Here is a 113,775-nt window from a genome sequence, read left to right on the forward strand (position 1 = left end):
AAGTTGGATACTAATATACTACTTATTTCCAAGCCAGCGGGAGGTGGCGACTGATGGAGAGAAATCTCGGGCCTATGTTTGTCGGCATGCGGCGTGCGACGCGATGAGCGAAGCTCGCAAGAAGCGCTCGCTCGCCGGCGTCACACATCTGTCGCATCAGCGCGCGGCTGCCCCGCGCGCGGCGACGCTCGTCTACAACGCGCTGCGCGACGACATCATCTCATTGCGCCGGAAGCCGATGGACCTCCTCAATGAGAAAGAACTGGAAGCGCAGTTCGGCGTCAGTCGCACGCCGATCCGCGAGGCGGTCCTGCGTCTTTCCGACGATGGCCTCGTCGATGTCTTTCCGCAATCCGGCACCTTCGTTTCGCGCATTCCACGTCGCGCGCTCTACGAGGCGATCCTGGTCCGCAAGGCGCTCGAGGATACGACCGTGTCAATGGCCGTCGAGAAGATCACACCGTCAGGTATCCGCGCGCTGGAGCGCAATCTGACTGACCTCATCGCTTGCGTGCGCGACGACGATGTCGCCGCGTTCCATGTCATTGACAACGATTTTCACAAGCTAATCAGCGATATCTCCGGCTTCCCCGGTATATGGGCGATCATCCAGCAAGTGAAGGTCCACTCCGATCGCTACCGCCTGCTGACCCTGCCGCAGGAAGGTCGTCTTGTCCGCGTCATCGAGGAGCATTCGGCGGTGATCGGCTGCATGAAGACGGGCGACAAGGCAGGTGCCGCCGCCGCCATGGGCTTTCATCTTGGCAAACTGCTCGGCGAAGTCGAGAAGGCCGAAATCTGGGATCCGAACTATTTCGTCGAGGATGCAAAATCTCCCTTGGCACCCACTGAAGAGAAGGGAAAAAATCAATGAAGATCGATGTCCGTCACGCTTCCCATCCGGAGGCCGTTCGCGGCTACGACACGGAAACGCTGCGCCGCCATTTCTTGCTCGAGACAGTCTTTGAAGGCGGCGAAATTCGTCTCACCTACTCTCACTATGACCGCATGATCATCGGCGGCGCAACGCCGCTAGATGAAGGCCTGACGCTCGGCGCGCCGAAGGAGATTGGTCAGGAAACCTTCCTCGCTGAACGCGAGCTCGGCGCGCTGAATATCGGCGGCACAGGCCGCGTTATCGTGGACGGCAATACGCATGAGCTTCAGAAATACGACTGCCTTTATGTCGGCAAGGGCGCCAGGGATGTCCGCTTCGAAAGCCTTGATGCCGCCAAGCCCGCCAAGTTCTATCTGGTCTCGACGCCGGCGCATGAGGTTCATCCGACCGTGCTTCTGACCCGCGACAAGGCGCGCCATCTGACGCCCGGCGAAGCGACGACCGCTAACAAGCGTTCGATCTATCAGTTCATCCACCCGGAAGTCTGCCAGTCCTGCCAACTGACCATGGGCTTCACCATGATCGATGACGGCAGCGTCTGGAATACCATGCCGGCCCATACGCATGACCGGCGCATGGAAGCCTATCTCTATTTCGATCTGGAAGCCGACCAACGCGTCTTTCATTTCATGGGCGAGCCGCAGCAAACCCGCCATATGCTGGTTGCCAGCGAGCAGGCGATCATCTCGCCGCCCTGGTCGATCCACTCAGGTGCTGGCACCAAGAATTACAGCTTCATCTGGGCGATGGCCGGCGACAACAAGAGCTTTACCGACATGGACCATATCGCCATCGCGGATCTGAGGTAGGGCGATGAGCAATCCCTTCGATCTCTCGGGCCGCACCGCCATCGTTACCGGCGCCAATGCCGGTATCGGTCAGGGCATCGCCATCGCGCTCGCCAAAGCGGGCGCTTCGATCGCTGCCGTCGGCCGCTCGTCGATGGAGGAAACTGAAGCGCTGGTCACCAAGACAGGTGTCCGCTTTCACGCGATCAAGGCGGATCTTGGCACAATCGCCCCGGTCAAAGATATCGTTGCAGAAACCATCTCGGTTTACGGTGGCCTCGACATTCTAATCAACAATGCCGGCATCATCCGCCGCGCCGATGCGATCGACTTTACCGAGGAGGATTGGGACGCGGTCATCGATACCAATCTGAAAACGGCATTCTTCCTGTCGCAGGCGGCGGGTCGGCACATGCTGGAAAAGGGTAGCGGCAAGATCATCAACGTCGCCTCGCTCCTGTCGTTCCAAGGCGGCATCCGCATACCATCCTATACGGCATCGAAGAGCGGCCTCGCCGGGATCACCCGGCTGCTTGCCTGCGAATGGGCCGGAAAGGGCGTCAACGTCAACGCGATCGCGCCCGGATATTTCTCGACGAACAACACGACGGCGCTGCGCGAAGATCCGGACCGCAATGTCGCGATCCTGGCGCGCATTCCGGCCGGACGCTGGGGTTCGCCATCGGAGCTTGGCGGTACCGCCGTGTTCCTGGCATCGGCAGCATCCGACTACGTCCATGGTACCGTCATCCCCGTCGATGGCGGCTGGCTCGCACGATAAGGCATTAGCGCCGGCGTGATCCGCCGCGCACGGAGGAGTTATGCAGTATCAGTTCGATTTCGGGGCACTTGTGCCCTATTGGCAGGATTTCCTGACCGGCGCACTGACGACGATTGAGATCACACTCTTTTCGGTGATCATCGGAATGGGTATCGGCGTGGCATGCGCGATTGCCCGCCGCTCGAACTCGACCATCCTGCGCGGCATCGTCGGCGTCTATATCGAAACAGTGCGCAACACGCCGTTTATCGTGCAGATCTTATTCATTTTTTTCGGCCTCTCGTCCATCGGTTTCCGCCTGCCGATCATCGCGGCGTCGGTCTTCGCGATGGTCATCAACGTCGGCGCCTACACCGCCGAGATCGTCCGCGCCGGGATGGACTCGGTCCATCCAAGCCAGATCGAGGCGGCCGAGGCGCTTGGCCTCTCGAAGCTCCAGATCTACCGCGACATCATCCTCCTGCCGGCGATCGAGCGCGTCTATCCGTCACTCTCCAGCCAGTTCATCTTGATGATGCTGTCGACGTCGATCTGCTCGCAGATCTCGGCCGAAGAACTAACGGGCGTTGCCAACAACATTCAGTCGAACACATTCCGATCGCTCGAAACCTATTTCGTCGTCGCGCTCCTCTATATCGCGATCACCTATCTGATGCGCGCCGCCTTCTTCGGGCTTGGCCTCATCGCATTCCCGCGCCGCCGCCGGCTCGGGCTTGGCGTGTGAGGTGACGATGCTCGGCGCATTCTCGACCAACCATCTCTTCTACCTGCTGGACGGCCTGCTCTGGACCGTCGTGCTTTCGGCGCTGGCCTTCGTGCTGGGTGGCATTGCCGGCTTCTTCGTCATGCTGGCGCGCATCTCGCGCTTCCGCTGGTTGCGGCGCGCGGCGCTCGTCTACATCCAGATCGTCCAAGGTACGCCGCTGCTAATCCAGATGTTCCTGCTTTATTTTGGCCTCGGCGTCTTCGGCGTGGCGGTTCCGCCGCTCGTCGCTGCCGGCCTCGGCATGATGGTTTATTCGAGCTCCTATCTCGGCGAAATCTGGCGCGGCGCGGTGGAATCGATCGCCAAGACGCAGTTCGAGGCGGCCGAATGCCTGGGTCTCACCCGCTGGCAGGCGCTGTTCGACGTCATTCTTCCGCAGGCGCTGAAGATCGCGACGCCGCCAACGGTCGGCTTTCTCGTTCAGCTCGTCAAAAATACCTCGCTCGCATCCGTGGTCGGCTTCCTGGAGCTGACGCGCGCCGCGCAGGTCATCAACAACTCCCTGTTCCAGCCGTTCCTGGTCTTCGGCGTTGCAGCGCTCTTCTATTTCTGCGTCTGCTATCCATTGTCGGTCTGGAGCCGTTCGCTCGAGAGGAAACTCAATGCCGGCCGCCGTTAAACTCACCAATGTCGTCAAGCGTTTCGGCATCCTTGAGGTGCTGAAGGGCGTGTCCTTCGAAATTAATACCGGGGAGGTCGTGGCACTGATCGGCCAGTCCGGTTCCGGCAAGAGCACGGCGCTGCGCTGCATCAACCGCCTGGAGACGATCCAGGATGGCACGATCGAAGTCTGCGGCCACCACGTCGAGGACCCGAAGCTCGATCTGCGCGCGCTTCGTCGCGATATCGGCATGGTGTTCCAGAGCTACAACCTCTTCCCGCACATGACCGTGGCGCAAAACATCATGCTGGCGCTGCGCCGCGTGAAGAACATTCGCAAGGACGAAGCCTACGAGATCTCCAGGCAGGTTCTCGCCAAGGTCGGCCTAATGGAGAAGATCGACAACTACCCCGAACAGCTTTCTGGCGGCCAACAGCAGCGCGTGGCGATCGCCCGCTCACTCGCGATGCAGCCGAAGGTGATGCTCTTCGACGAAGTGACATCGGCGCTCGATCCGAAACTCACCGGTGAAGTGCTGCGCGTCATGGAAGATCCTAGCCCGCGGCGGCATGACCATGATCGTCGTCACCCACGAGATGGGCTTCGCCAAGCGCGCCGCCAATCGCGTCATCTACATGCATACCGGCAAGGTCTGGGAGACCGGAGGGGCAGACATCCTTTCCAATCCGCAGACGCCGGAGCTGAGGGAGTTCATGGCTGAAGAGCTGTGAGCTGAGGAGGAGGACCTGCGTGAAACCGCAGGGTCGGACAAAACGAGAGAGGAGACTCAAATGCCGACGAGAATGATTTCGAAACTGGCACTTATTGCCGGAGCTGGCCTGCTGGCCTTTGCATCGGTCGCCAATGCCGACGTGCTTGACAACATCAAGAAGGCCGGGAAGGTCCGCATCGCCGTGGCGATGGGCATTCCGGAATATTCCTTTGTCGACGAAAACCTGAAGCCGACGGGCTCGGATGTCGAAACCGCCAAGCTGATCGCCAAGGATCTCGGCGTCGAGCTGGAGCTGGTGGAAATAACCAACGCCGCCCGCGTTCCCTCGGTCCAGACAGGCAAGGCCGACATGGTCGTCTCGTCGCTCGGCATCACCGAAGAGCGTAAGAAGGCGATCGACTATTCGGTTCCCTACGCGACGCTCGCTCTCGTCGTTGCCGGTCCGGCTGATGCAGCGATCAAGGACTATGCCGATCTCGACGGCAAGCGCATCGGCGTGACCCGTGCAACCACCAACGACCAGGACATCACCGCCAAGGCCAAGGGCGCCGATATCGTCCGCTTCGAGGACGATGCGACGCTGATCACTTCCGTCGTCTCTGGCCAGGTCGATATACTGTCCAGCCAGTCGGCGGTCATCAACGGCATCAACAAGAAGATGACCGCCAATCCGCTGCAGGTAAAATTTACCCAGAAGGAAACCAATCTGGGCATCGGTATCCCCAAGGGCGAGACAGCCTTGAAAGGTTGGCTCGACCAGTGGGTTAAGACCAACTTCGACAACAAGGTACTGCGTGACATCTACCGCAAGTACCACAATGCCGAACTGCCCGACGATCTGACCTCGCGTCAGTGATGGAAGGAAAAATCCTGGGGTCGAAAGGCCCCAGCGAATTTCCGGAAGGTGAAATTAGCCCAGCTCCGATGCTGAGAATCTATATCGCTAGCTGAGACTTCTGTGGCTCTTGAACATGGGGTAATCGCGGGTCGGTTTCCCCCAAAGGCAACGCCTCAGCAATATCTGACATGGGTGATTGCCCCCGGTAAGATGGAAATACGGGCTCACGATTTGGAACCGGGCCCGGCTGAAACCCTCAACAAGACTGATGCCAATGATGCGGATGGCCTAGCGCAGTTGGCAGAAGCCGGATTTTACAAAGTCGTGCGAGTAAAGACTTTCGACAACATGGTGACGCGCACACTGGTGGCAGCGCGTAGCCAGCTCGTAAGCATTTCCAAGCAGCTCAGCAACCAAGTACGTGGCCTCTTAAAAACGTTTGGTCTCATCGTACCCAAAGGGAAAGGCGGGGCATTTGATGCTAATGTGAGAGCGCTGCTAGATGGAAATAGCGGCCTGGCAGCTTTGATATTGCCCCTGCTCGAAGCATGGCGCGACATACGTAAGCGCGCATCCAATCTTGATCACCAATTGCTCGTAGCTTCCAGACAGAGCCGGGCTAAGAAGCTCCTGATGACGATTCCAGGCGTTGGTGCCGTCACGGCCGTCTCGTACATTGCCGCGATCGAAGATCCCAAAAACCTCCCCACCTCGCGCTCAGTCGGCGCTTGGCTAGGGCTGACGACGCGGCGCTATCAGTCTGGCGAAATAGATTGTGATCGCCATATCTCGCGACGCGGTGACAGTCGGCTGCGAGGATTACTCTACGAGGCAGCAACCGTTCTCTTAACAAGAACCACTGCTAGGACCGAATACAGTCTAAAGACCTGGGGGCTGATGCTGCGTGAGCGGCTGGACTTCAAACGTGCCGCGGTTGCTGTTGCGCGAAAACTTGCCGTCATAATGCATAGCATGCTCAAGGCCGGGGAAGCGTTCAATCCATTGGGCGGCGCAGCGGCTTAACCGAAGCGCCGGCCTACCTGCCTCAGCACCTCAATCCGACTGGGATGCTGGGCGTCCCTGCTGTGGACGTGGGTTGGGTCATTCCGTCGATTCCGGCGCAGCTCATTGAGACTGCGTCTTGAACATAGGAAGACCTGCCCTGCGAAAACCCATCATGCGGCGACTGCATGTCGACCGCGGAGACAACCGTGCTCCCAGCACCGGACGAATTTGCAGGGATGAAAGATGTCGAAAGAAAATCTAGGAAAGATCTCGCGCTAGCAACACGGCAATGACGTACCTCGTTTAAAATCTGCTTGACCCGATGCAAGCGATTAGACAACGGAATCGAACACCCGTTTACTTAGATAATTACCTCGGTAGAATTCATTAAATTAGGAACGGACAGAGCCTTTCAGTCAGCACAGTGTCGTAGATGCGTCTCCCTCGATCACTTTTCTACGGCTGCAATCCGGCGCAACGCGCGGTATTTCGAATATGCGTTTCCATCTCATTGCGCGCCAAATCTCCGTCATTGGCCTTTAGAGCTGCGATAATGCGGCGGTGTTCCGCAATTGATTGTCGCATTCGTTCCGGATCCGTGATGGGGATAGGCTGACGCTGGGTTTCCGTAACCTGATCGCGCACCGTCTGGTAAAGTGCCTTCAGCATGGTGTTGGCGCAGGCGGACACGATGATGCCGTGAAACTCCAGATCGGCATCAACATTGGCGAGCAGGTCCTGATTAGCCCAGCACTCCTCCATGGTCTTGGTTGCCTTTTCCATCATATCGAGCTGTGCCTGGGACAGTCGCCCAGCGGAAAGGCGTGCGATCTCACCCTCTAGCAGGATACGGGTCTGGAAAACATCAAAAACAGAATAACTTTCGGAATAACGCCACGGCGCCATGTTGCCCGTTTGGCCGACAGTCCCATCACCGGCGGCCACGAAGGTCCCTCTCCCAGCTTCCGTTTTAAGCAAGCCCAATGTCTCGAGCGTTAATAGTGCCTCGCGTAACGATGCTCGGCTAATACCGAATCTCTGGGAGAACTCACGTTGAGAAGGGACTTTTTCGCCTGCTTTCAATTCTCCAGACTGGATCATGGCCTGGATTTCGCGGGCAACCGATTGTGGTAAAAGCGTTTTATTCAGCATCCGATCCTTGCTCCCTGAAACCTGCACTGCCTCTTTCGATACATTTTTCAAATGGGATCTTGCAAAGGATTAAAGCGCGTGCTTGTCTGGTCATACTGGTCTGACCAGTTAGACCAACGTAGATTGGCTTGAATCATAAAACAAGGGGTTCTCAAATGCTTCACGTTTCACGCATGAAAAGTACATTTCTAGCCGGACTGATATCGGCGCTCGGCGTCTTCAGCGTCCATGCTGCTGATCTGACGGTCGGTGCCAACATTGGTAACGTGCCATGGGAGTTTCAAGATGCCAGCGGGAAAACCGTTGGTTTCGAAGTCGATCTCGTCAACGAAATCGCAAAGCGCCTTGGCAAATCGGTGGAGTTCGTCAACACGCCGTTCAACGGGCTCTTTCCCGCTGTTCAGTCCGGCCGTATTAATATGGCGATTTCATCGATTACCATCACTGAAAAGCGCTTGGCGTCGGTTAGCTTCGCCCAGCCATACTACGATAGCGATCAGTCTCTGACCGTGACAGCAGCTTCCGGCATCACCGGCCTGAAGGACCTGAGTGGCAAGGTCGTTGGCGTAGACACCGGATCGACGGGCGATATGTGGGCGGAAGCCCATAAGGGTGATTACAAGCTTGGCGAAATCCGCAAGTTCGAAGGATTGCAGCCCGCCATGCTCGATCTCGTTGCCGGCCGTGTCGATGGCTATATCTCCGACATTCCGGCACTGCTCTACTACGCCAAGGACAAGCCGGAGCTAAAGGTCGTCGAGCGTATTCCGACAGGCGAAAAATACTCGATCATGTTCAACAAGGGCGATCCGTTGGCCGCAGAGGTCAACGCGGTTATCACCAAGCTGAAGGGCGAGGGCTTCATCGCCAAGTTGCATGAAACTTGGTTCGGCGCGAAGGCCGAGGACACGACCTCGACCGTTGCCGTACTTGATATGCCCAAGGCCAAGTAGGCTTACACCGCGTCTGGCGGGACTACTCGTGTCCCGCCAGATTGCCAAGGGAGCCTGTCCGGCATGAACCTCATAAATACCTTCTTCAACGTTCCCGTATTTCTCAACAGCTTGCCGCAATTGCTTTGGGGACTTGTTGTCACCATTCAGATCGGTATTGCCAGCATCCTTTGCGGTCTGGTCGGCGGTCTATTTCTGGCGGTGGCACGTCTTTATGCGCCGGCCACTTTCACGCCGCTGATCCGTATCTACATCGACATCTTCCGGTCGATCCCTTTGCTGGTGCTGTTGATCATTATCTATTACGCCCTCCCATTCGTCGGGATCCGGCTGTCGCCATTCTTCTCTGCTGTGACCGCGCTATCCTTGGTCTCTGCCGCCTATACCGCGGAAATCTTTCGCGCTGGCATCGAGGCTGTTCCCCACGGTCAATTTGAAGCATCCGCAGCCCTTGGCCTCTCCAACCGCAACACGATGGTGGATATCATTCTTCCGCAGGCCATCCGGATCGTCATTCCACCGCTTACCAACAACTGCATCAATGTCATGAAGGACACCGCCCTTGCATCGGTCGTCGCCATGCCGGACTTGTTAAAACAGGCAACCCAAGCGCAGGCGCTCAACGCCAACCCGACGCCGCTGATCGGTGCGGCCCTAATCTACATCGCCCTGCTCTGGCCAATGGTCGCCCTGGTGGCGCGGCTTGAAAGACATTTCAATCGGGGGAAACGCTGATGGAAAAGACCACACCCCCACTGATTTCGATCCGCGGGCTGACTAAAGCGTATGGGCTATTTACCGTTCTGCATGGCATTGACCTCGATGTGGCAGAAGGCGAAGTCGTCTGCGTTATCGGCCCTTCTGGTTCCGGCAAATCCACGCTCATTCGCTGCATCAATCATCTGGAAGCCTTTCAGCCAGATAGCAGCATCACCGTAGATGGTATTCGCGTTGCGCCCGGCCCGGCCCTAGCCCAGGTGCGTGCCGAAGTCGGCATGGTGTTCCAGTCGTTCAATCTGTTTCCGCACATGACCGTTCTGAGAAACGTCATGATCGCTCCCATGAGGGTTCGAAAGACACCAGAGGCGGAAGCCGAACGCAAGGCGCGCGAGCTTTTGGCCCGCGTCGGGATTTCTGAGCAGGCAGGGAAATTTCCAGGTCAACTCTCAGGCGGTCAGCAGCAGCGTGTGGCCATCGCCCGGGCGCTGGCCATGGAGCCACGAGTTCTGCTGTTTGACGAGCCAACATCGGCTCTCGATCCGGAAATGGTCGGCGAAGTGCTGGATGTCATGCGCAAACTGGCCGGCACCGGAGTGACCATGGTGATTGTCACACACGAGATGGGTTTTGCCCGTCAGGTGGCAGACCGCGTCATCTTCATGGATGGCGGGCGCCTCGTCGAGGCAGGCACACCTTCAGACATCTTCGACAATCCAAAAGAGGCAAGGACGCGTAGCTTCCTTCGCGCCGTCCTCAATCACTGAGACCATTCGGGAGACACTTGGAATGACCACCTCATCACCGCTCGACCTCGACTATGTGCGCAGCCAGTTCCCAGGCCTAAACCGCGGCTGGACCTATTTTGACAATGCTGGCGGATCTCAGATCCTTAAAGGCGCACTGGATCGCATCAATAAATTTCTGATCGAAAAGAACGTGCAGATCGGCGGGTCCTACGCCGTATCGCAGGCGGCCGCCGAAGCGCTCTACGAAGCGCGGACTGCAGCAATGCACCTGGTCAACGCTTCGTATCCGGAAGAGATCGTCTTCGGCAATTCCACCACAGCGTTGCTGCAGAACCTTGCCCGCGCGATGCAGAGCCAGCTTTCGCCAGGCGACGAGATCGTCGTCACGGTCAGCGATCACGAATCGAATATCGGCCCCTGGGACCGGCTGAAAGAGGCGGGCATCACGCTGAAGATCTGGCCGCTCAACAAAGACACGTTGATGCTCGATCTCGCGGACCTGGCGCTGCTGATGAGCGATCGCACCAAGCTCGTCTGCGTCACACACGTTTCCAACATCCTTGGATCGATCAATCCGATCCGCGAGATCGCCGATTTCGTGCATGCGCGTGGCGCAAAAATTTGCGTCGATGCCGTGGCATTTGCCCCGCACCGTGCCGTTGACGTACAGGCCCTAGACGCCGATTATTACGTCTTCAGCCTCTACAAGACTTATGGCCCACATTACGCGCTGATGTATGGCAAACATGACCTGCTGCTCGAACTCGACACGCTATACCATTATTTCTACGGCAAGGACAAAGTGCCAGGCAAGCTGGAGCCGGGCAATCCCAACTATGAACTGGCATATTCCACATGCGGCATCGTTGATTATCTAGCCGCACTCGGCGAACAGGCAGGCGAAACCGGACCGGTGCGCCAGAAAATAGAGGCAGCCTTTGCGGCAATCACCGCACAGGAAAATCTTCTGACGGAAAGGCTCCTGGGCTACCTACGATCTCGAAACGATTGCCGGATTGTTGGCCAGGCCAACCAGGACGAGAAGCGCGTGCCTACAATTGCCTTCCGCTTCGATGGCCGTGAGGCCGGCGAGTTGTGCAAAGCAATGGACGGCGAAAACATTGCCATGCGTTTCGGGGATTTCCATTCGAAACGGCTTGCCGAATATCTTGGGCTGACCGACCATGGCGGCATGCTGAGGGTGTCCATGGTTCATTACAATACGCTGGAAGAGGTCGATCGCTTCACGGCAGCACTTGACCGTATTCTGGCTGGAGATGCGGGATTTGCGAAAGCAAGCTGAGCTGTGAACGACAAGAAGGACAGGGAATGATGCGTTTCGATACGGTGATCAGGCACGGAACCGTGGTGACGGCAAGCGACACGTTCGTCAGCGATGTCGGCATCAAGGATGGTCGTATCGTTGCACTTGCCGCTGACCTGACCGATGCCGACGAGATGATAGACGCCACGGGACTCTTCGTGATGCCCGGCGGTATCGACAGCCATGTCCATCTTGACCAGCCCTCCGGCGATGGCATCGTCATGGCCGATGACTTCGACAGCGGCACCCGCTCCGCCGCCATTGGCGGCAACAGCACAGTTTTGGCCTTCTGCATGCAGGAGAAGGGACAGTCGCTTCGGGAGGCATTGAAGGTCTATCATGCCAAGGCAGAAGGGAAATGCCACGTAGACGTTGCCTTTCATCTGGTCATCACCGATCCGACTCCAGAAGTCCTCGGCCAGGAACTACCAGCGTTGGTGCAGGACGGCTATACCTCGTTGAAAGTCTTCATGACCTATGAAGGCCTGCGGTTGCGCGACGACGAAATTCTTGCGACGCTGGATGCGGCACGCCGCACCGGCGCTCTCGTCATGGTTCACTGCGAGAACGAGGATGCGATCCGCTACCTGATCGGCCGGCATGAGGAAGAGGGCAAGTTCGCGCCGAAGTTCCACGCCACGACGCGGCCCGTTGCCGCCGAGCGAGAAGCCACCCACCGGGCACTTTCGCTTGCCGAAATCGTGGATGTGCCGGTCGTGATCGTCCACGTTTCGAACCGCGAGGCGATGGAGGAAATACGCCGCGCCCGCCAGCGCGGCCAGAAAATTGTTGGCGAAACCTGCCCGCAATATCTGATGTTGACCGCCGCCGATCTGGATCAGAACGAGATGGAGGGCGCCAAATATGTCTGCTCTCCACCGCCGCGTGACAAAGCGAGCCAGGATGCCTGCTGGGAGGGGTTGGAACAGGGCGTGTTCGATCTTTTTTCGTCCGATCATTGCCCCTTCCGCTTCGATGACCCCGAAGGAAAATTGAATGAGAAAGGCAAGCGGCATTTCCGTTGGATTCCGAACGGCATTCCCGGGGTTGCCACACGCTTGCCGATTCTTTTCTCTGAAGGTGTCATGAAGGGCCGGATCGACATCAACCAGTTCGTTGCGGTGACCTCGACCAACCATGCCAAGCTTTATGGTATTTATCCGCGCAAAGGCACGATTGCGATCGGTGCCGATGCTGACATTGCCTTATGGGATCCGGACAAAAGAGTCACTGTGACAAATGATATCCTGCAACACGGCGCCGACTATACACCTTATGAAGGGCAGGAGGTGCGTGGCTGGCCAGTGCAACTGCTCTTGGGTGGCAAGACGATCGTGAAGGATGGGCTTCTAGCCCAGCAGAAGAGACGCGGCAACTACCTCCAGAGAAATCGATCTTCCCTCGTGTCGAAAGGCAAGTACCCCAGCTAGATAAAGCGTCGAAAAGTCCAAACCCGCTCACCGATTGGAAGCCCGGCTCAGCCACGCGCGTTCTATTTTAGGCTTTTGATAGGATCAGAACTACTTGCGTACCAAATGTTAAACTTCGTCCACCGCACCACGCTGGATCGCTCGCCCAATCTTCATGCCCGTGACGAATTCTTATGACGAACACGTTGTCATCTTCGATTATCCGAAACACGATCAGGTGCGCTTTGAAGGATGAATTCTGACCGGCGACTTAATCTCGAAGCTCTCGCGAGCAATCCGTGGATTATCGGCGATCAAATCAAGTAAATCGAAAGGTTCATTGTTGTAGCGACGTGCCTGCGGTGTTCCGAATATGCTCAAACCTTGCTCGGCGATCGCGACGACGTCCGCTTCCGCCTCGACAGATAACGTATATCTCATGATTTATTGGCACGAGCTTCAGCCTCAGCAAACAAGTCATGCTTCGATCGCACTCCAACGCCGCTCTCGAGCCCGGCGTCTACGAAACTCTGCATCGCTGCGACCTTGTCATTCCGGACCTGGTCACGGCGGATCAAATCACGCACGTAATCGCTAGCGTTTGAATATCGTCCTGTGCGAGTTTGTGCCTCAACGCAGTCCCTGATCGGATCCGGTAGGGATACGTTCATTATTGCCATCGGTACACTCCATCTGCGTCCACTGTGAACCCGTTTGACAAAGATTGTCAAAGGTCCGGCAGTCGGCCTCATAGTGATCGCGGCAACTGCTTGTGAAATGCCAGTGGCGCCCGGAAGCGGGTTCTTGAAGTGTTGGTGAAGGCGGAACCGTTGGCCCACCTATTTTCATGAACTGAGAGGCAGGGGATCGGTGCCCTAGCTTGGAATTATATCGATAGCTTAACACACGGCCACGCTTGCGGCCAGTCACCTCATCAACGGAGCCCAATCGCTCCAGATCTGCAAGTGCAGCGTTGACCGTAGGTGCGGACAGACCTGTTATCTGAACAACCTGGTTGGCCGTGTGAAAAGGATTCTGTTGGAAAAGCTCGTGAATGCGAAGGGCCGAACCTGCTCTATCGCTCTCGACCGTGATCCGTGTCGGATGAAAGCCGTTACCCACGGCCAGCGGCCGAAGCCGTCAGGTCCTTCATGTTCCTCCAACCTGGCCTCCATCTCGGGCTTCGACATAAGAACCTTTGCCAAATTCGTGTCTGCCGCCGTGGAAACTACCCGACGTCAGAACGCCGGGTTGAAGATATGAGGTGCGGCGAGCAGCGCTGGAGTGATCGCGACCATGGGCGGGAGGTCTTTGCCCCCTCGGTCGCATTCAAAAACTCCGGCTCGTTCTTCGGGCGGAAACCATTTCGGCTGATCCTGCCAGATCTGCTCGATCTCTACGAATACCTTGATGCCCATATCGACCGTCATCGCGGTGTGCTCCTTGGAGCAGCCAAGGATCCCGGAACGCTTTTCGTCAAGACGGTGATCCTAGCCATGCGCCGAGATCGCGGGCGCGATCGAAGCTGCTGGCGTTTCCTATTGCAGCAACCAAAGCCGTGGCATTCAACACTCCAATACCCGGAATGGCTGTTAGAGCCTCGGGCGATTAATGTGCAACGCATCCGGCCTGGCGGAAATAGTTCCAGCACTCTTGCGGCGTGAATAGGTCGCAAACCTTTCCGACGGCTTTCCAGAGATCGTCATAAGTCCTTGCTTTCATTTTTCGCAAGAGTGCCTTGAGCTTCGAAAAGGCCATTTCAATCGGATTGTTGTCTGGCGAATATCGCGGCAGGAAGAGTATCCATGCCTTCCGCTCAGCGATGGCCGCCGCTGCTCGGGGGCTCTTGTGGACGTTGAGGTTATCCCAGATCACCACGTCGCCTGGTTCAAGCGTCGGTGCGAGTTGAGTTCGCACATAGGTGTCGAACTTGGCTCCATCCATGGCCCCATCGACGACAAAGGGTGCCGTGATGCCATCGCAGCGCAGACCGGCGACAAAGGTTTGGGTGTGCCATTTGCCGAAAGGCGCATCCGCCTGAAGGCGCTTGCCCTTGATGCTACGGCCACGCAGTGGTGTCATGTTGGTCTTGACCGAAGTCTCATCTACGAAGACGAGACGTCCGGGGCTCTGTTGCATAGCGGGTTGGCGACGTTTGCGCCACTCATCGCGCTCCCGGCGCACATCGGCGCGTGCGCGTTCCGATGCCAGCAGTGTTTTTTTTAAAGCTGAAGCCCGCCCGGCAAAGAAGCTTCGACAGGTTCGAAGGATCAGCTTTCACACCATGATGCTCTACCAGCCAAGCCGCCAGGTCGGGCATGGTTATATCCGGTTGCGCCTCTACCTTGGCGATAATGGCATCCCGGACCGGGCCCAATTTGCCGCTGCCGCTGGGCCGACCGCGCCGGGAGGGCTCGACCGAGCCCGTTCGATCCGCCCGCTGCTTAAGCCGAACAGCCGTGGCGGGCGAGACTTTGAAAGCAGCAGCGGCTGCCCGACGCGTTTGGCCTTGCGTGATCGCATCAACAATCCGTTGGCGAAGGTCCGAAGAATAGGCGCGAGACATGGCAAGTCCTCCTGCCATGTTGAATCATAAAATCGAAGCCAGGGGAATCGTCAGATTCAAAGAAACTGCCCGACGCTCTAGCCGACGCCTTGCAAGATCATCTCGTGCGAGCGCCACGAACTCAGAATTGAGCGCTGCGGTTTTGGCATCGAGCATATTCCACTCGCTTCGCAGTTCGACGATCAACTGGTGAATTCGCGCTGACAGACTGCTCTCCTGTTAGCGTGGAAGAGCGTCCAGCGCACTCTCGAATTTGCAACGGCCAGCAGAGAAGATCCGGCCCGCTCCAAAAGGATGGCGCGGTTCTGATTGATCAGCGTCGTTCTTTGAACACGACCGAACTCTGTGCAAGGACTGGATATCGAGTTGCTCTTTGCTTTTGAGATCGACGAACCGCATTGCCGGACGCGACGCAGCTTCGGCAATACCCTCCGCATCCCGATCGTCGTTCTTCTGCGCTTTCACATATAGTCGAACGTACTCTGAGACATCAGCCGAACCTCGTGCCCTTGAGCCACGAAGAGCCGACCAAGGTAGTGAGCGCCGCGACATACTTCCATAGCAATGACACAAGTTGGCGTCTTGCTGTTAAAACTCAATTAGCGTCTGCCGCCGTATCGTTCGACGGACGATGATTGCACCGTGGTCGTCGACACCGACAACGCTGCCGCTATTCTTGCCGATGTCAGCACCCAAAATTGAAATCGTCTGGGTCGGCTCCTCTTCCTTCAATGACGGACCATCCTACTCCATGTCCTCTGAAGGGGGCATCCCATAATCAACACCATTGCGACTAGCGAGTTTGGGAAGAGTGATCTCATCTTGTCAGCAGGAGGTGTACCACGGAGATCGCTGGTACCGGATAAACGCGGCCGCAATAGCAGAAAACGTGGATACGGTCTGTCTACTGTGTCCGGATTACCTTCCGAAGGTGTGGTAGGAGCGCCACGCGATAAGAGAGTAGCTCGACAAAATCTTCGTCGCGATAGGAACTCAGATTGTGGAAAAATGATCCGCACGTCAGGGATCGACGTAATTCAACCGTGAAGAAAGATAAGTCGTTGAGGCTTAGGAACGTGTCTTTTGCTCAGGCCTAGAGGTGGCAAGACGATGGATCGAACCTATTTCACAGGTGTCTCGCGGCCGCTGGCCACAAGTGAGCCAAACCTTGTGTTGCTTATTGTCGATGATGACATCACCTTCGCGAGAAGGCTTGGCATGGCTTTTCGAGAGCGCGGACTGGCTGTGGAAATATCCACGACCATCGAGGAAGCTGAGGTCGCCATCAGGCTTCGTCAATTCGATATAGTTATCACTGATCTGCGTATCGGAACGGGTAGCGGCCTAGAACTCGTGGAACTAACGAGTGAGATTTCTCCAATAACAAAATTGCTCGTCCTCACTGGATACGGGGATGTTCGGGCAGTGGTGTCGGCGGTCAAACGCGGGGCCACAGAGTTTTTGAGCAAGCCCGCCGATGCCGATGAGATCTTGGAAGTACTAGGCATAAAGATCGAAGGATACAGGTCCGCAGATCAATTCATCAAGTCCGCAGACCTGGTGCGATGGGAACATATCAATACGGTCTTCGACCAGACTGGCCGTAATATATCAGCGACAGCGCGACTGCTCCAGATGCATCGGCGCACGTTGCAAAGATTGCTGGCCCGTGGGCCTCCGGGCAGCTGAATTATCGATCAGTTACGCCATATTTGTTTTTTTGATCTGCCGACAAAATGCGGCGCATCAACTGCGTCCTACTCGAAATCATTTGAAGGCGGGACAGGCTCCCCGCCCCAGGAGCTGTCGCGGGCCGTATAAACGTGCGCAGGGGTTGGCGGCACGTCCGCCGACCCCTTTTTTAATGGAGATGGTGGTTGAAGTATGAGGATGACATGACAGTTTTCCACGATCCGGTCACAAGGTCTGTGATCGTCGTTTTCCGCGGGAAAACGATCATATTGAGAGGGCCGTTTCAAGATGGTCGAAGCGGAATTGCTGCCGGTGAAGAGTTGTGCAAAGAACTCGGATGGCAGTCAAATGAGCGACCTGAAAGCTCGGGATTAACGCAACCCGAATAGTCTATAAAACAAATGCCGAGCCGCTAAGGCGGCCCGGCATCTCTCATCACATTTTCGGCAAAAGAACCTTGTCGATGACGTGAATGACGCCATTCGATTGCTTCACGTCTGCGATCGTCACCGTTGCCGTTCCGCCTGCCTCGTCGGTCAACATGATCTTACCCATGCTTTCCCTGGCTTTCAGAACGCAGCCGCCGACGGTTTTGATATCATGCTCGCCACCATCGTCTTTGATCATCTTGGCAACGGTACTGGCCATTGCGTCGGCCGCAACGACATGGCAGGTGAGGATTTTCGTCAGCTTATCCTTGTTTTCAGGCTTCAAAAGCGTGTCAACGGTGCCTTTTGGAAGTGCTTCGAACGCTTCATTTGTCGGCGCAAACACCGTAAACGGCCCTTTGCCCTCAAGCGTGGAGACGAGACCAGCAGCTTTCACCGCAGCCACGAGCGTAGTATGATCTTTTGAATTGGCGGCATTTTCTACGATGTTCTTGTTTTCATACATGGCCGCACCACCGACACTCGGGTTTGCGGCATATGCACTGAAGCTACCTGTGGCGGTGGCGGCAATGGCAACGGCCGAAACTATCATAAGCTTTCTCATAGTCGTCTCCTCTCAATGCCGGCCTTCTGGCTCGGTACTGATTGTACGAACGACCATGGCGCCGGTTCAAAATTCTCTCCACGATACCGAAGAATTTGGTGCTTCAATGTATCACGAATTCGTAAGAACGCTCGAACGTGGACGATATCCGTCAGATGCCAATCAATGGCTGTATCATCCGCAACAATCTACTTTTGAAGCGCAGCAGCGAGGCATATGCAGTTCTTGCCGGCGTCGACCCTAGGCTGATGCATCAGCGTGTCGTCCGCATCTCGACATCACCGCGCGAAAATGTCGAAACCGCGTCGCTGACGCTGCCTTCAAGGACAAGTGTCAATTCCATGCCGCGGTGCGAATGCTCCGGAACTGGCTGACCAGCAGGTATTTTTAGCAGCCGTACAGTTGTCGTGTTGTCGCCGGTCGGTATCAACATCCGCGCTCCCCCGCGACCGAGTTCGCACAACTTCAGCCCGCCGGCGGCCTCGATGTATCCATTGAGGGGCTTGGGATAGGTTTTATCCTGTCGAGGATTCTTTTTTATAGGCAGGACGTTTTCTATCTCTCCAGCATCGATCCTTGCCTTGAGGCTCTGCCAGCTCTGCGACACGTCAGTTTCATCGGGAAGCTCGCAGTCTATAAAATGGCCGCCGACACTCTCCAGGATGCCGAGCTTTGATCGACAGGCTGGGCAATAGCGAGATGAGTTGCTACAGCTACACTCCAGCGCTCTGTTAGATCGTGCCCCACCGAGCGGTGTGACTCGGTGGTAGCGCAGCCTCTCGCGAGCGCGCCCCCAATTGCGCTGTAGCGAGTGAGGGGCTGTGCGGGCGGCCATCAGTGTTTTCCGTTAGGGTCGAGTTGTTCAAGACACAACCTGACGGAAAGATCACTGATGACCACTGACATGATGAACGTGCGTTCGCTCGTTGAGAAGAGCGCGGATGCGGATTTGTTGCGCGAGATGATCGGCTTTGCCGCTGAATGGCTGATGGAACTGGAGGCCGGCTCAGCTACGGGTGCAGGTTTCGGAGAAAAGAACCCTATGCGGCTTGCGCAGCGCAATGGCTATCGTGACCGCGATTGGGAGACGCGAGCTGGTGCGGTCAGGCTTCGCATTCCGAAGCTGCGCGAAGGTACTTTCCGAGCTTCCTCGAACCGCGCGGCATGGCGGAGAAAGCTCTGACGGCTGTTATCCAAGAGGCGTACATTTAAGGAATATCGACACGGTCGGTCGATGATCTGGTCAAAGCCATGGGGATGAGCGGCATCTCCAAAAGCCATGTGAGCCGGTTTCGCGCCAGCGAGAGATGGTGGAAGCGGATTATGGCGGCCTTTGTGTTCGCAGTTTTTGTGTTCACGCGCGGACATACATTGGCATGCCGCTGCACCTCTGGAACGAAACTGGCAAGCCTGACCGCTTTCATCGTGCTTCGATACGCGAGCATCGATCGTGACTGACTGTTTTACGGCTCGATCGCGTTCGTTAAGTGGCGCCAACGTGTTGAGTATCTTGGCGGGCAGTGACAGGTCGTTTTGATTGCAACGGTAGATACTTCAGCAAAACCACGAGGGCTGTTCAAGAATCGATCGGAACCCTCTCAATATTTGAGGCGTGAGTTCGACACGTCAATACGGTGCCGGACCGGCAGCGTAAGCAGCCAGGTCAAGGCGGTAGTGGATCGGCACGTGTGCATCAATTGCCGACGGCGCTTACGCCCTTTAGCGCCTTTGCGAGGCTCAATCCGCTCATGTACGCGGCCTCAACGCGTCCAGCGATACACCAGTCGCCGCAAGCCGCAAGCTGTGTTTGCTTATCCCACAGAAACGGCTCACGAGCGGGAGTTTCGACGTCAGCGTACCGCCACTTGTGGAGGACAGTAGTTTTGGCTTCCGCCAATTCGATCCGCATAAAGCGCTGTAAGCCTATCATCATTTCCGCGTGGACGATATCGACGGGCAAGTCGATATTGGAATCGGCCCAGGCGGAATTGGCGTTGACCACGACCGATGCTGGGCCTGTACGGCCTGGCTTCGTTTGGTTAAAAGCAATCCATCCGATGATGGGATCAGAGACGTGAGCGCCCGAGAAAGGAACGATGGTGTTGGCATCCCGTGTGATCATCAATGTGAAGCATGCGTGCATTCTGACATTATTTATAATCTGATGATGTGCGAACATCGATGGGAGCAGAGCCGCGGTTTGGGCAGCTGGCGCGGTCACGATGATCCAATCGAACGGCCCCTCCAAAACATCCCCGGCGCGGATGTGCCAACGAGCGGGCTCCCCAATAATTTCGTCTACTCTCAGACCCAGCCGGATGTCGAGGCCGGCGGATATCCATTTCGGCAGGGCGGTCATGGAAGGAACCGCGACGTATCGCGTCGAACTGGGAAAGACGCGCCGGACAGGGTTGCCTTCCGCCAACGAAACAACATCGCCCATCCACGGCTTAACGAGACCGATGCTACAAGCCTCATTCACGAGGTTGCCGAACTCCTCATCCCTCACCGTGAAATATTGTGCTCCGTGGTCGAATGCGACATCCCCGATCCGACGCGTTGCCATCCGACCGCCGACGCCTTTGCTTTTTTCAAAAATTGTTACGTCGGCAACTTTCGCAAGCGACTTCGCAACCGTGAGGCCTGCCATGCCTGCCCCGACAATCCCAACTCTCAATTTGGCTGCCACACATAACCTCCACTTTAAATGCCCGCCCTTCCATTTTGCGCTTGTGATCCACGCTGCACCGACAATCTGCGCTATAGCCTGCGCATTTGTCCCTGCGCTATTAGATTTTCAACCAAGCTGCGCTCGGTATCGAACGGATGACCATCCCATCCTTGATGTGAGAAGCCAGCGAGTAAAACCTGATCGTCAGGAGCGGAGATCTCACCAATGACATAGGCGATAGCGAGCAATCCCGAGCTCGCAACCACATAGCTGACAGGCGTGAAAGCCTGAAGCTCCAAATCGACGAGTTCGTGATATCGGCGCGGTATCACCGCGAAGCGTTTGTTTGTTTCACAGCTGGCGAACTGTTCCGTGTAGTCGTCACAGAAGTCGTCGAGCGAAGGGTGTTGGATCGCAAGCAGCGGCTTTAGCTCGACGAATTTCGAAATATCGCGAACGCACCATATCGTTGCGGCTCTTTTGACGGCAGGATTGTTGCGCCAGGTCGTTGACCCGATCATCACTGCCGCTGGGCGACCGGTGTTGCACACGGCAACAATATCGGTTCGAACGCCGCCCTCGCCGACCGACCGGCAGTCATTAAACCTGATGACGAGATCACAGCTATCTATGGCGCTCGCGTCACCGTTCGAAAATGTGCCGTTGCCAACAATCGCGATGGTTTTCGCCATTGATCTCCGCTCCGTAGGACGAAGTGTCTACGACACTCTCACGAAACAGATCAAAAATTTGGTGTCCGCGTCCGCTGGATTTGATCCGGCCACAGACGCTGATCGTACCATCGGTGCAAAAAAACAGATGAGAAGTTACAATGGACGCAATCGTTGGCGAGACCGATTTTCGAGCCACCTCAGAAATGCCGACACGGGAGGAAGCCGAGGCGCGGTGCGGACCTTGATCCGCTGGGCCGGCGACGATCCCTCGAGAGAGGGTCTTATCGATACGCCGAGGCGCGTGGCCAAGGCCTACGGTGAGCTCTTTTCCGGCTACGACACAGCCCCTGCAGACATCCTGGCGAAAACCTTTTCCGACGTTGCGGGATACAGTGACATGGTGATTGTCAAGGATATCGAATTCCATTCTCATTGCGAGCATCACATGGTGCCCTTTCACGGCGTTGCCCACATTGCCTATTTCCCGGATGGCGGCGTGCTTGGACTGTCAAAAATGGCTCGCCTTGTCGATCTCTCGCACGCCGGCTGCAGACGCAAGAAACGATGACATCTCAGATTGCCAAGGCGCTGGACGAAAGTCTGCTGCCCAGAGGCGTGGCTGTCATGGTCGAAGCCGAGCACATGTGCATGGCGATGCGCGGCGTTCGAAAACAGGGTGCTAGAACCATAACGACTACGTTTACCGGGCAATTCGAAAGTTCGGTAGCGGACCAGTCGCGCTTTATGCTGCTCGTCCGCGGCTGAGCTACTGTCCCGATTCTTACCATGAACAGGAGCATCGCATGGCCGACACATTGATGAAATCTCTCGATGCGGGATACTCGGCTCTTGTTATCGGGGCAACCGGCGGCATCGGGTCGGCGATTTCGGGCTGCCTCGCATCGGACCGAAACTGTTCAAAACTTGTTCAACTTTCGCGAAGCATTGACGGAATAAACATCACGAACGAGGAGACGATCCGCCTTGCGGCGGATGGATTGAAGTCAACGGCTTTCGACATGATCATCTGTGCCACCGGTGCACTGACAATCAATGGCATAGGCCCCGAGAAGTCTATCCGGCAAGTGTCGCAACAAGCCATGCTCGACCAGTTCGCCGTCAATGCCGTCGGACCCGCACTGATACTGAAATACTTCGTACCGCTGCTTGCCAGGAAAAAGCGAGTGATCTTCGCGTTCCTGTCGGCGCGTGTTGGTTCGATTGGCGACAATCGGCTCGGTGGATGGATTTCCTATCGATCGTCGAAAGCGGCGCTCAACCAGATCGTTCACACTGCCGCAATCGAGGTCACCAGGATAAATCAGGAATCGGTCGTCGTTGCAGTTCATCCGGGCAGTGTCATGACATCCTTGTCGGATCCGTTCTCCGCCGGCCATGAGAGATCAGAGCCAGAAAGCGCGGCTTCTGCAATACTCCAGGTGCTCGACAGTCTTCAGCCCGTCAACAGCGGCGGATTCTTCGCTTATGACGGCAAACCAATCGCATGGTAACGCTAAGTGACATCAGGAAGCATGGTTCGGATCTAGCATCCGAGAATTGGGGCGACTTTGGCTCGGCTTCGTAGCGATGCGGCAATTGGCGGTGCGATCGGGTTTGGGCAGCTGTTGGTGACCCCGAAACTATCTACGAGGGACAATCAGCCTTGATACAGACTGAGTGAAAAAAGCCAGTCAATGGATGGCATGTACAACCACATCCTGACTGGATTTTCGTGCGCGAGACCAGCGTCGATGAAGTGTTCTGGAATGAGAAAACTAGATGAGGTATTAACGCCCCATGGTCGGTTGTTCGAACGGCTATATAGATGCCCGAAAAATTTACGACAATACTTTGACCACGGTATTCGTTATCGCGTTTAACGGCGATGGGGAACTTCTATGTATACGCCGCGCGCGCGCTCCGGGCGTAGGTCTGTTGGGACTTCCAGGCGGATACCAGATGCGCGGAGAAACATGGCAGGAAGCCGGAGGAAGGGAAGTGCTTGAAGAGACCGGCTGTGTTATCGAAGCGACAGGTTTGCGACTAATATCACTTTCCACTGATCGATATCACAACAACCTGATCATTGCTCGCACCGATGAGCCTGCAGAAATCACGACCTCGCATGATGATGAAAGCTTGGCCGTTCTGTTCCTGCGCTCGGCTGGCGCACGACAGGAATGGGCACACCCAGACCTTTACGACGCAGCGGCGTCATCCTTGGTGGCAATCGAGACCCCTTGAGGCCAGGATCCAGCCCCGTGCCCAACTCATGCATTCTTCGTGATCAAGTACGGACCGAACGACGGTAGACCGCATACAACCGCAATAGCTCCATAGGAAAAATAAGAGGAACAAATGCTAAAAGTTGCACCGAATGCGCTCCCGGATGAAAATGGGTTCTTTGGCAATTTTGGGGGTCGGTTCGTTTCGGAGACACTGATGCCTTTGCTTCTTTCCGTCACTGAGGAGTGGCAGGCAGCCAAAACGAGTCAAGACTTCTGGGACGAGCTGGAGGACCTGTCGCGACATTATGTTGGCAGACCGAGCCCGCTCTACTTTGCCGAAAGATTGACCGAGCGGCTACAAGGCGCGCGCATTTACCTGAAACGCGATGAACTGAACCACACTGGCTCTCATAAAATAAATAACTGCCTCGGCCAGATTCTCATTGCACTGCGCATGGGCAAAAAGCGCATTATTGCCGAGACGGGCGCTGGTCAGCACGGCGTGGCCACGGCAACGATGGCAGCACGTTTCGGCCTTGAGTGCATCATATACATGGGTGCGACAGATATCGCCCGTCAGGCGCCAAACGTCTTCCGCATGAAGCTCTTAGGCGCTGAGGTTCGCGCCGTCACCTCAGGCAATGGCACGTTGAAGGATGCCATGAACGAAGCCTTACGGGATTGGGTGTCAAACATCGAGGACACCTACTATCTGATCGGAACTGCAGCCGGCCCTCACCCCTACCCCGAGATGGTCAGGACCTTGCAATCCGTGATTGGTAGGGAAACCCGAAAGCAGATCCTGGAGTACGAAGGGCGGCTGCCCGATCTGCTGGTCGCAGCCGTCGGTGGCGGCTCGAACGCAATCGGCTTGTTCTACCCTTTTCTGGGAGATAGCGGCGTTTCCCTGCGCGGCGTAGAACCGGCGGGCAAAGGGCTCGATACGAGGGAACATTGTGCATCCCTGACGAAAGGCTCGCCCGGAGTTCTCCACGGCAATCGCACCTATCTTCTGCAGGATGGCGACGGACAGATCATGGAGGGTCATTCGATCTCCGGCGGCCTTGATTATCCAGGTGTCGGGCCTGAGCATTCGTGGCTCAGGGACGAGGGCCGCGTGACCTACGCATCAGCGACTGATGTCGAAGCACTTGAGGCGTTTCAACTCCTGTCGACGGTGGAAGGCATCATTCCTGCGCTGGAGCCAGCGCATGCCATTGCTGAAGTCATGAAGATAGCACCGACCATGGACCGCGATGCCTTGATGATCGTCAATCTCTGCGGCCGCGGCGATAAGGACATCTTTACGGTATCAACGCTTTTGACGCTTGAGTAGGTTGGCAAGCGGAGTGCCGGGCGTCTTCCCATCAGGCGTACTGAACAGGCCGTGAACAGCCTAGAAATCGGATTACAGACCGCGAATTTCGGTTTACCGACAGGGTTCGCCATGCAGAGATCGCGGCCTCCAGGATCGATGAACCGCAAAACCGGTCCAAGGAACAGCATGACGATGTTGAAGCCTACCACCCAGATGAACATGGTCTCAAGTTTCCGGGTCAGCGGTTGATGCCGGGCTCGAGGTGGCGTGTCGCGGCGTGCCCTATATTCGCAAAGATCCAGAAACACCGGCACCCTCCATATCGAAGCCTTGACATCTTACGGTGAAATCTGTCCGTCAGCCAAGGACAGTTGGTCGCCCCCCCAAACAGCGGCCACGGCCCTGCCGAGACGTGCTGGTCTGCCCTTAAGTCCGAAAAGAAAAGCGAAGTCAGGCCTAGCCTAAAAGCAACTTTTGCGTCGAAATGCACTCATGACGAAGGCTGCGGTCGCCACAGAAATAGGACAAGCGGTGATGCCGAAGATGATCAAGAAATCGGAATTGCCAACCAAAACCTGCGCAACCTGCGGATTGCCCTTCGCGTGGAGACGAAAGTGGGCGAAAAACTGGAACGATGTCAAATTCTGTTCTGACCGCTGCCGTCAGGACAAAAACATGCCGAAGGGCAACTAATCAATCCAGACGTCAGCTCACCAAGACGCTCTTCAAAGCCGCAATGCTATCGAGAATCAGTCCTAAACTTCACAGCATGCGGGCTCAAAGAGCTATGCCCCTTCCGAATGCCGGACCTAAATGTTTGATCCGCACTCTAAGTTTCTACGTATTTAGAGCATCTCAGTTGCTGGGAACTCAATTGGATTGCCGGATCTCAAAATTGGATCGAAATGCGTTCCCTCTCACACGCGAGGCGGCACTCAGCCGAATGGAAGGGTTTTTGCCCCTGGCCGGTGAGGCATACGCGCGCAAGCGCAACGTCGATCTCGGCGCGAACAGCCATGTGCATGTCTCGCGCCTATCGGCGGCACTGCGGCGTCGACTGATCAGTGAAGAGGAGTTGCTTGCCGCGGTCGTGGCGGAGCATGGCCCGGATGTCGCCGAAAAGTTTATTAGCGAGGTGTTTTGGCGCACCTACTGGAAAGGCTGGCTTGAGCAACGACCAGGCGTTTGGGCTGGTTACAAAGAGGCAGTCGAGCGCGGGAAGCAACGACTTGAAGGCGATAGGGGTTTGGCAAGCCGCTACACCGATGCCTGCGACGGGCGCACGGGGATCGACTGCTTTGATGCGTGGTCGCAAGAGTTGCAAGCCACAGAATATCTCCACAACTGGGCGCGAATGCAGTTTGCCTCGATCTGGATTTTCACCCTCGGTTTGCCGTGGGAGCTTGGAGCTGACTTCATGCTGGAGCGTCTGGTCGACGGCGATCAGGCCTCCTATACGCTGTCATGGCGCTGGGTCGCGGGACTGCATACGAGTGCCAAACCTTACCTCGCGAATGCCGAACGCGTACAAGCGACGACCGGCGGCCGGTTCGCGCCCATTGGTCTCGCAACTCGTGCCCTTATTCCACTTGACAATGTTTCCATCCCCGATGCTTCGCCGCCGAGACTGTTTGCCTTACCGGACCCTTCTTGCCCGACGACCCTGTTGCTGACCGTCGTGTCGTTGGAAACCTTGGCGGGAATCAATGCCCTGGATATTCAAGAGATTGCAGTGATGCCAGGGGAAACCGACGCGGACCGGTTGTCACTAGGCGACGCCCTGGTGCGAGCACGACTTCGTTGGCCCAATGCCGCGGTGATAGACTGGGTTGATATAACATCCTGGTCTGACGTTAAGGCATCAGGAAGGGTGCAAATCGTCACCGGCTTTGCTGCGGTGGGGCCAACAGCGGATCGGCTTGAGAAGCTAAAAACAGAATTGGCAGCGCAAGGTATAGCTCTTGCCGAGCACCTGCGGGATTGGGATCGGCGCACCTGGCCACACTATCGAAAGGGTTTCTTTCACCTTCGGGAAAAGATTCCAAGCCTTCTCAATCGGAGGGGTCGCCGAGTATGACCGAACGCGTGACCGTCTGGTTTGATAGCAACTGCCCGCTGTGCCGCCGCGAAATCGCTTTGATACGACGTCTCGATCGCCGTGGAGCGATCCGTTTCCTCGATGCCTGTGACCCTGCGACCGCATGCCCCTTAAACCGAGCAGACATTTTGGCTCGGTTCCATGCGGAGGAGGCCGGCACGCTGTTGTCGGGTGCTGCAGCTTTTGCTGCAATGTGGCGCGCCATTCCGGCGCTACGCCCGCTTGGCCTGATCGCCGGTTGGCCCCCCGTCACGCCGCTGTTCGAAACAGCCTATCTCGGTTTCCTCCGTCACCGGCCCCGTCTTCAGAGGATGCTTCAATGAACGACCGTACCCGTCCCGTCCCGCAGGGCCGGCTCACTCGGCTCGCTGGCCTTGGAAAACTTGCCGGTGGTATTGCCGCTGGCGTCCTTGGCGAAGGCCTGGAAAGACTGGCACGGGGAGACCGGCCGCATTTGTCGGACTTGCTTTTGACCCCAACAAATGCCCGCAGGGTGACCGATCAGCTCTCAAGGATGCGCGGGGCCGCCATGAAACTCGGGCAGATGCTGTCGCTCGATGCCGGCGACCTGTTACCTGCTGAGTTAACCGTGATACTTTCCCAGTTGCGGGACGCGGCCCATATGATGCCATCAAGCCAGTTGCAGAAGACGCTGAATTCGGCTTGGGGTGCCGACTGGAGGCGACATTTCGCCGAATTCGATATCACACCCGTTGCCGCGGCATCGATCGGTCAAGTCCATCGCGGCGTTCTCACGTCTGGGCGGCAGGTCGCGGTCAAAGTCCAATATCCAGGAGTTTCGGCTAGTATCGACGCCGATATCGACAATGTCGCCACGCTACTACGGATGTCAGGCCTGCTTCCACGAGGTCTCGATGTGGCCCCGCTTTTGGCTGAGGCAAAGCGTCAGCTCCACGACGAGGCGGATTATCTGCGCGAAGCAGAGCAAATGGGTCGTTTTGGGCATTTGCTGGCGGGAGATAGCCGTTTTGTCGTTCCCGAACCCATCGAAGCCCTGCTTCGCCCGACGATCCTGCCGATGGATTTTCTGGTGAGCGTTCCGATCGAGACGTTGGTAAGCGCCCCAGCCACCGAAGGAAGAGGTGCAACGGAAGCTCTTTTTGATCTCGTATTGAAAGAGTTGTTCGAATTCGGTCTGATGCAGACGGATCCGAACTTTGCCAATTATAGATGGCAACCAGACAGCGGACGGATTGTGCTTCTCGATTTCGGAGCAACACGGCAAGTACCAGCTCAAACCGTCGAACACTATCGTGGCCTTCTGCGTGCCGGGTTGGCGGGAGATAGGAAAGCTGTCCGAGAAGCGCTTGTTTCGATGGGCTTTGTCTCAAAGGCGCAGGCTTCCAGGCACGCCCCCGCACTCGACGCGGTCATCACAACTGGTCTGCGTCACTTGAACGCAAGCCGTGATGGATTATTTGACTTTGCGGATCGACAGTTTGTCGGAACGGTTCGCGACCAGGCCGCACCTCTCATCGCCGATCGCTCGAGCTGGGGGCTGCCGCCGCCTGACAAACTCTTCATCCAAAGGAAGATCAGCGGCATGGTGCTTCTGCTGACGCGGCTAGAGGCTCGAATGAATATAATGGACCGTCTCGCGGCCTATACTTGATGCATTACGAGCACAGCTGTCGAGCAATGCTGATCGTTCACTTTGGTGCGAAAAACGCGTGGCCGAGCAAAGAGTAAGCCAAACGCCCCTCGCATTGTCTAGCAATCCCCGCTCCACGATTGAATCATCGTAGCACTAGAGAAGATCATGAACCCATCGTCATCGAGACCTTAGCATCCGGCCGTCCCGAACGAGAACCATAGTGATTGCAGATTTGAGGAGTTTGCGTTTGGCAAAACTGATATTGATCCTGGGCGACCAGCTTTGTCCGCAGATTTCGTCGCTGGATGGCGCGAACAAGAATCAGGACGTCGTCCTGATGTGCGAGGTGATGGCCGAGGCGGCCTATGTCGGCCACCACAAGAAGAAGATCGCCTTCATTTTTTCGGCCATGCGCCATTTCGCCGATGAGCTGCGGGAGGCAGGGTTTGCGGTCCGCTATACCAAAATCGACGACGCCGACAACGGGGGCTCTTTCACAAGCGAGCTGAAGCGAGCCATCGAGAGTGTGACGCCGGAAGCGATATGTGTCACCGAACCTGGCGAATGGCGGGTGCTCGAGGAGATGAAGCGGTGGTCAAAAAGCCTTGGCATGCCAGTCGAGATTCGTCCCGACAGCCGCTTTATCTGCTCTCACGAAGAATTCGAGACCTGGGCTGCGGGTCGGAAATCGTTGACGATGGAATTCTTCTATCGCGACATGCGACGCAGGACCGGCCTCTTGATGGAAGGCGAAGCGCCGGTCGGTGGCCGCTGGAATTTCGACGCGGAAAACCGCAAGTCGGCCGAGCCTGACCTATTGCGACCGCGCCATCGCCGTTTTGAAGCCGACGAGATCACGACCGAGGTCCTCGCGACCGTTGCGAAGCTGTTTCCGGACAATTTCGGCAAGCTTGAGCGCTTTGGTTTTGCCGTCACACGGGCGGAAGCAAAAGAGGTTCTGGACGGTTTTATCGCCGATTTCCTGGCCAACTTCGGCGAAACGCAGGACGCGATGTTGCAGGATGATCCATTCCTCAATCACTCGCTCCTGTCCTTCTACATCAATATCGGCTTCCTCGACGCGTTTGCCGTCTGTCGCGCCGCAGAGCGAGCCTATTTCGACGGAGCCGCGCCGCTCAACGCCGTCGAGGGCTTCATACGCCAGATCATCGGCTGGCGCGAATATATGCGAGGCGTCTACTGGCATGCAGGGCCAGGCTACGCAGAGAGCAATTTCTTCGACAACGAAAGTCCCCTACCCTCCTTCTACTGGTCCGGCAAAACCGACATGAACTGCCTGGCGACGGTCATCAACGAGACGATCGAGAATGCCTACGCCCACCATATCCAGCGTTTGATGATCACCGGCAATTTCGCGCTGCTTGCTGGGATCGATCCAAAGGCCGTGCATCGCTGGTATCTCGGAGTTTACGCCGATGCCTATGAATGGGTCGAGCTGCCGAATGTCGTCGGCATGAGCCAGTTTGCCGACGGTGGATTTCTCGGGACTAAGCCCTATGCGGCAAGTGGAAACTACATCAACCGGATGTCCAACTATTGCGGGACCTGCCGCTTCGACCCCAAAAAGCGCATTGGCGAGGATGCCTGTCCATTCAACGCACTCTATTGGGATTTCCTCGCGCGCCATCGCGGCAAGTTACGGTCAAACCGCCGGCTGGCGCAGCCCTATGCCACCTGGGACCGGATGGATAGGGCGGTTCAGAACGAGCTACGGCAACAAGCCAGAATATTCCTGGCCAATCTCAAGTAAAATTGCCATCCACTTATAATGGAATAACGCAATGACCGCACACCCGACGCCATCCGCCGCAGCCTGACAGAATCTTCGAAAGCAACCATCGCTGCTACGGCTATCGCAGACTGCAGGCGTCACTGGCAAGGCAGAGCGTGACAATCTCGGAAAAGGTTGTGCAGCGATTGATGAAACAGGAGAGTTTGGTCGTCGCCAGACCGCGGCGACTGCGTTTTGGCTCGCATATGGAAGAAGTTAGTCCTGCGCCGGAGAACCTGATCAACCGGGAAAAACGGAACTGTTTTATCCTGGCGACTGGAGAACCATCACGATCGAGCAGTTTGTCCGCGAGGTTGATGCCTACATCCGATGGTACAATGAAAAGTGCATCAAATTATCATTGGGATCACTCAGTCCCATCTATCGCAGATAGTCTTGGCCTCAGCGTCTAGATCAGTCCAAGTTTTTATCCGCATCCCCACCGGAGATGCCCTGCATGTAAGCCTCCCTGATAACAGCCGTCAGCGCCTTCCCGGCCATGCACGACAGAGCGCGACATGGTGATCGGATAAAACAGCACCCAGGACACCAGCTCATAGAGCAGCTGTTCGAGCGACTTCGGCGGTTTCATGAAGTCCAAATTTTCTCCCCCTTTGCTTTCTGCCCTAACGTCCTTTTCTTATCAGCGACAGGTCGTGACGTCTCGGCTGTCTTTCGTTCGGCGCACGCCATGCACCGAAGCGGCAGCCCCGCAGTCCGCTGCGACAATCTGCCCATAGAGCGGACTTGAAACATAAACATTATACGTTATATTAAACTGTATATTGTATCAGACTACGGAGCCAGCCATGCCTGTCATCAAGATTTGCGAGAAGCTCTCGGTCTCGCCACAGCCGAGCGTCGACGATATCAGGTCCCTGCGTGACCAGGGATTTGCGACGCTTATCAACAACCGTCCTGACGCCGAGGACGCCGCCCAGCCGGGAACGGAGGCCGAACGCCAGGCGGCCGAACATTGCGGCCTCTCCTATTTCTTCGTTCCCGTCACGCTCGGCACCATTACCGAAGCGGACGTGCGATCGTTCCAGAAGGCGCTCGACGCGTCCGACGGCCGGGTGTTCGCCCATTGCAAGTCCGGCACGAGATCCCTCAGCCTGTATCTGATCGGCGAGGTTCTGCACGGGCGGATGGCTGCCGAAGACGTCATCGAGTTCGGCCGTGCCCACGGCTTCGACACGAGCGCCGCCGCGGCCTGGCTCAAGCAGCACGCGGCACGCCGCCCGCAAGTGAAGGGCTTCTTCGACAAGCGCACCTGGAGCGTCCAGTATGTCGTGTCCGATCCCGATACCGGCAAGTGCGCCATCATCGATCCGGTGCTGGATTTCGACGAAAAGGCCGGAGCCACAGCGACCATCAATGCCGACGCGATCCTCGACTATATCAGGGAGAATGATCTGACGGTCGAGTGGATCCTCGACACCCACCCGCATGCCGACCATTTCTCCGCGGCCCAGTATCTGAAGGAGCAGACCGGTGCCAGAACCGCGATCGGCGAACGCGTCGTGGATGTGCAGCGGCTGTGGAAGGGGATCTACAACTGGCCAGAGCTCGTCACCGACGGCTCGCAATGGGACCGGCTCTTCGCTCACGGCGAGACATTCAAGGTCGGCTGCATAGACGCCAAGGTGATGTTCTCGCCAGGCCATACGCTTGCCTCGATTACCTATGTGGTCGGCGACGCGGCCTTCGTCCATGACACGCTGTTCATGCCCGACAGCGGCACGGCGCGCGCCGACTTTCCGGGTGGCGACGCCCGCATCCTTTGGACGTCGATCCAGGACATCCTCACCCTGCCGGACGAGACCCGCATCTTCACCGGACACGACTACCAGCGAGGCGGCCGTGCTCCGCGCTGGGAGAGCACTGTCGCCGCGCAGAAGAAGTCCAACGGGCATCTTGCTGGCGTGAGCGAAGACCAGTTCGTCGCGCTGCGGACGAAACGTGACAAGACGCTGCCGATGCCGAAGCTGATCCTGCACGCCCTGCAGGTGAATATTCGCGGCGGACGTTTGCCGGAGCCTGAAGCCAATGGCAAGCGCTACCTCAAGTTTCCGCTCGACGCATTGCAGGGAGCCGCATGGGAATGAGTCCCGTATCGAAAGCTGTAGCGAAGGCAGGCCTCTCCCTTGCCGAGATGGCAGGCCGGGCCGGAGAGGTTGCCGATCTCCTGAAGACGTTGTCCCACCAGGCGCGGCTGATGATCGTGTGCACGCTGGTCGAGGGCGAGTTCTCGGTCAGCGAACTCGAGGAAAAACTCGACTTCCATCAGCCGCATCTTTCTCAATATCTGACGGTGCTGCGGAACTCGGGCATTGTCGAAACCCGGCGGGAGGGAAAGCAGATATTCTACCGCCTGACGGAAGAGAAGGCGGCCCGGCTCGTCGGCGCCCTCTACGATATCTTCTGTGCGGAGGAAGAGACATGACCCCCTATCTCCAGTCTTTGGCAGGCGGCATGCTGATTGGCGCATCCGCGGCCATGCTCCTGCTTTTGAACGGCCGGATTGCCGGCATTAGCGGCATCGTCGGGCGTCTGGCGCAAGGCGTCGGACTGACTACCAATCTCGCCTTCGTGCTTGGCCTCCTGATCGGGCCGTTGGCGTACCTGCTGGCATTCGGCGGGTGGCCGATCGTCGAGATCACCGCAACCTGGCCGCTGATCATCGTTGCCGGGCTGCTCGTTGGCTTCGGCTCGCGCATGGGCTCTGGTTGCACCAGCGGGCACGGCGTTCTCGGGCTTGCCCGCCTGTCGCCGAGATCCATGGTGGCCGTCGCCACATTCCTGTCGGCCGGCGTGATGGCCGTCGCAGTTCTTCGAGGACTTGGATTATGAGCAGAAACAGCTACCAATTCGGCGCCGCCGTTGCCTCAGGCATCGTCTTCGGCATCGGCTTGTCGCTCTCCGGCATGCTGAACCCTGTTCGAGTCCAGGGCTTCCTCGACGTCTTCGGCAACTGGGATCCAAGTCTTGCCTTCGTCCTCGGCGGCGCCGTCGCCGTCGCCTTCGTCGGCGTGCAGGTGATGAAGCGGATGCGGCACCCGGCCTTCGACGACAGCTTCCATTTGCCCACGAACCGAAAGATCGACGCGCCGCTTGTCATTGGTTCGGCGCTCTTCGGTCTCGGCTGGGGGATTGGCGGCTTGTGCCCCGGTCCTGCTGTCGCCTCCCTGTCGGTTGGCATCCCCCAGACGGTCCTTTTCGTCTTGGCCATGCTGATCGGCATGACCCTTTACGACCGGGTCTGGAGCACAAGGACATGACTGGTTCCGTCTTTGCGGCCGTCGGTTCCGGCGGGATCGTCGGCTTCATGCTCGGCCTTCTAGGCGGTGGCGGGTCGATCCTGGCGACCCCGCTCCTCCTCTACGTCGTCGGCGTCGTCCAGCCGCATGTCGCGATCGGGACCGGCGCGCTGGCGGTCTCGGTGAACGCCTTCGCCAACTTCGCGAGCCACGCCATCAAGGGGCACGTCTGGTGGCGGTGCGCAGCCGTCTTCTCCGCGCTAGGCGTCCTCGGCGCGCTTGCCGGCTCCAGCCTCGGAAAGGCGATGGACGGAGACCGGCTGATCTTCCTGTTCGGCATACTGATGGTCGTGGTCGGCGCTCTTATGCTCAAGCCCAGGAAGCCGACACCAGTCGAAAATCGGCCGGTCGATCTCAGGATGTGCCTTGTCACTGCGGCCGTGGCGCTTGCCGCGGAGCGGCTTCCGGCTTCTTCGGGATCGGCGGGGGGTTCCTGATCGTCCCAGGTCTGATGCTTGCCACCGGCATGCCGATGATTAACGCGATCGGCACGTCGCTCCTCTCAGTCGGCGCGTTCGGCCTGGCAACCGCGCTGAACTATGCAGCGTCCGGGCTGGTGGACTGGTGGCTAGCAGCCGAGTTCATCGGTGGAGGCGTTGTTGGCGGCCTGCTTGGCATGATGGTCGCGACGCGGCTGAGCGCCTACAAGAACGTCCTCAACCGCTTGTTCGGGGCGCTCATATTCATCGTCGCCGGCTATATCTTCTACCGGAGCGGGGGCGCCACGTCCTCTTGAGGTCAGCCCTGCCAGGCGCCGGGTATGGTTGGCCTGAACATTCATCACCCAACGTTGTGATCTAATGGACCGAGATGTGAAGTCACGATGTCGTTTCCGGAACAGAGGTGGCGGCATCAAGTTTGAGGTCATCAACAATGAAGTCATCATGACCTTCCTTGGTCTCGAAGCCGAAATGCTGGGCGCGGCTGCAGTTCGCGTTCACCAATGTTGAAACGCTCGACCAGCTGCCTTGCGATCTCCGGCCCTGTCAGCCCATCGGCGAGGCGCACGTCCAGAATGGCGATATCGGCCTCGGGAGCCAACTCCAGAGATCGGGATCCCTCAGATCGCGCAAGTCCTGCTCCGTGGTCTCCGCCATGCCGATGGAGGCCATGGCCGATGCGACCGTAACCGTGCCCACGACCGTGGCTATTCCAAACGCAGCGCTTGCGAGGCCGTGGATGTTCGCCCGCCGCAACTCGGCGGCGGCGGTCCAATCGGGTCAGGCGGCACGGGCAGTTGCCGGGCCGCCAACCGGGCTCGATCAATTGATGACATGGATCACCTTGCGGGCCGAAGGTTCGATAATAACCCGCTCGTTGTTGACGATCGCGTAGCCATATCTCGGGTTCTCGGGAACCGGCGTGACCACGACAGTCTCTGGCAAGGCATGACCGACGACGACCTTTTCCTGCACGACGACAGGCGCTGCCGGAGCCGGCGCTTCGCGAACATAAGTAACAACCTTTGCCGGCGGCGGCAGCGCCGGACAAACGGCTGTAATTGCTGCAGGCTCCGATGGCGCAGCCACGTAGGTGGCGCTGGAAGTAATGATGGCGAAAAAGAAATGTACTTATAGTGATTGATCGCAACTCCATTACGAGGTCACGTTCCAACTGCCAGAAGTGCGGTGGTACGCTCAAAGAGCTCCTGCGCCGCCTGTGGCTTCCCAAAGAGATAGCCTTGCCCCGTTTCGCATCCGAGCCATTGCAGGGTTTCGACTTCAGACTTGCCCTCGATCCCCTCCGCGACGACGGCGAGCTTCAGCCCATGCGCCAGCGAAACAACAGCTTTGACAATTTCCAGAGCACCACCATCGGCGTTCATGACCCGAACGAAAGACTGGTCGATTTTCAGCTTATCCAAAGGAAGCGAAGCCAGGTAACTCATTGACGAGTAGCCCGTGCCGAAATCGTCAAGTGCTATGGAAATTCCCACACCTCTCAATCTGCGCATTTTCTCGATAGTTGGTCCGCCTTGCTCCAAAAATGTGGACTCGGTCAACTCGAGGCAGAGACGCGACGCGGCCAAACCGGAAGCGGCTATTGCTTCCTGAACACTCGCCTCAACGTCGGACCTTGCGAACTGAATAGGAGACACGTTGACTGCCACCGAGATGTCGCCTGGCCAATTGGCTGCCTCTGTGCATGCTTCCATCAGTGTCCAGCGCCCCATTTCGCATATAAGCCCGGTGGACTCCGCGATCGGGATGAATTCGAGAGGCGAGATAAGACCGAATTCCGGATGCTGCCACCTGATAAGAGCCTCAGCGCCGATCAGCCGGCCACTGGCGAGTTCGATTTGTGGCTGGTACAGCAAGAAGAATTGGCTTTGTACGAGCGCCTCTCGCATGTCAGCTTCCAGACGCCGCGCTCGCGCTTGGCGAACGGCCGAAGCGGGATCATATTGCGCCCACTGGCGGCCAGGCACAGAGCGTACCAAATCCAGTGCGGACTCGGCCTCCCTGACGCGGCTTTCAGCACTGGCATCGGCGTTCTGCGCAATACCAACCCGAATACCGACAGGTACCGAGGTGAACCCGACGGCGATTGGATCCGTAAACAGATCAAGAAGCCTAGAAGCGACACGTTCCGCCTCTTGAAGGTCCGGGGAACTCAAAGCGACTGCGAAAATATCTCCTGCCAATCTGGCAATGAGGATCTCGCCCAACTCTGAACGCAGGTGGGTGGCTATAGCCCTCAGCACGTCGTCGCCGGTATCCCGACCGAGGGTCGCGCAGACGCCAGAAAATCGCTCGACGTCAAGCACCGCGATTTGGCGGGCCTCCTTGGACACATCAAGGCGGGCTGCGAACTCGCGACGATTGAGAAGCCCAGTGAGCTCATCGTGTTCGGCTAGGTATCGCAGCCGTTCATGATATAGTCGACGAGCTGTCACGTCTCTTAAAATGAGGCAGCCAGCAAAACCGTCATCATGTTGAGTAGCGTCAGTTCGCTCGTTCGGTGAGATCGTTGTGACGACCTCGAGATGAACGGTCCTCGCACCGACCTGCGTCGAGAACTCCATGGTCGTCGAATGAATTTTCGAAGGGTCGGCGCAATGTTTCGCGATGAGCACCTGCACGGCTTCGACAACTGTAGGATCGGCATGGTTGAAAAGATCGTTACCGACCTTTGTATTGAATAGCTGCTTGGCAGACTGGCTCGCTTCGATAATTTTGAGACGACCGTCGAACGCAATGACACCGTCGGAACTGTCTTGAATGATCCGTTCCATCAACCGGCGGGTATTTTTCCTCTCGACGTTTGCGACGACAAGGAGCATTTGCCCGAAATCAAGCCGTTCATTGAGAAACATCAGAAAAGAAAGCGACAGGATCAACCACGGGACGGCGGTTCCAATGATGAAACCGAACTCCTTCTGAAGAAGAAACGCGACGATTTCGATCAGCAACCCCAAAGATCCCGTAAGAATTGCCAAGCTTGCGATGCCGATCGAGCGCCAGGTCAGAGCGACCACAATCAGCACCGCGGAAAAAAACAACTCAAGGGGTAGTTGGTTGAAGGTGCGAAGGTCCCTATTCTGCAACAAGGTTTCGGCTGCAAGAACATGGATCATTGGACCAGCCAACACGCTATAAATTGGAACGGGGAAGATGTCCTTCAGTTCAGTGGCCGAGGCTCCAACAACAATCGATCTCCCTCTCAGCGCATCGGCGCCCACATGACCGTTGAGCACGTCAGACAAAGAGAACGTCGGAACGGTATCCGGACGTATTGAAAAATCAATCAAAGACGTCCCGGTATGCCTGTCTGATTTCGCCAAAGAAGCCGCAGCGGATTGCGTGGAGACGGCATCAGATTCCTCTCCAAGCGAGAAGCGACGAACATTGCCATCCAGATCCAATGCAACATTTGCGAACACTGGCCATGACTTCTCGGCCAGCAAGCCAATCGGCTTGGTGATAGTGGTTTTAAAACCCTTAGCTGTGACTTGCTGGCGAAAAATTGGGAGAAGGACACTTCCACCAGCTCGGTCGAGACCTGCGGCAAGCTTATCATCCTCAGACTTCTGTGAAGGTGTGCTGAAGTCGACGTCGATGAAAATGTCACCAGCACCAGCAGCGGAAATCCGGTCGATCAGCTCGGCGTATACGCCACGTGGCCAAGGCCAGATACCTATAGCGTCCAAGCTCTTTTTATCGATGGCTATGAACGCGAGCGTCCCGGTGGCACTGCGGGGAGCCATTTGAAATCGCTTCGCGACGAAGTTGTCGTTCCAATTCTGCACCACAAACATACCGGGCGCGACCAACGGCAATGCTATCATGCTGGCAATTAGGGCAAGTCGAAGAACAACAGACCCAGATCTACCGCCTAGCGACCTCCAGAGAGCCTTGGATTTGGCAATCACTTGTTGTTGCCCCTGCCGCCGTTACCATTTCCACTGTTTCCGTTTCCGGTTGCCCCCCCATTACCATTGCCGTTCCCGTTATTTCCGTTTCCATTTCCACCACCACTGTTGCCGTTACCACCGTTACCATTGCCGCCGCCGCTGCCGTTCCCGCCTGCGCCACCGTTGCCGTTTCCATTCCCGTTATTTCCTTCGCCGTTTCCACCACCGTTGTGGCCGCTGTTGCCATTTCCACTGGTGTTGCCGCCGGAACCGCCAGCGTTTCCATTACTGCTACCTTCTCCACTTGCGTTGCTGCTTTTGCTATCAGACGCTCCTTTACCTGCGGAAGCGCGGCCGGCGGTTACCGGTCCTCCGCTCGGCTTCACTTGCCCGATTGCAGGAATGCGCGCAGCCGAACGCGGAACACTAATAATGGATGGTTCTACTTGGCCCGACACTGTCATTCCTTGCTTGCGATCAACAGCCGCTTTCTGACGGGGACCGATGTTGGACCGCTGTCCGCTCGCAAATGAGGTAACTTCAACCAGTCCCCGATCCACTGAAACGGATGCCTTGGTCCTGCCGACCGTCACGTGAAAGATGGTCCCCTTCACGACGGCGGCGAGAAACGGCGTCTGAACAGTCGTATGAGGCTGGCTTCTCCTTTCGATCTCGAGGTCAATCGAACCAACCTGCTGAAGGATCTCAGTCTTGCGGGCGAAGAAGCCAGACGTTGTGATGGAAGCGAGTGTGTCTGGTTGCAATGAGATTGCTTCGACGCCTCGCGTAAGCTGCAGTCGCCCGCGAGGCCCAGTCGATAGCCATGCCTTGTTTGGAACTACATCTCCAACATGGACGTCGGACCAGGTCGATTGATCGACCGTTACCTTAACCTGACTTGTGGTCTTAACGACAACCCAGTCATCGCTGGCAGCCTGGGCTGGACCGGAAAAGAAAACAACCACCAGAAAAACCCAACGAAAAACAAACGACATGCACTGCCCCCTAGACTGATAATGGTATAAGGGCACGCTTCAGTTAAGAATGATTATAGAGAAGCAGCAATAGCCCTCGTCCGCTGGCGTACAGAACCGGTCGCTACCGCAACCGTGGCGGCGTTGACCTACAACCGTTGCCAGGCGAGAAACTTATAGTCGTGCACCTTGAAATCGACTGCATTTGAGTTAGTTGCCTCGCAATCTTGGGGGCACGTTTGACGATTGATGAATTGATTGACCTACAGGAGGTGGGTGGGAGAGCTCGGTTGTTAGGCCTACCCATGCATGACAATCCCTATGTTCGTCCACAGCAGCTAGCTAAGTCAGATCCCGATTTGGTTGGAGACCGCGCGATCAGGCACGATGCTTGGAAGTTCGGTTGGGAAGTGGAAGATGCAGCCTTAAGGATACACATCTCACGTCGTTTCAACGAGGATGCCGACGATTACGCCGATGCGCATTCGTTTCGGGCCAGGAAAGGGGCAGCGCTTGCATTTGCATGCAGCAACGCCTTCCCCCCAGGTCACGCGCTTTGCGGCGGGCTTCTCCGAGACCTTTCACGGCGAGCTCTGGCGGATCTATTCGCTGTCGATCCCAAATAAACGGTCACGATTGAGGTCACCGAAAAGATCGATCTCAGACAAGGTCTTGTCGAGAATATCCCCCTCAATCTCGCCTTTCCGCCTCTCGTTCTCTTGCCAGTCATCGCCATCATCATCTGGGCTTGCGATCAAAAACGGCCTTGGAAGTATCAGGGGACTGGTTTCGCAGATCAGGACAAAGACGTCGGACGATCTATCGATTATCGCCACCAGGACGTTGCTGCGGGATCTCACCCCGCTTGTGCACCCACTCAACAATCTCCTGCGCAAGCTCGGCCGCTCGCTGACCATGGAGCGGCGTTTCTCCGATCTTGCCGCCCATCAGCTCCGTAGGCCACAGGCCGGCATCAAGCTGCTGCTGCAGCATCGTCGCTCCATAAATCGAGGCGCACTGCACCCATCGCATCCGTGAATGTCAGCTCGGTTTTCCTGTCCTATCCGGCGGCATAAAGGCCCATGTTTTGGCCGAGGACGTCGCCCGCCCACAACGTCACGAGACTATAAATAGCGAGGAGCGAAGGTGTCGTGCGAAGGATAGCGTTACCTCTCCACTGGCGCTGCGTCTCCACACCCAGATGAGCGCGTGTCTCTGCGAAGGTCATCTCGATTTGCCAGCGACGGACAAAGTAGGCAATGATTTGGCTTGGCTCGAGATCGGTGTCGGTGCTCATGAGCGCTTGAGGTTCGCGGCGGCCTAATTCGAGATGCGCTTGCCAACATGATTCCTCTCGGCCGTGTGGGCAGACCTGATCAGGTGGCAGCGGCAGCCCTCTTCCTTGCCAGCGACGAGAGCAGTTTCACTGTGTGGAGCAGGCTGGCCAGGTTGTCACTTACTAATGTAGGCTGCCAGTTCATCGGGGGTTGCGTTGGGAAAAATCTGCTTCAAGTATTCCAGGAATGCCGAGACACGGGCGCTGAGCAGTCGCCGCGATGGATAAAGCGCCCATAGAGCGATCTCCGAACCCTCGACATCTCCCCAATGTTGCAAAGTCCCGTCTGCCAGATCGTGGTCTACCAGCGAGATCGGCAGACGTGCAGCGCCAACGCCGGCTCGCACAGCATCCCGAACCATAATGAGGGACGACAGCGAGAGGACCGGTTCGATCCTTATCTTTTCAGGGCCCTTAGACGTCATGAAGTTCCAGGTCTCAGGACTGCTGGATCCACGCACGACGGCCGGGGCCGGTAGTTCGCCGCGAGGGCGGGTAAGATCAGGGCTCGCCACAACGACCAGCCGGTCACGCAGGAAAGCTCGACCGACAAGAGTTTCGTCCGGATCTGGATTAACCCGGATCACCAAGTCATATCCCTCCTCGATCATGTCGACGGGCCGGTCTTCCGCGGTGATCTCCAACCGCACCTCCGGATGTCTTAAGGCAAAGCCCGCGGCAATCTTGCCCATGGCAGTTTGCGACAGAAGAAGCGGCGCACTGATCCGCAATCGGCCGCGCGGCGTCTCAGCGCCCGAAGCAATCGCTGCCGCCGTTTCGTCCACTTCGGTCAGCAGCGCGGCTGTTCGCTCGTAAAGAGCCCGCCCTTCCTCGGTAAGCTTGAGGTTACGCGCGCCACGTTCGAACAAACGTAGTGACAGGGAAGCCTCTAGCTCGGTTACGCGCCGCGACAGGGTCGCCTTAGGCCGGCCGGTGGCCCGCGCAGCTCTCCCGAACCCTCCATGGCGGGCAACCAGGTTAAAGTCAGCAAGAGCAATCAGGTCCATCGTCGTTCCATCTGTGAGACGGCAAGTCTAAAATATCGGACTATCGAGCCATCAGTGAACCATCCATATTCGGCGTGTCAAGCATCCAAACCCGGAGATTCTTCCATGACCGTTCTCGTTACCGGCGCCACCGGTAATATTGGCAGCCAAGTCATCCAGCACCTTGTCAATCACGGCGCTGAAGTTCGCGCCCTCGTCCGCCATCCCTCCAAGGCAAATTTCCCTGCAGGCGTTGACCTCGTGAAAGGTGACTTTCTCGACGTCGACTCGCTGCACAGCGCCTATGACGGAGTTTCCACCCTGTTCTTGCTCAACGCTGTAGCACCGGACGAATTCACCCAGGCTCTGATCGCGCTTAATGTGGCTCGCGCAGCTGGCATTGAACGCATCGTCTATCTGTCGGTCATTCACCCCGATGTTTACGTGAACGTGCCGCACTTTGCCGGCAAGTTCGGCGTCGAGCGGATGATCGAGCAGATGCGCCTTCATGCCACCATCCTACGCCCGGCCTACTTCATCCAAAACGATCTGACGATCAAGGACGTCATCACACGCCACGGCGTCTACCCGATGCCCGTCGGCGACAAGGGACTTGCCATGATTGATGCGCGAGATATCGCGGAGATCGCCGCCCTTGAGCTGTTGCGTCGCGAGCAGGCCGCACAGCCACTCCCGTTCACGCGGCTCAATCTGGTCGGGCCCGCGGCGCTTACCGGAACGGAAATCGCCGCCATCTGGACGGACGTAATTGGCCGTCACATCCAATACGGCGGCGATGATACCGCGGCATTCGAGCAGAACCTCAAGCAGTTCATGCCAGCCTGGATGGCTTACGACATGCGCATGATGGCCGAGCGCTTCCTGACTGACGGAATGCTGCCTGAGGACGGTGATGTCGAGCGCCTGACGACGCTCCTCGGCCGTCCACTCCGTTCTTATCGCGCCTTTGCCTCGGAGACCACGGCCTCTCTCTGAGGAAGGCCGTCCCACATCTCGAACGAGGAACATCATCATGATTTATTCGACCGCAACCGTTACGGTGAACCCCGAAGGCGAAACAAAACTTACCCAGGAGCAGGTCTGGAAGGGCCTGGAGCTGAAGGTGCGCGATGCGCGCCTGTTTCTCCCGCCCGGTCTCTGCACACGCTGCGATGTCGTGGAAACGGCTTACTGAAGCTTGGATTCCACTGCTATCTCGGTTTGCGCGACAACCAGCCTGGCGGCCCGGAAGAGCGGGCCGAGCAGGCGCAGTTCGACAGCGACGAGGGCTGCAGATCGGCGCTGCTGTCGACGCTGAAGCGGGCGCGCGAACTGCTCGCAGAAGGCAAGCTCTGATCACGCACTGGCCTTCAAGCGGATCCTGCGTTATGCAGACTCCGCCCGTGTCGTGAACGAGGCCCGGCAGCACAAGGACGAAACCGCCAAGGTTGCGTCGATGGTGCGTGAAAATGTCATCGCTCAGCTCGCCAACATCCAGCCCCACCCGTCGGTACGGTTCGCCCTCGCAGAAGGGCGCGTCACCCTCCATGGCTGGATTTACGACATCGCGAGCGGGCTTATCGAAGCTTTCGACGGCAGCAGGGGCGCCTTCGTTTCCCTTGCGGACAATCCCGAGGTCCAAGCCATCAAATATCAAGCCAGGCGCGTTGCAACGATGAAGTTTCTAGGGCGGAAACTGTCTCATGCCCTAATTCAACCCATCCATGCCGGCGCCGATCACTCGTCCATCGGGAACGCAAAACCAGCTTTCACTCGATCCATCACGACCATGGTCTTGAACCCCTTGATATCGTGGTTCTCATAGAAGAACCTGCGCGTGAAGGCTTCGTAGTCCTCCATGTCCTTCGCCGTTATCACCAAGATGAAATCGGCATCGCCCGTCACGTAATAGCCGATCATCACTTCTCGGGTGGCGCGGATCGCCGCCTTGAAACGATCAACGATATCGGCCCGTTCGCGCTCAAGCGAGACAAGGACGATCATTGTAATCCCACGACCGGCCGCCTTGGGTGAGACGATCGATACGTCCGCCTCGATCACCCCTTCCTCACGCAATCGCTTCAGACGGCGCTGGCAAGCCGTCGGCGAGAGATTGATGATCTTTGCCAACTCTTCCGAGGTCAAGCGGTTGTTCTTCTGGATGGCATCGAGGAGTGCCCTGTCGGCTCGATCAAGCGTTAGCATGCGGAAATCCTGCGATCAGCACCAATATAAGCATGATTCCTGCATCCGGGCTGACATCAATGCAGGCAATCGATCATGGCGAGAGGTTAGTCTCTTTGTAAACATCTTATTGGAGCTTCGCATGAAAGGCCTTGCCAATACCGCGCTGAAAAACCTGAAACGACCCGATCTGATCGAACGCCGGGCCTTTCTGAACGGCGCGTGGGCTGCGCGTGGAAAGACCCTGTACGTCATTGATCCGGCAACCGGTGAGCAGTTCGCAGAAGTCGCGGCTTGCTCGCTCGAAGATGCCGATGCCGCCGTCGATGCTGCGAGAAACGCCTTTGTCGACTGGCGTGACAAACTCCCCGTTGCACGCGGTCGGATCCTACGCACGTGGGGCGGGCTGATGCGCGACAACGCCCAGGATCTCGCCATCATCATGACGACCGAACAGGGCAAGCCGCTGGCGGAGTCACTCGGCGAAATTTCCTATGCCGCAAGTTTCCTCGAATGGTTTGCCGGCGAAGCCGAGCGTGCCTATGGCGAAACGTTTCCGAGCCACCTACCAGGCAGCCGGCTTTCGGTCCAGATGCAGCCGATTGGCGTTACCGTGGCGATCACGCCATGGAACTTTCCCTGTGCCATGATCACGCGCAAGGCGGGCGCCGCGCTGGCGGCTGGCTGCACCATGATCGTCAAGCCTGCTCCCGAAACGCCGCTTTCAGCGCTCGCCTTGGCAAAACTTGCCCAAGAGGCTGGAATGCCGGCCGGCGTCTTTCAGGTTATCACAGGCGAAGCCGCGCCGCTTGCCCGCCGCCTGCTGGAACACACGGATGTGCGGGCGTTTTCCTTCACCGGTTCGACGGAAGTCGGGCGCATCCTGCTCAGCCAATCGTCGGCCACCGTGAAGAAAGCCTCGTTGGAACTTGGCGGCCATGCACCGTTCATCCTGTTTGACGACGCCGAATTTTCCAAGGCCGTAAAGGGCTGTATCGGCGCCAAATTCGCCACGTCGGGACAGGATTGCCTCGCCGCCAACAGGATATACGTCCAGCGCGGCAACCACGATCGGTTTGTGGATGCCTTTGCGAAGGCGACCCGAGAGCTTAAGGTCGGCCACGGTCTTGAACCCGCCACCAAGATCGGGCCGATGACGCGGCCGACTGTTGCAGAGAAATGCCGTCAGCAGATCGCCCAGGCGCTCTCGGCCGGTGCACGTCTCGTGTGCGGCGGGCAGGACAGTCCACTCGGTGGCAATTTCGTAATGCCAACCGTGCTTGCCGACGTCACGGACGAAATGCTGATTGCCCGCGAGGAGACCTTCGGCCCGGTCGCAGCCATACTGGCGTTCGATGACGAGGAGGAGGTACTCTCCCGTGCCAATGCCACCGAAATGGGGCTGGCGGCCTATCTCTACACCAACGATCTTGGCAGGGCGATGCGCCTCACCGATCGACTTGAATACGGCATGATTGCCGTCAACACGCCGAAATTCACCGGCGCCCCGATACCCTTCGGTGGCTGGAAGCAATCCGGCCTTGGTCGCGAAGGCTCGCGCCACGGCCTCCTAGAATATCTCGAAGCAAAATATGTCTGCTTCGGCAATCTCGCCGCATGAAAGGACCCGCCGTTATGACCACCAACGTTAACCAGATCGCCACGATGGACCGCAACTCGGTCCTGCATCCCTTCACGCAGCTCAAGGATTTCGCAAGCGGCAAGCTCGGCGATCCGACGATCGTCGAAACCGGCAAGGGCATCCGGATCCAGGATGCCAACGGCACGCAGCTGATCGACGGTTTCGCCGGCCTCTACTGCGTCAATGTCGGCTATGGCCGCACCGAGGTCGCCGAAGCCATCTCGCGCCAAGCCTATCGCCTCGCCTATTACCATACTTACGCCGCTCACACGACGGATCAGCTCGCGATCCTCTCCCATAGACTGGTGAGAATGGCGCCGGGCAAGATGAGCAAGGTGTTCTACGGCATGTCGGGTTCCGATGCCAACGAAACGCAGGCAAAGCTTGTCTGGTACTACAACAACCTGCGCGGTAAACCGAACAAGAAGAAGATCATCTCCCGCGAACGCGGCTATCACGGTTGCAGCGTGGTTTCCGGCTCGATGACCGGCATGAGTTTTTACCATGACCACATGGACCTACCGCGTGCGGGCATTCTCCACACCGGCGTGCCGCATCACTATTGGGGCGCGGAAGCCGGCGAGACGGAAATCGAATTTTCCAAGCGCCGTGCCGATGAGCTCGAAGCCTTGATCCTGCGCGAAGATCCCGACACGATCGGTGCCTTCATCGCCGAGCCGGTGCTTGGCACCGGCGGCATCACTCCCCGCCGCAGGGCTATTGGGACGAAGTGCAGAAGGTCCTGCGGAGATACGATATCCTGCTGATCGCAGACGAAGTCATCACCGGTTTTGGGCGAACCGGGTCAATGTTCGGATCGCAGCACTACGGTATCGAACCCGATCTGATCACCATCGCCAAAGGCCTCACCTCGGCCTACTTCCCGCTATCGGGGGCCATCGTCGGCGAGAAGGTCTACAAGGTGATGGAAGAAGGGGCCGACCGCGTCGGCGCTTTCTCGCATGGTTACACCTATTCCGGCCATCCGATTGGCGCAGCAGCGGCCAATGCCGTTCTCGACATCGTGGAGAAAGAGGATCTACCGGGCAATGCGCGCACGGTCGGCACCTATTTCCAAGCGCAACTAAAGGCCAGATTCGCTCAACTTCCGATTGTCGGTGAAGTCCGCGGTGTCGGCTTGATGGGGGCCATCGAATTTGTGGCCGACCGGGAAAAGAAAATACGTTTTGCACCCGGCCTTACTGTTGGCGCGCGATCTCGAAGGCCGCGCGCAGTCGCGGGCTCATTGCTCGTGCCATGCCGCATGGCGACATCTTGGGTTTCGCACCACCGCTTGTCACGACCAAAGAAGAAGTCGATGAGATCGTTGCCATCGCCGAATCCGCCGTCCGCTCCGTCATGGACGAATTGGTTCGCGCAGGCGAGACGATCTGAGGAAAGCATGATTGCCGGCGAGACGAACTTCGCCCGGCAACAGCGTCTTTGGATTATTCCCGAGGCAATGGCGGCTCGCGATGCATAAGGCTTCAACTTTCGAGAGGAAGCATGCATAATGTCATGAAATTATCGCCTCAAAAACGAGACAATTCATGCGCCGCCAAGCCAATCCCTTCGCTACCGATCCGACTCCCGCGACAAAACCGGTTATCTGGCGGCCGAGCGTGGCGAAGCAGAAGGGCGAGACGAAGCACGCGGCTCTGACCGAACGGATCATCGCCGATATCGATTCCGGCATTCTCAAACCAATGGATCGGATGCCGACGCATCGCGATCTGGCGCGCGAACTCGGCCTTTCCGTGCAGACTGTCAGCCTCTCTTACAAGGAGGCGGAAAGGCTCGGCTATCTCAGCGGCGAGATCGGCCGCGGGACCTTCGTCAAGGCGCGCGTGACGGACCGCGCGGGCCGGATGATGCTCGACCACAGCCAGAACGAGATACTCGACCTTTCAATCATCCGCGCCGTCTATCTCGATGCGCATGAGGACGCTTCGCGCGAGATTTTTCGCGAGCTTGCCGAGAGCGATATCGCGAGCTTCATGCGCCCTTGCCGGCCGATCGCTGGGCTCGACCGGCATCGCGAAACCGCACGGCTCTGGCTGCAGCCGATGGGTGTCAGCGCCGGCGTCGAGCGCATTATCGTGACAAACGGGGCGGCGCACAGCATCTTTCTCGCACTGAGCTGCGTCATCCGCTCCGGCGATGTCGTGCTGTGCGAAAACCTCACCGATCACGGCATCATAGGGCTCTCCAATATCCTCGGCTTCAGCCTAAAAGGATTGCCGACCGATGCCGAGGGTATTTTGCCCGACGCGCTGGAAGCCGCCTGCGCCGTGGGAAGCGTGAGGGCGCTGGTGCTCATTCCCACGCTCAACAACCCGACCAGCCATGTCGCCGGTACCGAGCGCCGGCGCGCGATCGCCGAGATCGCGCAACGATACAGCATCTTCGTCATCGAGGATGAGGTTTACAGACCGATGATGGAGGAGGATCTGCCCTCGATCACCGAGCTGCTGCCCGATCTCGGTTTCTTCGCCACAAGCTTCACCAAGACGGTGCTGACCGGCCTGCGGGTCGGCTACCTCGTCGTCCCGCCGGCCTATTCCATCCGCGCCGCCTCAATCCTGCGTGTATCCAGCTGGAGCGGCACTTATCTGACCGCCGAGATCGCCACGCGCTGGGTCGAGAATGGCACGGCGCAGGAATTGCTGGCGATACAGCGCGATGAGGCGCGCGCGCGCCAAGGCATCGCCGCCGAGATCCTCGGCGACCATTTCGCCTCCAGCCACCCGCTTTCGCTCTGCGCCTGGCTGAAAGTGCCGCAGCACTGGACCGAAGACGGCCTAGTGCGCTCGCTAGCCAACCAGAATGTCGCGGTCACGCCGTCGGAGCCTTTCATCGCCGGCCCCGGCCATGGCGGCGGCATCCGAATTTGTCTCGGCGGGCGAATGAGCCACACGACCCTCCGGAAAGCGCTAACAACGGTGCGCCGGGCCTTCGAGCAATTACCGCCCGTCTACGACGTCGGTTCCATCGGGTGATGTCCGGTTCAGTACAATCATTGAATCATTACAATATAATAATTGACATGATTTTACTTCGCTCTCAACATGACAATCATGAAGAGCGAGCCTAGATCAGTAGAGAACGAGACGCTGCCAGTCAGCCTGGCTGAGATCTCGCGCGCTGCCGATCGCATCCGTGGCCGAGTGACACGCACGCCACTTGTTCACTCCGCTTCTCTCTCCAGGCGGGCTCGCCAGCCCGTTCATCTGAAGCTCGAGACCCACCAGTCGATCGGCGCCTTTAAGCTGCGCGGCGCGACGAATGCCGTTCTCGCGCTCAACCCTGCGGCCCGCGCGCGCGGCCTTGTCACCGCTTCGACCGGCAATCACGGCCGCGCCGTCGCCTATGCGGCACGCGCGCTCGGTATCCCCGCAACAGTCTGCATGTCATCGCTGGTGCCGGCCAACAAGGTCGATGCCATCAGGGCGCTCGGCGCCGAAATCCTTATCGTCGGCGTGTCGCAGGATGATGCGCAAGATGAGGTCGAGCGGCTGGTCGAAAGCCGCGGCCTGACGCCGATCCCGCCGTTTGATCATGCTGATGTCGTTGCTGGTCAGGGCACGATCGGCCTCGAAATCGTCGAGGACCTGCCCGATCTCGCAACCGTGCTTATCCCCCTTTCCGGCGGCGGATTGGCGGGCGGCATCGCAGTCGCGGTCAAAGCGCTTAAGCCGCGGGCGCGGATCATCGGTATATCGATGGAACGTGGCGCGGCGATGCACGCATCAATCGCCGCCAGCAGGCCCGTTGCGGTGCGCGAGGAGGAAACGCTGGCGGATTCGCTTGGTGGCGGCATCGGCCTTTCGAACCGGGTGACCTTCCCGCTCTGCCGCGATCTGCTCGACGACATCGTCCTGCTGACCGAAGACGAGATCGCCGCAGGCATTCGCCACGCTTCGCGCGAAGAGGGCGAGATCGTCGAGGGCGCCGGAGCGGTCGGCATTGCCGCCATTCTCGCAGGCAAAGTGGAACTCACCGGCCCCACTGTCGTCGTCCTCTCGGGTAGCAATATCGACGCCAGGGTTCACCGGGATATCATCGAGGGAGGTGCTACATGAGCCGCATTCGCATCCTGACGGAACGGGACCTGCGCGCCGTCGTCAGCCTTGATATCTCGGCCATCAACTACATCGAGCAGGCCTTCCTGGCGCTCGCGACGCAGCCGGTCGCGATGCCGCCGATCCTGCGGCTCGACATTCCCGAATTCCGTGGTGAAGTCGACGTCAAGATGGCCTATGTGCCGGGTTTTGATTGCTTCGCGATCAAGGTCAGCCCCGGTTTCTTCGACAACCCCAAGCTCGGTCTGCCGAGCCTCAACGGGTTGATGATCCTGTTCAGCGTTAACACGGGCTTGGTTGAAGCCCTGCTTCTCGACAACGGTTACCTCACTGACGTGCGCACCGCCGCAGCCGGTGCGGTCGCCGCCCGGCATCTGTCGCGCGAGGACGCCTCAGTCGCCACGATCTTTGGTGCCGGCATGCAGGCCCGGCTGCAGCTCCAGGCGCTGATGCTGGTGCGCCCGATCAAATCAGCGCGCATCTGGGCGCGTGATCAAGCCAAGGCGGCGAAGCTCGCGGCCGAATGCGCGAGGCAATTCGGCATCGCCGTTGCCGCCCTCCCCGATCCGCGCGAGGCGACACGCGGCAGCGACATCGTCGTCACCACCACACCGACCGAAAAGCCCATCCTGATGGCCGATTGGCTGGAACCCGGCCAGCATCTGACGGCGATGGGTTCGGATTCCGAACACAAGAACGAGATTGATCCCGCCGTCTTCGTCCGCGCCACCTACATTGCCGACCGCCTGTCGCAGACCCGCATCGTTGGCGAGTTGCACCACGCGATCGAGGCGGGCTCCGCGACGCCACAACAGCAATTCGCCGAGCTCGGTGCGGTTATCGCCGGCACGGCGAAGGGCCGCGTCAGCGCCGGGGACATAACCTTTGCCGACCTGACCGGGACCGGCGTTCAGGACACCGCGATCGCCAATCTGGCCGTAAGTCGTGCAGCAGCGGCGGGCAGCGGTCAGGTAATCGAGAACAAGAGAGAAATGGGAGATGCCGCATGAGCGTGACGCTGAACTTTACGCGTGAGGAATATGCCGAGCGACTGTCCAAAACTCGTCACGCCATGGAAAAGGCCGGGATCGATCTGCTCGTCGTCACCGACCCGTCCAACATGCACTGGCTCACCGGCTACGATGGCTGGTCCTTCTATGTGCATCAATGCGTGCTGGTGCCGCCATCCGGCGAGCCGATCTGGTATGGCCGCAAGCAGGATGCCAACGGCGCCAGGCGCACCGCTTACCTGAACCACGACAATATCATCGGCTACCCGGACAACTATGTGCAATCGACCGAGCGACACCCGATGGATTTGCTCTCGCGGATCTTCGACGAGCACAAATGGTCGGGCCTCACTTTCGGCGTCGAGATGGACAACTACTACTTCTCGGCGGCAGCCTACGCCTCGCTGCAGAAGAACCTGCCGAATGCCCGCTTCAAGGACGCAGCCGGCCTCGTGAACTGGCAGCGTGCTGTCAAGAGCCCGACCGAACTCGACTATATGCGCAAGGCCGGCAGGATCGTCGAACTGATGCACAAGCGCATCGTCGATGTCGTCGAACCCGGCATGCGCAAATGCGATCTCGTCGCCGAGATCTATGACGCGGGCATCAGGGGAACGCCGGATTTCGGCGGCGACTATCCGGCAATCGTGCCGCTTCTTCCGTCGGGCGCCGATGCTTCCGCGCCCCACCTCACCTGGGACGACAAACCGATGCGCATCGGCGAGGGCACGTTCTTCGAGATCGCCGGCGCCTACAAGCGTTATCACTGCCCGCTGTCGCGCACCGTCTTTCTCGGCAAGCCGACGAAGGCCTTTCTCGATGCCGAAAAGGCGACCCTCGAAGGCATGGAAGCCGGTCTTGCCGCGGCCAAACCGGGCAACAGGTGCGAGGACATCGCAAACGCCTTCTTTGCGGCGCTTAAGAAATACGGGATCATCAAGGACAACCGCACCGGTTACCCGATCGGGCTCTCCTATCCACCGGACTGGGGCGAGCGCACCATGAGCCTGCGCCCCGGCGACCGGACGGAACTGAAGACCGGCATGACCTTCCACTTCATGACCGGTCTCTGGCTTGAGGATATGGGGCTGGAGATCACCGAGAGCATCGCGATCACAGAAACCGGCGTCGAATGCCTGTCGAATGTGCCTCGACAGCTTTTCGTGAAGGGGTGATGCAATGCTGACCAGCGCCGCGCTCCGTCCCTCGCCGATCAACCCTTCCGTCGATTTCGACGCCAAGGGTGTGCAGCACGGACATCTGCGCCTGCCCTATAGCCGCGATGACAGCGCCTGGGGCTCGGTGATGATCCCGATATGCGTCATTGCCAATGGCGAAGGCCCGACCGCGCTCCTGACCGGGGCCAATCACGGCGACGAGTATGAGGGGCCGGCGGCACTCTTCGAACTGGCACAGACGCTTGATCCCGCCGAGATTAACGGACGCGTCATCATCGTCCCGGCGCTCAATTATCCCGCGTTTCGTGCTGGAACCCGGACCTCGCCGATCGATCGGGGAAACCTGAACCGCAGCTTTCCGGGCTGTCCGGATGGCACGGTGACGGAGAAGATCGCCGACTACGTCACGCGCCATGTGATACCACTCGCCGATATCGTGCTCGACTTCCATTCCGGCGGCAGGACACTGGATTTCCTGCCCTATGCAGCGGCCCACGAGCTACCGGACAAAGACCAGGAAGCGCGCTGCTTCGACGCCGTCGCCGCCTTCGCGGCACCGTTTTCGATGAAGATGCTGGAGATCGATGCTGTCGGCATGCTCGATACGACCGTCGAGGAAATGGGCAAGGTCTTCGTCACCACCGAACTTGGCGGTGCCGGGACGGCCACGGCGCGGTCGATCGAGATTGCCCGCAAGGGCAGCCTCAACTTGCTGCGGCATGCCGGGATTCTTTCGGGTGAACCGAATGCCGCGCCCACTCGTTGGTTGGATATGCCATCGAGCGACTGCTTCACCTTTGCCCAGGATGAGGGACTGATCGCCTTCGCCGCCGATCTCGGCGACCCGGTCAGGAGAGGCGAGGTCATCGCCCGCGTCTACCCTGTCGGCAAAACCGGCATTGCGCCAATCGAGTACCGCGCCGCGATGGATGGCGTGCTCGCGGCTCGCCACGTACCCGGCCTGATCAAGGCCGGCGACTGCCTTTCCGTGATCGCGACGTTCACGGAGGAGACCTAACCGAAGAGACCCCGCGAGATCCGAAAACGGACAGCAAAACCCTAACCAGAGGAGAATTCGCATGCCAATCAAGACAATCGCCGGCCTTTCCGCCCTTGCACTGATGATGGGCGTAACGTCTGCCAGCGCACTGACACTCGAGGAGGTCAAGCAGCAGGGTTACATCCGCGCCGCGACCGCCAATGAAGTGCCCTATTCCTACATGCAGCCCGACGGCACCTCTGCCGGCATCGGTCCCGATGTCGCTAGCGCGGTGCTGAAATCCATGGGGATCGAGGAGATCAACTGGACGGTGACGCCGTTCGGCACGCTGATCCCAGGCCTCAAGGCAAAGCGTTTCGACTTTGCCGCGGCCGAGCAGAACATCTCGCCGGAGCGCTGCAAGCAGGTCGCCTTCACGGAGCCGAACTCGTCCTATGGCGAAGGCCTGCTCGTTAAGAAGGGCAATCCGAAGGGCTTGAAGACCTATGCCGACATCGCCAAGGACCAGTCGCTGACGGTGGCCGTAGTCTCCGGTGCCAACAATGTCGACTTCCTGCGCGCCGTCGGTGTCAAGGATGAGCAGATCGTCTTCATTCCGGCCAATGCCGATGCTATCCCGACCGTGCAGAGCCGCACCGACGCCTATGCCGCGACCGAATTGACTGTCGCGGCGCTCGCCAAGGGCCAGGCCCAGGTCGAGCAGGTCGCGCCGTTCACGGACCCGATCGTCAAGGATGCGCCGGTTCGCAATTATGGTGGCTTTGCCTTCCGCCCGGAAGACAAGGAACTGCGCGACGCCTTCAACGCCGCCCTCGTCAAGTTCCGCACGACGGATGAGTACAAGGCGATCCTCACCAAATACGGCCTGTCCGAACAGAGTATCGCTGCTGCCGCCGACAAGAAGGTCGATGACCTCTGCGCCGGCAAGTAACGGCAGAAGGCGCCCGATCCCATCGGTCGGGCGCCGCTCCTAACGATCAGGAGACTTCCGTATGAACTGGACAGCCTACCTGCCGATGCTCTGGCATGGCGCATTCATCACGATGACGATCACGCTGGCGTCCATTGCCGTCGGCGCGATGCTCGCTTTTATCTTCGGCATCCTGCGCGTCGAGGGAGGACCGATCCTCTCGGCTGTCGCGCTGTGTTACACAGAGGTGTTCCGCGGGACCTCGCTCTTCGTTCAGCTTTTCTGGTTTTACTACGCGCTGCCGCTCGTCGGCCTGAGCTTCGATCCGATCACCACCGGCATCTTGGTGCTGGCGGCCCACGCCGGCGGATATGGCGCCGAGATCGTGCGCGGGGCGCTGTCATCCGTTTCCGTGCAGCAGCTGGAGGCCGCCCGCGCCTTGAATTTCAGCCGCTTCCAGACGCTGTTTCGCATCTCGCTGCCGCAGGCGATCGTGGAGATGATGCCGGCCTTCGGCAATCTGGCGATCGAGACCCTCAAGCTCTCCTCGCTCGTGTCGCTGATATCGATTGCCGATCTCACTTTCGCGGCCCAGTCGATCCGCAACATCACGCTGGATAGCGCGAGCATCTATTCGATCACGCTCCTCTGCTACTTCGCCATGTCGCTGGTGCTGACGGTGGCGATCCGGCTGATCGAGCGTTTCGTGCGGCGAGGACATGCCTTCCCGCAGATGCCCCGTTCGTGAGGATATGACCACATGATGTATGGATACGAATGGGATACGACGACCTGGCTCACCTATACAAGCTCGATCCTGCCGATCATCCTGATCGGCTTGACCGTGACGTTGAAGGCAGCGGCGGCAGGCTTTGCCGTCGCGCTCGTGCTCGGCCTCGTCTTCGCGCTGCTACGCCGCAGCCGCGTGATCGCGTTCTCCTGGACCACCGCCTTCGTCGTTGAGTTCCTGCGCGACACGCCGCTTCTGGTGCAGCTGTTCTTTCTCTATTACGTGCTGCCCGACTTCGGCGTCGTGCTTCCGGCCTTCCTGACGGGCGCCATCGCCCTTGGCCTGCAATATGCCGCCTACACATCCGAGGTCTATCGCGGCGGCATCGAGGCCGTGGCCCGCGGCCAGTGGGAAGCGGCAACGGCGCTCAATCTGAGCCGCATGCAGGCCTACCGCGACATTATCATTCCGCAGGCCATCCCGCGGATCGTCCCCGCCATGGGCAATTATCTCGTCGCCATGATCAAGGAAACGCCGGTCCTTTCCGTTGTCACCGTCATGGAAATGATGGGCCTTGCCAACATGATCGGCGAACGCACCTTCGAATATCTCGTGCCGCTGACGCTTGTCGGCCTGATCTTCCTCCTCCTGACGCTGATCTGCTCGGCCGGTCTCCACCGACTGCAGAAAGCTCTTCCGAAAGCAGGAATCCCCTTGCGATGACTGAGAACAACAATCCGCCCATCATCGAATTTTCCAACGTCGCCAAGCGCTTCGGCCACCTGACAGTGCTCGACGACTTCAATTTCATTGTCCGGAAGGGCGAAAAGGTGACGCTGATCGGACCGTCCGGGTCGGGAAAATCGACCGTCCTGCGCATCCTGATGACGCTCGAACCGTTTCAGGATGGGAAGCTGACGTTACAGAACATGTCTTATCATGAACCGAATGGCAAAGGCCCTTTCAAGGCCACGGAAAGCCATCTGCGCCAGATCCGCAACCATGTTGGGATGGTGTTCCAGAGCTTCAACCTTTTCCCTCACATGACAGTCCTGCGCAATGTCGTCGAGGCGCCGCTGCGGGTGCTCGGTATTGCCCGCGCAGAAGCGGAGGCGCGCGCGCTACAACTTCTTGACATGGTGGGTCTTGCCGACAAGAAGGACTTTTATCCCTCGCAGCTCTCCGGCGGTCAGCAGCAGCGCGTGGCGATCGCCCGTGCGCTGGCGATGCGCCCGCGGGTGCTTCTCTTCGATGAGCCGACATCGGCGCTCGATCCGCAACTCGTTGGCGAAGTGCTCTCGGTGATCCGCAGCCTTGCCCATGAGCACGACCTAACGATGCTGCTCGTCACCCATGAAATGCGTTTTGCTCGGGAAGTTTCGGATCGGGTCTGCTTTTTCGACAAGGGCCGGATCTGCGAACAGGGAGCGCCCGAGGAGATATTCGGCGCGCCCCAAAGGGAGCGGACGCGCGAATTTCTGTCATCGGTTCTAGGATAACACGGAAACCCAACGGGCGGAGGGCAGAAGCGAATTTTCGGTATGACAACCTAACTTGTCTGCCTGACAATGTCCCGTTGAAGATGACTAGGTACCGCGCAGCCCAAGGCAATTATCAGACGTCTGTGCACAGGCAGATGATGGCCGACGGTGGCGGGAGAACAGGTTCATGTAGGGCGGATCGTCTTGATGTGACGCTACAGTACGTGGGCAAAAATTTGGTTGCTTAGAGGATGGCGCGCGTAGCGTTGACGGTTCATAACCGGTACAGGTGAAGGCTGGCGTCGCCACGGCCGCTTTGCGCTTTCATTCGGTCGGTTGACTGGCACATGAGATGATCAAGAGCCGAGCGCATACTGGCACCTTCGGGAGCGCAAGCGCGGCGGTCAGACCTCCACGGCGCTTCCAATGTCAGGCGGTGCGCCCAGGGCTGAAGCACCACCTTTCCAGTGGTCTGGCGACCTACAAGCAGGCGGTGCGCTTCAGCGGCCCGCGACAATGGGAGTACCGTGCCGACCTGGATCTTGACCTGACCGCTCGCCACGAAGCCAATCAGTTCACCAATGGCCGCCATCAGCAAGTCAGCATTTGCCAGATCGGCACCAATGTAGAAGCCGACCACGCTATGGTTCATCGACGTAAGCCGCCAGGGGTCAACCAGCGCGGTCTTTCCACTGGACCGGCCGGAAAAATCTTGAGGCCGAACGATGCCATTACATCAAGTGCCTGGTTCAGGGTGTCTCCCTCCGCCGTCTCGAGACCGATGTCGACGCCTCGCCCATCGCTGATCAGGCGAACATCGTCAGCCTAGTCTGGCTTGGTGTAATCGACCGAGACATCCGCAACCAGTGCTTCGGCCTTCGCGCGCTTCTCCAATTTCCCTCGAGAAGGCCGTAACCGCAGCACCACGATCTTGCATCGCGACTAACTGATCAATCCGCTGCATGAATGCAGCGTATTGCCCCTGGAGGGCGACCATCAACCCACGCATCACCACGTCGAACGGGGCTTGCCACGTAACACGAAAGACATCATCGACAGCGTAAGATTGATGAAGGGCTCGTCCGTCGTGAGCTTCGCGTGTGCATCCGCAAGGGCTTTCCATGCGCGTGCAACGTCTCCGTCTGCTGCCAGGCCAAGACGCAGGACGATCTTTCCTTGTGGCTCAATCGCGGCCGTAATTGATTGATGACCTGCTGAACTACGACGTCTGCGTACCCCAGTTTTCAAGGCTAGCTTTGGCCTTTTCGAGCCTTTCACGTTCCCCTGCCGAAGCTGTAACAGCTACATCCATCGGAACTTCAAGGGTCTGCTGAATAATCGACTCCAACTCGCGCAACGCATGAGCGGCAATGGGGCTAGAAACGCGAAGAGGCGGCGCTCCTGCAGCCAGACGGCAAAAATCGACTAGCGATCCGAGGTTCGTTTGCCGAGAAGGCGCCTAATTAGAGCCGTCGTGTCTTGCTGCTCTGGTGCAAGATCAAAGGGCTGGTCAAGCTCGTTCATTTTTCGTTTCTGTGAATTGATAGGTGTTCGGCGCCAAAATGAATATGCGGCCAAACGAGAAAGCCGCCACCATCCAGTGGAAATCGAGCGGTTGTCTTCAGCCCTCGGAGACAAAGGGCTATCGGTGACCGCTTGGCGCCACGTCCTTTAGAAGGTAGCGATCAGAGCGAACAGCCGGCGGCAGAGATAGCCGACGTGAACATGGCTCGCGATGGGTTTTCGTGGCCGCAGAACGTACCACGCCGTCGGGAGGCATATCAGGGCAATCGCGCCAATGCCGCCCCATGCACCTTCATCGAGGCTGTCGCGGGCGTGGCCACGCACCTCCTCTCTCGGTCGCTGAAATAGCTCATCTAGCCGACAGCCTTCGGAAATCGCATAACGAGATCGGGGATGTCGCGCTGGCGGCGAATGCGATCATCGCGTGATGCTTCGTTTTCGCCCAGCGCGAATTTCGAGACTGCTACCGGGCCAGTTTTGAGATAGCCTTCAGTCTTCCCGTCCTCGGCGAGATGGCGTGCCATCAAGCCCAACACCTCACGAACGACCTCTTTGTTCTTGCCTTCAAGAGCCGCGCGAAACGCCGCTGCCGCCGCGTCAAGGCCGCCTTCGTAGTATGTCAGGCAGTAGATTAGATCATGAGCGTCCTTGCGTTCATCCCGCTGCTCCACTGTATAGGCCTTCAAACAGGTGAAGGCGACGAGGTCCGCGCGGTGAAGCGTACCGGTCGCAACTCCATTGTCGCCCATGAGCTCCGCAGTAATTTCCTTCGTCTCGTGGTGGTCGAGACGATGCCGGAGTGGGGTATATTCAGCGCCGAGACATTGCAATCTGTCGGCAACACCATGACCTTGCCGCCGACTTTTCAGGGTCATCGGCGAGCAGTTCGAGAATGACCTTGGTTTTCGCGTCAGCCTTGATCTCCCAGCGCCAGGAAACGGGTTTACCCGCGCTGTTAGTTCCGCGCTCGAAACCGAGCTTAAAATTATCTTCAAGCGTGTGATAGGCGTCGGTATCCGCTAGCATGTGGAGCTGTATGACGACATCGACATCGCCGGTACCTGCGTGTGCGAGAATCTCCGGCGGCTTCTTCTCGATCAGATAACGCGGCGTGAGCCCGCCAATCAAGAAGATCGAGTCACGCCATGGCCGAGGTCCCCGTATAAGCGTGACCAAGACGCGTTCACAGTCCTCCGATGGGAAGAATTCGGCGGTGACGGCTTGCTACGTTGACCCCACCATGACGTCCCCGCGTAAAACGTGGAGGTGATTGGCAGCGATGTTCTCATATAGAACCGGTCCCAAGCTCCTGGGTGCCTGTGAGATCAATGCCTAGCTTCCCGGAACTCAGCCCGGCGCTTTCGGTAGCGCGACGGTCGCCGACAGGCCTCCTCCGGACCGGGTCTTGAGCGTGACGCGGCCGCCATAAAGCTTCGAAACCTCATTGGCTATCGACAAGCCAAACCCGTCTCCCGGTACAGTCTCATCTAGGCGCACACCTGCCTTCCCAACTTCAGTGATGTCCTCCCTTTCGATGCCAGGACCATCATCCTCGATCACAATAGCAATCTCGCCGTTTTCGGCCTTGCCAAGGATCCAGACAGACGATCTCGCCCACTTGAATGCATTGTCAACAATTGCTCCAACGATCTCGTCAACGTCCTCCGGCGCACACGCAACGCTCAGAGTCTGCTCCACGTCGATCGTGGTCGCGAGCTTCCTGTCCACGTAGAGCTTTTGCATCATGGCTACGATATCATCGATATTCTGGCGGAGCTGAGTGGTGGGAGCCAAGCCCGCTGCCGACACTCCTGCTCTGGCTCTCCCCAGGTGGTGCTTGATCTGACGGTCGATCCGGTCCACCTGTAGCCGTGCCTCGCCAGTCGGGTCGGCGTTATCGTTCAGTGCGAGGTAGAGACTTGCTACAGGTGTCTTTAGGCCATGTGCCATGTTCGCGAACTGAAGCCTCGTCTCCGCGAGCCGCTTTTGGTTCTGATCGACCAAACGATTGATTTCCCCGACGAGTGGCCGCAGCTCTTCCGCCTGGGGCTGATCGAGCCCTCCTGCCTGGCCGGAGGAAACGTCGGCAACCTTCTCGGCCAGTGTTCTGAGCGGCGCGAGACCGTAACGCACCTGAAGCAGGATACCAGCGATAAGAAGACCTCCAAGGACAAACATCGCCGGAACGAGAAGCAACAGCGATCGCATAATTGGCCTCATAAGAGCCGAGCGCGGCGCGGTGGCAATGATCTCGACCTGCTCTCCGTCTGCGAACGACTGCGAGGTGAGGAAATGCAGCGCTTGCCCTCGGTTGCCCCGCCCGTCTCCAGCGCGTGGGGTTGCAGTCATCAGGCTCCGCCATTCGAATGGTTTAGGAGGGTTCGACAGGCTTGCTCCGGCAAGGGAACGAGATGTCACCCGCTTTCCAGCAGCAGTCACCTGCCAATACCACCCGGAGCCGGGGCGATCGAATGGAGGGCCGTCGAGATTGCCGTCGACGCCAAGCGAACCGTCTGCGCCGATCTTCATGGCGTTCCTGACAGCTTCGATTTGGACACTTAGCCGCTGGTCGACCTGATCCCTCACTACATTGGCAACGATCAGCCCAAGGACAGCGGACGCAACAACCAACGCTGCAGTGGCATAGACCAGGGAGAAGGCGATGAGACGCCCCGCGATCGTCGTTGGCTTTCGTATCCGCGACGAAATCATTTCGCGCCTGCCGTCAGCATGTAGCCACGTCCACGTTCCGTCTCGATCCTGTCGGTGCCAATCTTCCGTCGAAGCCGCGCAATGATGACTTCGATCGAGTTGGAATCAACCTCGGCGTCGCCCTCGTATACCCGTTCAATCAGTTCTCTCCGGTCAACGATGACCTCCTTGCGGAGCATCAGGCAAGAAAGCACCCTCCACTCGAACGCGGTCAGCTTCAACGGTAGTCCTGCGAGTTCGAATGTTCCGAGTTGGGCATCGAACGATAAGTCGCCGCAGGTGATGACGGACGCCGCATGGCCTGCCGAGCGTCGAACGAGCGCGCGCAGTCGAAGGACGAGTTCCTCGATCCGGAACGGCTTCGTCAGGAAATCGTCCGCCCCTGCCTTGAACGCCGCCACCTTGTCCGGCCAGCCGTCACGGGCTGTCAGCACGAGCACAGGGAGTGTACGCCCGGCATCGCGCCACGATTTCAAAACCGTGACCCCGTCAATCTTCGGAAGGCCAAGATCCAAGACGGACGCGTCGAATATTTCCGTGAGCCCGGCATGCTCTCCGTCTTCGCCGTTTCGGGCCACATCAACGACGAAGTTCTCCAATCGCAGGCTGGCTGCAATTCGGTGGGAAAGATCAGCATCATCCTCGACAAGAAGTATTCTCATAGGCACCCGAGTGTTCTGTGTGATCTGACTATGAACTAGGGCGCACTCGCTTAACTGAAACTGAACCGCGCCATTCAGTCTGTGTGTGGACCGACGGTCGTATCGTCAGCCTGTCGAAACCAACAGGAGACACGCGATGTCCATCGAAGACAACACTCCGGAAGCTCACCCCGACCACAAGCCCCGCCCCCGCAAACGGCCTACGAAACACTTTGCCGCGTTCGCCATCTCGGCTTTCGCCGTCCTGGCAGTCGGCGCGGCAGGCGGTGCAACAGCGATGAAACTTACCAGACCAAGCATCGAAATGGCGCCACTTGCCCCCGTCGTAATCACCAGCCTCAAAGATGGTCGCAGCATCGTAACGATCAAGGGCAATGTTGCAGAAGTCTATGGCAACAAGTTCATCGTGCAGGACGACAGCGGCCGAGCGCTGATCGAGACCGGATCTGCCGGGGATGATGGGAAGCTCGTCGCGGTCGGCGAACCCGTCAGCGTCCAGGGCAGGTTTGAAGACGGATTTGTACACGCGAGCTATATCGTGCATGGAGATGGGAAGACCGACGCGCTACGCCCCCCGCCCGGCCCTCGGCCGCATGGTGGCCCCATGGAAGAGGCCTTGCGTCATATGAAGCCGTAGTCGGCTCTCGTGCTCAGCACTGCCTTAATTAACAAGTTTGGGGGAGCCGGAGAGGACGTTTCTTTTAACGTGGTCTCCAGCTTCCACATTGAGGGCCGTTAGCCTGTCAATCGTTGTCTCTGGTAGGCCGTCGCCTTCCTACAGTCACATGGCGGGACCGAACGCTGACGCGCTCGATAAATTGCATCGGTGGCTCAGGTCTAAGGGAGTAGCGCGTATGATTGAAACTAAAGTCGATGGCGCGCGTTACTCGGCAACTTTCACGGAGAAGCGGGCATGATCAAGCATCTGGTTCAACCGCTTGCCGCGACGGGCAAGCTCACCTCTGCCCAGTCGGACGACTATTTCGCGAATTCGCTTTGACGCTGACGATTGCCATAATCATATCCGCGCTATTTTCGCTTGCGCTGACGCCGATGCTGGCCTCGAAATTCATTCGCCCGATCGAGCGATCGCAACAAGGATGGTTCTACCGCGCGGGCGAGCTGTTTTTCGAGAGACTGACGGCGGCCTATATCAGATCACTAATTCCCTTCATCCGTCATCGCCTGCTGACGCTTGCCTTGTTCATCGCCACCCTTGCCACGACAGCGTATCTATTTTTCATCGTTCCCAAGGGCTTTTTCCCCGAACAGGATACCGGTTTCATCGGCGGATTGTCTCAGGCTTCGCCCGACATTTCTTTTGCCGAAATGGCAAAGCTGGAGGAGCGCGTCAGCGCCATCATCATGAAAGATCCCGCGGTCTATTCGGTCTTCATGGATATCGGCGGCGGCAATGGTGGCAATGCTCTCAACCAGGGCCACGTCAACATTACTCTGAAACCGCTTGTAGAGCGCGATGCGAGCGCCAAGCAAGTCATTGACCGGCCTGGGACCGCGCTCAACGCCCAGCAGGGCATCACGCTCTTCATGCAATCCGCCCAGGATATCAATATCGGCGCGCGGCCGGCCAAGACCCAATACCAGTTCACCCTGCAGGACGGCGATATCGCCGAGCTTGGCGAATGGGCGTCGAAAATAACGAGCCGACTTCAAAGCCCCGAGGAATCGCACGACGTCGGCAGTGATCAGCAGGCGAAGGCGCCCAACCTCTCGATCAAAATCGATCGCGCGGCCGCCACCCTTTACGGCGTGCTTCCCTCAACGATCGACGACACGCTTTATGACGCCTTTGGGCAACGTCAGGTGGCGTCTTATTCGACCCAGACCGACACGTTCCGGGTCATCCTCGAGGTCCTTCCGAGCCTGCAGCGCGACATCGCGACATCGCGACATTGGACCGGCTCTCAGTTCGAGCAAGCAACGGCACGCCGGTACCGCTTTCCGTCGTCGCTAAATGGTCGACAGATGGCGCTTCACCCGTCTCCATCTCTCACCAGGATCAGTCCCCATCCGTCACGATCTCGTTCAATCTTGCTTCCAATGTCGCTCTGGGAGAGGCCACAAAGGCAATCGAAGCCGCCGTGGCCGAAATGCATCCGCCGGCCCCGTTACAGACGAGTTCTTCGGGAAGCGCCAAAGCATTCAAGGATTCCCTCGGAACCGTGCCGCTCCTGATCCTTGCATCACTCATCGTCGTCTACATCATTCTTGGCGTTCTCTATGAAAGCCTGATCCACTCGCTCACCATCCTCTCCACACTCCCATCCGCTGGTCTCGGAGCTTTGCTCGCTCTGAATGTGGCGGGGTTTGATTTTGGGCTGGTTGCGATGATTGGAGTCATTCTGCTGATCGGGATCGTCAAAAAGAATGGCATCATGCTCGTTGATTTTCCCATACAGTCCGAGCGGGATGGCTTTAGGAGTGAGGAGGCAATTGTCCAAGCGGCGGAAATGCGTTTTCGACCGATCCTCATGACCACGATGGCGGCCCTGCTTGGGGGGCTGCCGCTTGCCATTGGGCATGGAGCGGGATCTGAACTGAGGCAGCCGCTCGGATACGCAATTGTCGGCGGCCTGCTGGTCAGCCAATTGCTTACCCTTTATACGACCCCGATCATTTACCTCTTGCTTGACGGCCTCCGCCGAACGAACAAGCCCCACCCCGACCAGACCCCCGTCCAGAAAGCGGCCTGAAACTCGAGATCGGAAACAAGATGAACCCATCGGTCTATACGTTTGCAATCGCGGCCGCGACGGCAGCTGGTGTCGTCGTGCGCCCTTTCCGGCTTCCCGAGGCGATATGGGCTGTCGCAGGCGCAGGCTTGATCCTTGCGCTTGGAATTCTTACGCCTGACGAGCTTTGGACGGGCGTCACGAAGGGGACCGACGTCTATCTTTTCCTGATCGGGATGATGTTGCTCTCAGAACTTGCGCGCAAGGAAGGCCTGTTCGGTTGGGTTGCGGCTATCGCCACTTCTTGCGCGGACGGTTCTCCAAAAAAGCTGTTCTTCCTAGTTTATGGAGTTGGCATCATCGTCACAGCGCTGTTGTCTAATGACGCGACGGCGGTAGTGCTGACGCCCGCAGTGTACGCCGCCTGCCGTGCGGCCAAGGTCGACAACCCCCTCCCCTATCTACTGATCTGCGCGTTTATCGCCAACGCCGCAAGCTTCGTCTTGCCGATCTCGAATCCGGCGAACCTGGTTATTTTCGCCGGCGGCGAGATGCCATCGCTGGGTCGCTGGATGACAACGTTCCTTGCGCCTTCGATCGGAGCGATCATCACGACATTTGTGACCCTTTACCTTACCCAGCGTAAGGCGCTCTCTTGCGAGACGTTGGCCATCGACATTCCCCGCCCCGATCTTTCGCTACCGGCTCTCGTCGCCGGCGCAGGGCTGGTCATTACCGCCATCGTCCTTCTGGGGGCGTCCTGCGCCCATCTGGACTTGGGCATTCCCACCTTCATTGCCGGCACAATCACAACGCTGATTGTTCTTTCCGTTGTCCGGCAAAGTCCAATTCACATCATCCGTGAGATTAGTTGGAGTGTTATACCACTGGTCGCGGGTCTGTTTGTTGTCGTGGAGGCTATCAACCAGACAGGCGTAACAGCGATGCTCGCACAGACGTTACAAACCCTGAGTGCTCATTCCGAAACACGAGCAATTGCAGTCGCAGGGGTTAGCGTGGCGTTGTTATCGAATGTCGTCAACAACCTTCCCGCGGGGCTGTTCGCCGGTAGTGCCGTTGGCCTAGCGCACGTTTCCGATCGGGTGGCGGGCGCGGTTCTCATCGGAGTTGATCTCGGACCCAACCTTTCGGTAACGGGATCCCTTGCGACAATTTTGTGGCTGGCGGCTCTCAGACGCGAAGGGGTCCACGTGAGCGCGCTGTCATTCCTGAAAATCGGATGCTTCGTGATGGCGCCGGCTCTGATCGTCGCCTTGGCTCTACTCTAGCGAAGGTTTCGCGACACGTAACAACAGAGCCGGTTGCTTGAAGTTTTCTGCACGAATGCAGCATGTGACTACTCATGAGGTGGAGTGCGTAGCGCCGGGACAAGCCATCGCTTTCCTGGGAAGAAACCTTTCCAGCAGATTGAATGGAATCGAACCGCCGGCCCTTAACTGGCTTGATTAGCCCTCTCTTTTTTATGTCATTGCGCGACATAGGACTCTATTATGGAACTCACGGCTGGAGAAGGCTTAGCGTTTCCGCGTTTTTCTGAATCGAACGCGATTCAAATCAGTTTTCTTCTGATTCATTGATGCTGGCTGGATGGAGGCAAGCATCCAATGACCGCACCGATATCGAATGATCCTCGCGAGCGCGTTGTTGCCGCCGTAGTGAGTGGCGAAAGCGTTCGTTCAGTGGCGACGCGGTTTGAAATCGCCGCGTCTTCCGTCGTGAAATGGTCGCAGCGCCATCGTGCGACCGGATCGGTTCATCCCGGCAAGATGGGCGGCTACCGCAAGCGCATACTCGAACCACATCGCGATATCATTGTGCAACGGCTCGCCGAGAACCAGCACGTGACACTCCATGGCCCGAAGGCGGAGTTGTCCGAGCGGGGTATTTCCGTCTCGCACAATACGATTTGGGAATTCCTCCCCAGCGAAGGGCTGCGCTCCAAAAAAAAAGCGCTGTTCGCCCTTGAGTAGGCGCGTGCCGACGTCGCTCGCAGAAGACAGCGGTGGAAGGCCCTGCAAAATCATCTCGATCCCGAATGGCTGGTCTTCATTGACGAGACCTGGATCAAGACCAACATGTCGCCGATCAGGAGCTAGGGTCCAAAAGGCAAGCGACTGCGGCATTTGCACCGCATGGCCACTGGCGCACGCTGACATTCCTGGGCGCCTTGAGAAACGATCGGCTGACAGCACCCTGTGTCTTCGAAGGACCGATGAACGGCCAGTGCTTCCGCGCCTATGTCGAACAGCAGCTGGTGCCGGTGCTCAAGCCGGGCGACATCGTCGTAATGGACAATCTCGGCAGCCACAAGTCGGCAACCATCCGTCAGTTGATCAAAGCTGCCGGTGCGCGGCTCTGGTTCCTGCCGCCCTATTCGCCGGACCTCAATCCGATCGAACAGGCCTTCTCCAAGATCAAACACTGGATGAGAGACGCGCAAAAGCGCAACATCGACGGCACGTGGCGCCATATCGGCAGGCTGGTCGAAACCATCCAGCCCGCCGAATGCCAGAACTACCTAGAAAATGCAGGATATGGTTCCGTTAAATTCGGCCTCGCAGGGGGGCCGAAGAAGACGATTTGGATCGCTGGAGCACTTCGAGCCGGTGTCATCGATACGCTCATTACCGACAAGTTCACCGCTGCGAGATTGATCGAGCTCTGACGTGTTGCAAACATATATTCTGCACCGCACCTTTCAAGTCGGTAATGCCAAGCCGTTGACTTGACGCAAAATAGATCACCTCCCCGTTAGGTTACATCCACTGCCAGCCCAAGGAGGAGGACAATAGCCGGGTATTCTCTCACTTTTGATTGTTACTGAGACCTCTGAGCGCAAACAACAGTGTCACTATTGTGTTGGTTGGGAACGATACCCTCAAATCCAAGCAGACGACGTAAACGCGGATTTCGTCTGCACGAAATGACTGACGCCATCAGAGGTGCCCCTACAGATACATGTCCAGCCCGGCTAGAGGTGGTCGTCAAGAAGTTGGCACGACCAAGGTCTCGGCGCGCGGCACACGCGTGAACGTTGACGTGTTGGCTCCCGATGTGCGCCGCTTTCGCGCCGCCTGAAAATAGCGTGGTGAGGCGAATAAAATGGCCGACCGCATGCTGGAAACCGCTATTGATGCGCCAGCAGTTTCCGGGCTTCCCGGAAAGAAACAAGCCGGCCCCGCCGTTCATCCCACAGTGCCAGTCGGACGCACCCAATGCTTTCCCACAGCGTTATGCGGCCAATGTCCGCCAATTCAGGATGAGCGCGCAGTACCTCCGGAAGTCGGTAGTATGGAATACGACTAGCGAGATGATGAATATGGTGAACGCCAATATTCCCCGTCAGCCATCGAAGCACCAGCGGGAGGTCATAGTGCGAAGCGCCATGGAGAGCCGCTTTAGGAAATTGCCAGTCGTCGGCCTTTGACCAATGCGTTTCCTCAAACTGGTGTTGTACGTAAAACAGCCAAACGCCGGCAGCTCCCGCCAATAAAACAACAGGAAGATGCACCAACAGGAACGGCACCAGCCCCACGAACCATATTGTCAGTGCAGCGACGAGCGCGATCGCTAGATTGGTTGCCATCGTCGACACCCAAGGCAAGAATTCGGCTCTCATCATACCGATCGGCAGCCGTTGTTTTAGAAGGAACACCCAGACCGGGCCGATGCCGAACATGACAACAGGGTGCCTATAGAAGCGGTATCCAAGTCTCCTTGCCGGAGAGAGGGCGTGATATTCGTCGACCGTCAGGGTGGCGATGTCACCCACTCCCCGTTCGTCAAGATTGCCAGCAGAGGCATGGTGCTCGGCATGAGTTCGCCGCCAGTAGTCGTAGGGCGTGAGGGTCAGAACTCCAATTATGCGTCCCGTCCATGTGTCCAACCTTCTCCGCGCGAAGAACGAGCCGTGCCCGCAGTCGTGCTGGATCATAAAAAGCCGCAATAGGAAAGCTGCAGCAGGCAGAATGAGCAAGGCACCCAGCCACGAACCTTGCATGATGAAGATGCACGCTCCGGCCCAGAACGCAGCGAACGGTGCAGCCGTTACCACGAGCTCAAATACGCTGCGACCAAATCGCGGCTGCCGGTATTGCGCCAGAATCTTGATCCAAGCGCCGGTCGTGTCCCGGCTTGGTGATTTTGGTTCGTGGTTTTGAGAGTTCATTTGATCCGAGCTGTTTCTGAGCGCAGCGCGGGACTTCTGCTCCGCACCACGGTTTAATTGTTAGGTATCAGGCTCGACCAGCCCTACGCGCTGCCTCATCTACTACAGCGCGAGAAGCGAAACTATCCGTTTTTGTCTGTGAGCTTGCGCGTCGCCCGCTTTCCCGCGTCCGTGCCGCCGCTGCCAAAGCGATGGCGTCTGCGAAATTCGACAACAACACCTGGATCCACATGCTGACTTCGGTGTTCAGAAAAGCTGTTGTTTTACGAACGTTCAAGCAATCGCCTCTGTATAGTCGCGTCGATCATTGGTCTTGAGCGAACACATCGACATTGATGGGCGCGTAGCCACCGATATCGCACCACCTCGTATACTGTTCGGCCGTAAGACAGCCGCCTGTTGCTTGACGCACCGCTACCAATTCCGCGCTCCGTTAAGTCACTGGCGAGACGCGTCGGCCGCAGCGAGACGCGCGACGGCGGCAAGAACATCGATGAGAAGAAGCGCTCGCATGTCGGCACCCAACGGTCTTGGAACTATCTGGTCGCTTGGCGCGTTCAGAGCGTACAAATTGACAGGTGATCATCATGGATACCAATCTCGCCATCGCAGCTCTTGCCGCTACGGCCTCGTTCTTGTTCATGGTGTGGGGTGTCGGTCGGAACTACTGACCGATATCATTTGATCTGCGATCTTCAGTCGAAGAAGGCCACTCGGCCCATGTGGCGGCCTGACACTTACCGGCTCGATGGCCGAGATATAGCTTGCATTCCCTCGAGCGCTGCTCAGTAATGCGTCGTTATCTCAACTAGGAGGAATCGATGGCTAAGGGTCAAGCTAGAAGCAACAAAGAGGTCCGCAAGCCTAAAAAGGACAAGACGGCTCCAGTCGCAGCGCCGGCTACGCTCGGGGCCAAGGCTGTAGAGTCAAGCAAGCAGAAGAAGCCCTAAAACACGTCGACCTCTCCCATATAGTCGGAGAGGCTTAGCCTCGCACGTGCGTGGTCCAGATACCTTCGGATACCGGCGTCTTCCATCTGCCTTTCCAGTTCGCGCTGCCACCCAGTAACAGATAATCAAAACGGCGATCTCAGAAGGCTCTACTGGCAATCGCCGATGGGCTGGTCATGCCACGACTGCAATGGGCGGAAGCAGACCGAGCGGAATCGTAAGTTTCGGGTTGAGGGGTTCCAAACCGCCGACCCGTGCTGGAGTCAAGTGGCCGACTGGGCTTGGAAAGACCGCTCGTCCTGCAAGCGGCCGTTCATTCAAAATACGCTCAATGCGCCCTAACTATCAGGGAGCCTTCGCATGAGGCGGTTATCCGGTACCGAGCGGGTTCGAGACCCGGAGCCGCCAATTTCCCGCCGCCGAGCGCTCGACGATCTGGGTGGCGGTGCCGTGCTGAACGCTGGAATGGTCGTCAGACGCGACCCTGATCTCCCAGTCGAGAAGAAGCAGCGCGATATCACCGCTTTTTAGGACACGGCGGACGGTATTCTTGATGATCGGCTTCATGGAGACCAACTTCTCGATTTCACTCCTGATGGCTCCTGGGCCACCCTCGACCACCAAGCTGTCGGTCGTGCGCATAACGGCCTGCGGGTGGAAGAGCGCCATGACGCCATCGACGTTGCCGCTGTTAAGCCCGCTGTCGAAAGCTGTCGCAACATCTTCTGGATATGGGGTGCTTACCATTCCGCCAGCTAAGAAGGCATCAATCCTTGAGGCAACATGGTGTGGTGCTTCCAGAGGAGACAAGTGGCCGACACCGGGAATGACGGTCAGCTGTGCGCCGGGCAGAGACGGGACGACGACGGTTTCCAGCAGCTCGACGCTGTCGACCTTGTCCTTCTCGCCACCAATCACAAGAACCGGCACATCGATGCGGCCGAGATCCGCGCTGACGTCTTCCGAGATCGCGGCGGCAGGCCAGTACTGCTTCGCGGCGCTGGCACCGCCCACGCTATCCTCAATGACCTGCTCCCGCACTGCCTGCGAAAGGGAAATCTCCGCGAGGACGTTGTCGATGGTCCATGCCGTCGACTCGGCGACCGCGTAAGCTCGCTTCATGCCTTCGCGAATGTCTTCAGGCAGCGACTTGCCCTGAGCCGGCGACGGCGCGACAAGGACGAGCCCTGTCAGTCCCGCAAGTTGCCTGGAAGCAAGAAGCTGGGCCACCTTTCCGCCCATCGAGTGGCCTACCAGGATGTAGTTCTTCAGCTCCAATGCAGCGATCGCGGCTTCGACGTCGTTGGCCATGGAAACAATATCATAACCGCTTTCCGGACGATCCGACTTGCCCCAGCCGCGGGCATCGAAAGCGACCGAGCGAACCTTGGACTTCAGCGCCTTGATCATGTTGTCCCAAGTCCGCGAGGTTCCTCCCCAGTAGTGAAGAAAAATTAGCGTCTGCTCGCCTGCCCCATGATCCTCGAAATGGAGGTTGATGCCATTTGCTTTGATTTCCATCGATCGTTTCTTTCAGTAGTGATTTCGATATCGTCTAAGTATGACGTTCCCATGCGAGCGATAATCCACTAATCATTTAATGCACTCGATAACCACAGGATCGAATTGATGGACCGCTTTGTCGGACTTTCGGTTTTTGTCGCCGCCGTCGACAACGGCAGTCTGGCCGCTGCAGCACGAGCGCACGGCATTACTCCCGCGATGGCCGGGAAGCATGTGGCCGCGATCGAAGCCGAGCTCGGTGTCCGGCTGTTGCAGCGAACGACGCGAAAGCTGCACCTGACCGACATCGGTCTGGATTATTATCGGCGGAGTATCCTCATCCTCGACGCTCTGGACGAGGCTGACCGCAGCGCCTCACAGCAGCAGGACCAACCGCATGGCACGCTAAGGGTTTCAGCGCCGACCACGTTCGGCGCTCTTTATCTGGGCCAGCCAGTTGCTGAATACACAACGCGCTACCCGAACGTCTTCGTCGAAATGAGCCTGGAGGATCGTTACGTTGATCTCATCGAAGGGGGATTCGATATGGCGATACGTATCGGCACCCTACCCGATTCGAGTCTGATCTCCCGCAAGTTCGGCGAAAGCGGAATGGCAGCCTGTGCGGCTCCCTCCTACCTCGACAAGCATGGGCGGCCGAACGATCCGGCGGACCTTCGGCGCTATGACCGCCTCGCCTTCAGTAAGGCGACGTCGGCAGGTGACTGGAGTTTCACCGACCGAAAAGGCAAGACGGTGACGGTTTCTGGACCGTCACGCCTGAAGGCTGACAACATGCAGATGTTGCTGGCGGCTGCCCTGGACGGCGGCGGCATCGTGTATGGGCCAACATTCCTGCTTCGGGAGCATATCACGAGTGGCCGATTGGAACAGGTTTTGCCCGATTTCGCCACTGAAAGTTTGGGCATTCATGCCGTTTACCCAAGTTCTCGCATGTTGGGTACGAAGGTGCGCTGCTTCATAGACATACTTGAAAGAAGACTTGGTAAAGCACCCCTCTGAGCAAAATCGTCTCGAATTTCTTGTCTGCTAGTAAAGTACGCGAGTGTTTGGTTTGAAAGGATCTGAAACCTCCGACCCGCTAACTCGACCGGCTAGAGCCTCGGGCGATTAATGTGCAACGCATCCGGCCTGGCGGAAATAGTTCCAGCACTCTTGCGGCGTGAATAGGTCGCAAACCTTTCCGACGGCTTTCCAGAGATCGTCATAAGTCCTTGCTTTCATTTTTCGCAAGAGTGCCTTGAGCTTCGAAAAGGCCATTTCAATCGGATTGTTGTCTGGCGAATATCGCGGCAGGAAGAGTATCCATGCCTTCCGCTCAGCGATGGCCGCCGCTGCTCGGGGGCTCTTGTGGACGTTGAGGTTATCCCAGATCACCACGTCGCCTGGTTCAAGCGTCGGTGCGAGTTGAGTTCGCACATAGGTGTCGAACTTGGCTCCATCCATGGCCCCATCGACGACAAAGGGTGCCGTGATGCCATCGCAGCGCAGACCGGCGACAAAGGTTTGGGTGTGCCATTTGCCGAAAGGCGCATCCGCCTGAAGGCGCTTGCCCTTGATGCTACGGCCACGCAGTGGTGTCATGTTGGTCTTGACCGAAGTCTCATCTACGAAGACGAGACGTCCGGGGCTCTGTTGCATAGCGGGTTGGCGACGTTTGCGCCACTCATCGCGCTCCCGGCGCACATCGGCGCGTGCGCGTTCCGATGCCAGCAGTGTTTTTTTTAAAGCTGAAGCCCGCCCGGCAAAGAAGCTTCGACAGGTTCGAAGGATCAGCTTTCACACCATGATGCTCTACCAGCCAAGTCGCCAGGTCGGGCATGGTTATATCCGGTTGCGCCTCTACCTTGGCGATAATGGCATCCCGGACCGGGCCCAATTTGCCGCTGCCGCTGGGCCGACCGCGCCGGGAGGGCTCGACCGAGCCCGTTCGATCCGCCCGCTGCTTAAGCCGAACAGCCGTGGCGGGCGAGACTTTGAAAGCAGCAGCGGCTGCCCGACGCGTTTGGCCTTGCGTGATCGCATCAACAATCCGTTGGCGAAGGTCCGAAGAATAGGCGCGAGACATGGCAAGTCCTCCTGCCATGTTGAATCATAAAATCGAAGCCAGGGGAATCGTCAGATTCAAAGAAACTGCCCGACGCTCTAAATTGATGATTACATTAGCTTCAGAATAACGAGTAAACCCGTTCGTAAGCTTCCGTCTTGCATTCAAGTGGCCTCTGGATGCAGGGCCCTGACCGCATCGAGACTTGTGAATTTCCCACCTTTAGCACGAATCGAAACTACCACCTCTATAGTGATGCCAGTGTCGTTATCTGCGAGCCTTTGATGCCCAAATGACCTGACAGGGTGCTCAGCCGAAGCTTGCTGTCGGAGAGCCTTATTGCGCGCTGCCCGTTAATCGACCTAAGGCGTGCGGCCTGAATGTTACGCTGGCTTGAGCAGCCGAGCTCGAGTCAGGCGCCGGTTTTACAAAAGGGGCAAGGTTTCTGCTCTTCGTCTCCGCTGGGCGTTCCGAAGCCTCGGTTCGAAGAGAACCTGCTCGCGTGAGGTACCATCGACAACTGCACTTTACCTTTGCCGGCATTCTTCGCCGCGTACATGAGATTATCACCCGCGATAATCAACTGCTCCGCGGAGCGGTCGTCGCTTATGTCGACGAAAAGTCCGCCCACGCTGCAACCTACCTGATAACCGGTCAAAGACAGCGCTTCCGTCAATCGAATATGAAGATCTTGCGCCGTTCTAATCGCTTCGCCGTGGTCCGCGACGAGTATGGCGATCGCAAACTCGTCGCCCCCTAGACGTCCCGCAATCTGTCCCTCCAACATGAAGCTGTTTGCAGACGCTGCAAATGCAGTCAGCACCTGATCGCCTGCAGTATGGCCATGCTGGTCGTTGACGCCCTTGAACCCGTCCAAATCAATGTAGGCAAGGAGGAGTGGTCGTCGTGCTACGATCTTACTGGTCAGCCACAGTTTCAGCTCGTCCTCGAATGCTTTGCGATTATAAACGCCGGTCAGCGGATCATGTGTTGCCAGGTAGGCTACTCGATCATGTGACCTTTTCAGGCCCATCACGACCGCCGCATTGACGCCAAACGAAATCAATCGCCCGAGGTTGTTGTTGAGACCGGTCCAGAAGTCAGGGTCGGGATTGAACATCGGGTATCGTAGCCCGGTGACGATTGCGACAGCTATTGTGAATAGGACGGCCTGTCGGGTGCTCAACGTCCAGCAGGCGATGGTCACTGCGAAGAGATAGAGGCCTGCCATCGACGACCGTTGCTGGTAGGTGCCGACGTCAAGCAGCAGGGCAGCCAAAGTGACGGCGAGCAGGATCGCCCAACGCTGGCCAGCCGGCCGTTCTTGCAGCCAGCCGACCAGTTGCTCCACGAGGCTTTCCTTTTTGGCGTCTGCGTCAGCCTTGGTCGTCAATCTGATTATCCCGTAGGTGGCGATGGGTTGCCGCCGAGCCCGGAGATCTCAGGTTCGACAAAGTGTAGCGATCCACGCATGATTTTCGAAGGGAAAGGTACGTTCAATGAGCGCGAGGGCAGGTTTCAGGCGGTATCGACCGGTAGCGTTGATCAGATCGAGAAACGCGTGGCGGTAAGACGAGGGTGGCAAAGAACAGTTTCAAGCGGAAGGCCCTTACGATTTCGCCAAGGAAATGCTCTGGCTCAAGGCTGGTTCCGCAGACATCGTTCCCACGGGGATCAAGGTAATTTATTCGTTATGAAACGTACTTGGTTTTAGCCTTAACCGGCCGGCGTGCGAGACAGGGATCGAGGCCGCAACAGAACTGGAAGCGATAGTTGGCGGTGAGGTGTGGAAACTCGCTGTCAGGAGCCCCATTAGGAAGCGTATTCTCTAACCGCTTCGCGGTCGGCACGGTCAATTTCCCAGGAGATCAAAAATGACCAACGAAAAAGGTGCTGGAGCGCCTTTAAGCGCCGTTTCAGTTGCCAAGAAATATCGGATTGCTTTTGAAGACGCGAAGGCAATCGTGGCAGAGCATGGCAACGATGCCAAATCCATTCATAAAGCCGCTCGTGGGATAGCGGCCTAGAGCCGAAGCAAGATGTGCATTGTGACGGCTGCCCATCGTCCTCTTCATACGGGATAGAGGCGCACACCGAACGGGTAATATCGCCGGTATTTGTAATATGAGGCTGCACACTCCGGCTCAGCCATGTCCAACCCTGCACATAATTACGGTGGGCTCGACCGTTATGAATCCCGTCGAACATGTGTCGCGCCGGAACATTCATTGCCGTCGCAGTGTTTCGAGCCAGGCGCCGATATTGGGTCAGCGTTTCTTTTCATGAGTGGGATGATGGGCAGAGAGCCTGTACGAAGCAAAGGCCTTGTGCTCGCGGCCGTGCAAATCAGGCAGTCGCATACTGGAGACCCGCACCGATATCAGCATCGTATTTACGGATATCGACATGCCGGGCAGCATAGACGGGATGAAGCTTGCACGCGCTGTTCGAAACCGCTGGCCACTCATCGAAATCATTATCGTGTCCGGCCAAAGGCACCCCGTCGATAGCGACCTCCCTGCCCGCGCAGTGTTTTGCCCAAGACCATACTATGTTGACGCCGTGACAGCTGAACTCGATCGAATGGCTGCATCGTTTTGATAGCGAAAGAGAGGGCTGTGTACGAAGCGACGGCAGAGTTTTATGCAAGCGACCAACGGAGACAAGTGGTTACTGGAGGCAAAGCAGCTTGGTCAGTGGACGACTCTATCAGGATCGCTGATGATCACCACCAGGGTGCTGCACTTCGCAACATCCTTGCCAAACCCGGCGGCCTTGAAAAGGCACGAAATCCCTCCCCCGCAGGGAACTGGACAAAGCGCCGGCCGAATACCCCTGGAGTATCCATTTTTGCTCGACGCGATCCATGCCGCTCTAAGCCCGATTTGCTTCCCGCTTTTCAAAAACGATCGTGACCTTCATGCCGATCCCTGGCAGGGACTCCACCTGGACGTCCGCCCTGGCGTTCTGTTTGATCGATTGCACGATCATAGAGCTGAGCTTACCGCGCCGCGGCCAGTCGGATGGATTGCTGAGACCAATGCCATTGTCTGCAACCGAGATTCGGCAGCCCGCATCATCCACGACGCAGCGCAGGACAATTTCACCACCCTCACGATCCTTGAATGCGTGTTTGAGCGCGTTCGTCATAAGTTCGTTGACGACCAAGCCGACGGGCATCGCAATGTTGACGGAAACGGGCCACGTATCGACCTTCATGTCAAGCCGAATACCCTGGACCGCGTGTGCGGCCATGATCGCCGAGGCGATCTGGCTCACATACGTGCCGAGATCGACAGTCTCGTCAGCGTTTGCATCGGACAGAGAACGGTAGAGGATCGTCAGCGCGTCCACACGGCCTGCCAGTTGGTTGAACCGCGCGCTTTCATCTGGATGTTGCGCGTTCCGGGCTTCCATGCGGATGAGCGCTGTGATCATCTGAAGATTGTTTTTGACCCTGTGCTGCAACTCCTTAAGAAGCACGTCCTTTTCCGTCAACGTGGTGGCCAGGTGAGCGCCGGTTTGTCCACTGTTGGCGGGCGCGATAGCGACGAGACGAAAGAGAGGGGTTCCTGCGTCATTGACGATCGTATTCGACCAGGCGTCAATGAACGACTGGGGCCCCGTCCCGGAAGATGGCGCAAATGTTCCCAAATACTCCTCGCCAGCCACAATGGCATTCGCGAGATCCTGGTCTCCACTCACCGAGTACACCAATGGGAGTGATGACCATGGCTTGCCCTGCAGGTCCTCAGGCGAAATGCCTATCAAACGCTCGAATTCAAGATTGGCGTATATAAGCACCTCGTCTGACGCGAGTTCTGCCACCGCCACTCCGAACGGAACGTGGTCGAGGAATTGTCGGAAGCGGTCATCATCCAACGCCTCCCCAAGATGAGGAAGGTCGGCTACCGTTTCCGGGCTTATCGGCGATTCTTCAGTTTCTGCCATTTGCAACTCACAACCACATTCGTTCGGTGCTTATCACGCCGGATGGCGGGGAGCCAAAGAAATCCTGATTCTTGGAGTGCCATGCCGGTGAAGCGGTTTTACCGCGCTGGGTGGGATCGCTCGGCCGAAGATGATGCAGACATCTGGCCTGCTTGCCCACTGGGCCTATTTAGGGGAAGGCCGAAGACCCCAGCCCGATCTGAATGCGTGCCAGCGGCACCTTCAGCTTCCAGACGATCAACCCCGTCCGTGAAACTCCAATTTTCTTGGCCGGCTAGAGCGGATGGCACAATCTTGCCGAGGACGAAGCCCCGAACCCCTCTTCCTGTGCTATTTAATCTGCATTTTCCTCCGCCGACTCCGACCAGACGAGCTCAAAAGCATCCCATTTTCGTTACTCGTCAGCCCCCAGCTAACGCATATTCGACCAGTATCCGTGGCCCCGAAGCGCATCGCGTTCGTAATCAGTTCGTGGAAGGCCATGCCAAGATCAAGGACGGCATTAGCGTCGAGCATAATTTGCTGGCCGATAACATGAAGCGGGTGGAGAGCCTGGAACGGCTCAAGCTGATGCGCGACGAGATCTGCAAGGCTGACACCGGCCCAGCCGACCTGTGACAGAAGATCATGCGAATGGGAAAGCGCCATGATCCTTTCGCGGACCCGCCTCTCGAATTCTTCGATCGAACGGGACCGTGTCGCCGTTTGCCTGATAACGGCTGGTACCACGGCATACTGATTTTTGACGCGATAATTGATTTCCGACGAGCTTGCCGGCCCGGCCTTTGATCGGAGAAATCGTGATCGAAACCGGGACCATCTGCCCGTCCAGGCGGCGCCGCGTCCTCTCGAACGGTTCGATCCGCTCTCCCAGCTTCAACCGGCGCAGAATATCCGTTTCCTCATCCCGTTGGTGGTCGGGTATGATCAGATAGATCGGTTGTCCGACCGCTTCGCTTTCCGCATAGCCGAACATACGTTCGGCAGCCTTATTCGAGCTTACGATTGTGCCGGAAAGATCCTTGCTGATGATGGCGTCGAAGGAAGGCTCGGCGATGCCTGCGAGGCTTCTGCGTTGTGTTCGCTTGGCTTATTTCTGCTCAGTGGACATGATTTAGGCAAGCGCGTGAGAGATCAACCTCGTTGACCGGAAGAAAGTTCACGCAGGCGATCGCTTCACGTGAAGACGAGCGGCTCCCATGAGCGTCTATCGTCGTCAGGGCCGGTCGTAGGTGAAGGACGTCAGGAGGGTTGTGACGAAGTTGCTGGCCCGTTCCTTAACGAGCATCTCCGTCCACTCGCTGGTGCCGCGAAGCCTCAAGTCGGTCTGGATGCTGTCGACGGCCGCTTCTTCTATTCGTTTGATATGGGCGCTGAAGGCCGCTTCGCCAGCACCATGGTACATGTCCCGTATGACCATTCGCAGGATTTCCTGGATCGCAATCTGCCAGGCGGTATTGATTGCCTGCAGCTCGTTCGTGTCCGTTGCCATTAGAGGCTCCTTAGGAGTGAGTGAGTTCGAGCGCGGCTGTATATCGCGCCCTGATCTATTTCACGGCTGCATCCACTCTAAGGGTGGGTGCCTGCACGTTAAGCCTGCCGGGCCTTGCGGGCAGCATAGCGTCTGTCCCGCTCAGCCTTGCGGGCGGCCTCGTCTTTGACGACCCGCGATATCCGGGCGTTTTCGGCGGACTGTCGCGCTTCAATCTCGGCCGCGGCCGCTGCCTCGATGGCTGCCTGTTCTCGGGCTGCAAGAGTTTCGAGGCGGGTGCGCTCCTCAAGTTTCAGTCGCTCCCGTTCCGCACGGCGCGCCTCCCGGGCTTCAACAAGCGAGATGCGCTCCGCCTGTCTGGCGGCTTGTGTTGGCTCGGCGGCGGTCTTCGCGGTCCGGTATGCTGCGAGAAGAGCTGCCTTGGCGTCCGCAGCGGCGGAGCGTCGGTCGGTGAGTTCGTTGTTTCTGGCGTGTTTCAAATCTTTATCCTGATATTAGTGTTTGGGACGATCAGTTGGACTTCGATCGTTTGGCAAGGAGCGCGGATGTTGCCGACATCCGGACGGTTTGCTCCTTGGCGAGGCGCGCGTCGCGCAGCCTCAGGGTCTTGGCATCACGCGCCTGAACTAGCGATTCAAGCTCTTCGGCCGCATGGTTCTTGGCGAAGAACTCCGTCTGAAGATTGCCGAAGGCCGTCTCGGCACGCTGGCGAGATTTGCTATATGTTTCTGTCATTGAATTTCCTCGACGTGGCTTTGAAGCCAAACGAAAAAGGCCAGGCGAACTGCCTGGCCTTAAACTGATAATTGCTCCCGGCAGTGCCAGTACATCCGTGGTCAAAGGGAAGCAGATATCGATTAAGCGGACTGCAGATTGCAGGCCGACATCTTGCCCGACTTCATGTCGCGCTCGAGTTCGAAGCCGATCTTCTGGCCTTCAACGAGCTCGCGCATTCCGGCGCGCTCGACAGCCGAGATGTGAACGAAGGCGTCAGCACCGCCGTTGTCAGGCTGGATGAAGCCAAAGCCCTTGGTGGAATTAAACCATTTTACTGTGCCGGTGGTCATGATGAACCCTTTCAAAGCATAGATTGAGGAACCGCGAAACAGGTGCTCCGCAGACGAAAACCGACTATTTTTGAAAGGGAAGTTCGCTTAGAGCACGGTGCCAATCGCGCGGTGAACAAAGCTCGGCAAGCAAAAGATCGATTAGCTATCAATAAGGCAATGATTGCCAGAGGTCAACGGTTAGTTTTGAATTTCTCGGTATCTTATCTTATGGTTGTAATTTCCTGAGCACAATCGGAGACTTACTATCTGCGGAGAGTGCGGCCGCTTTCACTACCTCAAGCGGCCGCTCGATCTCCATGCCCTGAAGGATCGTCGAACCCATCGCAGCGGCGCTGCTTGCGAGCTGCTGCAAAATCTCGCGCATGTCGGCCTCCTAGCGAACGTATGGATCTTTGTCGTGCCGGCGACGGGAGGCGGTGATGATATCAGTCTCCGGCGCCAGCAGATCGTGCTTCTCAGCGAAAGCTGCGAACAGCCCGCGCGCCGTCTCCGCTTCGATCTCGCCGCAAGTGCTGCGCCACAGGCTTTCAGCGCCACCGAATAAGCCGTGTCGCGCATCGATGCTGGCCATTCGACGAGATTCCGGTAGGCGTCCATAACCGTGCGGACCTCAGCCAAGGCCGACAAGGACGGTAGCAAAGCCGCGCCACCAGCCTTATGCTGGTAAGGCTAGTGGCAGTTGCCGAGTTCTCAATAGCGTGCAGCGCTGCTTTCAAGCATAGGCCAGATTGTCGTCTGGAACCCATTTATACTTGTTCCGCCATAGCCAAGCATCGGCGTGCCTGTCTCCAGCACATGCGCCGGAAAATTCAGGGTTGGCTTGGAAATGGCGGAGAGCCTCTCGATATGATCATCGGTGAGCGTTACGTCCAAGGCTGCAAGATTTGCGACGAGTTGTTCTTTGCGGCGGGCACCGAGCAGCAAGGAACGGACTGCAGGGCGCGTCCTGAGCCAGGCGAGCGCGACTGCAGCTGGGCTTGCACCGAGCTCCTCTGCAACTTGATGCAGTACCTCAATGACATCATAGTCGGATTGTGACGGAGCGCCTGTTATCACCGCGCGTGCCGCATCTGTCGGCGCGGCAGCCGAGCGTCTGTACCTGCCGGACAGAAAGCCGTTCTTCAGCGGACTCCAAGGCATGATGGCCATGTCCATCGCCTCAGCCATCGGCACATGTTCGCCTTCGATCGTCCGCTCAAGCAACGAATATTCGAGCTGAAGGGCAATGATCGGCGTCCAGCCACGAAAATGCGACAGGACGGAGGCCTCGGCGGTTTTCCATGCAGGCAGATCCGAGAGGCCGATATATCGGACCTTGCCCGATCCCACAAAGTCATCGAGGGTCCGCAGCGTCTCTTCGATCGGCGCGAACCTGTCCCAATTATGAAGCCAGTAGATATCAACATAGTCGGTCTTCAGCCGGCGCAGCGATGCGTCCAACTGATCGATCATCGACTTGCGGCCAGCACCGCCCCCATTCGGATCACCCGGATGCAGGCTGCCAAAGAACTTTGTGCCTATGACGACCCGATCCCGTCTAGATCCCTGCCCGGCGAAATAGTCGCCTATGATCTTCTCTGAATGACCATTGGTATAGATGTTCGCCGTATCGATCGAGTTGCCGCCACGATCGAGATATTCGGCAAGGATGGCCGTGGAATGCTCGGCATCCGTACCCCAGCCCCAATCCTCGCCGAAGGTCATTGTACCGAGGGTGAGCGGGCTGACACGAAGTGCCGAGCGGCCGAGCGTGACAAATGAATCCAGCGACATAGCCGCCTCCTGTTGTTCGAATTCAGTCGCCCTTATCTATCGCTTTACGATGCGATGGGTGTAGACCATTGCTGCCAAGCTGTTGCACATTCCTGCCAAGCACGTGTCGGACTGAGTGCTAATACCGGGACTGCCTATGGAAAAGCTTTCACAATTTGCAGCGCTGATCGAACGGAATACCGGCACGGACTACATGACCAACGTGCTGCCAGGTATCCGCCTGTTGCGCTCGGCGCGAGAAACAGAGCCACTTTTTGGCTTGGCTGTACCGACATTCGCCGTTGTCGCACAAGGTGCCAAGCAGACCGCGATCGGCGATATGGTGTGCGATTACCGCGCGGGAGACTATCTCGTTGTCTCTCTGGATGTCCCCGTCAGCGCCCATGTTACGCTGGCGAGCGAAGGCGATCCGTTCCTCGGTTTCGAAATGGCGCTTGATCCTGCGGCGTTGGCTGCCCTTGCTGTCGAAACCGGCCTCCATCCGTTGGAGGTAGAAATCCAGACGACCGCGGCGACCAGCACCGTTTCGGACAACCTGCTCGATCCGCTTATCCGGCTCCTTGGCCTTCTTGAGGCGCCCGCAGACGCCAGAGCGCTGCGGCCGGCGATCGAGCGGGAAATCATGTGGCGTCTGCTGACTGGCGCGCACGCTTCGATCATCCGCCAGATCGGCCTGGCGGGCGGCACAATCTCGCGGGTGGTAACCGCCATCGAATGGCTCAAGCAGAATTATGCCACGCCGTTTCAAGTTGAAGATCTCGCGTCCCGAGCCGGCATGAGCGTCACATCTTTTCATCGGCATTTCCGCCGCGCCACATCAATGACGCCAATCCAGTACCAGAAGCGCGTCCGCCTGATCCACGCTCGCACGAAGCTGCTCTCAGAGCATCGAAGCGTCGCCTCAATCGGCTTCGAAATTGGCTATGAAAGCGCCTCCCAGTTCAATCGCGAGTATCGGCGGGAATTCGGAGCGTCACCGGGCGTTGATGTCCAACGATTACGCCTTGCCGGCCAAGTCATGGAATAGTGCCTTGTTTCAAAGAGGCATGTAATGCTCTTGATGAGATATGAACTGCCGACCCAGCAGTTATGCTAGCTTCATTTCGCATCGCAAAAGCGCCCAGTATAGGTTTGTCTAGCCGTTGCGCTCAGCGTGGCCGAACTGGATGACGCTCGGCCCAATAAGATGGTCGACAGGTCTGGCAAGGCGGCGACTGCCGGCGCTGAAGCTCACCAAAAGAATGCTCGCCTTGATAATAGTTGATAAATGGCTTATGACTTCGCCATTACAATAGATGGAGGATCACATGATCAGCGCAGATCTGGGAAAGCAGCTCGAAAGCTATGTCCAGCAACTCGTCGACACAGGGCGCTACGGTTCGAAAAGCGAAGTCCTGCGTGAAGGCGTGCGATTGGTCCAGGATAGGGAGACCAGGCTCGCCGCGCTGGATGCTTCCATCATGCGCGGTATTGCCGATGCGGACGCTGATCGAACTAAGGCAGCGAGCGATGTTTTCGACCGCCTCGACGCCAAGTATCGGACGATGGCTGAGAAGGCCGAAAAATCGGTATGATCCTTGAATTTTCCAGGGAGGCCGAACGCGATCTTGAGCAGATCGCTGATTATATTGCCGAGCACAATCCACAGCGCGCGCGCGCCGTTTCATTCCTCCAAGAACTCCGGAGTAGTTGTTACGGTCTCGTCGAGAGTCCGAATGGCTTCGCCGTCGTCCCCCGCTTTGAACACTATGGTATTCGCCGACGTGTTCACGGCAACTACCTGATCTTTTACCGCGTTGTACGTGCTAAGGTGATCATCATCCACATCCTGCATGGTGCCACCGACTATGGCGCCATCCTTTTCGGCGAATGATCCCAAGGGTTTATCTTTGGTAATGTGGGGCAGTGCGGCCAAGTTGAGTAACGCGAGTTGATGACATTCGAACCTACGACCCGCAGCTTCTGCCGCATAGGTGATCCAAGGATTCATCGCGTCCCATTGAACAGCAAATAACAGGCTCGCATTGCACAGCACGAGAGGGGCGGCAAATGTGCCGCCCCTTGCCCCAATGAACTACATCTTGCCCATGCTTTTCATCGCATTGTCCATGTGCATTTTGCAGTCGTCCATTTTTTTGGCCGCCATCGAGTCCTTGGCCATCATCATTTCCTTCGATGCCATTTCTTTCTTTTCCTTCATCGCAGGATCGCTCATCGCATCGATGCCGGACTGCATCTTCATCATCGAGCCGTCGTCGCATTCCGCCGCCATCATCGCGTCCTGGGCAAAGACAGGCAGCGCCGAAGCGGCTGCCAGAATGATAGCAGCTAGGGTGCATTTCAACATGGTATTCTCCTCCTTGTGGGCACCATTGCCCGTTGCAAGACTCTCGGGCGCGAAGCGCTGCGCAGATCCGCTTCGATTTACGTTAGATGCCGGCGTACCATTCGTAGCCGCGGTCCTCCCAGAAGCCGCCCTTGCCTCCCCATAGACCGGCAAAACTGTGCGTGATCTCGATCCTCATCAGATATTTCGCATGCTTGTAGCCAAGGTGGCGTTCGACGCGCAGGAGTAGCGGGGCGCCGTGAGCGACCTCCAGGTCTTTGCCATTCATCTCGTAAGCAAGGATGGTTTGAGGATGGAAGGCGTCGATCAGATCGATGCTTTCGTAATAGGTGCCGCTACCATCCATCGTTTGCTCGAGCTCGTCGGCGCAATGAAACACCACATAGCGCGCACCTGGCTTAAGCCCTGCACTCTGCAGCAGCGGCCCAAGCGGCGTGCCCGTCCATTTTCCGATTGCGCTCCATCCCTCTACACAGTCGTGGCGGGTAATCTGTGTGCGCGAAGGCAAGCGCTTCAGGTCCGTGAGAGACAAAACAACGGGACGCTCGACTAATCCATCGATCTTCAGCCGCCAGTCAGCAAAGCCGGTTTCCATCATTCGCGCATAGTCTTCACTGTCGGGCGCCGTCGAGCCGTTTGGTTTGAACACCGGCGAGATGTCGGGTTCGGAAAACTCGCTCGCCAGCGTGTCCTTGGAGACAAGCAGCCGCTGGCCGCGCATCGTCAGCCGCTCCGCCATTTCAAGAACGCTCTGGACATTCGAATTCTGCGCGACGTCATCGCAACCGCTCAAACTGAGGGCGGCGAGGCTGGCCGCCGAACCGGTCAATAGGCGGCGGCGGGTGATTGAGAACGTCATGGCTCGCCTCGCTCTGTTTCGATGGCATATCGGCCTGTGATCATCGAACGCATGTTGTTCCAGAGGCCCGAAAGGATGACCATCGACACATGAATGATCACGAAGACGACGATCGACCATGCGCAGATGAAATGGATCGATCGCGCCGATTGGCGGCCGCCAAAAAGATCGAGCAGGAAGGGGTATCCGGCATCAATTCCGGGAGACATGGTCAGTCCCGTTGCCAACATTAGCGGTAGCAACACGAAAATGACGATCAGGTAGGCGAGCTTCTGCAGCGCATTGTAATGCCTCGCCTCCTCGCCTTTTGGAAAGCGCAGCCGTGCGTGGTCCGCGATCTCCCGACCCAGATGCCGTGGTGTGAGTTGCTCCGCGGTTGGCGCCAGATCGCGGTGAAAATGTCCGCGCACGAAGCCATACAGGGCGTAGAGCGAGCCATTGATCACGAACAACCACGCGAAAAAGAAATGCCAGCGCCGGCCGGTGGCGAGATCCTGGTAGCTCGGGATCGTGGCCCAGGCTGGAAAGCCGCGTTCGGTCGCTCCGTCGCCGACACCTGACAAGCCGAGAAAGCCCGTGGTGTTAAGCTGCACATCCCCAACGGTTAAAACTCCGCGCGTACCGCCGTCCTGCTCGACCGTCCCGATCGACAGCCAGGACGGATCGGCATCGGCGCCATATTGCCCCCAGTAGAGCGATGGATGTGCGTTGAAGATCTGCAGTCCGCTCATCAGGAGCAGGCTCAGACAGAGAACATTGATCCAGTGAGTGATCCGCGTCACCAAGGAGTGTCGGCGGATGAAGATCCTTTCCGGCGGTGCGTCGCTGTGGTTGTCGAGTGTCGCCATGATCGGTTTCGATGTCCGGTTACGTCACATTCCCGGAGTAAGTACGCAGGCCGCCCACGACTTGTTACAAGCGGCGGCAATGTTTTTTGCTGCGTAGCTTTTGCCAGCATTGCGCTCGCAACCCGTCACGAAAGCGTGATGCCGTAACGAAGGGTGCTTCTCTCGCGAAGGAGGATGAGAGGAAGATCACCAAGGGAGTTTAATCATGAGATATTTGAGTGGATTGAGGCCCGCAGTGGCTGCGCTCGTCTTGAGTTGCGGCTTTATCGCGCATGCGGATGCCGGGCAATCAACAGCGATCGTCGAACTATTCACGAGCCAAGGCTGTTCTTCCTGCCCTCCAGCCAATGCCAATCTCGTCAGGCTCAGTAAGGAACCGGATATACTGACGCTGAGCTTTTCGGTGACTTATTGGGATTATCTCGGCTGGAAGGACAGTTTCGGGAAGAAGGAATTCACCGACCGGCAGACGGCCTACGAGCCTGCACTCGGCCAATCCGGCGCGTTCACACCGCAGATGGTTATCAACGGGCGCGAGTCGATTGTGGGTCAGGATTTCAATGAGATCCGGCGCGTCATCGACTCCGAGCCCCCTTTGTCCGGGCCGCCGATCTCTCTGTCAACACATGGCGTCGTGGTTGGCGCCGGGAAAGGCATTCCAGCGCCGGTCGACATCTGGCTGGTGCAATATGGACCAGGCATCGTCCAAGTGCCAGTTGCCAGAGGCGAGAATGCCGGCGAGACATTACCTCACGCTCATGTCGTCCATGAGCTACAGCGTCTCGCCACTTGGCAAGGGGAGACGGTGATGTTGCCGATCCCGTCTGCGCACCGAGGTCTCAAGAGGGCCGTCATCGTCCAAGAGCAAAACGGAGGCAGGATCGTCGCCGGAGCAACGGATTGACCGGCGCGGTGCGCAACTAAACGGTTAGCGCTGCTGGTCTAGGGGGGGCTCCAGAGCGGACGTTGTTGCCGTTTGGGGAAACGCGTGCATATCGGGCGATGTTCATAGCCAACGGGTGTGTCAAGGATAGTAGACGGCGCAGCTTCAAACGTTGGTTGAGTTTGCATTACGTAGGATCATTCCGCCTTGAAAGGATATGAACCGGCGAACTTTTTCTTGCACGATTTCCGTACTATAGCGCGGCAAAGGCAGAAAATGGGTCCCATCCTACCTTGACCAACACGGATACTCTAGCGCAGCTCGCTATGGTCGCGGCTAGCAGTTTCGGGTGGTTTTCGCACCCCTGAGGGAACGATTTTGCTGGAAGTCGACGTCTTGCTCCACTATTCAAATAGATGGCGTGTGCTGCGTGCGCCACGGGATTCCCCGAAATCGACGGAGACTACGATCAACCTTCCACAAGGGAGCGCTGACCTATGTCGTCGCCTATCTCTGCGGGCCGTATTCGGTCCACCCTTCGCCAGTTTCTCGACAATGAAGCATCTGGCGGTCTCGTGCTCATGGCTGTCGCGCTCGTTGCCATCGTGACAGCGAATTCGCCGGCTGCCGAGGCTTACTTCCACGCGCTCCACGTCTTCGTTGGCCCACTGAGCCTCCAGCACTGGATCAACGACGCCCTGATGGCGCTGTTCTTCCTGCTGGTCGGCCTCGAGATCAAGCGTGAGATGCTCGATGGGCAGCTTTCCTCCTGGAGCCGGAGAATTCTGCCTGGGGCGGCAGCGCTTGGCGGCATGGTTTTCCCCGCCTTGTTTTATGTTGGACTCAACTGGGAGAACCCGGCGGCTCTCCGGGGCTGGGCGATCCCTACCGCGACCGACATCGCTTTCGCTCTCGGCGTGATTTCGCTCTTCGGCTCTCGCGTGCCAGCTTCGCTGAAGATCTTCCTTGCCGCCCTCGCCATCATCGACGATCTCGGTGCGGTCGTGGTGATCGCTCTCTTTTATACCAACGATCTCAACATGTTCGCTCTCGCCGGAGCAGCCATCGTGCTAGCGAGCCTCTATGGCATGAACCGCGCGAACGTACTGACGCTCTGGCCCTACCTCGTTCTTGGCGCTGTGCTATGGCTTTTGGTCTTCCTGTCGGGCATCCACGCGACCCTCGCTGGCGTCCTTCTCGCGCTGACGATCCCGCTCAAGCTGACGCCAGGAACACCGGAAGCCACTCATCAGGAATCTCCGCTTCATCATCTTGAGCACCTGCTGCACAAGCCAGTCGCCTTCGTCGTTGTCCCGATCTTCGGATTTGCAAACGCAGGCGTTTCCTTCGCCGGAGCGTCCATGTCCATCTTTTCAGAGCCTCTGACGATGGGAGTGGCGACCGGGCTGCTGCTAGGCAAGCTCGTCGGAGTGCTCGGTACCGTCGCCCTTCTGGTGAAACTTGGCCTCGCCGACCTTCCCGCGAAAGCCAGTTGGGGTCAGATGACGGGGGTCGCGGCGCTTTGTGGGATTGGCTTCACCATGAGCCTCTTCATTGGGCTTCTCGCGTTCGACGATCCTACAATCCAGGACCACGTGAAGATGGGAATTCTGCTCGGGTCTGTGGCGTCCGGAATTGTCGGTGCAGTCATCCTGGGGACATTCAAAAGGCGCGCCTGACTGACCGGAAACCCTGGCCCGTCAAATGCCGCCCTCGTAAACAGACAAATGTGTCATCTCGAAACCTTGGCGGGGCGACAGCACCGAAGATTTTTTGACATCCTCGCCTGAATCGCAACCTGGCGTAAAACTGACAGAAAGGCCGCCCAGTGTCTCAATCAGAGCTGCGCTCAGAAGATTCGGAAGTAGAGCACACCAAGCATGGCGGTCTGCCCGCACTTGTTCTGGCAGCGCTCGGCGTGGTCTACGGCGATATTGGGACCAGTCCGCTTTACGCATTCCGAGAGGCGCTACACGCCACGGCAGGTAGTGGTACCCACCGTGACAACGTCCTTGGCATCTTGTCCCTCATGGTCTGGGCACTGACGATCGTAGTGACGATCAAATACGTGACCTTTGTCTTGAAGGCCGATAACCGGGGTGAAGGCGGCACGCTCTCACTGATGACGCTCGCCCGCGGGAGCCTTCCCCGGAGGTCCGTCTGGATTCTTGTACTGGGCGTCGCGGGCGCGTCGCTGTTTCTTGGAGACGCCATCATCACGCCCGCGATCTCGGTTCTGTCCGCGGTCGAGGGCATTCAGATCGTTGCACCGGGTTTGTCGAAATGGGTGGTGCCGATCACGCTGGTGATTATTGCGATACTCTTTTTTATCCAGCGATTTGGCACGGGCGGTGTCGCGGCCGTGTTTGGCCCGATCATGGCTCTCTGGTTCCTCGTGCTGGGCATCAGCGGTGCCATCCATATCCTTGATGACCCGGCCGTACTTTCGGCGACTAACCCGGCTCACGCCATCACATACGCGGTACAAAACATCGGCATCACCATCACGGTCCTTGGGGCGGTCTTTCTGGCGGTCACTGGCGCTGAGGCGCTATACGTGGATCTCGGGCACTTCGGACGCCGTCCGATCGTGTTGGCATGGTTTCTGATGGTCTTCCCTTGCCTGCTGCTTAACTACTTCGGTCAGGGTGCATTCGTGCTTGCGAACCCTGGGATGTCCGATCATCCATTCTTTGGTATGCACCCGGACTGGGCCAAGCTGCCGATGGTCTGCCTTGCTACTGCCGCAACCGTCATCGCCAGTCAGGCCGTGATTTCGGGCGCTTATTCGCTTGTCCGCCAGGCCATGCACCTCAATCTTTTGCCCCGCCTGCAGATCCTGCACACGTCGGAAACTCACTCCGGCCAGATCTTCATGCCGCAGGTGAACTCGTTTCTGTTCATCTTTGTCGTGGCCCTGGTACTATATTTCAGAAACTCCAGCGGGCTTTCCGCTGCCTACGGCATCGCCGTCACTGGTGAAATGCTCATCACATCGATCCTGCTATTCGTGGTGATGCGGCACATCTGGGGTTGGAAGCGGAACAGTGCGCTCGCCGTGGTGGCGCCATTACTTCTGATCGATCTCGGATTCTTCGCTGCGAACGTTGCGAAATTCGCGGATGGTGGCTGGGTTCCGGTGGCGGTCGCCTGCACGATGGGCCTGATCATGCAGACATGGATGTCCGGACGTCGACTTCTGTCAGCCCGCACGAAAGCGGATGAGATCCCGCTGGACGCAATCATCAAGAAGTTGGCGCACAAGAAGCCACCGACCGTACCCGGCACGGCCATCTTCCTCACGAGCGACGTTGAGGGAGCCCCAACGGCCCTTCTCCACAGCCTGAAGCACTACAAGGTACTACACGAGCAGAATGTGATCCTCAGCGTTGTCACCGCCGCGACACCGTTCGTACCTGATGACGAGAAAATTTTCCTGGAGAGCTTCAATCCGCTTTTTAGCCGCCTGGTTCTGACGTTCGGATACATGGAGACGCCGAATATACCCCGCGCGCTTGTGTTGGTACGGAGGCTCGGTTTCAAGTTCGACATCATGTCGACGTCGTTCTTCCTGTCCCGGCGCACGATCTTGCCGTCGAAGAAGGGCGGAATGCCGTTCTGGCAGGATCGCTTGTTCATCGCGCTCGCGCAAAATGCTGGTAACGCGACCGATTACTTCGGCCTGCCGTCCGGCCGGGTGGTGGAACTCGGTCTGCAAACGACGATTTGAACGAGCGGAGTTGGCGACCGCATGTAGGGAAACGTACGAGACCGAACGGTCGGCGCTGGCGGCGCTTACGCTAAACCTTGGGGATGAGTTGGAGGGCCCGGCAAGCGCCAATGTGTCGCGGGGTCTACCATCGAATGGTTTCGCTATTAGATTCTAACGATGAAAATCACCAATACCCAGATCTTCCTGATGGCGTTCGGGGCTATCGCCTTAATCGCTGCTCTGATGATCAGCACCCTGTTCCTCGGCCATACTGTGGCTCCGCCGCCAGTTTAGCCGGTATCGAGATGTGAGTCAGGGACGGCTCACGCCTGAGTGGAAGGTTGAGAGGATGTGAGCCCGGCAGGAAGTGACAGGCTCAGGTTTGCCCTCCAATTAAATCCCTTGCGCTAGCTATATCCGCCATCTGCTCTCGGGAAGCTGTAGTAAAAGGTCGGGGCGCGCGTGACAGACCGTTCAAGCGTCTTCTGTCTTCCCGGTAGGTCCACCTGCTGCAAGCGTCCGTAGTGGCCCTACGGTGGGCCCTGACAATCGCGGGAGGATTTATCATCGCTTTCCCTGTCCTGTTCCTCCGCCGCTATATTCATGCGGGAACTAACTCGTTCCTGGCAAGTTCGGCTTGGGCTCGCGTTGCCTGGCGTTTAACGCCTTCCCTCGCGTGGGGAGCGAAAGCAGGAGTAACTTAAGCGGGAGGGGAAATGCGTGAGTACCCAAAGCGATCTGGCGCCACGTTTTGCCGATTGTATCACGGCATGATATGTGTGGGCATGAGGGCGCGAAAATAAAAGCAAACCGGCTATGGGAATTTAACGCTCACCGCTTTCACGCAAAATGCCTACGAGGCGCAGCATGTTTGGACGAAAAGTGGTAGATAAATGTGTGCGTGAAGGAGCTTGGCTCTCAGTTTGCATTCCGTCCGCAGTCCTCAGCGGATGCGCCGGTCCGAGCGTGCTTTCCCCCATGGTACGGTCGCTGCCGCCAACCGCGCCATCATGCTCAACTCGCTGGGCGTCATGCTAGTGATCGTCATCCCCACGATCGCCGGTGTCGGCCTGTTTGCCTGGTGGTTTCGCGCGTCCAACAGCAAGGCGCGGTACAGGCCAAATTTTGCGTTTTCCGGCCGTCTGGAACTGCTGATCTGGTCGATCCCCTTTCTGGTCATCCTGTTTCTGGGCGGGATCATCTGGATCGGCAGCCATCAGCTCGATCCGTACAAGCCCCTTGCCTCTCAGAAGAAGCCGCTTGAGGTCCAGGTGGTGTCGCTCGACTGGAAGTGGCTGTTCCTCTATCCCGAGCTGCAACTTGCCAGCGTCAACGAGCTGGTGGTTCCAACCGGCACTCCGGTGCATCTGTCGCTGACGTCAGGCAGCGTGATGAATTCCTTCTTTGTGCCGCAGCTCGGAAGCATGGTGGCGGTCATGTACGGTATGGTGACCCAGCTTCATCTGATGGCCGATCGTGACGGCGACTTCTACGGCCAGTCTACTCAGTTCAGTGGCCAGGGTTTTGCTGATATGAATTTCAAAGTGCGCAGCGTGTCTCCCGCCGCCTTCAGCGCGTGGACGACGTCGGTCCGGCAGTCGGGCGGTTCGCTTGACCTGAAGAGCTACCAGGCGCTCGAGGCGCCCAGCCAGAACGTGCCGCCAACCACTTTTGGCCAGGTGGATCCGGCACTCTTCGCCAGGATCGTCAGCGGCGCGCCGGACAATTTGCCGGCACATGCGCGGCATTCTTCGACCCGGGGTCGGGAGGCCGCAAGCATTGCTCGGTAAGCTTAGCTGGTCATCGCTCCCTCTCGATCAGCCCATTCCGCTGGTGGCGGGCTCGAGCATCCTCCTACTCGGGCTGGCGCTGGTGGTTTGGGTCGTGGTCAAGGGCTATGTTCCCTATCTTTGGCGAGAGTGGATCACGAGCGTCGACCACAAGCGCATCGGTGTCATGTACTGCGTGCTGGCGCTTCTGATGCTGCTTCGCGGCTTCGTCGACGCCATCATGATGCGCTCGCAGCAGGCTATTGCCTACCAGTCGCCAGGATATCTCCCGCCTGAACATTTCAACCAGATTTTTTCCGCGCATGGCACGATCATGATCTTCTTCGGGGCCATGCCCTTCATGATCGGCCTGATGAACTTTGTCGTGCCGCTGCAGTTGGGTGTTCGGGATATCGCTTTTCCCCGGCTAAACTCGATCGGCTTCTGGCTGACGGCCAGCGGCGCGCTTCTGGTCAATGCCAGCCTGCTGATCGGAGAATTCGCGCGCACCGGCTGGCTTCCCTACCCGCCGCTTTCGGAACTTCAATATTCGCCGGATGTGGGGGTCGACTACTATCTCTGGGCAATCCAGATTTCGGGTCTCGGAACGCTGATGACCGGCGTCAACCTGGTTACCACGATACTGAAGACACGGGCGCCGGGCATGAGCTATCTGCGAATGCCAATGTTCTGCTGGACGGCGCTCGCGACTAATCTGCTGATCGTCGCCGCCTTTCCGATACTGACCGCCACACTCGCCATGCTGACGCTGGACCGCTATCTCGGCTTCCATTTCTTCACCAATTCCGGCGGCGGCAACATGATGATGTTCATCAACCTCATCTGGGCCTGGGGACACCCAGAAGTCTATGTTCTTGTGCTACCCGCCTTTGGGGTATTCTCCGAGATTATCTCGACCTTTTCCAGCAAGCCGCTGTTCGGCTATCGCTCCATGGTCATCGCCACGATGTTTATCTGCATCGTTTCCTTCACGGTCTGGTTGCACCATTTCTTCACGATGGGTGCCGGCGCCGACGTTAACGGCGCCTTTGGCATCGCAACGAGCATCATTGCGGTCGGAACAGGCGTGAAGATCTACAACTGGATGTTCACGATGTATGGTGGCCGCATCCGCTACGAGACGCCCATGCTGTGGTCGGTCGGCTTTCTGGTGACCTTTACGATAGGCGGCATGAGCGGTGTCCTTCTTGCGGTTCCGCCGGCGGACTTCGCGCTCCACAACAGTCTCTTCCTCGTCGCTCACTTCCATAATGTGATCATCGGCGGCGTGCTATTCGGCGCCTTTGCGGCAATGACGTTCTGGTTTCCAAAGGCCTTCGGCTTCAGGCTGGACGAGCGCTGGGGCAAGTGGGCCTTCTGGCTCGCCTTCATTGGCTTCTACGTGACCTTTGTGCCACTTTACATCACGGGGCTTGAAGGGATGACACGACGCCTGCAGCATATAGAGGTGGCTGCGTGGTATCCTTGGCTTCTGGTCTCTGCCGCAGGGATCGTCATCATGATGGCGGGTGCGGCGGCGCAGCTTATCCAGCTCATCGTCAGCATCCGCAACCGCGAGGCTTTGCGTGACGAGACCGGCGATCCGTGGAATGGGCGATCTCTTGAGTGGGCGACGCCATCTCCGCCGCCCGCCTTCAATTTTGCCGTGCTCCCGGATGTGCGGGAGCAGGAGCCTTACTGGGCGATCAAGCAGCGTGCGATCGAACAGCAGGACCTCGGTCCAGCACCGACGTATCAGCCGATCGGGATGCCGGAAAACAGCTCAGTTGGTTTCGTGACTGCCGCTTTTACCACGGTACTCGGCTTCGCGCTGATCTGGCAGATTTGGTGGCTGGTGATTGTTGGCCTGGTGGCGGGCTTTGTGCTCTTTGTCATATTCACCTGGATGGACCCGCAGGAACGAGAAATCAGCGCCGAAGACGTAGCCGTCGCCGATCGCCGGCGGCGCTCGGCCCGAGAGGCATGGCTGGCGCAGCAAGGAGAGGCCTCGTGAGTGAAGCGGATCTCTTTGCAGGCAGGGAGGATCCTTACCGCGTCGGCCGCGGAGGCGGCAACGCCAAGGGCGCGACCGGTCATGGCGAGGGCGGGCCTTCACCGAAGAAGACCGTTGCCAGCTATGGCTTCTGGATCTTCCTCCTGAGCGACATCATTATGTTCTCAGCATTTTTCGCGACCTATGCTGTTCTGGTAATCCGAACGGCGGGTGGGCCAACGGGCGCGGAACTGTTTGAGCAGCCCAGAACGGCTGCCGAGACGGCCTGTCTGCTGTTTTCGAGTTTCACAGCCGGCATGGCTGCGGTTGCGGCCAAGCGTGAACAAGTCGCGGCAAGCGAGATATGGCTGCTCGCCACGGGCGTGCTGGGTGTCGGCTTCCTCTTTCTGGAGCTCGGCGAATTCGCCAGCCTGATCGCGCAGGGCGCAGGCCCACAGCGCAGTGCTTTCCTGTCCGCTTTTTTCGCGCTTGTCGGATGCCACGGCCTGCACGTGTTCGGCGGCCTCCTCTGGCTCGGCACGATGATGGCCCAGATCCTCGTGAAGGGCTTCAGGCCACAGATCCAACGGCGGCTCGCCTGCTTCAATCTGTTCTGGCATGCGCTTGACATTGTTTGGATCGCGATTTTTACGCTCGTCTACCTCATGGGGATAAAGCATTGACCGACAGTCGAGACGCATCGACCCAAGGCGCCAAGGAAAAGGCGCCCGGCGAAAAGGCGCAGGGCAACGACGGCGACATCACCAAGGGAGCTACCAGCTATGTAATCGGTCTGGTGCTGGCCATGCTGATGACCGCTGCGTCCTTTGCCGTTGCGAATGGATGGGCATTCGTCTGGCAACCGGGTATAGGAGCTGCTCTCATCGCGCTGGCGGTGGGGCAGATTGGCGTTCATCTCGTGTTCTTTCTGCACCTGACCACTGGTTCCGACAATACTAATAACGCGCTGGCGCTCGCGTTCGGGACGCTTGTCGTGATCCTGATCGTAGGAGGCTCGCTCTGGATCATGCATAATCTCGATCAGAAAATGATGCCGACCATGCCAACCATGCCCTGAGAACGAGGGAGGATTGCGACGGCGCGCCTCCTTCCGCTAACCTCGGATTATCATGAACCTCCCGCCCATCTCTTTTCCGGCCGGGAACCGCAGACCACTCGGGGGCAACTGTGTCGATCTTTGAGCTTTCTGCCATTCTCTTAAGCCTTTCGGCCGTGCTCGGCTGGATCAATCACAAATACCTGCCGATGCCGAACACGATCGGCCTTCTGGTGATGAGCGTGGCGGCATCGCTGATCCTGGTCGCGATCGATGCCGCCTATCCCGGGCGGCACTTCTTCGAGCCGCTGACCCAGGCCATGCTTCGTATCGATTTTACAGAAGTGGTAATGAACGGGATGCTCGCTTTTCTGCTTTTTGCCGGCTCGCTGCATGTCGATCTCGGCAGGATGCGTGAACGGGCGGCGCCGGTCGCAATTCTCGCCTTGTTCGGGACGATCGTGTCCACCGCAATCGTGGGCGGCGGTTTCTGGCTTCTCGCGAAACTGTTCGGTCAGGACATGCCGCTCGCCTGGGCGATGGTCTTCGGCGCCCTCATCAGCCCCACGGATCCCGTCGCAGTCCTGGCGACGCTCAAGAACGTCAAAGTGCCTGGCGATCTTGAGGTGGAAATGCAGGGTGAATCCTTGTTTAATGACGGGATCGGTATTGTTCTCTTCACCGTGATGCTGCTGTTTGCAACGCAAGCAGAGGGTGACAAGGTCACCGCTGAGTCGGTCCTTAAACTCCTCCTCGTGGAAGGCGGCGGCGGTCTCCTGCTCGGCATCGTCACCGGCGGCATTGCTTACTGGGCTATGCGCCTGATCGACGACTATTCAGTAGAGGTGTTGATCTCGCTTGCCCTTGTCACAGCCACTTATGCCATTGCAGAGCGCCTTCACGTCAGCGGTCCCTTATCCGTAGTCGCCGCGGGCCTACTGGTTGGTTATCACGGACCCCGCAAAGCCATGAGTGATCGTACCCAGACGTATCTGTTCGGATTGTGGACGCTGATCGACGAGATTCTCAATTCGGTTCTCTTCCTACTGATCGGGCTCGAAGTACTCGTCCTAAGATTCGACACGCTATCCCTGGAGATCGCGGCCGTGGCCATACCGCTCGTTCTGCTGGCACGGCTGATCGCCGTCGGGGCCCCCGCACTGGCTGCCTGGTCAAGCGACATGATGTCGACCAGAAACGTGCCGTTCCTCACCTGGGCGGGCATCCGTGGCGGCATCTCCATTGCACTGGCGCTATCCGTTCCAGATAGCCCGGCCAAGCTTGTCATTTTATCCTCCACCTATTCGGTGGTCTTGTTCAGCATCATCGTTCAGGGTCTCACCTTGGGTGCACTCGCGCGGCGAACCATATTTGTCGAAGGGCCTTCGGTGGCTGAGAAGACTTCTCGCTGACTCGCATGTGAAGGCATGTTCATCAGCATTGAGTCTATGCCTCTTTGGGGCCGGGGCGTGCACGTGTTTGTGATGCCCTCTAAGCCTTGCCGCACACGCGGTGCGATTTATATCATGCCATGATGTATATATTGTAGGATACCTAGGCAAAGGCAGAACGGAGCGCTTGGATGTTGCAATCTCGCAGGTCGTCGGAGCACCGCGGTATCTATGTGCTCGTTGTCGCCACAGTCGTCTCACTCATCGGGATCGTTCTTAGTGTCGGCGGTGGCTGGCTAGCGGCGTTGGGAGGGAGCTGGTATTATCTGCTAGCCGGAATTTCGCTCTTCATAAGCTCTGTCCTCCTCTTCATGCACAGGCGCGGCGGTGTGCTCCTCTATGCTGTTATCATCGTCGCCACTGCGGTATGGGCTTTCGCGGAGGCTGGGCTGGACGGGTGGGCCTTGGTCCCTCGCCTGGTTGCCCCATTAGTCCTTTTCACCTTCGTTATTGCGTGCCTTCCCTTCCTCTATCCGCGGACCAGCTGGCGACAGACAATCAGCGGCTTGAGCATTCTTATCATCCTGTCCTTCTTCAGCGGCTTTCTTGTTTACCGGCTAGCGCCGGACCCCGCCGTCGATTCCTTGCCGGTCGTGGCTGCTCGCACCATGGCGGATCCCTCGACCCTGCAAGCGGGCGTCGATTGGCCGGCATACGGTGGCAGCGATAGCGCCCGTCGGTTCTCGCCGTTGGCCGAGATCACGCCCGACAACGTCAAGCATTTGAAGAGAGCGTGGGTAGCGCATACCGGCGATCTTCCAAGCGAGCAGGCAAAGAACACTTATGGCGCCGAAACCACGCCGTTGAAGGTCGATGACTCCCTCTACCTCTGCACCCCGAAAAATATCATGCTCGCTTTGGATCCTGCGACGGGGAAGGAAAAATGGCGTTACAACCCGCTCGTGCCGGACGAAAGCATTCCTTATACGGCGGCCTGTCGTGGTGTCGCGTTCTTCAAACAAACCGACGCAAAGCCTTCCGACGTCTGTGCAGAACGCATTATCGAGGGAACGCTGGATGCCAGGTTGATTGCCGTCGATGCGAAGACAGGAGTGCCGTGCCCGAATTTCGGCCGTGCCGGGACCGTGGATACGACGGACGGCATAGGCCAGCACGATCCTGGCATGTTCTCGATGACCTCTGCACCGACAATCGTGCGGGGTGTAATCGTAGTTGGACATCAAGTTTTGGATGGTCAGAAACTTGATGCTCCGTCCGGCGTCATTCAAGCCTATGACGCGGTCTCGGGCGCGCTGCGCTGGACATGGGACATGGAGCGGCCCGACAATAATGGCTTGCCTCCCGAACACGAGACTTACAGCCGTGGTACCCCTAACATGTGGACGACGGCCTCGGGTGACGAACAGCTCGGGCTCGTATACCTGCCTCTCGGCAGCGCTGCGGTCGATTATTGGAGCGGCGCCCGTTCCCCCTTGGAAAAGCAATTCTCTACATCTTTGGTGGCCATTGACGTTTCGACGGGCAAACCGGCATGGCATTTTCAGACGGTGCACAACGATGTCTGGGATTACGACCTGGGCTCGCAGGCGACGCTTGTGGATTATCCGACCGAGGCGGGACCGGTCCCCGCGCTCGTCTTGCCAAGCAAACGTGGCGACATATTCGTGCTCGACCGCAGAACCGGGAAGCCGCTCGTTTCGGTAGAGGAAAAAGCGGTGCCAAAGGGCGGCGTCGAGCCCGATCAACGCACCCCAACCCAACCCTTTTCCACCTACCATAGCCTACGCAAGCCGGATCTCACGGAGGCGAAGATGTGGGGCATGTCTCCAATTGACCAAATGATCTGCCGGATCCAGTTTCGCCAGGCGAGCTATGACGGCATCTTCACTCCGCCAACAAGTAATCGCCACAGCATTGAATATCCTGGCTATAACGGCGGCTCCGATTGGGGCGGGATCGCGATGGACCCGCAGCGCGGTGTGCTGATTGCCAACTACAATGACATGCCGAACTACAATCGGCTGGTCCCCAGGGCTGAAGCCGACAAGCTGGGCTGGGCGCCGCGCGACCAGGCCCGCGGAAAGATCGGTGGAGCCGAGGGAGCGGGAGATCCGCAAGCGGGTGCGCCCTTTGCGATCAACGTCAATGCGGGCTGGCGTCTCCCCGTGACAGGGCTTCTGTGTAAGGAGCCGCCGTATGGCGGCATTCGTGCCATCGATTTAAAAACTGGCAAGACGCTTTGGGATCGACCGCTGGGAGAGGCACGCACCAATGGACCCTTTGGCATTCCGTCGATGCTTCCAATCACCATTGGTACGCCAAATAACGGCGGCTCCGTGGTCACAGCAGGTGGCCTGGTTTTCATTGCGGCTGCGACCGACAACCTGATCCGTGCAATTGACATCAGAACCGGTAAGACCCTTTGGACGGATAAACTTCCGGCTGGCGGTCAGGCGACGCCGATGACTTACGAGATCAATGGGAAACAATATCTCGTCATCATGGCTGGCGGGCATCACTTCATGGAAACACCGGTCGGCGACGCGGTAATTGCTTATGCGCTCCCATGATCTGCCTGTCGGCGGAAACAGTCGGGTTGGCGCCTCGCTTATCTGGTTTCCGGACGGCCCGTTCAGTCACTGTTTCGTTCGGTCGGTATGTGGCGGAGGAAGGACGTCCGGCTTGATGAAACTCATCTTGGGACAATCTCCTCGTAGGCTGCCTCCCAGGACCGGGCGGAACCGGCGCCTTTCAACTGAATTGAAAACCAAAAGGAGGAAACGATGAAACAGGTCCCCACATGGTCGGCCTCATTCAGTATCGCCACGCTTGTTCTGTCAGCGGCATTTGCACCGAGCGCGGCATCCGCGGAAGATGCAAAGCCTGCGGTAGAACAGGACTGCAATCTGCCCACTGGGCAGCAGGACAACGCAAAGCTCAGCAGCAAGCTGGATAACTGCAACAGCGTTCTGAAGCCGCCTAAGGTTGGCGATAACGAGATTGTGGCGCCGACCCCGCATACAGGCACGATGCCGGTCGTGAAGCCGGGTGAGCTTCCGCCAAACAAGAATCCCTGACCTTGATGAGGTCGCGTGGTGATGGCCGTTGGGCCATCGCCGTCCGGTGCCATCGGCTGGAGGCAATCCGTCCTTTTCTTAAGTTGCGAAACAACACAAGGCCGCTGCCGGGTAGGGCCGAGAGCGGCCATGTTTTTCGAGTCAAGAGCCAGCGGCAACGCATCGGGTTTGCCCCATGCGTCGCCGGTTCTGTTCAGCCTTCAATGCGCACCGGAACGGACTTGGCGGCTGGAGTCTTAGACAGCTTGTCATAATGCGATAGCGGGATCAGCGGATTGAGCTCCGGGTAATAACCGCCGAGGCAGCCATCCGGCAGAGCAAAGGGAAGCACCTTCAGGCCGCCAACCCGGCGTTCCACGCCATCTCCCGCATCGCTTACCAGCGATACGACCTGCCCTTCCTGGAGACCCGCCCGCTGCATCTCATCCGGGTTGATCAGAAGGACGTCGCGCGTGCCTTCGATGCCGCGCAGGCGATCGCTATAGCCGTAGATCGTCGTGTTGAACTGATCATTGCTGCTGCGCAGCGTCATCAAGCGATACCGGCCGGGCTTGTCTTCGAACCCGGTCGCTGACAGCATTTCCGGCGCGCTGAAATTCGCCTTGCCGCTCTCGGTCTTCCAGATCCGCTCGCGGGCGCTGTTGCCGCGATAGAAGCCGCCAGGCGTAAACATGCGCTCGTTGAAGCGATGAAACTCCTCCGGATAGGTCTCCTCGATTAGGTCCCGGACCTTGCCATAATCGCCGACCCAGCCGACCCAGTCGACCTTCGGATTGGGCGCGAGCGTCGCCTTGGCCATGCCGGCGACGATCGCCAGTTCGGACAGCAGATGCTCGCTTGCCGGCTTGCGCCTGCCGATGGATCCCTGGATGCAGCTCAGGCTGTCTTCCATGGTGACCGTGTGCGGGCCTCCTTCCTGCTTGTCCTCCTCCGATCGTCCGAGACAGGGCAGAAGATAGGCGACCTCGCCATTGATCAGGTGGCTGCGGTTGAGCTTTGTGGCGATCTGCACCGTCAGGCGCATGGTCTGCCAGGCCTTTTCCATGGCGTCCCGTTCGGGGATGGCGCGCACGAAATTGCCGCCGAGGCCAATAAAGCCCTTCACCTTGCCGGCTAGCATGCCCTCGCAGGCCTCCACCGTGTTCATGCCCTTGTCGCGGGGCGGCTCGAACCCGAACAGGGCTGCGAGCTTGTCCAGCGGTACCAGTTCCGGCTTCTCGGAAATGCCGACCGTGCGCTGGCCCTGTACGTTGGAGTGGCCACGCACGGGGGAGATGCCGGTGCCGTCGCGACCGATATTGCCCTTCATGAGCAGTAGGTTGACCAGCATGGCGATGTTGTCCGAGCCGTGGACCTGCTGGGTCAGCCCCATGCCGTAGACGCCGATGACCTTGTCGGCCTCCACATAGACCTGGCCCGCCGCTTCGAGCGCGGAACGCTCCAGGCCCGACCCGCGGACGATCTCGTCCCATCCGATGGAACGCACCCGCTGCTCGAATTCGTCAAAGCCGCTTGTTTGGCTCTCGATGAAATCACGGTCGAGCACACTGCGCCCTTGTGCCCTGGCCTCGTCGTCCTTGGCGAATACATGCTTGCACAGGCCCATAAGGGCGGCAATATCGCCGCCAGCCTTGACCTGGTGATACTGGCTGGAGATCTGGGTCTCTTTGCCGGTCAGCATTTCCACGGGGCTCTGGGGGTTGGTGAAGAATTCCAGCCCCCTTTCCCGAACCGGGTTGAAGGTGATGATCTTGCAACCGCGCTTGGCAGCTTCCTGAAGCGGATGGAGGAAGCGCGGGCTGTTGGAGCCGGTATTCTGTCCGAAGAAAAAGATGGCGTCGCAGGCCGAGAAGTCCTGGTAAACGCAAGTGCCGACTGAAGAGCCGATGACCTTCTTGAGGCCGACCGATGTTGTCTCGTGGCACATGTTGGAACTATCGGGCAGGTTATTGTGGCCGTAGAGCCGGGCAAAAAGGGCATAGCAGTAGGAGGTTTCGAGGCTCGCTCGGCCCGAGCTGTAAAAGATCACCGATTTCGGGTCGAGTTGCTTCAGCTCTGCGCCTATAGCGTTGAAGGCTTCTTCCCAGGAACATGGCACGTAATGGTCGCTCTCGCGATCATAGCGCATGGGATGGGTAAGGCGTCCCTGCTGCTCCAGATCGTAGTCCTTCCAGCCACGCAATTCCGTTACCGAGTGGTTGGAGAAGAAGTGTGGTGTGCAGCGCAGGCTCGTGAGTTCCCATAGCGTCGCCTTGGCGCCGTTTTCGCAGAACTCGAAAGGATGGTAGTCGGCCGGTTTGGTCCAGGCGCAGGAGACGCACATAAAGCCGCCCGGCTTGTTCTGGCGCCGCAAAGTTTCCAACGCCGCCGGCGTCGCCCATTCCCCTCCAAAAACGGAGGCGACGCCCCTCAGAGAGCCCCAGCCGCCAGCTGGTCCATCATAGTCAACTGTGTCCTCTTTAGACATGAAATCAGGCTCCGTTGTTGATGCTTTTGACGTTCAAAGGCAGTGGTTAGCTGCGTTACGAGAATTCGCCCGTCCTCAGACGATTTCCGTCGAACGGAGCGGGCATGCCTCCGCCGTGGCAGGCGTTTCAAGTTGTAGTGTGGTATGGCGGATCCCGAATGCCTGCTCCAGCTGCCCCGGCAGCTTTCGCAGAAGGCTCTGCCCCTTCTCCATTTCCGAGCAGACAAGATGGGCGCTGAGTGCCGTTTCGGTCGTGCTCAGCGCCCATACATGGAGATCATGAACCTCAATGACGGTCCCGTCCGCTTCGCATAGCTGCTTTCGGATGCTTGCAAGGTCCAGGTTCGGCGGCACGGCGTCCATTGCAAGCATGGTAGAGCCTCGCAAAAGGGACCAGGTTCCCACGAGAATGACCGCGGCGATCAGGAGGCTGATGGCCGGATCAAGCCAGAGCCAGCCAGTCCAGCTGATAAGCAAAGCGGCAAAGATGACGCCGACGGTCACGCCGGTGTCGGCGGCCATATGTAGAAAGGCACCCCTGATGTTGAGGTCCTGCTTGCTGCCTGCGGAGAAAAGGTAGGCCGTGAAGCCGTTGACGAACAAGCCGACCACCGCGACCCAGATCACGGTGGAGGAGGCGACCTGCTCCGGCTCCAGAAGTCTCCGGATCGCCTCATAGGTGATGGCGCCCACCGCAAGCATCAGGAGAATGGCGTTGCTGAGCGATGCAAGGATGGAGCTGCGCTTGAATCCAAAGGTCTGGCGGCCCCATGGTGGCCTTTTGCCGAGCCAAACGGCTCCCCAGGCCAGAACCAGACCAAGCACATCGGAAAGATTGTGGCCCGCATCGGCCAGCAGGGCAAGGGATCCGGAATATAGGCCGAAGGCCGCCTCAAGCATCACGTAAACCAGGTTCAACGCAATGCCGATGGCAAACGCGCGGCCGAAGTCCTCGGGGGATCCATGGCCTCCACCGCCGTGCTGATCGGAATGGTGATGCGCCACGTTACATTTTCTCCTTGATGCCGACCGACACCAGATACCAGTTCACCGGATAGCTCGTAACGAAGCCGCAGATCATTGCAATCTGCATGGCGAACCAGAACTCCCAGCTGTTGACCTCCGCCTTGACGCCGAAGGCGGCCGGGAAGATCCAGAGCTGCAGCAAAGCCATGGCTCCATACATGCCGACCTGCCAGGAAAGCAGGGAGAACGTATCCGCCTTTACAGCCGCTTTGAGCCCTTCCTTTGGCGACAGGCCACGCATGGGAACGATGGCAAAGTACTGAAATGCGATCCCGAGCCCAAATGCGAATATAAAGTCTAGGATCCACACCGCGAACATCTTTTCAGAGAACAGGGTCTGCCAGCCCAAAGCTACAGCGACGGCGGGGACAAGGAACGCCAGCCATTCGGCCACGACGTCTCCGATCATACAGCCGCTTCCGCAGTGCAGCGCCCCTTTGGCAACCATGACAGGAAAGGGCGTGTCCGTCATGCTTGGCATCTTCTCGCCAAGCGCCTTGGCCCGGTGGTGCGCCTCCTGGCTGGTGAGGCGGCCATAGCGATAATAGAGGACCATCAGGGGAAGCGTTCCGAAGATCGCCGTCACAGGCCAGACGACGTTCATGACTGCCATGCGCTGCGGATGCCGCAAGATATCTGAAAGGACGATTACCACCGACACCCCACCAAGGCAGAGACAAATGATCGCGAGAGTATGAAACCAATACGGGAACACTTCTTAGTACCGTCAATGAGTTTTTCTGGTGCTCACCGTCTTCCATGCGACAGACCTCGGCACGAGAAGTGTCGATAACGCGCGCATAATTTACATCATAACGTGATATAATGTATAAAGTTCCCCTGCTTCGAACGCGCTTTGCACAGCGTCCTCCGAGACTCGGATGGCTCAACCCCACCCCCCGACCTGCGCCTTTTTCTTTTTAGGGGTGATCTTCGGGAACCTTTGGCGGTAGAAGACTTCATAACCTGCGTCACGTACCGAGCCGCCATGCCAAGCCGTTACCGCTATTCCAAGCTCCTCCGCCGTTCCCGTGTGATCTGGGGCTCGTTCTCGCTTTGGAAACCACGACTTGTTTTCTGGTGCGGAGCGCTGGCGATTGGCGTGATCAGCGTCGGTTTCGCCAAGCTCGCGGATCTGGCGCAGAACGCATTCGAGTCCGTCACCTCGGCAGGTGAATGGGCTTTCCTGCTGCCACTGGTGTTGACGCCCGTGGGATTCATGCTGTCGGCCTATGTAGCGGCGACGTTGTTTCCGAATTCAGGAGGCAGTGGCATTCCGCAGGCGATCGCCGCGCGGCACTTGCACGAAACAGAAGACCGGACACGGCTCCTGTCGCTGAAGATCGCATTCGGCAAGATCGTGTTGACGGTGCTGGGGTTATTTTCTGGCGCCTCGATCGGGCGCGAGGGACCGACAGTGCAGGTTGGCGCCTCGATCATGCTCGCCGTTGCCCGCTTTGGCGGTATAGGGCAGGCGCGAGGATTGATCTTGGCGGGGTCGGCGGCGGGTATCGCGGCTGCCTTCAACACGCCGCTTGCTGGTATCGTCTTCGCCATCGAAGAAATGAGCCGAACCTATGAATCGCGAGCCAACGGACTGGTGCTGACAGCGGTCATCCTTTCCGGCCTGGCGGCGCTCGGGCTTTCCGGCAGCTACAATTATTTCGGCATGGCGTCTGCCGCGCCGACCGAGCTGCGCGACTGGGGACCGGTTCTGATCTGTGGCGTCGGCGGCGGCGCGCTGGGTGCCGCCTTCAGTGGCTTCGCACTGCATTTCGGCCAAAAGATCCGCCGCTGGGCGCAACCCCAACCGCTAACGCGTATGCTGGCGCTTGCGGCTTGCTGCGGTTTGGCGGTCGCTGTCATCGGCGTTGCATCCGGCGGCACGACCTTTGGCACCGGCTACGAACAGGCGCGCGGAGCGGTCGAAGGCAACTCCTTGCCACTGCTCTTCTTCGTCGAGAAGCTTGCGGCCAGCTTCCTGTCGATGCTGTCGGGAATTCCGGGCGGCATCTTCGCGCCGTCTCTTGCCGTCGGCGCTGGTTTTGGCAGCACCGTCGGCTCCCTGCTCGGCACCAGCATCACCCTTGCAGCAATCCTTGGAATGGCAGGTTACTTCGCAGGCGTCGTACAAGCGCCGATGACGGCCTTCGTCATCATTCTCGAAATGACTGGCGACCACCAGGCGGTGATCCCGATCATGGCGGTATCGATGATCGGCTACGTGACATCACGCATCCTGTCCCGCGAACCGCTTTACCATGGTCTGTCGCGCGTCTTCATCGCGGCGGCCATCCGGGCGCGACGCGCGGCGGAAAAGGAACCGAAGTCAACTCGAACCTGAACGGACGACGACCGTGCGCGACTACACCGACCGGTTCTAACATCAAGAACACGCTCGTTACCTGCAACTTTTACAAACGTCTAAGGACTCTCATAGATGACGACAACTCGAAATATCCGTGTACCGTCATGTGGATCGCTCGCGGTATTGTCATTTTCCTCAGGTCAGAAAATGACTTAATATCACCGCATGATATTTTCAGCCACTGCGATATTCCTGAAACTCATCGGGTTCTTAATTCCTGCCTTCAATCGGCGTCCAGAGGCCGCGATCGACGCTCATGAGCTTGTGGCTGTGAGCATTCTTCTTGACGAGTGGTGCAGGCGTTCGTCAGTCAACCAAGGCGATCCGAAGGCCTATGCCACAATTGCTAGGATCGTCAGGCTCCGAGGGGATGGACGAACCATCGAGGAGGTGCGGTTCGAGATTCTTTCAGAAGCCTCGATGGATGCCGAAGACTTGGACAAAGGAAAAGAGATGCAAAGATTCGACTTGGTGGATAGCAAAACCGCCTCGGCCTATCCGGGGCACGTCATCATCGTTGCTGGCGACGAAGCCGGAATCACTGGTGAACTGGCGGTCAAAGATCAATCTCATCCAGGTCAGGCCGAGCCACTCGAAGCGGCCATCCATCAAGCCTTGCTGGTAAAACAGAGAGACGCATTGCCAATTGCGGTGAAGGACGATCTGGGGCTTTGGCCAGCGAGGCTCGGAGAACTTGTTCCCTGGACCCCTTAGATACGCTGCACGAGGCGACGTCGATCAAAGCGGGCAAGTCCGCGACGTCCGCATCAGTCAACCGTTATCGAGGACGACGCGTTGATTCTTATGGACGCCATTCGGACGCAGGTTCCTGTCAGCAGCGTGACGAGATCGTCTTCAGATCGATAGCAGATCTGTTAAGTGAAGCGCGGCAGTACAAACATTTCGCGGACGTGGTCGGCGGGCTCAACTGCCTAACAGCGAGACCAGTGATCGACGGCGTTCACGTTGAGACGGCATGGACCCTCCTCGCTCTGCCACTCAACTATGCTTGTCGTCTGCGGCGATTGCGGCGGCAGCGGCCTGCAGCCTCTCCATGTCGGCCTCGACCTGCATCACCGCGGCCGCACGGTCGAGCGCCTCCTTCGAATGGCGCACGGCGTTTGCCTGAAATTCCGCGCTAAGTTTCGAAAGCATTGCGAGGGTCTTTTGAAGTCGAAGTCCGACTTCTACAAGGCCCGCGCCGTCGCGGGCGATTGGGGTGAACAGGTCGTCAAACAGGTCGGCTGCCGACAGCGTCGCGACATGGAGCTGAGGATAGACGATTTCGTCAGGTGCCTCGCTATTCGCGTCATGCCACGCGTGGAGAATTCGCATCGCGCGCGAAATGACGTCGATGGCGGTTCCCGGATCGTTGACGGCAGGAGACAAAGCGCGCGACGCAATCTCGGTCAGTACCGACGCTCCGAACCGCGGGTCTTGATCGAAGGAGCGGACGTCGCCGATCGAAAAGCAGGCAGCGGCCCGATCCAGAACATCCTCGCCGACGGCTCCCCGAAGCCATCCAAGCGGCCGGGCCGGCGAGACCAACTTGCCAGGCATCGCGACGATTACCAGGTCGAACTTACTCTCGTCGGCGATCTTTGCGAGCGCCGCTGCATCCAGGTGCTGCACGTAGCCAATCTCATTTGTGAAAAACGGTGTGTCGTCGGTACTGGGCGTAAGACTGTCTCCGTCGAGCGCACTCCCACCGAAGTTCGGGGATTTTCGCGAGGCTTTGACGGCGTCGAGCGTCGCTTCTTCCACCCGACGTGTCGTCTCGGTCACCCGGCCCAATCTGGACAGGTGGTCGATCCATCTTAGAAGGGTCACCACTATGAGCACGATGACGCCGATCGTGACAACGAAGAGAACAACCCGGCCTTGCTCGCCATAGGCGCCCGTGGTCAGGGCGACGATGCCGACAAGGCTGAATAGAAACGAGCCGACGAAGGTTGCCAGCACGTTCTGCGTCGTGCTGTCCTCCATGACGAGCCGGGTCGCGCGAGGCGTGACGTTGTTTGTGGCTGCCGAATACGCCGAGACCATCGTACTAGAGCGTCGGGCAGTTTCTTTGAATCTGACGATTCCCCTGGCTTCGATTTTATGATTCAACATGGCAGGAGGACTTGCCATGTCTCGCGCCTATTCTTCGGACCTTCGCCAACGGATTGTTGATGCGATCACGCAAGGCCAAACGCGTCGGGCAGCCGCTGCTGCTTTCAAAGTCTCGCCCGCCACGGCTGTTCGGCTTAAGCAGCGGGCGGATCGAACGGGCTCGGTCGAGCCCTCCCGGCGCGGTCGGCCCAGCGGCAGCGGCAAATTGGGCCCGGTCCGGGATGCCATTATCGCCAAGGTAGAGGCGCAACCGGATATAACCATGCCCGACCTGGCGACTTGGCTGGTAGAGCATCATGGTGTGAAAGCTGATCCTTCGAACCTGTCGAAGCTTCTTTGCCGGGCGGGCTTCAGCTTTAAAAAAAACACTGCTGGCATCGGAACGCGCACGCGCCGATGTGCGCCGGGAGCGCGATGAGTGGCGCAAACGTCGCCAACCCGCTATGCAACAGAGCCCCGGACGTCTCGTCTTCGTAGATGAGACTTCGGTCAAGACCAACATGACACCACTGCGTGGCCGTAGCATCAAGGGCAAGCGCCTTCAGGCGGATGCGCCTTTCGGCAAATGGCACACCCAAACCTTTGTCGCCGGTCTGCGCTGCGATGGCATCACGGCACCCTTTGTCGTCGATGGGGCCATGGATGGAGCCAAGTTCGACACCTATGTGCGAACTCAACTCGCACCGACGCTTGAACCAGGCGACGTGGTGATCTGGGATAACCTCAACGTCCACAAGAGCCCCCGAGCAGCGGCGGCCATCGCTGAGCGGAAGGCATGGATACTCTTCCTGCCGCGATATTCGCCAGACAACAATCCGATTGAAATGGCCTTTTCGAAGCTCAAGGCACTCTTGCGAAAAATGAAAGCAAGGACTTATGACGATCTCTGGAAAGCCGTCGGAAAGGTTTGCGACCTATTCACGCCGCAAGAGTGCTGGAACTATTTCCGCCAGGCCGGATGCGTTGCACATTAATCGCCCGAGGCTCTAAGGGAGAATGTCGTGACGGTGAGCATGCTTGAAGCGATAATGCCGAGGATGTTGTCGACCGAGTCCGCACCGATCTTCGTCGACAGGTCCGTCGGAATGTAGGGTGTGACGACGATCGCCAGGAGGGCGGTGGCAACTGCCGCGAGGGAGAACAGCGTGGCCCTGAACCAGATCCGCCGCGCCAGAACCGATATCGACCAAATCAAGCGCGAGTTCATGGTGCCCCCTTCTTCGAGACAAGGTCAGATAGCTTCCAGGCATGGAAAGGCAATCGCGCAGGCGCTTCGAGCCTGAAATCGAGCTAGGCTGTGGTGACAAATTAACGATCCGGGATTCCATTCGAGTCGCAAATCAGATTCAAGGCTGACTTTTGGAGGTCGGCGATGGATGGTGAGGTTCTTCGAGATGACCAGTGGGAGCGGCTGAAGCCGTTTGTGCCCGGTGGTCGTAAAGGCAGGCGCGGTCCTCGCAGTGATGGGCGCCGGTTCTTCGACGCGATACTGTGGCTTGCCCGGTCCGGAGCGCGCTGGCGTGATCTGCCGGAAGACCGTTTCGGCCCCTATCAGACGGTCAAACGGCGCTATTACCGTTGGATCGAGCAGGGCATATTCGACCGGATTTTCGAAGCAGTTTCTGTCGATCCGGACATGGAGTGGTTGTCCATCGACGCCACGGTTATCCGGGCGCAGGCCCAAGCCGCCGGCGGGCGGCGAAAAAGGGGGAGCGCAAGCCCAGGCTCTCGGCCGCTCCCGAGGTGGATTTGGCAGCAAAATCCATGCGGTAGTCGATGCACTGGGATTGCCGGTTCGCTTTCAACTCGGCCCTGGTCAACAAAACGACATGGCACCGGCTTGCGACCTTATCCGCGCTCTGCCAGCCAAACAGGTGCTCGCGGATCGCGCCTATGATGCCGACAACTTGCATGACATCATTCTTGATCAAGGCGGCGAGCCAGTCATTCCGCCACGCCGACATCGCAAGCACCAACATGCCTATGATCGCCTTGCCTACAAGCAGCGATGGGGCATTGAGAGCTTCTTCGCCAAGCTCAAACAATGGCGGCGTATCGCAACGCGCTACGACAAGCTCGCCGACAACTTCCTCGGCTTCATAAAGCTCGCAAGCATCATGCTATGGATCAAATAGTTAATTTGTCACCACAGCCTAGAAGGAATCGCTTCGGCGGTTCAAACACGATTTAATTTTCTCGCGACGTCACGAAATTGGCACAGTCTTTTTGCCACCATCGGGAGATTATGGTCCGCGAGTGATCAGCCGACGCCGGCGCTTTGCACCGTCTCCCGCATCGGCCGCACTCGCGGACCGTTCTCCTAGCTTGGTTCGTCATTTATATCACATCATGACGTTTTTGGAAGGACTAATGAATGCCTCGATCGGGACGCCGGACATCCGGCCTGGCTGACGAAGTCTATGATGGCCTCGCAGGCTTCCGGCTCGCCATGAGACGGTTCCTGTCGTTCAGCGACGCTGCGCTCACCGAGGCGGGCGTCACTTCGCAGCAGTATCAGGCTCTTCTTGTAGTACGCACGGCGCCGGGCTGGAAAGTGAGGCTTCGCGATCTCGCTGAACAGATGCTGATGCACCATAATGGCGCGGTCCAGCTCGTTGACCGCATGTGTTTGGCAGGCCTGACAGAACGGATACCCGCTGAAGACGACAAGCGGAGCGTGCTGATTGGCCTGACCACCAAGGGCGAGAAGGTTCTTGAAGCTCTGGCGAAGATCCATGTCGACGGCATGCTAGAGAACGAACCGCTATTGGCAGAATCCCTCTCGCGACTGCGACAAGTGACCGAGCTCGCTTGAACGGCGTCACCATTTTTTGATCACAGCATGATTGACCTCTGCTCTCAAATTTGTATCATGCCATGATATAAACTAGTGGAGAACAGCTATGGAGAATGGCGAAAGTGGCTGGTCGGGATACCGGCCTTCCAAGACTCTTTGGGGTTGGACGATCGTTGGCGCGTCCGCTCTGACGATGGTGCTCGGCTTCACCTGGGGCGGCTGGACGACGTCAGGCAGGGCGAACGTGATGACCGAGATTGCCGTCCGTAACGCCAAGGCGGATCTGGTCGCAAGCATCTGCGTCCATAACTTCGTGAGCGCCAGCAATGCACAGGAAAACCTGAAGGCCCTGCAGGCGAAATCTTCGTGGCAGCGTGACGACTTCATCACCGAAGGGGGCTGGGCGACGGTCGCGGGGATCGACGAGACCGTCACGAATGCGGCCGACACGTGCGCCGACCAACTCGTCAAGATGAAGGAACTGCCGCAGTCGGGAGGAGACGCGCCAGTCACCGACAGCTAGAGTTCAGGTCGGACGTTATGAGATGTCCGGTCCGCGCGAGGCCCGTCCGAAATGATTTCGGGCGGGCCATTTTCTTTGGAAGCCCTCTACCGTCCGGCGCCCATGGCCTCTTGCAATGCCAGCAGTATCTCCTTGGTCATGAGATGTGCCGCCATCAGAACTGCGGGAGACAAGGGTCGTCCATCGCGGGCCTCGCGACAGATCTTGAGGAGGCCGACAAGCTCCACCGGGTTCTCAATGAAGCCATCCAACGCCTCTTGGACGTCCTCGGGAAACTGTGATCTGACATTGAAGGCGACCTCGCCATCCTCGTTCAGCACTCCGCGTTCGATCAGGATGGATTCCAGCCGGCCCAGCCAGAGACCGAGTTCTGCACGTCTGTCGATCATGGTGTCGCCCCCTCCTTCACGCGAAGATACGCATCCCTTCTGGCGGCAAGCCGCGCCCACCCTCGCGAATCGTCCTCAGGTATCCGAGAACGCTACCGATCAGTTTCGGCTGCGGGTTTCGTTATCAGACCGATGACTTTCGAACGATCGGTAACGATCATTTCGGGATTGGCCGTGAGCATGACTACCGCGACGCCGAAGTCGTTCGCGAGATATTGCGCAATCCTCGGTCCGGTGGCCCCGTCGCGAAGGTTGACATCGACCAGGGCGATGGTTGCAAGCGGTGGGAGCCGCTGCACGCTCTCGAAACTATCGGCAATCCCCACCACCTCGTAGCCGGAACTCTCCACGATATCTTCGAAGATCCGCCGCGATTAGCGCGTCGTCTCCACGATCAGACTTCTTCCCAAAGCCATTCGCCTCCCCGTACCGTTCATGCTGCATTCAGGTTGACATTATGCGCGAACAGTTAAAGAATGTCACCACATGATACAAAGGAGCGAACCATTGACCAAGAGCGTCATCCTTTCCGCGGTGTTCGCAAGCTACGTCGCCGTCATGTTTGTTATAGCGTCGATCCCTGGCGAGGCCCCGTCCGAAGCGTCTCAAGCCGCACTGATTATGACGTCGAACTGAACGCCTGCGGAACGTGGACTGGATACGGCGTTGACGGTTGATCATGTCCCATGACGTCAAACTCTTCCTAGCGGGCGTCGCCCTGTTCGTCGCCGCAATCTGGGGCGGCGCGATCTACGTTTTTCTGCATGTATAGCGGTCATCTACATCATGACGTGAGATATAATGTTGCGGTTGGAACTGCCGGGGCGTCGGATCCATTACTCCCTTGAAGGAGTTTTGATCATGCAGCGCTCCCAACAAGAACAGAGTCCTCTCCCATCGGTGAACGAAACCGAGATCGAACCCAGATATGATGTTGGAAGCCTGCGGCGACGCTACGGCATCGGCCGACACGAAGCGGAGCGCCTTCTGCTAAGGTTTGGAAATTCAAGGCACGAACTGGACCTGCTGCTTTCTGGCAAGGGCCGAACCGATTCGCACCGCCTCAGGGAACTCGCGACGCCTGACAGCAAGGCTCCATTCGGGATCGGTTGAGCCCTCCTTCACTTGCAGCGAGCGACGCGCTCCAAAGCAGCCGTGACCCCTGATAGCGAGTAGTCGTAGCTGGTACGCGTTCCTCTAGCCGACGTCGCCTTTAAGGTCATCCGGCTCCCGGATCGAAGCGCGTTGATGAGTTCGGGTTCCTGCGCGGCGTCGGAGACCCAGGCAGTATTGTCCTTTACGAACATCTTGAACTTCTTCTCGCCAACCGATACCTGCACCGGCGAACCGGCCCGCACTGCGTAGCCGAGGATGGCCTCTGGCTCGTTGCCGCCGCCTTTTTCCGCTGGCGCGATGAGGAAGTAATTTCTCCCGTGATCCACATCGGCGGGTCTGGCTTCCTTGGGCACCGAGAGCGCGTAGCACACGGGCTTTCCGTCTCTCTTGAAGGAGTAGACGCCCCAGTCGCCGGTCTGGGAGACCATTCTGGCCGCAGCATGGGCAGTAACCGGCATCGATACGGCGACGAGGAGGCCGGCAAGCTTTTTCATTGTTTTCCTTTCTGAGAGTCGGGTCAGGGTTGGCGACGAACTGTCGAAGGCGAACTACTCGCTCGCTTGCCGCGAATGAACCTGACCTGTTCGGAGGTGACGCTTCCATCAACAACGACGCCTTCCCAGACCCTATTTCCGAGCTGGCAGGTGACCAGGAGTCCGTCGCTCCCGGTCGCGGACGTCGTGGAAACCGATATGAGGTTCTGCAGACGGTAGCGCTGGAATTCTTTCGTCGAAAGTCCCAGGCGGTCCGCAAGGACCTCGTCAGTCGGCAGGGATAGGGGATTGAGTGCATCTGACACGCTGACGAGGTGCTCCGGTGAAAAATATCATGGAATGATATAAATCGTATCGAACCAGTGGTTCAACCCTTTTTTGGAAAGCAGAGGTCCTATGTTTACGCTACGGTCGCTGAACCAGGCGCCGCCGTGACCTTAATCTTGTCTCCGAGAGGGATCTTGAAGGTGCCTCTCAACCACAATCCTTTAGTCAACGACGACTATGGTTCTTAGAGCAGAAGGACGGGTGAGCGCTTCAGTGCGAAGGAAAGGAGATCGCTCAAACTTGGCGCGTCAGCCTGCAAACCGCGCGGAGGGATATCAGCGCGTTGCAGCGCGGCCATCCTCCATTGGATAGTCGCAGCTTGGCGGAAGAATTTGATCTGGGCAGCGTAGCGATTTAGCGGGATCGAAAGGCGGACGGCTGAGAAGATCGAGGCAAATTGTTGCAGCGACCCAATCGAGCTAAATCCTTGCTGGGTTCGTTCACGCTTAGAAATGGCAGATGCAAATTCTCGCGCCTGTTGTTCAGACCTTAATGAGAGCGATGCTCAACGGCGGGCATGACCTGACGGCGGGGCGGCGCTTTAGGATAGCAGCTTGTCGGTGATGATGCGCTTGGCGCCAATCCCTTATTTTTTTAAACCATGTCTCCCGAAAGTGGCTGCCCGTTTCGGGATCAAGACATGCGGAAAAACAAAGATCTAGAGCGCGACGAGCGAATCTGAAAGATCGCGTCGCGCTATATAAAACGGACCAGCAATCGCTTGGCCGCTTTGGTGTTGCGGCGAACCTGAACGATTTCAAACCCGATATCCGTCTTGGTCCTCGGCGCGTCACAGCAGCACTTTCTACCTCCCTTTGAACCGCAGCTTCTTCGAGATGCCACACGTCGCTGCATGAAGGCGCTTTTCGGTGCGACCGCGCGGTCATCATCAACTCATGCGGACCTACACCATCGACGGATCGTCTCATACGAGACTGCCGCGCCGCGTTCCAGCATCATTTCCTCGACTTCGCGCAGGCTGAATTGAACTGAAAGGACAGCCAGATTGCGCGGGCGACGATTTCGATAGGGACGCGATGTTTCGGTCGGCGTCGAGCTGTCATCATGCCCCGACTACCGCAAACCGATTGACGAAAAATCAATGGGACAACAGCCACACGACCATTACGGCAGCGGCGGACCAGGATGCGATGCCAGAGCGACATGCGATGTCCCTGGCAATGCGGGATCAGGTCCACTTGTTCTCTTGTCGGCCTGATCGCCTCATGCCGCGTGGTTGCTCGCTTCACGGTCCCCGTTCACCAAATATCGGAACTATTCGGACCCTTGGCAGTTCACAGTAAGCGGAGTTCATCCGGCTCGCTCATTTCAAAGCGGATTTGTGTTATCGCAGTGCAAAAAATCTCCGTTGCATTTTTTGCGATCGGGCCAACCGAAAAACGGGGAGATTCCCATGAAAAAGTTTGTTACAGCCACAGCCCTCGCCGCAGCATTGCTTAGCGGAGCCGCTTACGCGGCGACGATGGCACCGATGGCTATGTACCAGCAACAGCCAACCGACATCATGGCATCCAAGTTCATTGGCATGCGCCTTTATGCGACCGAAACGCCGATTACGGCTGACATGATGGTCAAATCGGGCGCTGAGAAGGACTGGGATGATATCGGTGAGATCAACGAAGTGATTCTGAGCCGCCAGGGTGAAGTGAAGGCGGTCGTCTTGGGTGTCGGCGGGTTCCTTGGCATCGGCGAAAAGGACGTTGCCATCGCGATGAAGGACGTCAAGTTCGTGCGCGATGGTGACGGTCCGGATGATTATTTCCTCGTCGTTAATGCAAACAAGCAGATGCTGACGGATGCGCCCGCTTACAAGGCGCCAAGCACCACGATGGCAAACAATACGGCGACGACTCCTGCCCAGACCGGAACGGCTGACAACACCGCGATGATCCGTCCGGACATTAAGCGAGACGGCTACCGCGCATCGGATATGAAGGATCTCACCTCTGAAACTCTTACCGGAGCGCATGTTTACGGCGCGAAAGACGAAGACATCGGTGAGGTCGACAAGCTGGTCCTCAACGCCGACGGAACGGTCAA

General features: G+C 58.0%; 104 protein-coding genes and 20 pseudogenes (1 of these 124 only partly in view). 76 read left to right on the plus strand and 48 right to left on the minus strand.

Features of this window, described 5'->3' with window-relative positions:
• The first annotated feature begins 103 nt into the window (after positions 1-103).
• The 8 genes and pseudogenes from P3R82_RS06320 (at position 104) to P3R82_RS06355 (ending at position 6,428) form a co-directional block, all read left to right on the plus strand.
• Entirely contained in the window at positions 104-874 is a 771-nt protein-coding gene (locus tag P3R82_RS06320; protein ID WP_111564747.1) for a GntR family transcriptional regulator, read from the plus strand.
• Complete coding sequence (gene kduI, locus P3R82_RS06325) at positions 871-1,707, plus strand: 5-dehydro-4-deoxy-D-glucuronate isomerase (protein ID WP_111564748.1); 837 nt, start codon at positions 871-873, stop codon at positions 1,705-1,707. The genes P3R82_RS06320 and kduI overlap by 4 nt, the downstream gene beginning before the upstream one ends.
• Before the next feature lie 4 nt (positions 1,708-1,711).
• A complete protein-coding gene (kduD, locus tag P3R82_RS06330; protein ID WP_283193527.1) occupies positions 1,712-2,467 on the plus strand; it encodes a 2-dehydro-3-deoxy-D-gluconate 5-dehydrogenase KduD in 756 nt (251 codons plus the stop codon).
• Positions 2,468-2,507: 40 nt separating this feature from the next.
• Entirely contained in the window at positions 2,508-3,191 is a 684-nt protein-coding gene (locus P3R82_RS06335; RefSeq protein ID WP_283193528.1) for an amino acid ABC transporter permease, read from the plus strand.
• Between the two features lie 7 nt (positions 3,192-3,198).
• Positions 3,199-3,852, plus strand: a complete 654-nt coding sequence (locus tag P3R82_RS06340) for an amino acid ABC transporter permease (RefSeq protein WP_111564751.1) — start codon at positions 3,199-3,201, stop codon at positions 3,850-3,852.
• Positions 3,836-4,565, plus strand: a pseudogene (locus P3R82_RS06345) (amino acid ABC transporter ATP-binding protein). Before P3R82_RS06340 ends, P3R82_RS06345 begins: the two are co-directional and overlap by 17 nt.
• 60 nt (positions 4,566-4,625) lie before the next feature.
• A complete protein-coding gene (locus P3R82_RS06350; RefSeq protein WP_111564753.1) occupies positions 4,626-5,423 on the plus strand; it encodes a transporter substrate-binding domain-containing protein in 798 nt (265 codons plus the stop codon).
• A gap of 102 nt (positions 5,424-5,525) precedes the next feature.
• Entirely contained in the window at positions 5,526-6,428 is a 903-nt protein-coding gene (locus P3R82_RS06355) for an IS110 family transposase (RefSeq protein ID WP_283193529.1), read from the plus strand.
• 438 nt (positions 6,429-6,866) lie between these two features.
• Here the strand turns inward: P3R82_RS06355 and P3R82_RS06360 are convergent, their stop codons facing one another.
• Complete coding sequence (locus P3R82_RS06360) at positions 6,867-7,562, minus strand: FCD domain-containing protein (protein WP_111564754.1); 696 nt, start codon at positions 7,560-7,562, stop codon at positions 6,867-6,869.
• Between the two features lie 155 nt (positions 7,563-7,717).
• Between P3R82_RS06360 and P3R82_RS06365 the strand changes: the two genes are divergently transcribed.
• The 5 genes from P3R82_RS06365 to hydA all read left to right on the plus strand — a co-directional run bounded on the left by P3R82_RS06365 (position 7,718) and on the right by hydA (position 12,735).
• Entirely contained in the window at positions 7,718-8,515 is a 798-nt protein-coding gene (locus P3R82_RS06365; RefSeq protein WP_112982282.1) for an ABC transporter substrate-binding protein, read from the plus strand.
• 63 nt (positions 8,516-8,578) lie between these two features.
• Entirely contained in the window at positions 8,579-9,250 is a 672-nt protein-coding gene (locus tag P3R82_RS06370; protein WP_112436348.1) for an amino acid ABC transporter permease, read from the plus strand.
• Entirely contained in the window at positions 9,250-9,999 is a 750-nt protein-coding gene (locus tag P3R82_RS06375; protein ID WP_283193530.1) for an amino acid ABC transporter ATP-binding protein, read from the plus strand. The genes P3R82_RS06370 and P3R82_RS06375 overlap by 1 nt, the downstream gene beginning before the upstream one ends.
• 22 nt (positions 10,000-10,021) lie before the next feature.
• Complete coding sequence (locus P3R82_RS06380; protein WP_111564758.1) at positions 10,022-11,284, plus strand: cysteine desulfurase-like protein; 1,263 nt, start codon at positions 10,022-10,024, stop codon at positions 11,282-11,284.
• A 29-nt stretch (positions 11,285-11,313) separates the two neighbouring features.
• Entirely contained in the window at positions 11,314-12,735 is a 1,422-nt protein-coding gene (hydA, locus tag P3R82_RS06385) for a dihydropyrimidinase (RefSeq protein WP_112436371.1), read from the plus strand.
• Between the two features lie 136 nt (positions 12,736-12,871).
• Here the strand turns inward: hydA and P3R82_RS06390 are convergent.
• The 3 genes and pseudogenes from P3R82_RS06390 to P3R82_RS30220 form a co-directional block, all read right to left on the minus strand.
• Positions 12,872-13,155: pseudogene (locus P3R82_RS06390) on the minus strand (type II toxin-antitoxin system RelE/ParE family toxin); the annotation flags it as partial.
• On the minus strand, positions 13,152-13,394 hold the full coding sequence (locus tag P3R82_RS06395) for a type II toxin-antitoxin system ParD family antitoxin (RefSeq protein WP_111564759.1): 243 nt from the start codon (positions 13,392-13,394) through the stop codon (positions 13,152-13,154). The gene P3R82_RS06395 and the pseudogene P3R82_RS06390, both read right to left, overlap by 4 nt.
• Positions 13,395-13,589: 195 nt before the next feature.
• Positions 13,590-13,812: pseudogene (locus P3R82_RS30220) on the minus strand (winged helix-turn-helix transcriptional regulator); the annotation flags it as partial.
• A 5-nt stretch (positions 13,813-13,817) separates the two neighbouring features.
• Between P3R82_RS30220 and P3R82_RS06405 the strand changes: the two are divergent.
• A pseudogene (locus P3R82_RS06405) lies at positions 13,818-14,201 on the plus strand (hypothetical protein); the annotation flags it as partial.
• A gap of 1 nt (position 14,202) precedes the next feature.
• Here P3R82_RS06405 and P3R82_RS06410 read toward each other — a convergent pair.
• Together P3R82_RS06410 and P3R82_RS06415 are read right to left on the minus strand one after the other, a co-directional pair.
• A pseudogene (locus P3R82_RS06410) lies at positions 14,203-14,310 on the minus strand (transposase); the annotation flags it as partial.
• Positions 14,311-14,322: 12 nt separating this feature from the next.
• A protein-coding gene (locus P3R82_RS06415) for an IS630 family transposase (protein ID WP_112950595.1) occupies positions 14,323-15,280 on the minus strand; the annotation gives its coding sequence in 2 pieces (ribosomal slippage) (positions 14,323-14,937 and positions 14,939-15,280; 957 coding nt in all).
• 1,110 nt (positions 15,281-16,390) lie between these two features.
• Between P3R82_RS06415 and P3R82_RS06420 the strand changes: the two genes are divergently transcribed.
• Positions 16,391-16,969 carry a response regulator gene (locus P3R82_RS06420; RefSeq protein ID WP_111564760.1) on the plus strand — a complete coding sequence of 193 codons (579 nt, stop codon included), beginning with the start codon at positions 16,391-16,393 and terminating at the stop codon, positions 16,967-16,969.
• A 438-nt stretch (positions 16,970-17,407) separates the two neighbouring features.
• Here the strand turns inward: P3R82_RS06420 and P3R82_RS06425 are convergent, their stop codons facing one another.
• Together P3R82_RS06425 and P3R82_RS06430 are read right to left on the minus strand one after the other, a co-directional pair.
• Positions 17,408-17,953, minus strand: a complete 546-nt coding sequence (locus tag P3R82_RS06425) for a fasciclin domain-containing protein (RefSeq protein WP_112436347.1) — start codon at positions 17,951-17,953, stop codon at positions 17,408-17,410.
• Positions 17,954-18,218: 265 nt separating this feature from the next.
• Positions 18,219-18,572: a cupin domain-containing protein gene (locus P3R82_RS06430; RefSeq protein WP_283193532.1), complete on the minus strand. Its 354-nt coding sequence runs from the start codon at positions 18,570-18,572 to the stop codon at positions 18,219-18,221.
• A gap of 285 nt (positions 18,573-18,857) precedes the next feature.
• Between P3R82_RS06430 and P3R82_RS06435 the strand changes: the two are divergent.
• Positions 18,858-19,255: pseudogene (locus P3R82_RS06435) on the plus strand (transposase); the annotation flags it as partial.
• Positions 19,256-19,658: 403 nt separating this feature from the next.
• Here the strand turns inward: P3R82_RS06435 and P3R82_RS06440 are convergent.
• Positions 19,659-20,654, minus strand: a complete 996-nt coding sequence (locus tag P3R82_RS06440; RefSeq protein WP_162718132.1) for an FAD-dependent oxidoreductase — start codon at positions 20,652-20,654, stop codon at positions 19,659-19,661.
• Positions 20,655-20,725: 71 nt separating this feature from the next.
• Positions 20,726-21,328 (minus strand): Urease operon accessory protein, encoded by a 603-nt coding sequence (locus tag P3R82_RS06445; protein WP_112436345.1) that lies wholly within the window; start codon positions 21,326-21,328, stop codon positions 20,726-20,728.
• Positions 21,329-21,468: 140 nt separating this feature from the next.
• Between P3R82_RS06445 and folE the strand changes: the two are divergent.
• The 15 genes and pseudogenes from folE (at position 21,469) to P3R82_RS06520 (ending at position 34,417) form a co-directional block, all read left to right on the plus strand.
• Positions 21,469-22,075: pseudogene (folE, locus tag P3R82_RS06450) on the plus strand (GTP cyclohydrolase I FolE).
• A 38-nt stretch (positions 22,076-22,113) separates the two neighbouring features.
• Positions 22,114-22,821, plus strand: a complete 708-nt coding sequence (locus P3R82_RS06455) for an SDR family NAD(P)-dependent oxidoreductase (protein ID WP_283193533.1) — start codon at positions 22,114-22,116, stop codon at positions 22,819-22,821.
• Between the two features lie 286 nt (positions 22,822-23,107).
• Positions 23,108-23,554 (plus strand): NUDIX hydrolase, encoded by a 447-nt coding sequence (locus tag P3R82_RS06460; RefSeq protein WP_112436344.1) that lies wholly within the window; start codon positions 23,108-23,110, stop codon positions 23,552-23,554.
• A gap of 114 nt (positions 23,555-23,668) precedes the next feature.
• Positions 23,669-24,874 (plus strand): tryptophan synthase subunit beta, encoded by a 1,206-nt coding sequence (gene trpB / locus P3R82_RS06465; protein ID WP_283193534.1) that lies wholly within the window; start codon positions 23,669-23,671, stop codon positions 24,872-24,874.
• A gap of 516 nt (positions 24,875-25,390) precedes the next feature.
• Positions 25,391-25,549: a DUF2256 domain-containing protein gene (locus P3R82_RS06470; RefSeq protein ID WP_283193904.1), complete on the plus strand. Its 159-nt coding sequence runs from the start codon at positions 25,391-25,393 to the stop codon at positions 25,547-25,549.
• 166 nt (positions 25,550-25,715) lie between these two features.
• Positions 25,716-26,933 (plus strand): FAD-binding domain-containing protein, encoded by a 1,218-nt coding sequence (locus tag P3R82_RS06475; protein WP_283193535.1) that lies wholly within the window; start codon positions 25,716-25,718, stop codon positions 26,931-26,933.
• Positions 26,930-27,277, plus strand: a complete 348-nt coding sequence (locus P3R82_RS06480; RefSeq protein ID WP_112436342.1) for a DUF393 domain-containing protein — start codon at positions 26,930-26,932, stop codon at positions 27,275-27,277. Before P3R82_RS06475 ends, P3R82_RS06480 begins: the two co-directional genes overlap by 4 nt.
• Complete coding sequence (locus P3R82_RS06485; RefSeq protein ID WP_112436341.1) at positions 27,274-28,587, plus strand: AarF/ABC1/UbiB kinase family protein; 1,314 nt, start codon at positions 27,274-27,276, stop codon at positions 28,585-28,587. The genes P3R82_RS06480 and P3R82_RS06485 overlap by 4 nt, the downstream gene beginning before the upstream one ends.
• 229 nt (positions 28,588-28,816) lie before the next feature.
• Entirely contained in the window at positions 28,817-30,340 is a 1,524-nt protein-coding gene (locus P3R82_RS06490) for a cryptochrome/photolyase family protein (RefSeq protein ID WP_283193536.1), read from the plus strand.
• A 71-nt stretch (positions 30,341-30,411) separates the two neighbouring features.
• Positions 30,412-30,774, plus strand: a pseudogene (locus P3R82_RS06495) (IS3 family transposase); the annotation flags it as partial.
• Positions 30,775-31,170: 396 nt separating this feature from the next.
• On the plus strand, positions 31,171-32,469 hold the full coding sequence (blh, locus tag P3R82_RS06500; protein WP_112989606.1) for a bifunctional sulfur transferase/dioxygenase Blh: 1,299 nt from the start codon (positions 31,171-31,173) through the stop codon (positions 32,467-32,469).
• Positions 32,460-32,807, plus strand: coding sequence for a sulfite-sensing transcriptional repressor BigR (gene bigR / locus P3R82_RS06505; protein WP_111564772.1), 348 nt, complete (start codon positions 32,460-32,462; stop codon positions 32,805-32,807). Before blh ends, bigR begins: the two co-directional genes overlap by 10 nt.
• The gene (locus P3R82_RS06510; RefSeq protein ID WP_112436338.1) at positions 32,804-33,214 is read left to right on the plus strand and encodes a YeeE/YedE family protein; all 411 of its coding nucleotides are present in this window, start codon (positions 32,804-32,806) and stop codon (positions 33,212-33,214) included. The genes bigR and P3R82_RS06510 overlap by 4 nt, the downstream gene beginning before the upstream one ends.
• The gene (locus tag P3R82_RS06515) at positions 33,211-33,642 is read left to right on the plus strand and encodes a YeeE/YedE family protein (RefSeq protein ID WP_112436337.1); all 432 of its coding nucleotides are present in this window, start codon (positions 33,211-33,213) and stop codon (positions 33,640-33,642) included. Before P3R82_RS06510 ends, P3R82_RS06515 begins: the two co-directional genes overlap by 4 nt.
• Positions 33,639-34,417: pseudogene (locus P3R82_RS06520) on the plus strand (sulfite exporter TauE/SafE family protein). Before P3R82_RS06515 ends, P3R82_RS06520 begins: the two are co-directional and overlap by 4 nt.
• Positions 34,418-34,499: 82 nt before the next feature.
• Here P3R82_RS06520 and P3R82_RS06525 read toward each other — a convergent pair.
• From P3R82_RS06525 to P3R82_RS06540, 4 genes and pseudogenes are all read right to left on the minus strand, one after another.
• Positions 34,500-34,625 carry a hypothetical protein gene (locus P3R82_RS06525; protein WP_283193941.1) on the minus strand — a complete coding sequence of 42 codons (126 nt, stop codon included), beginning with the start codon at positions 34,623-34,625 and terminating at the stop codon, positions 34,500-34,502.
• A gap of 318 nt (positions 34,626-34,943) precedes the next feature.
• Positions 34,944-35,159, minus strand: a pseudogene (locus P3R82_RS06530) (DUF1236 domain-containing protein); the annotation flags it as partial.
• Between the two features lie 125 nt (positions 35,160-35,284).
• Complete coding sequence (locus P3R82_RS06535) at positions 35,285-38,053, minus strand: EAL domain-containing protein (protein WP_112436336.1); 2,769 nt, start codon at positions 38,051-38,053, stop codon at positions 35,285-35,287.
• Entirely contained in the window at positions 38,050-39,030 is a 981-nt protein-coding gene (locus P3R82_RS06540; protein ID WP_112436335.1) for a FecR domain-containing protein, read from the minus strand. Before P3R82_RS06540 ends, P3R82_RS06535 begins: the two co-directional genes overlap by 4 nt.
• A gap of 251 nt (positions 39,031-39,281) precedes the next feature.
• Between P3R82_RS06540 and P3R82_RS30225 the strand changes: the two are divergent.
• Both P3R82_RS30225 and P3R82_RS06545 read left to right on the plus strand, forming a co-directional pair.
• Positions 39,282-39,416, plus strand: a pseudogene (locus tag P3R82_RS30225) (CrpP-related protein); the annotation flags it as partial.
• 70 nt (positions 39,417-39,486) lie between these two features.
• A complete protein-coding gene (locus P3R82_RS06545; RefSeq protein ID WP_349294069.1) occupies positions 39,487-40,047 on the plus strand; it encodes a hypothetical protein in 561 nt (186 codons plus the stop codon).
• Between the two features lie 22 nt (positions 40,048-40,069).
• Here P3R82_RS06545 and P3R82_RS06550 read toward each other — a convergent pair whose 3' ends face one another.
• Positions 40,070-40,306 (minus strand): hypothetical protein, encoded by a 237-nt coding sequence (locus tag P3R82_RS06550; protein WP_283193537.1) that lies wholly within the window; start codon positions 40,304-40,306, stop codon positions 40,070-40,072.
• Between the two features lie 14 nt (positions 40,307-40,320).
• On the opposite strand from P3R82_RS06550, the pseudogene P3R82_RS06555 reads away from it, so the two are divergent.
• Positions 40,321-40,434: pseudogene (locus P3R82_RS06555) on the plus strand (SDR family oxidoreductase); the annotation flags it as partial.
• 27 nt (positions 40,435-40,461) lie between these two features.
• On the opposite strand, the gene P3R82_RS06560 reads toward P3R82_RS06555, so the two are convergent.
• Positions 40,462-41,352 (minus strand): LysR family transcriptional regulator, encoded by an 891-nt coding sequence (locus tag P3R82_RS06560; RefSeq protein ID WP_113177810.1) that lies wholly within the window; start codon positions 41,350-41,352, stop codon positions 40,462-40,464.
• Positions 41,353-41,457: 105 nt separating this feature from the next.
• Between P3R82_RS06560 and P3R82_RS06565 the strand changes: the two genes are divergently transcribed.
• From P3R82_RS06565 to P3R82_RS06575, 3 genes and pseudogenes are all read left to right on the plus strand, one after another.
• Complete coding sequence (locus P3R82_RS06565) at positions 41,458-42,327, plus strand: NmrA/HSCARG family protein (protein ID WP_283193538.1); 870 nt, start codon at positions 41,458-41,460, stop codon at positions 42,325-42,327.
• Positions 42,328-42,364: 37 nt separating this feature from the next.
• Positions 42,365-42,687, plus strand: a pseudogene (locus P3R82_RS06570) (AtaL-like protein).
• A 25-nt stretch (positions 42,688-42,712) separates the two neighbouring features.
• Positions 42,713-43,156: a carbonic anhydrase gene (locus tag P3R82_RS06575; protein ID WP_283193905.1), complete on the plus strand. Its 444-nt coding sequence runs from the start codon at positions 42,713-42,715 to the stop codon at positions 43,154-43,156.
• Here the strand turns inward: P3R82_RS06575 and P3R82_RS06580 are convergent.
• On the minus strand, positions 43,069-43,536 hold the full coding sequence (locus P3R82_RS06580) for an Lrp/AsnC family transcriptional regulator (protein WP_283193539.1): 468 nt from the start codon (positions 43,534-43,536) through the stop codon (positions 43,069-43,071). The genes P3R82_RS06575 and P3R82_RS06580 overlap by 88 nt on opposite strands.
• A 121-nt stretch (positions 43,537-43,657) precedes the next feature.
• Here P3R82_RS06580 and P3R82_RS06585 point away from each other — a divergent pair, with 121 nt between their 5' ends.
• The 11 genes and pseudogenes from P3R82_RS06585 (at position 43,658) to ehuA (ending at position 55,566) form a co-directional block, all read left to right on the plus strand.
• A complete protein-coding gene (locus P3R82_RS06585) occupies positions 43,658-45,136 on the plus strand; it encodes an NAD-dependent succinate-semialdehyde dehydrogenase (RefSeq protein ID WP_283193906.1) in 1,479 nt (492 codons plus the stop codon).
• Positions 45,137-45,150: 14 nt separating this feature from the next.
• A pseudogene (locus P3R82_RS06590) lies at positions 45,151-46,552 on the plus strand (aspartate aminotransferase family protein).
• Between the two features lie 155 nt (positions 46,553-46,707).
• The gene (locus P3R82_RS06595) at positions 46,708-48,156 is read left to right on the plus strand and encodes a PLP-dependent aminotransferase family protein (RefSeq protein WP_112436330.1); all 1,449 of its coding nucleotides are present in this window, start codon (positions 46,708-46,710) and stop codon (positions 48,154-48,156) included.
• A 69-nt stretch (positions 48,157-48,225) separates the two neighbouring features.
• Complete coding sequence (gene eutB / locus P3R82_RS06600; protein ID WP_283193540.1) at positions 48,226-49,239, plus strand: hydroxyectoine utilization dehydratase EutB; 1,014 nt, start codon at positions 48,226-48,228, stop codon at positions 49,237-49,239.
• Positions 49,236-50,249: an ectoine utilization protein EutC gene (eutC, locus tag P3R82_RS06605; protein WP_111564783.1), complete on the plus strand. Its 1,014-nt coding sequence runs from the start codon at positions 49,236-49,238 to the stop codon at positions 50,247-50,249. The genes eutB and eutC overlap by 4 nt, the downstream gene beginning before the upstream one ends.
• Positions 50,246-51,424 carry an ectoine hydrolase DoeA gene (gene doeA, locus P3R82_RS06610; protein ID WP_283193541.1) on the plus strand — a complete coding sequence of 393 codons (1,179 nt, stop codon included), beginning with the start codon at positions 50,246-50,248 and terminating at the stop codon, positions 51,422-51,424. Before eutC ends, doeA begins: the two co-directional genes overlap by 4 nt.
• Positions 51,425-51,428: 4 nt before the next feature.
• Positions 51,429-52,445 (plus strand): N(2)-acetyl-L-2,4-diaminobutanoate deacetylase DoeB, encoded by a 1,017-nt coding sequence (gene doeB / locus P3R82_RS06615; protein WP_283193542.1) that lies wholly within the window; start codon positions 51,429-51,431, stop codon positions 52,443-52,445.
• A gap of 61 nt (positions 52,446-52,506) precedes the next feature.
• Complete coding sequence (ehuB, locus tag P3R82_RS06620; RefSeq protein ID WP_112436327.1) at positions 52,507-53,358, plus strand: ectoine/hydroxyectoine ABC transporter substrate-binding protein EhuB; 852 nt, start codon at positions 52,507-52,509, stop codon at positions 53,356-53,358.
• Positions 53,359-53,419: 61 nt separating this feature from the next.
• Positions 53,420-54,085 carry an ectoine/hydroxyectoine ABC transporter permease subunit EhuC gene (ehuC, locus tag P3R82_RS06625; RefSeq protein WP_283193543.1) on the plus strand — a complete coding sequence of 222 codons (666 nt, stop codon included), beginning with the start codon at positions 53,420-53,422 and terminating at the stop codon, positions 54,083-54,085.
• A 12-nt stretch (positions 54,086-54,097) separates the two neighbouring features.
• Positions 54,098-54,790 (plus strand): ectoine/hydroxyectoine ABC transporter permease subunit EhuD, encoded by a 693-nt coding sequence (gene ehuD, locus P3R82_RS06630; RefSeq protein WP_283193544.1) that lies wholly within the window; start codon positions 54,098-54,100, stop codon positions 54,788-54,790.
• Entirely contained in the window at positions 54,787-55,566 is a 780-nt protein-coding gene (gene ehuA, locus P3R82_RS06635; protein ID WP_111564788.1) for an ectoine/hydroxyectoine ABC transporter ATP-binding protein EhuA, read from the plus strand. The genes ehuD and ehuA overlap by 4 nt, the downstream gene beginning before the upstream one ends.
• Positions 55,567-55,822: 256 nt before the next feature.
• Here the strand turns inward: ehuA and P3R82_RS06640 are convergent, their stop codons facing one another.
• From P3R82_RS06640 to P3R82_RS06660, 5 genes are all read right to left on the minus strand, one after another.
• The gene (locus tag P3R82_RS06640; protein ID WP_210208068.1) at positions 55,823-56,200 is read right to left on the minus strand and encodes a zinc-binding dehydrogenase; all 378 of its coding nucleotides are present in this window, start codon (positions 56,198-56,200) and stop codon (positions 55,823-55,825) included.
• Positions 56,201-57,425: 1,225 nt separating this feature from the next.
• Positions 57,426-57,947 carry a hypothetical protein gene (locus P3R82_RS06645; protein ID WP_283193545.1) on the minus strand — a complete coding sequence of 174 codons (522 nt, stop codon included), beginning with the start codon at positions 57,945-57,947 and terminating at the stop codon, positions 57,426-57,428.
• A complete protein-coding gene (locus P3R82_RS06650) occupies positions 57,883-58,200 on the minus strand; it encodes a hypothetical protein (RefSeq protein WP_283193546.1) in 318 nt (105 codons plus the stop codon). Before P3R82_RS06650 ends, P3R82_RS06645 begins: the two co-directional genes overlap by 65 nt.
• Positions 58,201-58,419: 219 nt before the next feature.
• Positions 58,420-59,784 carry a HAMP domain-containing sensor histidine kinase gene (locus P3R82_RS06655; protein ID WP_283193547.1) on the minus strand — a complete coding sequence of 455 codons (1,365 nt, stop codon included), beginning with the start codon at positions 59,782-59,784 and terminating at the stop codon, positions 58,420-58,422.
• Positions 59,781-60,446: a response regulator transcription factor gene (locus P3R82_RS06660; protein WP_111564790.1), complete on the minus strand. Its 666-nt coding sequence runs from the start codon at positions 60,444-60,446 to the stop codon at positions 59,781-59,783. The genes P3R82_RS06655 and P3R82_RS06660 overlap by 4 nt, the downstream gene beginning before the upstream one ends.
• 136 nt (positions 60,447-60,582) lie before the next feature.
• Here P3R82_RS06660 and P3R82_RS06665 point away from each other — a divergent pair, with 136 nt between their 5' ends.
• From P3R82_RS06665 to P3R82_RS06690, 6 genes and pseudogenes are all read left to right on the plus strand, one after another.
• The gene (locus tag P3R82_RS06665) at positions 60,583-61,083 is read left to right on the plus strand and encodes a hypothetical protein (protein WP_112436322.1); all 501 of its coding nucleotides are present in this window, start codon (positions 60,583-60,585) and stop codon (positions 61,081-61,083) included.
• Between the two features lie 236 nt (positions 61,084-61,319).
• A pseudogene (locus tag P3R82_RS06670) lies at positions 61,320-62,270 on the plus strand (efflux RND transporter permease subunit); the annotation flags it as partial.
• Positions 62,271-62,359: 89 nt separating this feature from the next.
• The gene (locus P3R82_RS06675) at positions 62,360-63,160 is read left to right on the plus strand and encodes an efflux RND transporter permease subunit (protein ID WP_283193548.1); all 801 of its coding nucleotides are present in this window, start codon (positions 62,360-62,362) and stop codon (positions 63,158-63,160) included.
• 20 nt (positions 63,161-63,180) lie between these two features.
• Positions 63,181-64,428 (plus strand): arsenic transporter, encoded by a 1,248-nt coding sequence (locus P3R82_RS06680; protein WP_283193549.1) that lies wholly within the window; start codon positions 63,181-63,183, stop codon positions 64,426-64,428.
• 336 nt (positions 64,429-64,764) lie between these two features.
• Positions 64,765-65,708: pseudogene (locus P3R82_RS06685) on the plus strand (IS630 family transposase); the annotation flags it as partial.
• A 6-nt stretch (positions 65,709-65,714) separates the two neighbouring features.
• Positions 65,715-65,825, plus strand: a pseudogene (locus P3R82_RS06690) (sugar-binding transcriptional regulator); the annotation flags it as partial.
• Between the two features lie 462 nt (positions 65,826-66,287).
• Here P3R82_RS06690 and P3R82_RS06695 read toward each other — a convergent pair.
• Both P3R82_RS06695 and P3R82_RS06700 read right to left on the minus strand, forming a co-directional pair.
• Positions 66,288-67,328, minus strand: coding sequence for a fatty acid desaturase (locus P3R82_RS06695; RefSeq protein ID WP_283193550.1), 1,041 nt, complete (start codon positions 67,326-67,328; stop codon positions 66,288-66,290).
• Between the two features lie 1,319 nt (positions 67,329-68,647).
• Positions 68,648-69,799, minus strand: a complete 1,152-nt coding sequence (locus P3R82_RS06700; RefSeq protein ID WP_112981808.1) for an alpha/beta fold hydrolase — start codon at positions 69,797-69,799, stop codon at positions 68,648-68,650.
• Positions 69,800-69,907: 108 nt separating this feature from the next.
• Here P3R82_RS06700 and P3R82_RS06705 point away from each other — a divergent pair, with 108 nt between their 5' ends.
• Positions 69,908-70,804 carry a LysR family transcriptional regulator gene (locus tag P3R82_RS06705; RefSeq protein WP_112436318.1) on the plus strand — a complete coding sequence of 299 codons (897 nt, stop codon included), beginning with the start codon at positions 69,908-69,910 and terminating at the stop codon, positions 70,802-70,804.
• 108 nt (positions 70,805-70,912) lie between these two features.
• Here P3R82_RS06705 and P3R82_RS06710 read toward each other — a convergent pair.
• Positions 70,913-71,870 (minus strand): IS630 family transposase gene (locus tag P3R82_RS06710; RefSeq protein ID WP_283193551.1). Its coding sequence is split into 2 segments (ribosomal slippage): positions 70,913-71,527 and positions 71,529-71,870, totalling 957 coding nucleotides; the frame shifts between segments, so codons are not numbered across the junction.
• A 391-nt stretch (positions 71,871-72,261) separates the two neighbouring features.
• Complete coding sequence (locus tag P3R82_RS06715) at positions 72,262-73,242, minus strand: GGDEF domain-containing protein (protein ID WP_112436317.1); 981 nt, start codon at positions 73,240-73,242, stop codon at positions 72,262-72,264.
• A gap of 481 nt (positions 73,243-73,723) precedes the next feature.
• Between P3R82_RS06715 and P3R82_RS06720 the strand changes: the two genes are divergently transcribed.
• On the plus strand, positions 73,724-73,876 hold the full coding sequence (locus P3R82_RS06720; protein WP_181459385.1) for a hypothetical protein: 153 nt from the start codon (positions 73,724-73,726) through the stop codon (positions 73,874-73,876).
• Positions 73,877-74,723: 847 nt separating this feature from the next.
• On the opposite strand, the gene P3R82_RS06730 is transcribed toward P3R82_RS06720, so the two are convergent.
• The 10 genes and pseudogenes from P3R82_RS06730 to P3R82_RS06775 form a co-directional block, all read right to left on the minus strand.
• Positions 74,724-75,800 (minus strand): histidine kinase dimerization/phosphoacceptor domain -containing protein, encoded by a 1,077-nt coding sequence (locus tag P3R82_RS06730; RefSeq protein ID WP_112949840.1) that lies wholly within the window; start codon positions 75,798-75,800, stop codon positions 74,724-74,726.
• 330 nt (positions 75,801-76,130) lie between these two features.
• Entirely contained in the window at positions 76,131-76,529 is a 399-nt protein-coding gene (locus P3R82_RS06735; protein WP_283193553.1) for a sensor histidine kinase, read from the minus strand.
• Positions 76,426-76,860 (minus strand): annotated as a pseudogene (locus tag P3R82_RS06740) (PAS domain S-box protein); the annotation flags it as partial. The pseudogene P3R82_RS06740 and the gene P3R82_RS06735, both read right to left, overlap by 104 nt.
• Before the next feature lie 156 nt (positions 76,861-77,016).
• Positions 77,017-77,292: a hypothetical protein gene (locus P3R82_RS06745; protein ID WP_111565398.1), complete on the minus strand. Its 276-nt coding sequence runs from the start codon at positions 77,290-77,292 to the stop codon at positions 77,017-77,019.
• 98 nt (positions 77,293-77,390) lie between these two features.
• Positions 77,391-77,771 carry a DUF6481 family protein gene (locus P3R82_RS06750; RefSeq protein WP_111565399.1) on the minus strand — a complete coding sequence of 127 codons (381 nt, stop codon included), beginning with the start codon at positions 77,769-77,771 and terminating at the stop codon, positions 77,391-77,393.
• A 31-nt stretch (positions 77,772-77,802) separates the two neighbouring features.
• Positions 77,803-78,027, minus strand: coding sequence for a hypothetical protein (locus tag P3R82_RS06755; protein WP_112436315.1), 225 nt, complete (start codon positions 78,025-78,027; stop codon positions 77,803-77,805).
• Between the two features lie 122 nt (positions 78,028-78,149).
• On the minus strand, positions 78,150-78,359 hold the full coding sequence (locus P3R82_RS06760) for a cold-shock protein (RefSeq protein ID WP_018902430.1): 210 nt from the start codon (positions 78,357-78,359) through the stop codon (positions 78,150-78,152).
• A gap of 208 nt (positions 78,360-78,567) precedes the next feature.
• Positions 78,568-78,726, minus strand: a complete 159-nt coding sequence (locus P3R82_RS06765) for a hypothetical protein (protein WP_162724619.1) — start codon at positions 78,724-78,726, stop codon at positions 78,568-78,570.
• Between the two features lie 9 nt (positions 78,727-78,735).
• Positions 78,736-79,001: pseudogene (locus P3R82_RS06770) on the minus strand (DUF982 domain-containing protein).
• A gap of 51 nt (positions 79,002-79,052) precedes the next feature.
• The gene (locus tag P3R82_RS06775) at positions 79,053-80,135 is read right to left on the minus strand and encodes an aldo/keto reductase (protein WP_112949838.1); all 1,083 of its coding nucleotides are present in this window, start codon (positions 80,133-80,135) and stop codon (positions 79,053-79,055) included.
• A 136-nt stretch (positions 80,136-80,271) separates the two neighbouring features.
• On the opposite strand from P3R82_RS06775, the gene P3R82_RS06780 reads away from it, so the two are divergent.
• The 3 genes from P3R82_RS06780 to P3R82_RS06790 all read left to right on the plus strand — a co-directional run bounded on the left by P3R82_RS06780 (position 80,272) and on the right by P3R82_RS06790 (position 82,008).
• On the plus strand, positions 80,272-81,162 hold the full coding sequence (locus tag P3R82_RS06780) for an AraC family transcriptional regulator (RefSeq protein WP_111565402.1): 891 nt from the start codon (positions 80,272-80,274) through the stop codon (positions 81,160-81,162).
• Positions 81,163-81,442: 280 nt separating this feature from the next.
• Positions 81,443-81,709, plus strand: a complete 267-nt coding sequence (locus tag P3R82_RS06785) for a type II toxin-antitoxin system ParD family antitoxin (RefSeq protein WP_111564684.1) — start codon at positions 81,443-81,445, stop codon at positions 81,707-81,709.
• Entirely contained in the window at positions 81,706-82,008 is a 303-nt protein-coding gene (locus tag P3R82_RS06790) for a type II toxin-antitoxin system RelE/ParE family toxin (RefSeq protein WP_283193554.1), read from the plus strand. The genes P3R82_RS06785 and P3R82_RS06790 overlap by 4 nt, the downstream gene beginning before the upstream one ends.
• A gap of 201 nt (positions 82,009-82,209) precedes the next feature.
• On the opposite strand, the gene P3R82_RS06795 is transcribed toward P3R82_RS06790, so the two are convergent.
• The 3 genes from P3R82_RS06795 to P3R82_RS06805 all read right to left on the minus strand — a co-directional run bounded on the left by P3R82_RS06795 (position 82,210) and on the right by P3R82_RS06805 (position 84,189).
• Entirely contained in the window at positions 82,210-82,482 is a 273-nt protein-coding gene (locus P3R82_RS06795; RefSeq protein WP_112991152.1) for a hypothetical protein, read from the minus strand.
• A gap of 82 nt (positions 82,483-82,564) precedes the next feature.
• Entirely contained in the window at positions 82,565-83,341 is a 777-nt protein-coding gene (locus P3R82_RS06800) for a molybdopterin-dependent oxidoreductase (protein WP_283193555.1), read from the minus strand.
• A complete protein-coding gene (locus tag P3R82_RS06805) occupies positions 83,338-84,189 on the minus strand; it encodes a cytochrome b/b6 domain-containing protein (protein ID WP_283193556.1) in 852 nt (283 codons plus the stop codon). Before P3R82_RS06805 ends, P3R82_RS06800 begins: the two co-directional genes overlap by 4 nt.
• 205 nt (positions 84,190-84,394) lie before the next feature.
• Between P3R82_RS06805 and P3R82_RS06810 the strand changes: the two genes are divergently transcribed.
• The 10 genes from P3R82_RS06810 to P3R82_RS06855 all read left to right on the plus strand — a co-directional run bounded on the left by P3R82_RS06810 (position 84,395) and on the right by P3R82_RS06855 (position 98,092).
• Positions 84,395-85,093 (plus strand): DUF1223 domain-containing protein, encoded by a 699-nt coding sequence (locus P3R82_RS06810; RefSeq protein WP_111564679.1) that lies wholly within the window; start codon positions 84,395-84,397, stop codon positions 85,091-85,093.
• A gap of 476 nt (positions 85,094-85,569) precedes the next feature.
• Entirely contained in the window at positions 85,570-86,751 is a 1,182-nt protein-coding gene (gene nhaA / locus P3R82_RS06815; RefSeq protein ID WP_111564678.1) for a Na+/H+ antiporter NhaA, read from the plus strand.
• Positions 86,752-86,900: 149 nt separating this feature from the next.
• Positions 86,901-88,802 (plus strand): potassium transporter Kup, encoded by a 1,902-nt coding sequence (locus tag P3R82_RS06820; protein WP_111564677.1) that lies wholly within the window; start codon positions 86,901-86,903, stop codon positions 88,800-88,802.
• Positions 88,803-89,734: 932 nt separating this feature from the next.
• Entirely contained in the window at positions 89,735-90,574 is an 840-nt protein-coding gene (gene cyoA / locus P3R82_RS06825) for a ubiquinol oxidase subunit II (protein WP_283193557.1), read from the plus strand.
• Entirely contained in the window at positions 90,564-92,567 is a 2,004-nt protein-coding gene (locus P3R82_RS06830) for a cbb3-type cytochrome c oxidase subunit I (RefSeq protein WP_283193558.1), read from the plus strand. Before cyoA ends, P3R82_RS06830 begins: the two co-directional genes overlap by 11 nt.
• Positions 92,564-93,229: a cytochrome o ubiquinol oxidase subunit III gene (gene cyoC, locus P3R82_RS06835; RefSeq protein WP_283193559.1), complete on the plus strand. Its 666-nt coding sequence runs from the start codon at positions 92,564-92,566 to the stop codon at positions 93,227-93,229. The genes P3R82_RS06830 and cyoC overlap by 4 nt, the downstream gene beginning before the upstream one ends.
• Positions 93,226-93,624 (plus strand): cytochrome o ubiquinol oxidase subunit IV, encoded by a 399-nt coding sequence (gene cyoD, locus P3R82_RS06840; RefSeq protein ID WP_111564673.1) that lies wholly within the window; start codon positions 93,226-93,228, stop codon positions 93,622-93,624. Before cyoC ends, cyoD begins: the two co-directional genes overlap by 4 nt.
• Positions 93,625-93,734: 110 nt before the next feature.
• A complete protein-coding gene (locus P3R82_RS06845; RefSeq protein ID WP_283193560.1) occupies positions 93,735-95,015 on the plus strand; it encodes a sodium:proton antiporter in 1,281 nt (426 codons plus the stop codon).
• 170 nt (positions 95,016-95,185) lie between these two features.
• Entirely contained in the window at positions 95,186-97,585 is a 2,400-nt protein-coding gene (locus P3R82_RS06850) for a membrane-bound PQQ-dependent dehydrogenase, glucose/quinate/shikimate family (RefSeq protein WP_283193561.1), read from the plus strand.
• Between the two features lie 213 nt (positions 97,586-97,798).
• Positions 97,799-98,092, plus strand: coding sequence for a hypothetical protein (locus P3R82_RS06855; protein ID WP_111564670.1), 294 nt, complete (start codon positions 97,799-97,801; stop codon positions 98,090-98,092).
• 193 nt (positions 98,093-98,285) lie between these two features.
• Here P3R82_RS06855 and P3R82_RS06860 read toward each other — a convergent pair whose 3' ends face one another.
• From P3R82_RS06860 to P3R82_RS06870, 3 genes are all read right to left on the minus strand, one after another.
• Positions 98,286-100,559, minus strand: a complete 2,274-nt coding sequence (locus P3R82_RS06860) for an FdhF/YdeP family oxidoreductase (protein ID WP_283193562.1) — start codon at positions 100,557-100,559, stop codon at positions 98,286-98,288.
• 75 nt (positions 100,560-100,634) lie between these two features.
• Complete coding sequence (locus P3R82_RS06865) at positions 100,635-101,564, minus strand: cation diffusion facilitator family transporter (protein ID WP_283193563.1); 930 nt, start codon at positions 101,562-101,564, stop codon at positions 100,635-100,637.
• A 1-nt stretch (position 101,565) separates the two neighbouring features.
• Positions 101,566-102,300 (minus strand): DUF4396 domain-containing protein, encoded by a 735-nt coding sequence (locus P3R82_RS06870; protein ID WP_283193564.1) that lies wholly within the window; start codon positions 102,298-102,300, stop codon positions 101,566-101,568.
• 273 nt (positions 102,301-102,573) lie between these two features.
• On the opposite strand from P3R82_RS06870, the gene P3R82_RS06875 reads away from it, so the two are divergent.
• Positions 102,574-103,929 carry a chloride channel protein gene (locus P3R82_RS06875; RefSeq protein ID WP_111564666.1) on the plus strand — a complete coding sequence of 452 codons (1,356 nt, stop codon included), beginning with the start codon at positions 102,574-102,576 and terminating at the stop codon, positions 103,927-103,929.
• A gap of 189 nt (positions 103,930-104,118) precedes the next feature.
• On the plus strand, positions 104,119-104,667 hold the full coding sequence (locus P3R82_RS06880) for a hypothetical protein (protein WP_283193565.1): 549 nt from the start codon (positions 104,119-104,121) through the stop codon (positions 104,665-104,667).
• A 285-nt stretch (positions 104,668-104,952) separates the two neighbouring features.
• Here the strand turns inward: P3R82_RS06880 and P3R82_RS06885 are convergent, their stop codons facing one another.
• A complete protein-coding gene (locus P3R82_RS06885) occupies positions 104,953-106,086 on the minus strand; it encodes a DUF2254 domain-containing protein (RefSeq protein WP_283193566.1) in 1,134 nt (377 codons plus the stop codon).
• On the opposite strand from P3R82_RS06885, the gene P3R82_RS06890 reads away from it, so the two are divergent.
• Positions 106,085-107,042 (plus strand): IS630 family transposase gene (locus P3R82_RS06890; protein ID WP_283193551.1). Its coding sequence is split into 2 segments (ribosomal slippage): positions 106,085-106,426 and positions 106,428-107,042, totalling 957 coding nucleotides; the frame shifts between segments, so codons are not numbered across the junction. The genes P3R82_RS06885 and P3R82_RS06890 overlap by 2 nt on opposite strands.
• Here P3R82_RS06890 and P3R82_RS06895 read toward each other — a convergent pair.
• Positions 107,039-107,275 (minus strand): DUF2254 family protein, encoded by a 237-nt coding sequence (locus P3R82_RS06895; RefSeq protein ID WP_283193567.1) that lies wholly within the window; start codon positions 107,273-107,275, stop codon positions 107,039-107,041. The two genes, P3R82_RS06890 and P3R82_RS06895, sit on opposite strands and share 4 nt — an antisense overlap.
• Positions 107,276-107,440: 165 nt before the next feature.
• Between P3R82_RS06895 and P3R82_RS06900 the strand changes: the two genes are divergently transcribed.
• The 3 genes from P3R82_RS06900 to P3R82_RS06910 all read left to right on the plus strand — a co-directional run bounded on the left by P3R82_RS06900 (position 107,441) and on the right by P3R82_RS06910 (position 109,388).
• Positions 107,441-108,203 (plus strand): IS5 family transposase gene (locus tag P3R82_RS06900; protein ID WP_283192853.1). Its coding sequence is split into 2 segments (ribosomal slippage): positions 107,441-107,772 and positions 107,771-108,203, totalling 765 coding nucleotides; the frame shifts between segments, so codons are not numbered across the junction.
• A gap of 239 nt (positions 108,204-108,442) precedes the next feature.
• Positions 108,443-108,883 (plus strand): MarR family transcriptional regulator, encoded by a 441-nt coding sequence (locus tag P3R82_RS06905; RefSeq protein WP_283193568.1) that lies wholly within the window; start codon positions 108,443-108,445, stop codon positions 108,881-108,883.
• 88 nt (positions 108,884-108,971) lie between these two features.
• A complete protein-coding gene (locus P3R82_RS06910; protein ID WP_283193569.1) occupies positions 108,972-109,388 on the plus strand; it encodes a hypothetical protein in 417 nt (138 codons plus the stop codon).
• A gap of 86 nt (positions 109,389-109,474) precedes the next feature.
• On the opposite strand, the gene P3R82_RS06915 is transcribed toward P3R82_RS06910, so the two are convergent.
• The 4 genes and pseudogenes from P3R82_RS06915 to P3R82_RS06930 all read right to left on the minus strand — a co-directional run.
• The gene (locus P3R82_RS06915; RefSeq protein WP_283193570.1) at positions 109,475-109,777 is read right to left on the minus strand and encodes a hypothetical protein; all 303 of its coding nucleotides are present in this window, start codon (positions 109,775-109,777) and stop codon (positions 109,475-109,477) included.
• A gap of 92 nt (positions 109,778-109,869) precedes the next feature.
• Positions 109,870-110,127 carry a hypothetical protein gene (locus P3R82_RS06920; protein ID WP_283193571.1) on the minus strand — a complete coding sequence of 86 codons (258 nt, stop codon included), beginning with the start codon at positions 110,125-110,127 and terminating at the stop codon, positions 109,870-109,872.
• A 771-nt stretch (positions 110,128-110,898) separates the two neighbouring features.
• Positions 110,899-111,387, minus strand: coding sequence for an invasion associated locus B family protein (locus tag P3R82_RS06925; RefSeq protein WP_111564660.1), 489 nt, complete (start codon positions 111,385-111,387; stop codon positions 110,899-110,901).
• A 685-nt stretch (positions 111,388-112,072) separates the two neighbouring features.
• A pseudogene (locus P3R82_RS06930) lies at positions 112,073-112,312 on the minus strand (DDE-type integrase/transposase/recombinase); the annotation flags it as partial.
• Between the two features lie 816 nt (positions 112,313-113,128).
• Between P3R82_RS06930 and P3R82_RS06935 the strand changes: the two are divergent.
• A protein-coding gene (locus P3R82_RS06935) for a PRC-barrel domain-containing protein (RefSeq protein ID WP_283193572.1) crosses the window boundary here: on the plus strand, positions 113,129-113,775 show its 5' portion. The gene runs 166 nt beyond the window's last position; the window shows 647 of its 813 coding nt (coding positions 1-647); the start codon lies at positions 113,129-113,131; the stop codon falls past the right edge of the window.

The organism is Rhizobium sp. AN80A (genome assembly GCF_030053015.1).
Lineage (GTDB): Bacteria > Pseudomonadota > Alphaproteobacteria > Rhizobiales > Rhizobiaceae > Rhizobium > Rhizobium metallidurans.

Bases quoted from the DNA above. Each gene is read 5' to 3' on its own strand.
- P3R82_RS06595 (WP_112436330.1), top strand. From the start codon at position 46,708: ATGCGCCGCCAAGCCAATCCCTTCGCTACCGATCCGACTCCCGCGACA.
- P3R82_RS06395 (WP_111564759.1), bottom strand. From the start codon at position 13,394: ATGGCAATAATGAACGTATCCCTACCGGATCCGATCAGGGACTGCGTT.
- P3R82_RS06425 (WP_112436347.1), bottom strand. From the start codon at position 17,953: ATGATAGTTTCGGCCGTTGCCATTGCCGCCACCGCCACAGGTAGCTTC.
- P3R82_RS06695 (WP_283193550.1), bottom strand. From the start codon at position 67,328: ATGAACTCTCAAAACCACGAACCAAAATCACCAAGCCGGGACACGACC.
- P3R82_RS06580 (WP_283193539.1), bottom strand. From the start codon at position 43,536: ATGCTAACGCTTGATCGAGCCGACAGGGCACTCCTCGATGCCATCCAG.
- P3R82_RS06850 (WP_283193561.1), top strand. From the start codon at position 95,186: ATGTTGCAATCTCGCAGGTCGTCGGAGCACCGCGGTATCTATGTGCTC.
- doeB (WP_283193542.1), top strand. From the start codon at position 51,429: ATGCTGACCAGCGCCGCGCTCCGTCCCTCGCCGATCAACCCTTCCGTC.
- P3R82_RS06550 (WP_283193537.1), bottom strand. From the start codon at position 40,306: ATGAGCACCGACACCGATCTCGAGCCAAGCCAAATCATTGCCTACTTT.
- eutB (WP_283193540.1), top strand. From the start codon at position 48,226: ATGACAATCATGAAGAGCGAGCCTAGATCAGTAGAGAACGAGACGCTG.
- ehuA (WP_111564788.1), top strand. From the start codon at position 54,787: ATGACTGAGAACAACAATCCGCCCATCATCGAATTTTCCAACGTCGCC.
- P3R82_RS06810 (WP_111564679.1), top strand. From the start codon at position 84,395: ATGAGATATTTGAGTGGATTGAGGCCCGCAGTGGCTGCGCTCGTCTTG.
- trpB (WP_283193534.1), top strand. From the start codon at position 23,669: ATGCTAAAAGTTGCACCGAATGCGCTCCCGGATGAAAATGGGTTCTTT.
- P3R82_RS06515 (WP_112436337.1), top strand. From the start codon at position 33,211: ATGAGCAGAAACAGCTACCAATTCGGCGCCGCCGTTGCCTCAGGCATC.
- P3R82_RS06460 (WP_112436344.1), top strand. From the start codon at position 23,108: ATGGTCGGTTGTTCGAACGGCTATATAGATGCCCGAAAAATTTACGAC.
- ehuB (WP_112436327.1), top strand. From the start codon at position 52,507: ATGCCAATCAAGACAATCGCCGGCCTTTCCGCCCTTGCACTGATGATG.
- P3R82_RS06455 (WP_283193533.1), top strand. From the start codon at position 22,114: ATGGCCGACACATTGATGAAATCTCTCGATGCGGGATACTCGGCTCTT.
- P3R82_RS06380 (WP_111564758.1), top strand. From the start codon at position 10,022: ATGACCACCTCATCACCGCTCGACCTCGACTATGTGCGCAGCCAGTTC.
- P3R82_RS06720 (WP_181459385.1), top strand. From the start codon at position 73,724: ATGACCAACGAAAAAGGTGCTGGAGCGCCTTTAAGCGCCGTTTCAGTT.
- P3R82_RS06925 (WP_111564660.1), bottom strand. From the start codon at position 111,387: ATGAAAAAGCTTGCCGGCCTCCTCGTCGCCGTATCGATGCCGGTTACT.
- doeA (WP_283193541.1), top strand. From the start codon at position 50,246: ATGAGCGTGACGCTGAACTTTACGCGTGAGGAATATGCCGAGCGACTG.
- P3R82_RS06790 (WP_283193554.1), top strand. From the start codon at position 81,706: ATGATCCTTGAATTTTCCAGGGAGGCCGAACGCGATCTTGAGCAGATC.
- nhaA (WP_111564678.1), top strand. From the start codon at position 85,570: ATGTCGTCGCCTATCTCTGCGGGCCGTATTCGGTCCACCCTTCGCCAG.
- hydA (WP_112436371.1), top strand. From the start codon at position 11,314: ATGCGTTTCGATACGGTGATCAGGCACGGAACCGTGGTGACGGCAAGC.
- P3R82_RS06645 (WP_283193545.1), bottom strand. From the start codon at position 57,947: ATGACCCTGAAAAGTCGGCGGCAAGGTCATGGTGTTGCCGACAGATTG.
- P3R82_RS06760 (WP_018902430.1), bottom strand. From the start codon at position 78,359: ATGACCACCGGCACAGTAAAATGGTTTAATTCCACCAAGGGCTTTGGC.
- kduI (WP_111564748.1), top strand. From the start codon at position 871: ATGAAGATCGATGTCCGTCACGCTTCCCATCCGGAGGCCGTTCGCGGC.
- P3R82_RS06320 (WP_111564747.1), top strand. From the start codon at position 104: ATGAGCGAAGCTCGCAAGAAGCGCTCGCTCGCCGGCGTCACACATCTG.
- ehuC (WP_283193543.1), top strand. From the start codon at position 53,420: ATGAACTGGACAGCCTACCTGCCGATGCTCTGGCATGGCGCATTCATC.
- P3R82_RS06545 (WP_349294069.1), top strand. From the start codon at position 39,487: ATGCGCATTCGTTTCGGGCCAGGAAAGGGGCAGCGCTTGCATTTGCAT.
- P3R82_RS06765 (WP_162724619.1), bottom strand. From the start codon at position 78,726: ATGCGCGAGATTTTGCAGCAGCTCGCAAGCAGCGCCGCTGCGATGGGT.
- P3R82_RS06360 (WP_111564754.1), bottom strand. From the start codon at position 7,562: ATGCTGAATAAAACGCTTTTACCACAATCGGTTGCCCGCGAAATCCAG.
- P3R82_RS06445 (WP_112436345.1), bottom strand. From the start codon at position 21,328: ATGGCGAAAACCATCGCGATTGTTGGCAACGGCACATTTTCGAACGGT.
- P3R82_RS06665 (WP_112436322.1), top strand. From the start codon at position 60,583: ATGTCCATCGAAGACAACACTCCGGAAGCTCACCCCGACCACAAGCCC.
- P3R82_RS06335 (WP_283193528.1), top strand. From the start codon at position 2,508: ATGCAGTATCAGTTCGATTTCGGGGCACTTGTGCCCTATTGGCAGGAT.
- eutC (WP_111564783.1), top strand. From the start codon at position 49,236: ATGAGCCGCATTCGCATCCTGACGGAACGGGACCTGCGCGCCGTCGTC.
- P3R82_RS06480 (WP_112436342.1), top strand. From the start codon at position 26,930: ATGACCGAACGCGTGACCGTCTGGTTTGATAGCAACTGCCCGCTGTGC.
- P3R82_RS06800 (WP_283193555.1), bottom strand. From the start codon at position 83,341: ATGACGTTCTCAATCACCCGCCGCCGCCTATTGACCGGTTCGGCGGCC.
- P3R82_RS06375 (WP_283193530.1), top strand. From the start codon at position 9,250: ATGGAAAAGACCACACCCCCACTGATTTCGATCCGCGGGCTGACTAAA.
- P3R82_RS06910 (WP_283193569.1), top strand. From the start codon at position 108,972: ATGGAGAATGGCGAAAGTGGCTGGTCGGGATACCGGCCTTCCAAGACT.
- P3R82_RS06560 (WP_113177810.1), bottom strand. From the start codon at position 41,352: ATGGACCTGATTGCTCTTGCTGACTTTAACCTGGTTGCCCGCCATGGA.
- ehuD (WP_283193544.1), top strand. From the start codon at position 54,098: ATGATGTATGGATACGAATGGGATACGACGACCTGGCTCACCTATACA.
- P3R82_RS06470 (WP_283193904.1), top strand. From the start codon at position 25,391: ATGCCGAAGATGATCAAGAAATCGGAATTGCCAACCAAAACCTGCGCA.
- P3R82_RS06855 (WP_111564670.1), top strand. From the start codon at position 97,799: ATGAAACAGGTCCCCACATGGTCGGCCTCATTCAGTATCGCCACGCTT.
- P3R82_RS06785 (WP_111564684.1), top strand. From the start codon at position 81,443: ATGATCAGCGCAGATCTGGGAAAGCAGCTCGAAAGCTATGTCCAGCAA.
- cyoA (WP_283193557.1), top strand. From the start codon at position 89,735: ATGCGCCGGTCCGAGCGTGCTTTCCCCCATGGTACGGTCGCTGCCGCC.
- P3R82_RS06745 (WP_111565398.1), bottom strand. From the start codon at position 77,292: ATGGCAACGGACACGAACGAGCTGCAGGCAATCAATACCGCCTGGCAG.
- P3R82_RS06340 (WP_111564751.1), top strand. From the start codon at position 3,199: ATGCTCGGCGCATTCTCGACCAACCATCTCTTCTACCTGCTGGACGGC.
- P3R82_RS06585 (WP_283193906.1), top strand. From the start codon at position 43,658: ATGAAAGGCCTTGCCAATACCGCGCTGAAAAACCTGAAACGACCCGAT.
- P3R82_RS06640 (WP_210208068.1), bottom strand. From the start codon at position 56,200: ATGAACCATAGCGTGGTCGGCTTCTACATTGGTGCCGATCTGGCAAAT.
- P3R82_RS06860 (WP_283193562.1), bottom strand. From the start codon at position 100,559: ATGTCTAAAGAGGACACAGTTGACTATGATGGACCAGCTGGCGGCTGG.
- P3R82_RS06780 (WP_111565402.1), top strand. From the start codon at position 80,272: ATGGAAAAGCTTTCACAATTTGCAGCGCTGATCGAACGGAATACCGGC.
- P3R82_RS06565 (WP_283193538.1), top strand. From the start codon at position 41,458: ATGACCGTTCTCGTTACCGGCGCCACCGGTAATATTGGCAGCCAAGTC.
- blh (WP_112989606.1), top strand. From the start codon at position 31,171: ATGCCTGTCATCAAGATTTGCGAGAAGCTCTCGGTCTCGCCACAGCCG.
- P3R82_RS06775 (WP_112949838.1), bottom strand. From the start codon at position 80,135: ATGTCGCTGGATTCATTTGTCACGCTCGGCCGCTCGGCACTTCGTGTC.
- bigR (WP_111564772.1), top strand. From the start codon at position 32,460: ATGGGAATGAGTCCCGTATCGAAAGCTGTAGCGAAGGCAGGCCTCTCC.
- P3R82_RS06540 (WP_112436335.1), bottom strand. From the start codon at position 39,030: ATGTCGTTTGTTTTTCGTTGGGTTTTTCTGGTGGTTGTTTTCTTTTCC.
- P3R82_RS06915 (WP_283193570.1), bottom strand. From the start codon at position 109,777: ATGATCGACAGACGTGCAGAACTCGGTCTCTGGCTGGGCCGGCTGGAA.
- P3R82_RS06365 (WP_112982282.1), top strand. From the start codon at position 7,718: ATGCTTCACGTTTCACGCATGAAAAGTACATTTCTAGCCGGACTGATA.
- P3R82_RS06885 (WP_283193566.1), bottom strand. From the start codon at position 106,086: ATGGCAAGTCCTCCTGCCATGTTGAATCATAAAATCGAAGCCAGGGGA.
- P3R82_RS06905 (WP_283193568.1), top strand. From the start codon at position 108,443: ATGCCTCGATCGGGACGCCGGACATCCGGCCTGGCTGACGAAGTCTAT.
- P3R82_RS06680 (WP_283193549.1), top strand. From the start codon at position 63,181: ATGAACCCATCGGTCTATACGTTTGCAATCGCGGCCGCGACGGCAGCT.
- P3R82_RS06730 (WP_112949840.1), bottom strand. From the start codon at position 75,800: ATGGCAGAAACTGAAGAATCGCCGATAAGCCCGGAAACGGTAGCCGAC.
- P3R82_RS06655 (WP_283193547.1), bottom strand. From the start codon at position 59,784: ATGATTTCGTCGCGGATACGAAAGCCAACGACGATCGCGGGGCGTCTC.
- P3R82_RS06485 (WP_112436341.1), top strand. From the start codon at position 27,274: ATGAACGACCGTACCCGTCCCGTCCCGCAGGGCCGGCTCACTCGGCTC.
- P3R82_RS06795 (WP_112991152.1), bottom strand. From the start codon at position 82,482: ATGTTGAAATGCACCCTAGCTGCTATCATTCTGGCAGCCGCTTCGGCG.
- kduD (WP_283193527.1), top strand. From the start codon at position 1,712: ATGAGCAATCCCTTCGATCTCTCGGGCCGCACCGCCATCGTTACCGGC.
- P3R82_RS06755 (WP_112436315.1), bottom strand. From the start codon at position 78,027: ATGACAGAAACATATAGCAAATCTCGCCAGCGTGCCGAGACGGCCTTC.
- P3R82_RS06705 (WP_112436318.1), top strand. From the start codon at position 69,908: ATGGACCGCTTTGTCGGACTTTCGGTTTTTGTCGCCGCCGTCGACAAC.
- P3R82_RS06875 (WP_111564666.1), top strand. From the start codon at position 102,574: ATGCCAAGCCGTTACCGCTATTCCAAGCTCCTCCGCCGTTCCCGTGTG.
- P3R82_RS06895 (WP_283193567.1), bottom strand. From the start codon at position 107,275: ATGAACTCGCGCTTGATTTGGTCGATATCGGTTCTGGCGCGGCGGATC.
- P3R82_RS06350 (WP_111564753.1), top strand. From the start codon at position 4,626: ATGCCGACGAGAATGATTTCGAAACTGGCACTTATTGCCGGAGCTGGC.
- P3R82_RS06805 (WP_283193556.1), bottom strand. From the start codon at position 84,189: ATGGCGACACTCGACAACCACAGCGACGCACCGCCGGAAAGGATCTTC.
- P3R82_RS06510 (WP_112436338.1), top strand. From the start codon at position 32,804: ATGACCCCCTATCTCCAGTCTTTGGCAGGCGGCATGCTGATTGGCGCA.
- P3R82_RS06700 (WP_112981808.1), bottom strand. From the start codon at position 69,799: ATGGAAATCAAAGCAAATGGCATCAACCTCCATTTCGAGGATCATGGG.
- P3R82_RS06370 (WP_112436348.1), top strand. From the start codon at position 8,579: ATGAACCTCATAAATACCTTCTTCAACGTTCCCGTATTTCTCAACAGC.
- P3R82_RS06880 (WP_283193565.1), top strand. From the start codon at position 104,119: ATGATATTTTCAGCCACTGCGATATTCCTGAAACTCATCGGGTTCTTA.
- P3R82_RS06420 (WP_111564760.1), top strand. From the start codon at position 16,391: ATGGATCGAACCTATTTCACAGGTGTCTCGCGGCCGCTGGCCACAAGT.
- P3R82_RS06660 (WP_111564790.1), bottom strand. From the start codon at position 60,446: ATGAGAATACTTCTTGTCGAGGATGATGCTGATCTTTCCCACCGAATT.